The 112,313-nt window shown below is 60.1% G+C and carries 105 protein-coding genes, 6 tRNA genes, 1 other RNA gene and 2 riboswitches; of the genes, 83 read left to right on the top strand and 29 right to left on the bottom strand.

Translation table 11 applies throughout. The features are described 5' to 3' along the window. The first annotated feature begins 152 nt into the window (after window positions 1-152). The 3 genes from C4N22_RS03515 to C4N22_RS03525 are packed head-to-tail and all read left to right on the top strand — an operon-like array spanning window position 153 to window position 1,491. Complete coding sequence (locus C4N22_RS03515) at window positions 153-470, top strand: zinc-ribbon domain-containing protein (RefSeq protein WP_112148022.1); 318 nt, start codon at window positions 153-155, stop codon at window positions 468-470. Between the two features lie 32 nt (window positions 471-502). Beyond that, entirely contained in the window at window positions 503-1,012 is a 510-nt protein-coding gene (locus tag C4N22_RS03520; RefSeq protein WP_112148023.1) for a hypothetical protein, read from the top strand. A gap of 32 nt (window positions 1,013-1,044) precedes the next feature. Continuing rightward, window positions 1,045-1,491, top strand: a complete 447-nt coding sequence (locus C4N22_RS03525) for a hypothetical protein (RefSeq protein ID WP_112148024.1) — start codon at window positions 1,045-1,047, stop codon at window positions 1,489-1,491. On the opposite strand, the gene C4N22_RS13215 is transcribed toward C4N22_RS03525, so the two are convergent. Further along, window positions 1,454-1,663, bottom strand: a complete 210-nt coding sequence (locus tag C4N22_RS13215) for a hypothetical protein (RefSeq protein ID WP_082210850.1) — start codon at window positions 1,661-1,663, stop codon at window positions 1,454-1,456. The genes C4N22_RS03525 and C4N22_RS13215 overlap by 38 nt on opposite strands. A gap of 156 nt (window positions 1,664-1,819) precedes the next feature. Between C4N22_RS13215 and C4N22_RS03535 the strand changes: the two genes are divergently transcribed. Genes C4N22_RS03535 through C4N22_RS03545 form a run of 3 tightly spaced genes read left to right on the top strand, consistent with a single transcriptional unit; the run spans window position 1,820 to window position 4,138 of the window. Continuing rightward, entirely contained in the window at window positions 1,820-2,113 is a 294-nt protein-coding gene (locus C4N22_RS03535; protein ID WP_431602974.1) for a type II toxin-antitoxin system RelB/DinJ family antitoxin, read from the top strand. Next, window positions 2,110-2,430 carry a type II toxin-antitoxin system RelE/ParE family toxin gene (locus tag C4N22_RS03540; RefSeq protein WP_112148026.1) on the top strand — a complete coding sequence of 107 codons (321 nt, stop codon included), beginning with the start codon at window positions 2,110-2,112 and terminating at the stop codon, window positions 2,428-2,430. Before C4N22_RS03535 ends, C4N22_RS03540 begins: the two co-directional genes overlap by 4 nt. A 13-nt stretch (window positions 2,431-2,443) precedes the next feature. Further along, the gene (locus tag C4N22_RS03545) at window positions 2,444-4,138 is read left to right on the top strand and encodes a recombinase family protein (RefSeq protein WP_112148027.1); all 1,695 of its coding nucleotides are present in this window, start codon (window positions 2,444-2,446) and stop codon (window positions 4,136-4,138) included. 494 nt (window positions 4,139-4,632) lie between these two features. On the opposite strand, the gene C4N22_RS03550 is transcribed toward C4N22_RS03545, so the two are convergent. Genes C4N22_RS03550 through C4N22_RS03560 form a run of 3 tightly spaced genes read right to left on the bottom strand, consistent with a single transcriptional unit; the run spans window position 4,633 to window position 6,871 of the window. Continuing rightward, window positions 4,633-5,211, bottom strand: a complete 579-nt coding sequence (locus C4N22_RS03550) for a flavin reductase family protein (protein WP_112148028.1) — start codon at window positions 5,209-5,211, stop codon at window positions 4,633-4,635. Then, on the bottom strand, window positions 5,208-6,188 hold the full coding sequence (locus tag C4N22_RS03555; protein ID WP_112148029.1) for a glycosyltransferase family 2 protein: 981 nt from the start codon (window positions 6,186-6,188) through the stop codon (window positions 5,208-5,210). The genes C4N22_RS03550 and C4N22_RS03555 overlap by 4 nt, the downstream gene beginning before the upstream one ends. A gap of 2 nt (window positions 6,189-6,190) precedes the next feature. Next, window positions 6,191-6,871 carry a Crp/Fnr family transcriptional regulator gene (locus C4N22_RS03560; protein ID WP_112148314.1) on the bottom strand — a complete coding sequence of 227 codons (681 nt, stop codon included), beginning with the start codon at window positions 6,869-6,871 and terminating at the stop codon, window positions 6,191-6,193. 170 nt (window positions 6,872-7,041) lie between these two features. Between C4N22_RS03560 and C4N22_RS03565 the strand changes: the two genes are divergently transcribed. Further along, window positions 7,042-8,067, top strand: coding sequence for an ABC transporter substrate-binding protein (locus C4N22_RS03565; protein WP_112148315.1), 1,026 nt, complete (start codon window positions 7,042-7,044; stop codon window positions 8,065-8,067). Between the two features lie 55 nt (window positions 8,068-8,122). Here C4N22_RS03565 and brnQ read toward each other — a convergent pair whose 3' ends face one another. Then, on the bottom strand, window positions 8,123-9,397 hold the full coding sequence (gene brnQ / locus C4N22_RS03570) for a branched-chain amino acid transport system II carrier protein (RefSeq protein ID WP_112148030.1): 1,275 nt from the start codon (window positions 9,395-9,397) through the stop codon (window positions 8,123-8,125). A 189-nt stretch (window positions 9,398-9,586) separates the two neighbouring features. On the opposite strand from brnQ, the gene C4N22_RS03575 reads away from it, so the two are divergent. After that, window positions 9,587-10,351, top strand: a complete 765-nt coding sequence (locus C4N22_RS03575) for an ABC transporter permease (RefSeq protein ID WP_112115054.1) — start codon at window positions 9,587-9,589, stop codon at window positions 10,349-10,351. Next, the gene (locus tag C4N22_RS03580) at window positions 10,348-10,935 is read left to right on the top strand and encodes an ABC transporter ATP-binding protein (protein ID WP_112148031.1); all 588 of its coding nucleotides are present in this window, start codon (window positions 10,348-10,350) and stop codon (window positions 10,933-10,935) included. The genes C4N22_RS03575 and C4N22_RS03580 overlap by 4 nt, the downstream gene beginning before the upstream one ends. A 50-nt stretch (window positions 10,936-10,985) precedes the next feature. On the opposite strand, the gene hemW is transcribed toward C4N22_RS03580, so the two are convergent. Further along, window positions 10,986-12,068 carry a radical SAM family heme chaperone HemW gene (hemW, locus tag C4N22_RS03585; RefSeq protein WP_112148032.1) on the bottom strand — a complete coding sequence of 361 codons (1,083 nt, stop codon included), beginning with the start codon at window positions 12,066-12,068 and terminating at the stop codon, window positions 10,986-10,988. A gap of 112 nt (window positions 12,069-12,180) precedes the next feature. Here hemW and C4N22_RS03590 point away from each other — a divergent pair, with 112 nt between their 5' ends. The 12 genes from C4N22_RS03590 (at window position 12,181) to C4N22_RS03640 (ending at window position 24,512) form a co-directional block, all read left to right on the top strand. After that, window positions 12,181-12,882, top strand: a complete 702-nt coding sequence (locus C4N22_RS03590) for a Bax inhibitor-1/YccA family protein (RefSeq protein WP_112148033.1) — start codon at window positions 12,181-12,183, stop codon at window positions 12,880-12,882. 129 nt (window positions 12,883-13,011) lie between these two features. Further along, window positions 13,012-13,812 (top strand): M23 family metallopeptidase, encoded by an 801-nt coding sequence (locus tag C4N22_RS03595; RefSeq protein ID WP_112148034.1) that lies wholly within the window; start codon window positions 13,012-13,014, stop codon window positions 13,810-13,812. Between the two features lie 172 nt (window positions 13,813-13,984). Continuing rightward, window positions 13,985-15,277 carry an NAD(P)/FAD-dependent oxidoreductase gene (locus tag C4N22_RS03600; RefSeq protein WP_112148035.1) on the top strand — a complete coding sequence of 431 codons (1,293 nt, stop codon included), beginning with the start codon at window positions 13,985-13,987 and terminating at the stop codon, window positions 15,275-15,277. 71 nt (window positions 15,278-15,348) lie between these two features. Then, window positions 15,349-16,014 (top strand): (d)CMP kinase, encoded by a 666-nt coding sequence (gene cmk, locus C4N22_RS03605; RefSeq protein WP_112148036.1) that lies wholly within the window; start codon window positions 15,349-15,351, stop codon window positions 16,012-16,014. 9 nt (window positions 16,015-16,023) lie between these two features. Then, complete coding sequence (locus C4N22_RS03610; RefSeq protein WP_112148037.1) at window positions 16,024-16,632, top strand: lysophospholipid acyltransferase family protein; 609 nt, start codon at window positions 16,024-16,026, stop codon at window positions 16,630-16,632. Between the two features lie 10 nt (window positions 16,633-16,642). Beyond that, window positions 16,643-18,553: a bifunctional 4-hydroxy-3-methylbut-2-enyl diphosphate reductase/30S ribosomal protein S1 gene (locus tag C4N22_RS03615; RefSeq protein ID WP_112148038.1), complete on the top strand. Its 1,911-nt coding sequence runs from the start codon at window positions 16,643-16,645 to the stop codon at window positions 18,551-18,553. A gap of 333 nt (window positions 18,554-18,886) precedes the next feature. Further along, window positions 18,887-19,504, top strand: coding sequence for a GtrA family protein (locus C4N22_RS03620; protein ID WP_112148039.1), 618 nt, complete (start codon window positions 18,887-18,889; stop codon window positions 19,502-19,504). Window positions 19,505-19,545: 41 nt separating this feature from the next. Next, a complete protein-coding gene (locus C4N22_RS12835) occupies window positions 19,546-19,683 on the top strand; it encodes a hypothetical protein (RefSeq protein ID WP_022257488.1) in 138 nt (45 codons plus the stop codon). Between the two features lie 17 nt (window positions 19,684-19,700). After that, window positions 19,701-20,366: a deoxyribose-phosphate aldolase gene (deoC, locus tag C4N22_RS03625; protein ID WP_112148040.1), complete on the top strand. Its 666-nt coding sequence runs from the start codon at window positions 19,701-19,703 to the stop codon at window positions 20,364-20,366. 178 nt (window positions 20,367-20,544) lie between these two features. After that, window positions 20,545-20,646, top strand: a riboswitch (SAM riboswitch). Between the two features lie 111 nt (window positions 20,647-20,757). Beyond that, entirely contained in the window at window positions 20,758-21,912 is a 1,155-nt protein-coding gene (metK, locus tag C4N22_RS03630) for a methionine adenosyltransferase (RefSeq protein WP_112148316.1), read from the top strand. A gap of 329 nt (window positions 21,913-22,241) precedes the next feature. Then, window positions 22,242-23,381, top strand: a complete 1,140-nt coding sequence (locus tag C4N22_RS03635) for a ribose-phosphate pyrophosphokinase (protein ID WP_022256037.1) — start codon at window positions 22,242-22,244, stop codon at window positions 23,379-23,381. Window positions 23,382-23,513: 132 nt separating this feature from the next. Continuing rightward, window positions 23,514-24,512, top strand: a complete 999-nt coding sequence (locus C4N22_RS03640; protein WP_112148041.1) for a glycosyltransferase family 2 protein — start codon at window positions 23,514-23,516, stop codon at window positions 24,510-24,512. A gap of 169 nt (window positions 24,513-24,681) precedes the next feature. Here C4N22_RS03640 and C4N22_RS03645 read toward each other — a convergent pair whose 3' ends face one another. Both C4N22_RS03645 and C4N22_RS03650 read right to left on the bottom strand, forming a co-directional pair. Continuing rightward, window positions 24,682-24,855: a hypothetical protein gene (locus C4N22_RS03645; RefSeq protein WP_022256039.1), complete on the bottom strand. Its 174-nt coding sequence runs from the start codon at window positions 24,853-24,855 to the stop codon at window positions 24,682-24,684. 93 nt (window positions 24,856-24,948) lie between these two features. Further along, the gene (locus tag C4N22_RS03650; RefSeq protein WP_112148042.1) at window positions 24,949-25,260 is read right to left on the bottom strand and encodes a hypothetical protein; all 312 of its coding nucleotides are present in this window, start codon (window positions 25,258-25,260) and stop codon (window positions 24,949-24,951) included. Window positions 25,261-25,436: 176 nt separating this feature from the next. On the opposite strand from C4N22_RS03650, the gene C4N22_RS03655 reads away from it, so the two are divergent. Continuing rightward, window positions 25,437-25,507, top strand: a tRNA-Gln gene (locus C4N22_RS03655). Window positions 25,508-25,568: 61 nt separating this feature from the next. Here C4N22_RS03655 and C4N22_RS03660 read toward each other — a convergent pair. Beyond that, complete coding sequence (locus C4N22_RS03660; protein ID WP_112148043.1) at window positions 25,569-26,909, bottom strand: D-alanyl-D-alanine carboxypeptidase family protein; 1,341 nt, start codon at window positions 26,907-26,909, stop codon at window positions 25,569-25,571. A 172-nt stretch (window positions 26,910-27,081) separates the two neighbouring features. On the opposite strand from C4N22_RS03660, the gene C4N22_RS03665 reads away from it, so the two are divergent. Continuing rightward, window positions 27,082-27,777 (top strand): metallophosphoesterase, encoded by a 696-nt coding sequence (locus tag C4N22_RS03665; protein ID WP_112115067.1) that lies wholly within the window; start codon window positions 27,082-27,084, stop codon window positions 27,775-27,777. Window positions 27,778-27,825: 48 nt separating this feature from the next. On the opposite strand, the gene recG is transcribed toward C4N22_RS03665, so the two are convergent. The 6 genes from recG to C4N22_RS03695 all read right to left on the bottom strand — a co-directional run bounded on the left by recG (window position 27,826) and on the right by C4N22_RS03695 (window position 30,538). After that, window positions 27,826-29,910, bottom strand: a complete 2,085-nt coding sequence (gene recG / locus C4N22_RS03670; protein ID WP_181567160.1) for an ATP-dependent DNA helicase RecG — start codon at window positions 29,908-29,910, stop codon at window positions 27,826-27,828. A gap of 65 nt (window positions 29,911-29,975) precedes the next feature. Continuing rightward, window positions 29,976-30,050 (bottom strand) — tRNA-Cys (locus C4N22_RS03675). 29 nt (window positions 30,051-30,079) lie between these two features. After that, window positions 30,080-30,155: transfer RNA gene (locus C4N22_RS03680), tRNA-Gly, on the bottom strand. Window positions 30,156-30,239: 84 nt separating this feature from the next. Continuing rightward, a tRNA-Asp gene (locus C4N22_RS03685) sits at window positions 30,240-30,316 on the bottom strand. A 29-nt stretch (window positions 30,317-30,345) separates the two neighbouring features. Next, window positions 30,346-30,421: transfer RNA gene (locus C4N22_RS03690), tRNA-Gly, on the bottom strand. A gap of 41 nt (window positions 30,422-30,462) precedes the next feature. Beyond that, window positions 30,463-30,538: transfer RNA gene (locus tag C4N22_RS03695), tRNA-Phe, on the bottom strand. A gap of 260 nt (window positions 30,539-30,798) precedes the next feature. Here C4N22_RS03695 and C4N22_RS03700 point away from each other — a divergent pair. The 14 genes from C4N22_RS03700 (at window position 30,799) to ribF (ending at window position 47,728) form a co-directional block, all read left to right on the top strand. Next, on the top strand, window positions 30,799-32,790 hold the full coding sequence (locus tag C4N22_RS03700; RefSeq protein WP_112148045.1) for a DNA gyrase/topoisomerase IV subunit B: 1,992 nt from the start codon (window positions 30,799-30,801) through the stop codon (window positions 32,788-32,790). 48 nt (window positions 32,791-32,838) lie between these two features. Then, entirely contained in the window at window positions 32,839-35,088 is a 2,250-nt protein-coding gene (locus C4N22_RS03705; protein ID WP_112148046.1) for a DNA gyrase subunit A, read from the top strand. A 259-nt stretch (window positions 35,089-35,347) separates the two neighbouring features. Beyond that, window positions 35,348-35,833: a 23S rRNA (pseudouridine(1915)-N(3))-methyltransferase RlmH gene (gene rlmH, locus C4N22_RS03710; RefSeq protein WP_022256443.1), complete on the top strand. Its 486-nt coding sequence runs from the start codon at window positions 35,348-35,350 to the stop codon at window positions 35,831-35,833. Between the two features lie 149 nt (window positions 35,834-35,982). Continuing rightward, complete coding sequence (locus C4N22_RS03715) at window positions 35,983-37,404, top strand: glycine--tRNA ligase (protein ID WP_022256444.1); 1,422 nt, start codon at window positions 35,983-35,985, stop codon at window positions 37,402-37,404. Between the two features lie 508 nt (window positions 37,405-37,912). Next, entirely contained in the window at window positions 37,913-39,154 is a 1,242-nt protein-coding gene (locus C4N22_RS03720; RefSeq protein WP_112148047.1) for an aminopeptidase, read from the top strand. Between the two features lie 259 nt (window positions 39,155-39,413). Next, window positions 39,414-39,905: a ribosome maturation factor RimP gene (rimP, locus tag C4N22_RS03725; protein ID WP_022256447.1), complete on the top strand. Its 492-nt coding sequence runs from the start codon at window positions 39,414-39,416 to the stop codon at window positions 39,903-39,905. 52 nt (window positions 39,906-39,957) lie between these two features. Next, window positions 39,958-41,076 (top strand): transcription termination factor NusA, encoded by a 1,119-nt coding sequence (gene nusA / locus C4N22_RS03730; protein WP_112115075.1) that lies wholly within the window; start codon window positions 39,958-39,960, stop codon window positions 41,074-41,076. Window positions 41,077-41,111: 35 nt separating this feature from the next. Further along, window positions 41,112-41,408, top strand: a complete 297-nt coding sequence (gene rnpM / locus C4N22_RS03735) for an RNase P modulator RnpM (protein WP_112115076.1) — start codon at window positions 41,112-41,114, stop codon at window positions 41,406-41,408. Next, window positions 41,395-41,775, top strand: a complete 381-nt coding sequence (locus C4N22_RS03740) for a L7Ae/L30e/S12e/Gadd45 family ribosomal protein (protein ID WP_022256450.1) — start codon at window positions 41,395-41,397, stop codon at window positions 41,773-41,775. Before rnpM ends, C4N22_RS03740 begins: the two co-directional genes overlap by 14 nt. Beyond that, window positions 41,772-44,258 carry a translation initiation factor IF-2 gene (infB, locus tag C4N22_RS03745; RefSeq protein WP_112148048.1) on the top strand — a complete coding sequence of 829 codons (2,487 nt, stop codon included), beginning with the start codon at window positions 41,772-41,774 and terminating at the stop codon, window positions 44,256-44,258. The genes C4N22_RS03740 and infB overlap by 4 nt, the downstream gene beginning before the upstream one ends. Before the next feature lie 245 nt (window positions 44,259-44,503). Beyond that, window positions 44,504-44,887, top strand: a complete 384-nt coding sequence (gene rbfA, locus C4N22_RS03750) for a 30S ribosome-binding factor RbfA (protein ID WP_112148049.1) — start codon at window positions 44,504-44,506, stop codon at window positions 44,885-44,887. 18 nt (window positions 44,888-44,905) lie between these two features. Next, window positions 44,906-45,910 carry a DHH family phosphoesterase gene (locus tag C4N22_RS03755; protein WP_112148050.1) on the top strand — a complete coding sequence of 335 codons (1,005 nt, stop codon included), beginning with the start codon at window positions 44,906-44,908 and terminating at the stop codon, window positions 45,908-45,910. Then, window positions 45,910-46,794: a tRNA pseudouridine(55) synthase TruB gene (truB, locus tag C4N22_RS03760; protein ID WP_112115079.1), complete on the top strand. Its 885-nt coding sequence runs from the start codon at window positions 45,910-45,912 to the stop codon at window positions 46,792-46,794. Before C4N22_RS03755 ends, truB begins: the two co-directional genes overlap by 1 nt. 19 nt (window positions 46,795-46,813) lie before the next feature. Next, window positions 46,814-47,728 carry a riboflavin biosynthesis protein RibF gene (ribF, locus tag C4N22_RS03765; protein ID WP_112148051.1) on the top strand — a complete coding sequence of 305 codons (915 nt, stop codon included), beginning with the start codon at window positions 46,814-46,816 and terminating at the stop codon, window positions 47,726-47,728. Between the two features lie 64 nt (window positions 47,729-47,792). Here the strand turns inward: ribF and C4N22_RS03770 are convergent, their stop codons facing one another. Next, window positions 47,793-49,439 (bottom strand): carboxylesterase family protein, encoded by a 1,647-nt coding sequence (locus tag C4N22_RS03770; protein WP_112148052.1) that lies wholly within the window; start codon window positions 49,437-49,439, stop codon window positions 47,793-47,795. A gap of 229 nt (window positions 49,440-49,668) precedes the next feature. Between C4N22_RS03770 and rpsO the strand changes: the two genes are divergently transcribed. Both rpsO and C4N22_RS03780 read left to right on the top strand, forming a co-directional pair. Next, complete coding sequence (gene rpsO / locus C4N22_RS03775) at window positions 49,669-49,923, top strand: 30S ribosomal protein S15 (RefSeq protein ID WP_005933138.1); 255 nt, start codon at window positions 49,669-49,671, stop codon at window positions 49,921-49,923. A 231-nt stretch (window positions 49,924-50,154) separates the two neighbouring features. Continuing rightward, the gene (locus tag C4N22_RS03780) at window positions 50,155-52,293 is read left to right on the top strand and encodes a polyribonucleotide nucleotidyltransferase (protein WP_112148053.1); all 2,139 of its coding nucleotides are present in this window, start codon (window positions 50,155-50,157) and stop codon (window positions 52,291-52,293) included. Between the two features lie 78 nt (window positions 52,294-52,371). Here C4N22_RS03780 and C4N22_RS03785 read toward each other — a convergent pair whose 3' ends face one another. Further along, complete coding sequence (locus C4N22_RS03785; protein WP_112148054.1) at window positions 52,372-53,004, bottom strand: GyrI-like domain-containing protein; 633 nt, start codon at window positions 53,002-53,004, stop codon at window positions 52,372-52,374. A gap of 393 nt (window positions 53,005-53,397) precedes the next feature. Here C4N22_RS03785 and C4N22_RS03790 point away from each other — a divergent pair, with 393 nt between their 5' ends. The 6 genes from C4N22_RS03790 (at window position 53,398) to rfbB (ending at window position 61,375) form a co-directional block, all read left to right on the top strand. Beyond that, window positions 53,398-54,501, top strand: a complete 1,104-nt coding sequence (locus C4N22_RS03790; RefSeq protein ID WP_242980937.1) for a SpoIID/LytB domain-containing protein — start codon at window positions 53,398-53,400, stop codon at window positions 54,499-54,501. A gap of 114 nt (window positions 54,502-54,615) precedes the next feature. Beyond that, on the top strand, window positions 54,616-57,063 hold the full coding sequence (locus C4N22_RS03795) for a glycosyltransferase family 2 protein (RefSeq protein WP_112148056.1): 2,448 nt from the start codon (window positions 54,616-54,618) through the stop codon (window positions 57,061-57,063). Between the two features lie 5 nt (window positions 57,064-57,068). Further along, a complete protein-coding gene (locus C4N22_RS03800; RefSeq protein WP_112148057.1) occupies window positions 57,069-57,860 on the top strand; it encodes a glycosyltransferase in 792 nt (263 codons plus the stop codon). Window positions 57,861-58,248: 388 nt separating this feature from the next. Continuing rightward, window positions 58,249-59,136 carry a glucose-1-phosphate thymidylyltransferase RfbA gene (gene rfbA, locus C4N22_RS03805; RefSeq protein WP_022256838.1) on the top strand — a complete coding sequence of 296 codons (888 nt, stop codon included), beginning with the start codon at window positions 58,249-58,251 and terminating at the stop codon, window positions 59,134-59,136. Window positions 59,137-59,159: 23 nt separating this feature from the next. Next, window positions 59,160-60,074 (top strand): dTDP-4-dehydrorhamnose reductase, encoded by a 915-nt coding sequence (gene rfbD, locus C4N22_RS03810; RefSeq protein ID WP_112115089.1) that lies wholly within the window; start codon window positions 59,160-59,162, stop codon window positions 60,072-60,074. Between the two features lie 236 nt (window positions 60,075-60,310). After that, entirely contained in the window at window positions 60,311-61,375 is a 1,065-nt protein-coding gene (gene rfbB, locus C4N22_RS03815) for a dTDP-glucose 4,6-dehydratase (protein ID WP_022256836.1), read from the top strand. A 94-nt stretch (window positions 61,376-61,469) separates the two neighbouring features. Here rfbB and C4N22_RS03820 read toward each other — a convergent pair whose 3' ends face one another. The 4 genes from C4N22_RS03820 to C4N22_RS03835 all read right to left on the bottom strand — a co-directional run bounded on the left by C4N22_RS03820 (window position 61,470) and on the right by C4N22_RS03835 (window position 64,551). Next, window positions 61,470-61,940, bottom strand: a complete 471-nt coding sequence (locus C4N22_RS03820) for a peptidoglycan-binding domain-containing protein (protein WP_112148058.1) — start codon at window positions 61,938-61,940, stop codon at window positions 61,470-61,472. A 30-nt stretch (window positions 61,941-61,970) separates the two neighbouring features. Then, window positions 61,971-62,618 carry a stage II sporulation protein R gene (locus tag C4N22_RS03825; RefSeq protein WP_242980938.1) on the bottom strand — a complete coding sequence of 216 codons (648 nt, stop codon included), beginning with the start codon at window positions 62,616-62,618 and terminating at the stop codon, window positions 61,971-61,973. Between the two features lie 70 nt (window positions 62,619-62,688). Next, window positions 62,689-64,056, bottom strand: coding sequence for a PFL family protein (locus C4N22_RS03830; RefSeq protein WP_112148059.1), 1,368 nt, complete (start codon window positions 64,054-64,056; stop codon window positions 62,689-62,691). A 225-nt stretch (window positions 64,057-64,281) separates the two neighbouring features. Next, window positions 64,282-64,551, bottom strand: a complete 270-nt coding sequence (locus C4N22_RS03835; protein WP_112115092.1) for an ACT domain-containing protein — start codon at window positions 64,549-64,551, stop codon at window positions 64,282-64,284. Between the two features lie 360 nt (window positions 64,552-64,911). Here C4N22_RS03835 and C4N22_RS03840 point away from each other — a divergent pair, with 360 nt between their 5' ends. The 4 genes from C4N22_RS03840 (at window position 64,912) to C4N22_RS03855 (ending at window position 67,749) form a co-directional block, all read left to right on the top strand. Further along, window positions 64,912-65,391: an Lrp/AsnC family transcriptional regulator gene (locus C4N22_RS03840; protein ID WP_022256831.1), complete on the top strand. Its 480-nt coding sequence runs from the start codon at window positions 64,912-64,914 to the stop codon at window positions 65,389-65,391. Then, window positions 65,391-66,575, top strand: a complete 1,185-nt coding sequence (locus C4N22_RS03845; protein ID WP_022256830.1) for a pyridoxal phosphate-dependent aminotransferase — start codon at window positions 65,391-65,393, stop codon at window positions 66,573-66,575. The genes C4N22_RS03840 and C4N22_RS03845 overlap by 1 nt, the downstream gene beginning before the upstream one ends. 15 nt (window positions 66,576-66,590) lie before the next feature. Continuing rightward, window positions 66,591-67,481 carry a 4-(cytidine 5'-diphospho)-2-C-methyl-D-erythritol kinase gene (gene ispE, locus C4N22_RS03850; RefSeq protein ID WP_112148060.1) on the top strand — a complete coding sequence of 297 codons (891 nt, stop codon included), beginning with the start codon at window positions 66,591-66,593 and terminating at the stop codon, window positions 67,479-67,481. A 67-nt stretch (window positions 67,482-67,548) separates the two neighbouring features. Further along, window positions 67,549-67,749: a DUF378 domain-containing protein gene (locus C4N22_RS03855; RefSeq protein ID WP_022256828.1), complete on the top strand. Its 201-nt coding sequence runs from the start codon at window positions 67,549-67,551 to the stop codon at window positions 67,747-67,749. A 62-nt stretch (window positions 67,750-67,811) separates the two neighbouring features. On the opposite strand, the gene C4N22_RS03860 is transcribed toward C4N22_RS03855, so the two are convergent. From C4N22_RS03860 to C4N22_RS03870, 3 genes are all read right to left on the bottom strand, one after another. After that, a complete protein-coding gene (locus tag C4N22_RS03860; RefSeq protein WP_112115095.1) occupies window positions 67,812-68,444 on the bottom strand; it encodes an AhpC/TSA family protein in 633 nt (210 codons plus the stop codon). Between the two features lie 158 nt (window positions 68,445-68,602). Continuing rightward, window positions 68,603-68,807: non-coding RNA, 6S RNA (gene ssrS, locus C4N22_RS03865), on the bottom strand. 32 nt (window positions 68,808-68,839) lie between these two features. Next, on the bottom strand, window positions 68,840-69,154 hold the full coding sequence (locus C4N22_RS03870; RefSeq protein WP_022256826.1) for a DUF1292 domain-containing protein: 315 nt from the start codon (window positions 69,152-69,154) through the stop codon (window positions 68,840-68,842). A 269-nt stretch (window positions 69,155-69,423) separates the two neighbouring features. Between C4N22_RS03870 and C4N22_RS03875 the strand changes: the two genes are divergently transcribed. After that, window positions 69,424-70,173, top strand: a complete 750-nt coding sequence (locus C4N22_RS03875; RefSeq protein ID WP_112148061.1) for a peptidylprolyl isomerase — start codon at window positions 69,424-69,426, stop codon at window positions 70,171-70,173. A gap of 42 nt (window positions 70,174-70,215) precedes the next feature. Here C4N22_RS03875 and ruvX read toward each other — a convergent pair whose 3' ends face one another. After that, a complete protein-coding gene (ruvX, locus tag C4N22_RS03880) occupies window positions 70,216-70,647 on the bottom strand; it encodes a Holliday junction resolvase RuvX (protein ID WP_022256824.1) in 432 nt (143 codons plus the stop codon). Window positions 70,648-70,752: 105 nt separating this feature from the next. On the opposite strand from ruvX, the gene C4N22_RS03885 reads away from it, so the two are divergent. The 25 genes from C4N22_RS03885 to C4N22_RS04010 all read left to right on the top strand — a co-directional run bounded on the left by C4N22_RS03885 (window position 70,753) and on the right by C4N22_RS04010 (window position 101,918). Next, a complete protein-coding gene (locus C4N22_RS03885; protein ID WP_112148062.1) occupies window positions 70,753-74,124 on the top strand; it encodes a PD-(D/E)XK nuclease family protein in 3,372 nt (1,123 codons plus the stop codon). Then, the gene (locus tag C4N22_RS03890) at window positions 74,121-77,795 is read left to right on the top strand and encodes a UvrD-helicase domain-containing protein (protein WP_112148063.1); all 3,675 of its coding nucleotides are present in this window, start codon (window positions 74,121-74,123) and stop codon (window positions 77,793-77,795) included. Before C4N22_RS03885 ends, C4N22_RS03890 begins: the two co-directional genes overlap by 4 nt. A 236-nt stretch (window positions 77,796-78,031) precedes the next feature. Further along, complete coding sequence (infC, locus tag C4N22_RS03895) at window positions 78,032-78,583, top strand: translation initiation factor IF-3 (protein ID WP_022256821.1); 552 nt, start codon at window positions 78,032-78,034, stop codon at window positions 78,581-78,583. A gap of 18 nt (window positions 78,584-78,601) precedes the next feature. After that, a complete protein-coding gene (gene rpmI, locus C4N22_RS03900; RefSeq protein WP_005928215.1) occupies window positions 78,602-78,805 on the top strand; it encodes a 50S ribosomal protein L35 in 204 nt (67 codons plus the stop codon). Window positions 78,806-78,857: 52 nt separating this feature from the next. Continuing rightward, complete coding sequence (gene rplT / locus C4N22_RS03905) at window positions 78,858-79,208, top strand: 50S ribosomal protein L20 (protein ID WP_005928218.1); 351 nt, start codon at window positions 78,858-78,860, stop codon at window positions 79,206-79,208. Window positions 79,209-79,277: 69 nt separating this feature from the next. Continuing rightward, window positions 79,278-80,060: a TrmH family RNA methyltransferase gene (locus tag C4N22_RS03910; RefSeq protein ID WP_022257721.1), complete on the top strand. Its 783-nt coding sequence runs from the start codon at window positions 79,278-79,280 to the stop codon at window positions 80,058-80,060. After that, on the top strand, window positions 80,057-81,202 hold the full coding sequence (dprA, locus tag C4N22_RS03915) for a DNA-processing protein DprA (RefSeq protein ID WP_112148064.1): 1,146 nt from the start codon (window positions 80,057-80,059) through the stop codon (window positions 81,200-81,202). The genes C4N22_RS03910 and dprA overlap by 4 nt, the downstream gene beginning before the upstream one ends. Window positions 81,203-81,235: 33 nt before the next feature. Beyond that, entirely contained in the window at window positions 81,236-83,320 is a 2,085-nt protein-coding gene (gene topA, locus C4N22_RS03920; RefSeq protein WP_112115102.1) for a type I DNA topoisomerase, read from the top strand. A 158-nt stretch (window positions 83,321-83,478) separates the two neighbouring features. After that, entirely contained in the window at window positions 83,479-84,855 is a 1,377-nt protein-coding gene (trmFO, locus tag C4N22_RS03925) for a methylenetetrahydrofolate--tRNA-(uracil(54)-C(5))-methyltransferase (FADH(2)-oxidizing) TrmFO (protein ID WP_112148065.1), read from the top strand. A gap of 270 nt (window positions 84,856-85,125) precedes the next feature. Then, complete coding sequence (gene plsX, locus C4N22_RS03930; protein WP_022257717.1) at window positions 85,126-86,136, top strand: phosphate acyltransferase PlsX; 1,011 nt, start codon at window positions 85,126-85,128, stop codon at window positions 86,134-86,136. Between the two features lie 108 nt (window positions 86,137-86,244). Beyond that, a complete protein-coding gene (gene rnc, locus C4N22_RS03935) occupies window positions 86,245-86,919 on the top strand; it encodes a ribonuclease III (protein WP_112148066.1) in 675 nt (224 codons plus the stop codon). Further along, window positions 86,920-90,477: a chromosome segregation protein SMC gene (smc, locus tag C4N22_RS03940; RefSeq protein ID WP_112148067.1), complete on the top strand. Its 3,558-nt coding sequence runs from the start codon at window positions 86,920-86,922 to the stop codon at window positions 90,475-90,477. It abuts the gene before it with no gap. A gap of 264 nt (window positions 90,478-90,741) precedes the next feature. Continuing rightward, window positions 90,742-91,683: a signal recognition particle-docking protein FtsY gene (ftsY, locus tag C4N22_RS03950; RefSeq protein WP_112115108.1), complete on the top strand. Its 942-nt coding sequence runs from the start codon at window positions 90,742-90,744 to the stop codon at window positions 91,681-91,683. Between the two features lie 165 nt (window positions 91,684-91,848). After that, window positions 91,849-92,484 carry an RdgB/HAM1 family non-canonical purine NTP pyrophosphatase gene (gene rdgB / locus C4N22_RS03955; RefSeq protein ID WP_112148069.1) on the top strand — a complete coding sequence of 212 codons (636 nt, stop codon included), beginning with the start codon at window positions 91,849-91,851 and terminating at the stop codon, window positions 92,482-92,484. Between the two features lie 77 nt (window positions 92,485-92,561). Then, window positions 92,562-92,858, top strand: a complete 297-nt coding sequence (locus tag C4N22_RS03960) for a YhbY family RNA-binding protein (RefSeq protein ID WP_022257712.1) — start codon at window positions 92,562-92,564, stop codon at window positions 92,856-92,858. After that, window positions 92,858-93,493: a nicotinate (nicotinamide) nucleotide adenylyltransferase gene (nadD, locus tag C4N22_RS03965; protein WP_112148070.1), complete on the top strand. Its 636-nt coding sequence runs from the start codon at window positions 92,858-92,860 to the stop codon at window positions 93,491-93,493. Before C4N22_RS03960 ends, nadD begins: the two co-directional genes overlap by 1 nt. 9 nt (window positions 93,494-93,502) lie before the next feature. After that, window positions 93,503-94,078: a bis(5'-nucleosyl)-tetraphosphatase (symmetrical) YqeK gene (gene yqeK / locus C4N22_RS03970; RefSeq protein ID WP_112148071.1), complete on the top strand. Its 576-nt coding sequence runs from the start codon at window positions 93,503-93,505 to the stop codon at window positions 94,076-94,078. 129 nt (window positions 94,079-94,207) lie between these two features. Then, complete coding sequence (locus tag C4N22_RS03975; RefSeq protein ID WP_242980939.1) at window positions 94,208-95,692, top strand: LCP family protein; 1,485 nt, start codon at window positions 94,208-94,210, stop codon at window positions 95,690-95,692. A 21-nt stretch (window positions 95,693-95,713) separates the two neighbouring features. Continuing rightward, entirely contained in the window at window positions 95,714-96,094 is a 381-nt protein-coding gene (gene rsfS, locus C4N22_RS03980; protein ID WP_022257708.1) for a ribosome silencing factor, read from the top strand. A gap of 132 nt (window positions 96,095-96,226) precedes the next feature. Beyond that, window positions 96,227-98,776: a leucine--tRNA ligase gene (gene leuS / locus C4N22_RS03985; protein WP_112115112.1), complete on the top strand. Its 2,550-nt coding sequence runs from the start codon at window positions 96,227-96,229 to the stop codon at window positions 98,774-98,776. A gap of 120 nt (window positions 98,777-98,896) precedes the next feature. Continuing rightward, window positions 98,897-99,073 (top strand): 30S ribosomal protein S21, encoded by a 177-nt coding sequence (gene rpsU, locus C4N22_RS03990; RefSeq protein WP_005928271.1) that lies wholly within the window; start codon window positions 98,897-98,899, stop codon window positions 99,071-99,073. Between the two features lie 106 nt (window positions 99,074-99,179). Beyond that, window positions 99,180-99,683: a YqeG family HAD IIIA-type phosphatase gene (locus tag C4N22_RS03995; RefSeq protein ID WP_112148072.1), complete on the top strand. Its 504-nt coding sequence runs from the start codon at window positions 99,180-99,182 to the stop codon at window positions 99,681-99,683. Continuing rightward, entirely contained in the window at window positions 99,680-100,546 is an 867-nt protein-coding gene (locus C4N22_RS04000; protein ID WP_112148073.1) for a TIM barrel protein, read from the top strand. The genes C4N22_RS03995 and C4N22_RS04000 overlap by 4 nt, the downstream gene beginning before the upstream one ends. A gap of 121 nt (window positions 100,547-100,667) precedes the next feature. Then, a complete protein-coding gene (gene efp / locus C4N22_RS04005) occupies window positions 100,668-101,225 on the top strand; it encodes an elongation factor P (RefSeq protein WP_022257704.1) in 558 nt (185 codons plus the stop codon). 87 nt (window positions 101,226-101,312) lie between these two features. Then, window positions 101,313-101,918 carry a CD1247 N-terminal domain-containing protein gene (locus tag C4N22_RS04010; protein WP_181567161.1) on the top strand — a complete coding sequence of 202 codons (606 nt, stop codon included), beginning with the start codon at window positions 101,313-101,315 and terminating at the stop codon, window positions 101,916-101,918. A gap of 106 nt (window positions 101,919-102,024) precedes the next feature. On the opposite strand, the gene argS is transcribed toward C4N22_RS04010, so the two are convergent. The 4 genes from argS to C4N22_RS04030 form a co-directional block, all read right to left on the bottom strand. Further along, window positions 102,025-103,839, bottom strand: coding sequence for an arginine--tRNA ligase (gene argS, locus C4N22_RS04015; RefSeq protein WP_112148075.1), 1,815 nt, complete (start codon window positions 103,837-103,839; stop codon window positions 102,025-102,027). Between the two features lie 129 nt (window positions 103,840-103,968). Then, on the bottom strand, window positions 103,969-104,436 hold the full coding sequence (locus tag C4N22_RS04020; protein WP_112148076.1) for a DUF1934 domain-containing protein: 468 nt from the start codon (window positions 104,434-104,436) through the stop codon (window positions 103,969-103,971). Between the two features lie 18 nt (window positions 104,437-104,454). Continuing rightward, window positions 104,455-105,279: a glutamate racemase gene (gene murI / locus C4N22_RS04025; RefSeq protein ID WP_022257700.1), complete on the bottom strand. Its 825-nt coding sequence runs from the start codon at window positions 105,277-105,279 to the stop codon at window positions 104,455-104,457. Further along, window positions 105,272-106,366, bottom strand: a complete 1,095-nt coding sequence (locus C4N22_RS04030; protein WP_112148077.1) for a D-alanine--D-alanine ligase family protein — start codon at window positions 106,364-106,366, stop codon at window positions 105,272-105,274. Before C4N22_RS04030 ends, murI begins: the two co-directional genes overlap by 8 nt. Before the next feature lie 318 nt (window positions 106,367-106,684). Between C4N22_RS04030 and rpmG the strand changes: the two genes are divergently transcribed. The 8 genes from rpmG to C4N22_RS04070 all read left to right on the top strand — a co-directional run bounded on the left by rpmG (window position 106,685) and on the right by C4N22_RS04070 (window position 112,134). Next, entirely contained in the window at window positions 106,685-106,834 is a 150-nt protein-coding gene (gene rpmG / locus C4N22_RS04035) for a 50S ribosomal protein L33 (protein WP_005920501.1), read from the top strand. A gap of 17 nt (window positions 106,835-106,851) precedes the next feature. Then, window positions 106,852-107,103, top strand: coding sequence for a preprotein translocase subunit SecE (gene secE / locus C4N22_RS04040; RefSeq protein ID WP_022257698.1), 252 nt, complete (start codon window positions 106,852-106,854; stop codon window positions 107,101-107,103). A 28-nt stretch (window positions 107,104-107,131) separates the two neighbouring features. Next, the gene (nusG, locus tag C4N22_RS04045; RefSeq protein WP_022257697.1) at window positions 107,132-107,662 is read left to right on the top strand and encodes a transcription termination/antitermination protein NusG; all 531 of its coding nucleotides are present in this window, start codon (window positions 107,132-107,134) and stop codon (window positions 107,660-107,662) included. A gap of 134 nt (window positions 107,663-107,796) precedes the next feature. Beyond that, window positions 107,797-108,222 carry a 50S ribosomal protein L11 gene (gene rplK / locus C4N22_RS04050; RefSeq protein ID WP_015563688.1) on the top strand — a complete coding sequence of 142 codons (426 nt, stop codon included), beginning with the start codon at window positions 107,797-107,799 and terminating at the stop codon, window positions 108,220-108,222. 67 nt (window positions 108,223-108,289) lie between these two features. Continuing rightward, window positions 108,290-108,982, top strand: a complete 693-nt coding sequence (gene rplA, locus C4N22_RS04055) for a 50S ribosomal protein L1 (protein WP_112115119.1) — start codon at window positions 108,290-108,292, stop codon at window positions 108,980-108,982. Between the two features lie 253 nt (window positions 108,983-109,235). Further along, window positions 109,236-109,751: a 50S ribosomal protein L10 gene (rplJ, locus tag C4N22_RS04060; RefSeq protein ID WP_112148078.1), complete on the top strand. Its 516-nt coding sequence runs from the start codon at window positions 109,236-109,238 to the stop codon at window positions 109,749-109,751. Window positions 109,752-109,824: 73 nt separating this feature from the next. Beyond that, a complete protein-coding gene (gene rplL / locus C4N22_RS04065) occupies window positions 109,825-110,199 on the top strand; it encodes a 50S ribosomal protein L7/L12 (RefSeq protein ID WP_112115120.1) in 375 nt (124 codons plus the stop codon). Window positions 110,200-110,337: 138 nt separating this feature from the next. Continuing rightward, a riboswitch (ZMP/ZTP riboswitch) is annotated at window positions 110,338-110,424 on the top strand. 48 nt (window positions 110,425-110,472) lie between these two features. Further along, the gene (locus C4N22_RS04070; RefSeq protein WP_181566969.1) at window positions 110,473-112,134 is read left to right on the top strand and encodes a formate--tetrahydrofolate ligase; all 1,662 of its coding nucleotides are present in this window, start codon (window positions 110,473-110,475) and stop codon (window positions 112,132-112,134) included. The last annotated feature ends 179 nt before the right edge of the window (window positions 112,135-112,313 follow it).

Consider the following 112,313-nt stretch of genomic DNA (forward strand, 5'->3'; position numbering starts at 1 on the left):
ATAGCGTGTTTATTTAAAAGAAGATTGCGATTGTGCTACAAATTTTCAGGAAGTTTATGTGCATCTATACGATTTTGGAAAATTTTGTAAACAAACGAAATAAATCAGGCTTAAATTTCGTTATATAAACAAAAAGCAAGGAGGGAGTTTTGATGACTTGTAAAAATTGCGGCTATGAAAACAGGCTGGGTGTTCGATATTGCCAGCGGTGTGGTCAGTATATTGAACCAAAACGGACGCTGGCACAAGAAGTTAAGTCGTGGGATTTTAGAAGCCTTGCTGGCGTTGGACGCAGAGATGTGAATATTGCGCCGTTGTTTACTGCACCATCCAATCAAACTCCGGCAAAGGCGCACCAAACGCCTTCGCCTGTTGAACCGATGCCAGATGGTAGGTGGTACTGCCCGGACTGTGGAACATTAAATGATTCTTCCGAACGATTTTGCAAAAACTGTGGAAAAGTCCGATAAAGGCGAAGAAAAACATGGAAGGAGGAAACAGTATGAAAAAGATGGCTACAATAGTTCTTGGCCTTATGCTAGTACTTACATTGGTTGGCTGTGGAAATAATGCTCAAAGTTCAGATGCGCACAATGCGGAATACGAAGAAGGCTATGCCGCTGGCTACGAGGCAGGGTATAATGACGGGAAACAGCAAATGACCGAAAGCCAAAAGCATTTTGCACAGTTTTCGGGTTCTTTTACGGCTACTGTTGAGCAACTCCTGCCCGATTACTATGCGCTGCCGGGAAAAACGGTTGCAGTTGTTCACTTCTTTCAGGACAGACCATTTTTGCTTCATTTCCAGAAAGACTTAACTGGTGAACTTATTGAAGGAACAGCTTATGTGTTTGAGTTTGAGACTTTTGAAGTTGAACTTCCAGACGATGAAGAAAATCCAAATATTTCAGATTATATGTATTCAATAAATGTTACCAATTATAGAGTTGCAGAAGATGACGAACTCGGATTGGAAGGCAAAATGCCAACTGTCGAAATAGTATCGAAGTAAGCAACCAAGCTGTTTTATAATGAAACGCAAAGATGGCAGTACACATTGGAATAGGATTCAAAAGCCGTATGAAGAACACAGCATCAAAAAAGAAAACTTGTCTCGGATTTTTGCTGATCGTATTTTTAGCATATGTGGTGTGCTATCTTCTTTCTCAAACAGTGTTTCATGAAGTCTACTTGTTTGAATGGACAGCAGCCCATTATTATTTGTGTTTATGGGTTGCATCTGTTACTTTCTGTTTTCTGGAAATGTATAGAGCAGCTCTTATCACAACAGCTGGAAACTGGACAGGAATTTTGATCGGACAAGTGTTGGGCGATTTTATTATCAAAATAAACGCCACAAAAATCACGCCGGATATGTATATAGGAAAAGTATGGCAGCTCAAGGCACACTACGGAGTTTTGATTTGGCTGCTCGTTTTCCTACTTTCGTTTATTATCGGAATGCTTGTTGAAAAGAAAAATCATTGTTAAAATGCGTAGTTAATAATAGACAGCCCTCTATTTGCAACGACTGCAAGTAGAGGGCTGTCGGTTTTATCTGTATATTCCAATTAAAGGTCAATCCTCTAAATCTGCCATGGTCACAGCTGAGTGAGAGATAATGCTCAATCTCACCACCCAGCACAAACTGGGCGTACTCCAAAGATTTATTCTAACGAATGAATATTCTGCGTTTTAAACAATTTAACGACGAATATATTGTGCAATACAGAGAATTTCAATAGCGGCTTCGCGCTTGATTGACTTGCAACGCAAAATGCGTTACAATAAAATTGAGGTGATAACCATGGAAAAAACGATGACACTCAATCTTCGTGTCAACCCCACCGTTAAGCAGCAGGCCGAAGACGTGCTGAAGCAGCTCGGTATCCCAATGGCAACGGCCATTGATATGTACCTGCGCCAGATCACCCTGACTGGCGGCATTCCCTTCTCTCTGTCCTTGCCGAAGGCTCCTGCGGCTCTGAACGCTGACACCATGACCGATGGCCAGCTTCATGCAGCCTTGCAGGTGGGCATCAAAGAGATTCAAAACGGTGATACCGTGGATGCCGCAAGCGCATTCACACAGTTCAGGGAACAGCACAGATGAAGCAGTATGACGTAAAAATTTCCCATGCAGCCCTCAGTGATATGGAGCAGATTTACAGCTACATTGCTGACCGTCTGCTGGAGACTGACACGGCCATGGGGCAGTATAACCGCATTGCAGAAGCCATTCAGTCGCTGAACATTCTGCCGGAACGCTGTGCGCTGGTGGAAAGCGAGCCGGAGCGCACCCAAGGGCTGCGGCAGATGCTGGTGGATAACTACTCGGTGTTCTACATCGTGGGCGAGGATGCCGTGTCGGTGGCGCGTGTGCTGTACAGTGCATCCGACCTTGTGCGCCGTCTGCGGAGAATGAAGTGAAAGGGGTGTTTGCATGACCGCCGTGATTTACGCTCGCTATTCCAGCGACAACCAGCGCGAAGAATCCATCGAAGGTCAGATTCGTGAATGTACGGCTTATGCCGAAAAGAACGGCATTACCGTGGTCAAGCACTACATTGACCGTGCCCTTTCCGCCAAAACCGATAACCGTCCGGACTTCCAGCAGATGATCAAGGACAGCGAGAAACGGTTGTTTGACATTGTGCTGGTCTGGAAGCTTGACCGTTTTGCCCGAAACCGCTATGATTCGGCCCACTATGAGTACCAGTTGGAACGAAATCATGTCAAGCTGGTATCTGCCACGGAGCCTATCTCTGACAGCCCTGCGGGTATCATGGTCAAGAGTATGCTCACCGGCATGGCCGAATACTACTCGGCAGAGCTTTCTGAAAAGGTCGTGCGCGGCATGACCGAGAATGTTCTGAAGGGGAAGTACAACGGCGGCACGATTCCCATTGGCTTCAAGGTGGACGAAGAGAAGTTCTTTCAAATCGACCCGCTGAAAGCTCCCTTTGTGGTAGAAGCCTTTCAGCGGTACAACGATGGTGCGACCATGAAGGAACTGATGAACTGGCTGAACGACAGTGGCGTGACCACCAACCGCAATCAGAAGTTTACCTACAACAGTGTTCAGAAGCTGTTGACGAACAAACGGTACATCGGAGAAAACCACTTCAAGGACATTGTGATGCCCGACAGCATCCCGGCCATCGTGGACAAGGACTTGTTTGAAGAAGTGCAGCAAAAAATCAAGAAGAACAGCCGCGCTCCTGCCCGCCACAAGGCCGAGGACGATTACTTGCTCACCACCAAGCTGTTCTGCGGAATGTGCGGCGCGATGATGTTCGGCGAGTGCGGTACGGGTAGAAACAAGGTCGTTCATCATTATTACAAGTGCGCCACCGCGAAGCGTTTCAAGACCTGCAAGAAAAAGACCGTCCGTAAAGAGTGGCTGGAAGATCTGGTAGTCTGCGAAACCATGAAGCTGATTCGTGACGATGACAGTATCCAGTCCATCGTGGATGCGGTGATGATTCTTCAGGAACAGGAGAACACGGTGCTGCCCCTGCTGGAAAAGCAGATGAAGGATATAGAGAACGGCATCGAGAATCTGTTAAATGCGATTCAGGCAGGTGTACTGACCAGCTCGACCAAAGGACGCTTGGAAAAGTTGGAGGCTCAGCAGAAAGAGTTGGAAATCCGCATCGCGGAAGAAAAGCTGGCGAAACCGAAAGTCAGCGCAGATTTTGTGAAATTTTGGCTCACCAACTTCCGCAAACTCGACCCGAACGTGAAAAGCCACCGGGAAACGCTTATCAATACGTTCGTGAATGCTGTTTATCTCTATGATGAAAAAGTTTTGATTGCATTCAACTACAAAGACGGCACAAAAACCATCACGTTCGATGAGATTGCTGCCAAAGATGCCCCAGAGGGCAATGGTTCGGATTTAGGTTGCTTCGCTCCACCAAGAGAACGCTTGTGTAGAAATACACGAGCGTTTTTCTTTTGCACAAACAGCAAACTCACGCAGGCGGGTGGATTCGAACAGCATCGGCCGCCGCTATCCGTCCCGGCGGCAAAAAAGCCCCTGCGGGACTTTTTTAGATGCGCGGCTCGCGCAATCCACCCGCGCCCACCAAGAACTCCAGTATCCGAACCGGGTGCTGGAGTTTCTGTTTTGTAGAAACATATCAAGGGGATCGTAGCGGGTGGATTCGAACAGCATCGGCCGCCGTCATACGTCCCGGCGGCAAAAAAGCCCCTGCGGGGCTTTTTTAGATGCGCGGCTTGCGCAATCCACCCGCGCCCACCAAGAACTCCAGTATCCGAACCGGATGCTGGAGTTTCTGTTTTGTAGAAACAGATCAAGGGGATCGTAGCGGGTGGATTCGAACAGCATCGGCCGCCGCCATCCGTCCCGGCGGCAAAAAAGCCCCTGCGGGGCTTTTTTAGATGCGCGGCTCGCGCAATCCACCCGCGCCCACCAAGAACTCCAGCATCCGAACCGGGTGCTGGAGTTTAGGAACGTCTACCGTGACAGCTGTACCTGCCGGAACAAAGTCAGCAGAGCGTGGTGCAGCTGGATGAGTAAAAAGCTCTTTGTATCAGAAAACAAATCAGCCCCCGGATGCTCCTCTTTGGAAGAGGAACTGTCCGGGGGCTGTGATTGGATGCACTTTATTTTCGCCGGGGCTTTTTCTTCCGGACACTGTAGCCGAATGTTCCCAGCTTTTTGCCCAGGGCCAGATACTCGCCGTGGCTGTAGACGATCAGTTTGGCTTTGTCGAGGCAGAGCTTTCCGCTCTCGTCCAGCAGGCTCTCGTCCACATCACAGGCGACGACCTGCGCCAAAAACAGATCATGGCTGCCCAGCGGGATGACCTGCGTCACCTTGCACTCAAGATTCAGCGGGCTTTCCTCTAAAATGGGGCAGTCCGTCAGCACAGAGCCCGGCGCGGCGTGGAGGCCGCAGGCAGCAAACTTGTCGATCTCCCGGCCGCTCTTGACGCCGCACCAGTCCACGGCGCGGACAAGGCTCTCGGTGGGCAGGTTGATGGCAAACTGCCCGCTCTCTTTGATCAGATGGTGGCTGAACCGCTCGGGGCGGACGCTGATGGACACCATGCTGGGCTGGGTGCAGATGGTGCCTGTCCAGCCGATGGTGATGAGGTTGGGTTTTTCCAGCCCGCCGCAGGATACCAGAACGGGCGGTTCCGGGTTCAAAAGGGTGCTGCCTTTCCAGCTCTGTTTGCTCATCCGTGGTACTTCCTTTCGTAGGGGGCCCAGGTGCGCTCGCTGATGATATAGCGGGGCCGGGCCTTGGTTTCCATATAAATTTTGCCGATATATTCGCCGATGACGCCCAGGCAGATGAGCTGGACACCGCCCATGAAGCAGACGATGCAAACGGTGGAGGCCCAGCCGGCCACCACGCTGCCCCGGACGGCCTGCACGATGGCCCAGATCACCCCGATAAAGCTGATCAGGCTGACCACGATACCGGCTCCGGTAATGAGCCGGATGGGTTTGTTGCTCAGGCTGGTGATGCCGTCGAACGCAAGGGCCAGCATCTTGCTCAGGGGATAGTGGCTGTCACCGGCCAGCCGCTCATGCCGCTCGTAGGTGACTACCTCGCTGGGAAAACCCACCAGCGGCACCATGCCCCGCAGGAAGATGTTGACTTCCCGGTAGTCGGCAAAGCTTTCCAGAACCCGGGTGCTGATGAGCCGGTAGTCGGCGTGGTTGAAGACGATGTCGGCCCCCAGGGCGTTCATCAGGTGATAGAATCCCTCGGCAGTAAAGCGCTTGAAAAATGTGTCTGTGTCCCGGCGGCTCCGCACGCCGTATACCACCTCGGCACCCTCCAGATACTTGTGCACCATTTCATCCATGGCGTTGATGTCGTCCTGGCCGTCGCAGTCGATGGAGATGGTGATATCGCAGCTGCCGCTGTGCAGGGCTTCCATCAAACCGGCCAGCACGGCGTTCTGGTGGCCGCGGTTCCGGCTCTGAGAGATCCCGATGAAATGCTCATCCTCTTTTGCAAACCCGGTGATGAGCTCCCATGTCTTATCCCGGGAGCCGTCGTTGACAAACAGCACCCGGCTTTGGTCGCTGACCAGCCCTGCGGCGGTCAGGTCGTGAATCTTCTGTAAAAACATCGGGGCCGTGATGGGCAGCACCTGCTCCTCGTTGTAGCAGGGGATCACGATCCAGAGTATCGGCTTGGACATTGTTACAACACCATCCCTCTCAATGCTTCCGCATCCATAATTTTAAAGCTGCTGCGGTAGGTCTCCAACAAGCCGTCCCGCTGCATGAGGCTCAGCTCCCGGGAGAGGGCGCTGCGGTCACAGTTGAGGTAATCCGCCAGCTGGATGCGGGAGTAGGGGATGGTAAAGGTCATGCTGTGGTGATACTCGGCCTCACTGAGGAGGTAGGCGCACACCTTGGCCCGCAGGCTCTTTAAAATGAGCAGGTCCACCCGGCGGGAGAGCAGGAAATATTTATCGCTGATGGTCCGTACCAGATTTTGCAGCACCTGCTGGCGGGCGGGGTCGCTGCCGGGCTGGAGCAGCCGGTCATAGGGGAGCAGCAGTACCTCGCAGGGGCACTCGGCCACCACCGTTATCGGGCTGGCCAGGCTGGAGCCGCCCAGCACATCGCCAAAGACGCCCCCTGCCTCCATGTGGGTGATGGGCAGGTGGGAGCCTCCCGGCGCGGGACGGTAGGCCTGAATGGTGCCCGAGAGCACCACCCCCACCCGGCGGTTGGAGTGCCCGGCCTGCACCAGCGTTTCGCCCCGGCCATAACTGCGCACCACGGCGCACAGATCCCGCAGGAGCATCCGCAGGGCAGGCTGTTCCAGCCCGGCGAAGAGTGAAGTGGTTTGTAACAGCGGCAGGTAGTTTTCCATATCCATTCCGTGAGGTTTGACCCGGGCCCTCACCGCCCATCTGCAATTCCGTTGCGTGCGCAACGGTATTTTTTCTTTCATTATAGTAAACTTGAGCCCGTAAAGCAAATGTTTTTTGCAAATTTTATTTCTCGCAAGGGCAAAAATAGAAAGTGAGGAAGTTTCTGATGATGAAAAAACTGACATCTCTGCTGCTGTCGGTGGTCATGCTGGTCAGCCTGCTGGCCTGCGGGGCCTCGGCAAAAACGCTGTCGGCCAAGACCCTCCGCATCGCGGGCCTGAAAGGCCCCACCACCATGGGTCTGGTCAATCTGCTCTCCATGGAGAAGAACGGCACCGCCGCCATGGATTACGACCTGCAGCTCTATGGCGCGGCCGATGAGATCGTGCCAAAGCTCATCAAGGGGAATCTGGACATGGCGGCCATCCCGGCCAACCTGGCGGCAACCCTCTACCAGAAGACCAACGGCGGCATCCAGGTGCTGGCCGTCAACACGCTGGGCGTGCTGTATGTGGTGGAAAAGGGGGACACCGTCCACAGCTTTGCAGACCTGAAAGGCCGCACCATCCTCTCCACGGGCAAGGGCACCACGCCGGAGTACGTCCTGCGTTACCTGCTCACCAAGAACGGCCTGAACCCCGATAAGGACGTGAAGATCGAATACTACAGCGAGGCCTCTGAGGTCACCGCTCAGATGGCCGCCACCAAGAAAGACGCCATCGCCGTGTTGCCCCAGCCCTATGTCACCGCTGCCCAGATGAAAGACAGCGAGCTCCGTGTGGTCCTCGACCTGACCAAGGAGTGGAACAAGGTCTGTGATACCCAGCTCATCACCGGCGTCACGGTGGTCCGCACCGCTTACGCCGAGGATCACCCCGACGTGGTGCAGGCGTTCCTGAATGACTATGAGAAGAGCGTCAACGCCGCCAACACCGACATCGACGGCACCGCCACCCTCTGTGAAGAGATCGGTGTGGTGGCCAAGGCTGCCATCGCCAAAAAGGCTCTGCCCAAGTGCAACATTGTCTACCGCCGCGGCGAGGAGATGAAGAAAGACATTTCCGCTTACCTGCAGGTGCTCTACGATGCCTCCCCCGCAGCCGTGGGCGGCAAGCTGCCGGACGACAACTTCTACTGGGTCAAGCCCACCACCTCGCAGCAGGTGCAGCATCGGGTCAAGAAGCTGTTCCAGTAAGCAGCTCATTTGAGTAAGAAAAAAGCTGCCGCACAGTGCCGTGCGGCAGCTTTTTTCAGGACTTTTTCAGGAAGCCGATTCCCATACCAACCGCAGCCGGAAGCAGCCAGCCGAAACCGAGGGCACCCAGCGGCAGGTTGTTGGCCAGTGCAGCTACCGGGCCCAGCGGCAGGGCGGCGGGGATACTCTGCAAGGCCGCCAGCCCAATGGCCCAGCTGTAAACACTGCAGCGCTGGAACCGCCCGGGCAGGAACGACAGAAAGATGAGGACGATGGCAGCCGGGTAGATGGCGTTGAGGATGGGGACCGAGAGCTCGAGGATGCTTGCCAGCCCGATGTTGGACAGCAGCATACTGGTCAGGGCAAAGAAAGCGGCCCACCCGGTGTAGGGAACTTTCGGCCAGAGCTGGTGGAAATACTCGCTCACACCCGAGATGAGGCCCACGCAGGTGTTGAAGCAGGCGATGATAAAGATGGCCGCCAGCAGCACCTGGCCCACCCGGCCAAACAGGGCGTTGGCCAGCAGGGTGAGGGTCTCGGCACCCGTCTCACAGCCGGGGAACGCGGCCCCCGCAATGCCGCCGATGTGGGTGAGCATGGCGTAGACCACCGCAAACAGCCCGGCGGCGAGGAACCCGGCCCGGATGGTGCCCCGCTCCACCTCCCGGGGTTCGGTCACACCGAGGGCCTGGATGTTCAGCGCAATGACCGCCCCGAAATTCAGCCCGGCCAGAGTGTCCATGGTCTGGTAGCCGTCCAGGATGCCCTGCACGGCGGGCAGGGCGGTGTAGGCGGCGGTCGGGGTGCCGTAGCCTGCTGCTGCCGGGTGGAGCAGACAGCCTGCAAACAGCAGCAGGATCAGGGCCAGCAAGGCGGGGCAGAGGATCTTGCCCAGCCGCTGGGTCAGCTTCTCCGGGTGCTGGGCCACCAGAAAGGCCACTGCAAAAAACAGGAGGGAGTAGCCCCACTGCAGCGCGGTGCTTTCCCCTGCCAGCGGTTCCAGCATCGCAAACGAGGTGCTGGCCGTGCGGGGGATGGCGAGGCATGGCCCAATGGAGAGATATACCAGAATGGAGAAGACCTGCGCAAACCGGGGGTGCACCCGCTCGGCCAGCTGGGGCAGCCCCCCGGCCCGGGCTACGGCCACCACGCCTGCAATGGGCAGGCCGATGGCGCTGACGGCAAACCCGGCAAAGGCCAGCCAGAGGCGGGTGCCTGCCTGTGCCCCCAGATAGGGCGGAAAGATCAGGTTGCCTGCTCCGAAAAACATGGAAAAGAGGGTGAACCCGATCAGTAGCTGTTTTTTGCCGCGGAGGGTGTTGGTTTGCATGAAGCATCGTCCTTTCTATCGGGGAAAAGTGCCCTGGTGTGGGTTTCTGGTTTCCAGTTTAGTGTATAACAGCACTCATGTCAAGAAAAGAAAAAGTGAAACATTGTATTTTATTGCGTGATGGAATCTCTTGAAAAAGAGGACACAAAGCCTGTAAAATATGGGAAAAGAACAAGGAAAGGAAACGATATGAAGCAGACAAAAAAAAGCCGCCTCTGGCTGGCGGCGGTGGTGTTCTGGCTGGTGGTGTGGCAGGGGGCTGCCATGGCCATCGGGCAGGAGGTGTTTCTGGTGTCGCCGCTGCAGGCCTTTGGCACGCTGGTGCAGTTGCTGCCCCAGGCAGAGTTCTGGCAGCGGGTAGCGTTCAGCGCCGGGCACATTCTGCTGGGCTTTGTGCTGGGCGGGGTGTGCAGTGTGCTGTTGGCTGTGGCGGCGGAGCGCTGGCTCTGGGTGGACGCCATGCTGGCCCCGGTGATGCAACTGGTCAAGGCCACGCCGGTGGCAAGCTTTATCATTCTGGCGCTGGTGTGGGTCAGCGGCAAAAGCCTCTCCATCCTCATCAGCTTTTTAATGGTGCTGCCCGTGCTGTACGGCGCGGTGCGCACCGGGCTGGAAAGTGCCGACCCGCAGCTGCTGGAAATGGCCCGGGTGTTCCGCCTGCCGCTGGGGCGGCGGGTGAAAGCCATCTGGCTCCCGGCGGTGCTGCCCGCGTTCCGGCAGGGGTGCAGCGTGGCGCTGGGCATCTGCTGGAAGAGCGGCGTGGCGGCGGAAGTCATCGGCCTGCCGGACGGTAGCATCGGTGACGCCCTCTACCGGGCCAAAATCACCCTTTCCACCGGGGAGCTGTTTGCCTGGACATTCGTCATCATCGTCCTGAGCGCGGCCTTTGAAAAACTGTTTCTGGCCCTGCTGGACAAGGCGGTGGCCCGGGTACTGGGCGAGGAGGCGGTATGATGCAGCATAACAAACTGGAAATTTTGCACCTGACAAAACGCTTTGGAGAGAAAACGCTCTTTGAAGACCTGAATCTTACAGTGGAGGAGCCTGCCGTCCTCTGGGCCCCCAGCGGCTGGGGCAAGACCACCCTCCTGCGCGTCCTCATGGGGCTGGAAACGCCTACCTCCGGCAGTGTGCAGGGGGTGGGGCGGGTGAGCGCCGTCTTTCAGGAAGACCGCCTCTGCCCTCAGCTGAATGCCGTCCAGAACGTGGCACTGGTGCTTCCGGGGCTGGAAACACAATACAAAGAGCAAATTGAAACTTGTTTTCAACAACTTGGATTGGACTTGACGGCCCTTGTCCTGCCTGCCCGAAAGCTCTCGGGCGGCCAGAAGCGCCGGGTGGCTCTCCTGCGGGCGCTGCTGGCCCCCAGCGACACCCTGCTGCTGGACGAGCCGTTCACAGGGATGGATCCGGAGACCCTGCAAAAAGCCGCCGCGCTCATCCGGGAGCGAGGCGGCGGCAAAAATGTCCTCCTCGCCACCCATGACCGGGACGCCATCGCGGCGTTGGGCTGGCCGGTGATCCAATTGGCGGAATGAAAGACCCCCGCGGACCTGCGGCAAGCCTGCGGGGGCTGTTCTTGATAAGATTATAAGAGCTCCGCTAAAATGGTGTTCTGCACGATGAGCCCGGCGGGGGTCAGGGCCAGGGTTTTGCCATCAAAATTGGCGTACCCGGCTTTGACGCAGTTTTGCACAAAGGCAAGTTGTGCTGTGGAGAACTCCTTGCCGTAGAGGTTTTTGTAAGCCTCCAGATTCAACCCCTTGCGGAGGCGGAGCTGCAAAATGAGATAATCCTCCGCGCCGCAGCTGCCGTCCAGCACCGGGACAGCGGTATCGTGTAAAAAGGCATCCGTATCAGGCGGGTAGTAGAAACGCTTGCCGCCCATGCAGGAGTGGGCCGCTGGGCCGAGGCCAAGGTAATCCCCGCAGTCCCAGTAGATGAGGTTGTGCTTCCCCTCATAGCCCGGGCGGGCAAAGTTGGAAATTTCGTATTGCTGGTAGCCGTGGTGTTCCAGCTGCTCCACGGCGTAGAGGTAAAAATCAGCGGCCTCGTCGGAAGTGGGCAGGCCCTCCGGCGGCTTGCGGCCAAAGGCGGAGTCCGGCTCGATCTTTAACAGGTAAGCGGAGACGTGGGTGGCCCCGCCGTTCTCGATCAGTTCCAGTGTCTCATCAAACTCGGCCTGCGTATAGTGGGGCAGTGCCAGCATGATGTCCCCGCTGATGTTGGTAAAGCCTGCCCGCTGGGCCGCCGCGAACGCCGCCCGGGCCTGTTTGGCAGTGTGGGGGCGGCCCAGCGTTTTGAGCTGGCTGTCCCGGGCCGACTGCACCCCGAACGAGACGCGGTTGACGCCCGCGGCCCGGAAGCCGCGCAGTGTTTCTTCGGTGACCGTCTCCGGGTTGGCTTCCAGTGTGATCTCCGCCCCGGGCCGGGGCTGGGCCGCTTCCACAAGGCGGGCAACATCGTCCGGTGTGAGTAAACTGGGGGTTCCACCGCCAAAATAAATGGTATCGGGCCGGAGGGGAGCATCCGGCGCAAACCGGTGCAGCTCCCGCAGCAGCGCGTCGGGATACTCCGGCGGTACACCCCGCTGGCCGGGGGCGGAATAGAAATCACAGTAGCGGCATTTGGAAAAACAGTAGGGGATATGCAGGTAAAGCCCAAGAGACATCAAATATCACAGCCTTTTTCATGAAACGTTCATTTCTATGCAGTATACTATAAAACAGAAACCGGAGCAAGGCGGCAGTGCCCGCCCCGGCAAAAGACTGGAGGATTCCACAATGGATTATAACAACTATGACCGCGGCTATGCGGAGCCCTCGATGAATGCATCGGACTATATGACCCGCACCTACCGCTGGATGGCCAGCGGACTGCTCATCACGTTCGCCATGGCGTATATCACGGCCACCACCTCGCTGATCTATCTGGTGGATTCGCTGTATCTTGTCCTCACCATTGCGGAGCTGGCATTGGTATTTGTGCTGAGCTCCCGGGTACAGAACATGTCAGTGGACGCGGCCCGGGCCACGTTCTTCGGGTATGCACTGCTCAACGGCATGGTGCTGAGCTATTATTTTATCGCTTTCTCGGTGGGCACGCTGGTCATGGCGTTCCTGGCTACCGCCGTTTACTTTGGTCTGATGGCCGTCTACGGTACCACCACCCATAAAGACCTCACCGGCTGGGGCCCCCGCCTGATGATGGGTCTGGTAGCCCTGATCGTTACCAGCCTGATCGGGATGCTGTTCGGCTTCGGCTTTGGCAGCTCGGTGCTCTACTGCGGCATTGGTCTGGTGCTGTTCATGCTCCTGACCGCCTATGACACCCAGAAGCTCCAGCAGATGTATGCCTACTATGCAGGCGACCCGGAGCTGGCGGAGAAAGCTTCCATCTACGGTGCTCTGACTCTGTACCTGGACTTCATCAACATCTTCCTGTATGTCGTCCGCCTGCTGGGCAACAACCGCCGCCGCAACTGATTCAAACGCAAACAAAAATATCCGTCATCGCGCCGCGATGGCGGATATTTTTATGTATAAACGTCCGCCAACCATCGCACACTACCACCAGAACAAACCGTACACAAACATGGATGGGAGTAACAAACGATGGAACAGATCCGAAAATTCTTGCAGGGCAAGGGCTTTGCGCTGGTGCTGGCCGCCTGCCTGCTGGCGGCAGCGGCCGCCGGCGTCTGGGCCGTGCAGACCGTCCGCGGGGAGCTGCAGAAAAATCTGGACGGCCTGCGTGATCCGGCCAGCAGTGCCCGCACTGCCCCCGGCATCGACGAGGGGCTTGACCTGACAACACCGGATGAGGAGGATTCGACCGAATGGCAGCAACCCACCGCCCCCGCCGCAAACTCTGTGGCCAATGTGCCCAAAGCTTCTTCCAGCACCGCGCCCTCCGGTGGGGCTGGTGGCTCTTCTGGGGCGTCATCTGGTTCTGCTGGGGTGCGCGAGCCCTCCGCGCTGCAAACCGAATCCGCACCTGCCAGCAGCTCAGCGGCACCTGCCTCCACGCGGCCAGTCTCGGGGCGTATCTTAAACGCGTACAGCGGGGATGAGCTGGTCTACAACAAGACGCTGGGCGACTGGCGCACCCACAACGGCATTGACTATGCCGCCGCCAAGGGCGAAAAAGTTTTGGCCCCGGCGGCAGGCAAGGTGACACTGGCGGGCGCGGACGGCAGCTGGGGCCCTACCGTGGCCATTGAGGACGCTTCCGGGCGGCTCTGGCGGATCAGCGGTGTGGCCGACCTGAAAGTGAAAGCCGGGGATACCGTGACGGCCGGACAGGCCCTTGGCACCGTGGGCAGTGTGAGCTGCGAGTGCGCCGAGGACAGCCACATCCACCTGGAAGTGAAACAGGGCGAAAAATACCTCGACCCGGCCAAGGTGATGCAGTAAAACAGAACACGGCACTCCGGCGGGAAAACGCCCGCCGGGGTGATTTTTTGCGTGGAGCAGAGGAAATGCCGCCCGCTTTTCCTGCAATTTCAGCCGCCGGGCACATTGCTTTTAGAGGACGATTCTGGTATGATACAATAGAAATATCAGGTTTTGTGGGAGGAATTGCTGGATGGCAAATGTGTTGGTGATCGGAGCAGGCGCGGCGGGCCTGATGGCGGCCGGTGCGGCCGTGCGGCAGGGCCACACCGTTACGGTGCTGGAACATAAGGAGAAGCCCGCTCAGAAGATCCTGGTCACGGGAAAGGGTCGCTGCAACGTGACCAACGACTGCACCGCTGAGGAGTTCCTGCACCATGTGCGCACCAACCCCCGTTTTCTGTACTCGTCTTTAGGGGCGTTCCCGCCGGCAAAGACGATGGAGCTGTTTGAGGAGCTGGGTGTGGAGCTGAAAGTGGAGCGCGGCCGCCGGGTGTTCCCGGTATCCGACAAGGCGGAAGAGATCCGGCAGGCATTGCTCCGGTACGCGGAGGGAGCCGTTCTCATCGAGGACGGGGCCCAAAAGCTGCTGCTGGAGCCGCTGGCCCCGGCGGAGGAGGCTGCCCCGGCTGCCCCGGAGAACCCGCGCCACCCCAAAAAGAAAAAGCCCGGCCCGGCGTACCGCTGTGTAGGCGTGCGGGGCACCTCGGGCAGGGAGTACAAGGCAGATGCCGTGCTGGTGGCCACCGGCGGCCTGAGCTACCCCACCACGGGCTCCACGGGCGACGGCTACAAACTGGCCCGGCAGGCGGGCCACACCATCGTGGACCCGGTGCCCAGTCTGGTGAGCCTGGTCAGCCACGACCCGGACTGCAAAAAGATGATGGGCCTGGCCCTGAAAAACGTCAACCTGACCCTGCTCGAAGACAACAAGGCCATTTTTACCGAGCAGGGCGAGATGCTGTTCACCCACTTTGGCATCAGCGGGCCGCTGACCCTCAGTGCTTCCAGCCATCTGGGGGACATGAAAAAGCATACTTACAAGGCGGAGATCGACCTGAAACCTGCCCTGAGCGAGGAGCAGCTCTATGACCGCATCACCCGGGATTTTGCACTGCTGGCAAACCATGCGGCGCAGGGGGCGCTGGTCAAGCTGCTGCCGTCCAGTATGCAGCCGGTCATGGTGGCCCGCTGGGGCATCGACCCGGCTACCAAGGCAAACCAGATCACCCGGGAGCAGAAGCGGGAGCTGGTGCAGTTGTGCAAGCACTGGGGAGTGCCCATCGACGCCCGGGGCGATTTAGCCCATGCCGTCATCACGGCGGGCGGAGTTTCGGTACGGGAGGTAGACCCCAGGACCATGCAGAGCAAAAAGGCGCAGGGCCTTTACTTTGCAGGCGAGGTGCTGGATGTGGACGCCTACACGGGCGGCTACAACCTGCAGATCGCGTTCTGCACGGCACAGAGTTTTGCGAATAACCTGTAACAACATCGGCTTGGGGCGCTTTGCCACGCAGGTAGGATAAAATCGTATTTTATAATAAGGAGACTTATACAATGGTATCTGTTGCAATCGACGGGCCTGCGGGGGCAGGCAAATCCACGCTGGCACGCCGCCTGGCGGCCGAGCTGGGCTATATTTATGTGGACACCGGTGCCATGTTCCGCACCATCGGCCTGTACGCCCTGCGGGCAGGCAAGGACCCCAAGGACAACGAGGCGGTCAATACTCTGCTGCCGGAGATCGAGCTGCACTTCGCGTTCATTGACGGCGAGCAGCACATCTATCTGGGCGGCGAGGACGTGAGCTCGCTCATCCGCACCGAGGAGGTGGGCATGGCGGCTTCTGCGGTGGGTGCCAACCCGGCGGTGCGCGCGTTCCTGCTGGATATGCAGCGGGATATGGCCCGGAAGCAGGATGTCCTGATGGACGGCCGTGACATCGGCACCGTGGTGCTGCCGGACGCGACCGTGAAAATCTTCCTCACCGCCAGCCCGGAGGCCCGTGCCACCCGCCGCTGGAAAGAGTATCAGGCCAAGGGAATGCCCAACACCTACGAAGAAGTGCTGGCCGACGTGAAGCAGCGGGATTATCAGGATACCCACCGCGCGGCGGCTCCCCTCAAGCAGGCGGAAGACGCTGTGCTGTTGGATACCTCCGAGCTCAACTTTGAGCAGAGCCTGGACGCTATGAAGCAGATCATTGCGCAGAAAGTCGGTTAAGGAGACAGGATGGTACTATATTATATCTTGCTCCCGCTGGCATGGATCGTGTTCCACATCGGGTTCCGTGTCCGCGCAGAGGGCCGGGACAACCTGAAAAAAATTCGGACCAGGGGGTACATTCTGGCCCCCAACCACATCTCCGCCATTGACCCGGTCTTTGTCATCATCACCCGGTTCTGGGGCAGGCGGATGATCGTTTTTGCCAAAAAAGAGCTGTTTGAGATCAACGCGTTCCTGAGCTGGTTCTTCCGCTGTGCCGGTGCCATGTGTGTGCGCGGCACCAAGGAAGAGGCGGCCGTCATTGACGAGACGGTGGCCCGTTGCCAGAACGGTGAGAGCCTGCTCATCTTCCCGGAGGGCACCCGTGAGAAAGACGGAACGTTCCTGCAGCCAAAGAGCGGCCTGTTCGTCATTGCGGCAGCGGCTGCTGTGGACGTGGTGCCGGTGCGCATCCACTACGAGACGCCGGACGGAAAAATGAAGCTGTTCTGCAAGGTGCGGGTGGTGTACGGCGAGCCGATGCCCGCCGCCCGGTTTGCCATGGAGAGCCGCCGCGATATGAAGAAGCTCCGCGCCAACAAGCAGGCGCTTCTGGACGCATGGGAGAAACTGTAAAGGAGAGAACATGGAGATTCGTTTAGCCAAAACAGCGGGCTTCTGCTTCGGCGTCAACCGCGCCGTGGAGCTGACCTACGGCCTGCTGAACGAGGGCCACAAGGTGGCCACCCTGGGCCCGCTCATCCACAACCCCCAGGCGGTGGACGACATGAAGCGCCGGGGCGCGCTGGTGGCCGACACCGTGGAGGACATCCCCACCGGGTACGAGGTCATCATCCGGAGCCACGGTGTGCCCCGCACCATTTACGATACGCTGGAGCAGCGCGGTATCGTGTACCACGACGCCACCTGCCCCTTTGTGAAGAAGATCCAGAACATTGCCGCCAGGGCTGAAGCCGAGGGCGCGGTGCTCCTGGTGGCCGGCGATGCCGCCCACCCGGAGGTGCAGGGCATTGTGGGACATACCCGGGGGGAGGTATTCGTCTTCAGCGATCTGGAGGAATTAAAGGCCTGGAAAGGCCCCTCGGACCCCCAAAAGCCCATTTTTGCGGTTGCACAGACCACATTTCAGGTAACAAAATGGCAAGAAAGTTCGGAGTTTCTCAAAAAAGCCTATACAAACGCCCGAATTTTTGATACAATATGTAATGCGACGTGGGCGAGGCAACAGGAAGCGGAAGACCTCAGCCAGCAATGCGACATCATTGTTGTCATTGGCGGTCATCATTCTTCCAATACCCAAAAGCTGGTACAGGTCGCCGCAAAACACACGCGAGCCGTAACGGTCGAGACAGCGAGCGAACTTCAGCCTGAATGGTTTGTGGATGTAAAAACGGCGGGCGTCACAGCCGGGGCTTCAACGCCATCGTCTATTATTGAGGAGGTACTTAACAGTATGAGCGCAGAAATCAATGACAGCATGAGCTTCGAGGAGATGCTGAACGCATCCGAGGAAAAGCGGGTTCATGCAGGCAGTATTGTGAAAGGAATCGTGACCAGCATCTCTGCCAACGAGATCCAGGTGGATATCGGAGCGAAGCAGACCGGCTTTGTCAAGCTGAGCGAGCTGACCGATGATTCCTCCGCCAAGGTCGAAGACCTGGTGAAGGTTGGCGATGAGCTGGACCTCATCGTCGAGAAGGTTATGGATCAGGACGGCGTCATCCAGCTCTCCCGCAAGAAGCTCGCATCTCGCAAGGGCATGGAAGAGATCGCTAAGGCAGCTGAGTCCGGTGAGGTCGTCGAGGGCGACGTTACCGAGTTCAACAAGGGCGGCGTTGTCGTCAACGTCAAGGGCGTCAAGGTGTTCGTCCCCCGTTCTCAGGCCACTATGCGCCGCGACGAGGACTACACTGCTCTGGTCGGCCAGCATGTCCAGCTGGTCGTCACCGAGTGCTCCGGCCGTAAGATCGTCGGCAGCATCAACAAGGTCACCGCTGAGCAGAACAAGGCCAAGCGTGAAGAGTTCTGGGCAAACGTCGAGGTCGGCAAGACCTACACTGGCGTTGTCAAGAGCCTGACCTCTTACGGTGCATTCGTCGATATCGGCGGTGTGGACGGCCTGTGCCACATCAGCGAGCTGAGCTGGAACCGCATCAAGCATCCCTCTGAGGTCGTCTCCGTTGGCGACACCATCGAGGTGTATGTGAAAGATATCGACACCGAGAACCACAAGGTCTCTCTGGGCTACAAGAAGGCTGAGGACAACCCCTGGGAGCAGCTGAAGAACAACTATCCCATCGGCAGCACTTTCCACGCTCCGGTCGTTTCTCTGACCAAGTTTGGTGCTTTCGTCCGCATCCTGCCGGGTGTTGACGGTCTGGTCCACATCAGCGAGATCAGCAATGATCGCGTTGAGAAGGTCTCTGACGCACTGAAAGTCGGCGATATGGTCGATGTGAAGCTGCTGGATGTTGACTTCGATAAGAAGCGCATCAGCCTGTCCATGAAGGCTCTGCTGAACAACGACGCTGAGTAATCAGCTCTTTGGAATGCGCGGTCTCTGACACAATGCGACTGACAGCCCCGTTGCCGGGTAACGGCGGCGGGGCTGTTTTTTATTGGTATGCCCTCTCAGTCTCGCATTCGCTCGACAGGCATCCTCCTTTTGTCGCTTACGCGACATCTCCCTCCGGCCGGAGGGAGTCTTTCCCAAAGGGGCGAGCCCTTGGCAAAGAGGTTTTGTTTCTCATAGACGCATGGCGTTTTCGATAGACTTTACGGACTGCCAAAGCCTCTCACTTTGGGAGAGGTGGCATCGCGTTAGCGATGACGGAGAGGGCAAGCCAGTTGACAAGAAAGGGAAAACCTTATGATACAATGGCTCAAGAAACATTGGGAAGTGCTCAGCTACCTGATCTTTGGGGTGCTGACCACCCTGCTCAATATCCTGCTGTACGCGCTGTTCAACCGGCTGTTCGGCTATACCGCCGCCAACAGCTGGGGCAATGTGCTGGATAACATCCTCTGCATCCTGTTTGCCTACGCCACCAACCGGGCGTTCGTGTTCCGCAGCAAAACGCGGGGCAGGGAGCAGGCAAAAGAGTTTACAGCCTTTGTCTCCTGCCGTCTGGGCACGCTGCTGCTGGACGCCGCCATCATGCTGGTTTTGGGCAACCTGCTGGCGGCCCAGGGCGCGGCGCTGATGGACCGCCTCATGAGCGGCCTGCTGACCCATGCGTTCCACTGGTTTGGCCCGGACACGACGGTGCAGATGGCTTCGAGCTATCTGGGCACGCCTCCGGGCATCTCGGATGGTTCCGCGGCCATTGCCGTCATCGGCGGGGCCGATGGGCCCACGGCCATTTTTGTCACCAGCCGCATCGAGGCGCAGGAGCTGTGGGGGCTGTGCGTCAAGGTATTTTCCAATGTCATTGTGGTGATACTGAACTATGTGTTCAGTAAGCGGATCGTTTTCAAAAAGAAATAAGGGGTACGCCCCTTGATAAAACTATGGGAGGTACGGTAATTATGAAACGTGGTTTGAAAGGCTTTGCATTCCTGGTTTCCGGCCTGGTGCTGGGCATCATTGGTGCTACGGCGTCGGTAACGGCCATTGCACTCAGCGCGGTGGGCATGGCAAAAGTACGCCGTGCCAACAAAAATTGAGTTTAGGAGGAAAGAGCATGACCCGTGAAGAGATTTTGTCCCATGTGGACCATACCCTGCTGAAACCCGAGGCTACCTGGCCCCAGATTCAGACCCTCTGTGATGAGGCCATTGCCAACCACACTGCTTCTGTCTGCATCAACACCTGCTACGTCAAGCAGGCGGTGGAGTACATGGCAGGCCGCATCCCCGTGTGCTGCGTCGTCGGCTTCCCTCTGGGCGCCATGGATCCCAAGTCCAAGGCATTTGAGGCGAAGACCGCCATTGAGAACGGTGCCGCCGAGGTGGACATGGTCATCAACATCGGCCGCCTGAAGAACAAAGAATACGATGCTGTCCGCGAAGATATCCGCGCGGTGAAAGAGGCTGTGGGCGATAAGATCCTCAAGGTCATCATTGAGACCTGCCTGCTGACCGACGAAGAGAAAGAAAAGATGTGCGACATCGTCTGCGAGGCCGGTGCGGACTACATCAAGACCAGCACCGGTTTCTCCACCGCGGGTGCCAACTTCCATGATGTGGAGCTGATGGTCAAGGGCGTGCGTGGCCGCTGCAAGGTCAAGGCTGCCGGCGGCATCTCCACCGTGGACGACATGGAGAAATTCCTGGCTCTGGGCGCGGACCGTCTGGGCACTTCCCGCGCCGTGAAGATCCTGAACGGCGAGCAGGCCAAGGGCTACTAAGGATCTATTTGCAATGGAACCGGCAAAGGGCACAGCTTCGGCTGTGCCCTTTTCTGCGTTTTTCCCTGTACGGCAGGGGATTTTGCATCAATTCCAGAAAAATGCTGAAATAAGTGCGACTTTCTCTTGACAATCTGACGCAGGGATGATAGAATACCACACGAAACAACTGAATACCGACTTATCAAGAGCGGCTGAGGGGACAGGCCCTGTGAAGCCCGACAACCTGTGTGTATCACACATAAGGTGCCAAATCCTGCGGGAAACCGAAAGATAAGAGTGCAAACGCTCAGAACTTCGGTTCTGAGCGTTTTTATTTGCGCAAACCTTGAAGTCTGTGTAGGAAGCTGTAGAAGAATATCCACAACGCTACGCTATGGAGGAAAATTTTATGGCAAAGCATCGTCTGTTTACTTCCGAGTCCGTTACCGAGGGACATCCCGACAAGATCTGCGATCAGATCTCCGATGCCATCCTCGACGAGATCCTGACCCACGACCCCGAGGCCCGCGTGGCCTGCGAGACCTGCGCCTCTACCGGCATGGTTCACATCATGGGCGAGATCACCACCAACTGCTATGTCGATTTCCAGAAGATCGTCCGCGAGGTCGTGGCCGATATCGGCTACACCCGCGCCAAGTTCGGCTTTGACGCCGACACCTGCGCCGTCATCTCCAATGTGGACGGCCAGAGCCCCGATATCGCCCTCGGCACCAACGACCAGGTCGGTGGTGCAGGCGACCAGGGCATGATGTTTGGTTATGCCTGCGATGAGACCCCGGAGCTGATGCCCATGCCCATCAGCCTGGCCCACAAGCTGGCCAAGAAGCTGACCGAGGTGCGCAAGAGCGGCGAGCTGGATTACCTCCGCCCGGACGGCAAGAGCCAGGTCACCGTGGAGTATATCGACGGCAAGCCCGCCCGTGTGGACGCCGTGGTCATCTCCAGTCAGCACAGCGAGGCCGTGCCCATGGAGCAGCTGCGCGCAGATATCATGGAAAAGGTCATCAAGGCTACCATCCCGGCCGAGCTGCTGGATGAGAACACCAAGTATTATATCAACCCCACCGGCCGCTTTGTTGTGGGCGGTCCCCAGGGCGATACCGGTCTGACCGGCCGTAAGATCATCGTGGATACCTACGGCGGCTATGCACGCCACGGCGGCGGCGCGTTCTCCGGCAAGGACCCCAGCAAGGTGGACCGAAGCGCCGCTTATGCGACCCGCTGGGTGGCCAAGAACATCGTGGCTGCCGGCCTGGCCAAGCAGTGCGAGGTGCAGGTGGCTTACGCCATCGGCGTGGCAAAGCCCGTCTCCATCATGGTGGATACCTTTGGCACCGGCGCTGTGGAGGACGAGAAGATCGAGCAGGCGGTGGAAAAGGTGTTTGACCTGACCCCCGCCGCCATCATCCGGGATCTCGACCTGCGCAAGCCCATCTACCGCAAGCTGGCCGCCTACGGCCACATGGGCCGCGAGGACCTGGGCGTGAAGTGGGAGAACACCGACCGCGTGGAAGAACTCAAGGCTGCCGTGGCTGCCCTGTAAGTTCCGCTGAAAAGCTCGCCCTTTGGGAGAGCTGGCGCGTCAGCGCCTGAGAGGGCGAGCCCGTTTTCAAAAAAGCACAAACACAGCGATGCAATGCCTCTGCAAAACAGGGGTTGCGTCGCTGTGTTTTTTGCATAAAAGTATGCTTTTTGTAAAAAACTCACAGAGTACGTCGCAAAAAGGAAAAACAGCTGTGCAAGGCGCAGAAAATTCAGGTTGGATGCAAGTTTCTGGTGTCGAAAGAGGGAATTTGTGATAAAATAAAACTGGATGTGCACTTTAACACCTGAACACTGATTTTTGACAAAGGAATATTAAGGAGTGTAACTATGTCTGCCATCAACCCTAAGGACTGTTTTCTGCAGACGAAGGTCGCTGACCTGCGCCTGATCTGCTGCCCCGGTGCCGAGGAACTCACCAACCTCATCGACAACCATCTGGTGCGCTGGGCCAACGAAGCTGGCATTGATAAGGAGACGTTCATCATCCCCGCCGAGTGCCCCCGTTTCCAGAGCGGCGACGCAAAGGGCCTCGTCAAGGAGTCTGTGCGCGGCGATGATATCTACATTGTCGTGGACCCGGGCAACTACAGCGTCACCTATAATCTGTTCGGCTATGAGAACCATCTCTCCCCGGATGACCATTTTGCAAACCTCAAGCGTCTCATCCAGGCTGTGGCAGGCAAGGCACACCGCGTGTCCGTCATCATGCCCAGCCTGTACGGCGGCCGTCAGCACCGCCGTGTGGTCCGCGAGAGCCTGGACTGCGCCGTGGCCCTGCAGGAGCTGCAGGCCATGGGCGTGAAGAACATCATCACCTTTGATGCACACGACCCCCGCCTGATGAACGCCGTGCCTCTGATGAGCTTCGACAACGCCATGCCCACCTATCAGGTACTGAAGAACCTGCTCAAGAAGAACCCCGATATCTCCTTTGATAAGGAAAAGTTCATCGTGGTCAGCCCGGACGAGGGCGCTATGAACCGCAATATGTACTTCTCCAGCGTGCTGGGCTGCAACCTGGGCATGTTCTATAAGCGCCGCGATTATACCCGCGTCGTCAACGGCCGCAACCCCATCGTGGCCCATGAGTATCTGGGCGATTCCGTGGAGGGCAAGACCGTCTTCATCGCCGATGATATCATTGCTTCCGGCGAGAGCATGCTGGAGGTTGCCAGCAACCTGAAGGCCCGCGGCGCAAAGCGGATCATCGCGGATGCAACGTTCCCGCTCTTCACCAGCGGCCTGGATAAGTTCGACAAGGCTGTGGAAGAGGGCACCCTGGACTATGTCGTCGGTACCAACCTGACCTACCGCAAGCCGGAGCTGCTGAACCGTGACTGGTACGTCGATGTCGATGTTTCCAAGTACGCGGCATACTTCATTGTGGCTCTGAACCACGATATGTCCGTTTCCAGCATCATCGACCCCATCAAGAAGATCGAGGCCCTGCTGGCAAGCCGCAAGTAAGCGTTTTTCCCAAAAGCATTTCCTGCCGTACAGCCCTGTGCTGTGCGGCAGTTTTTGCGTGGGCCGGTTTTCTTTTGGCTGGGAGTATGGTATACTGTCAGGGTAATCGAGCAAGGTAGGAGCAGCAAACGTATGAAAGCAACCATCGTCATCCCCAACATCAACGGCAAAGGCTGGCTGAAAGATTCCATTGAGTCGGTCTACGCCCAGACCGAGCAGGATTTTGAGCTCATCGTGGTGGACAACGGCTCCACGGACGAAAGCCTGGAGCAGGCCCGCGGCTACTGTACCCGGCCCAACTTCACCCTGATTGAAAACGGGTACAACACGGGCTTTTCCCATGCCGTCAATCAGGGCATTGCCCGGGCCCGGAGCGAGTTTGTGGTGCTCTTCAACAATGATGCCTTTGCCGAGCCCCGGTGGCTGGCAGAACTGATCCGCACGGCGGAGCAGGACCCGAAGATCTTCGCGGTGCAGAGCCTGATGATCCGCCACTTTGACCGGGAACTGGCCGACGACGCAGGCGATTACGTCACCTGGATGGGTTTTGCCTGCAAGACGGGCGATGGCCGCAGAGCCAGCCGCTACACCAGACAGAAGCGCATCTTTTCGGCCTGCGGCGGCGCGGCGCTCTACCGCAAGCGCATTCTGGACGAGATCGGCGGCTTTGACGAGAACTTCTTTGCCTACTTTGAGGATGTGGACCTGAGCTGGCGGGCCAACAATGCAGGCTACAAAAACGTGCTCTGCCCCACGGCCAGGTGCTACCACATCTGCGGCGCCAGCACCGGCGCGGTGAAGTACAACGCGTTCAAGAGCCAGCAGAGCGGCCGGAACAGCATCCTGCTCCCGCTCAAGAACGAGCCGCTCCTTATGCTGATTTTAAACTTCCTGCCGCTGGCACTGGGCTACCTGCTCAAGTGCTACAAGTTCCACAAGCAGGGTTTTGGCGAGGCCTGGGACAAGGGGATGCAGGAGGCATTTGACCTGCTCAAGACCGGGAAGCTGGGCAAGCGCCCGTTCCGTTGGCGCGACCTGCCCCATTATATCCTGATGGAGCTCTGGATGATCTGGAACATGGTGCCCTACCTGTGGTACCGGCTGGTCATCGTCCGGTTTGACCTGAAATAACAGAGCAAATGCAAAATCTCCCCCGGCGATGAAACGTCGGGGGAGATTTTTTGTGGAGGATCTTAAAATTGAAAGGCGGATGCTGTCAATGGCGGCCAGCTCTTCGGCAGTAGGGGATGGTTCGATCGCGTTCCGGAGATGCCTGATACAAGGAAAATTGCCTCCTTGATCAGCCTATGATCTCGTACTGGAAGTATTCGCATTTGATCTTGCTGCCTACCTCGATTTCCGGCGGCAGCAAGGCCAGCGCCACGGGGTTCAGTTCGTCGCTTTCAATGTCGGTGCGGCGGAGGTTGACGTAATCGCCGTCAAAGCTGACGACTTCATAATACCAGGGACCCATCGTAAAAACTCCTTTCTGATCCTGCAATTCAGCTCCCCTGGCAGGGGAACTCCGCGACACGCCCGCATCTGCGGGATGGAGCGGTGAGAGGTTTCATTGATTATCCGGGTCATCCTTGTGCTCATGCTTCCAGTGGTAGTAAGGCCCAAGGATACAGACCGCAGAAAGCACCAGAACGGCGAAGAGGAACGAAGTGGCGCGCTGCATCTTTGTTAAAAAGACGTAAGAAAACTCACACACCGCGAGGATGAGCTCCAGCACGCCGACCCAGCGCTGCCAGATCTCCCGCTCTTTGGGCTTCATGCGAGACGAGTATCCCCAGGTGATTTTGCGTTTGCAGACATCACAGACGCCCAGGACAAGCAGCAGGGCTCCCAGTGCAATGCTGAAGAGAGGGTAATACATACACAGCGCTCCTTTCCGTCTTGAAAAATCCGGGATTTTACAGCTCCATCATACCATAGCCGCCGCGCGCACACAAGAACGAAATTTCATCCGAAAGAGGAAAGCAAAAAATACACGCAATGCGTGTAACGGCTCTTGTGGATTTTGAAAAAATATGATATACTACTTTCTACTGATGCGCCATCGCCAAGCGGTAAGGCAGGGGACTTTGACTCCCCCATCGTAGGTTCGACTCCTGCTGGCGCAACTGAAAAGCCGCCCGTGTGCTGTTACGCACCGGGCGGCTTTTTGCTGTCTTTTTTCGATTTTCAGTGCCGCCGGATCTTCTTCGGCGCATTTCTCCCATGCCACGCGTTGAGCAGCAGCCAGAGGCCGTAAATGGCGGCGGAAAGGATGCTGAGGGCGATGACCACTTTCAGGTAGAGGCTGTGCAGGAACTCCTGGAATTTGTCCACGGTGAAGAGGACGGCGTTCCGGTTCACATCCTGCCCGGCCACAAGATTGACCACGCCGATGGTCTCACCGGCCAGCTTGAGCTCCACGGTGCCTACTACGTCGCCCTGCTGGATGGGAGCACAGACGTAGTCCGGCAGGTGGAAATATTTCTGGGTGACGGAGCCGTCGCCGGAGGAGGGCAGCAGGGTCATCATGTTGTCATCGGGGTAAAGCTGCAGGGTGTCGGTGTCCGAGGAATACTTGACCGGAATTTCGGCCAAGGCTAAATCGGTGTCCAGCGCGGCCTGGATGGAAAAGCTGTCGAACACCCAGTCGATGAGGTGGACGGTCTCATACAGGGCCGGGCGGCGGTTGGCATAGCCGTAATCGTCGCAGGTGTCCGGGCTCTGCATGATGCAGAAAAGATAGGTGGAGCCATTTTTGTTGGCCCAGGAGACGTAGCTCTGGTTGCCGTTGTCGTTCTTGTAGGCCATCACATCGCACATGCCGCCCTGCATGGCGCTGCGGTAGAATTTGCCGCCGCTGGTCTTGTTCAGGGCCACGTTCTGGCTCAGCAGAACAAAGGATTTGGCGTGTTTTTCCTTGGCGGGCATCGTGAAGGTGGGAGCCGAGGAAATTTCCACAAAGGCATCAAAGCTCATGAGATACCGCAGGATGAGGTACATATCCACGGCGGTGGTCACGTTGCCGCTGTCCAGGCCGCAGGCGTCCGTCCAGGTGCTGTTGGTGGTGCCAATGCGCTGGGAGAGGGTATTCATCTGGCTCACCCAGCCGGCTAAATCGCCGCCGGAGAGGGAATAGGCCAGGCCCATGGCGGCCTCGTTGGCGTTGCGGGTGACCATGGCATAGATGGCCTCCCGGTAGGTGAACGTCTCGTTGGAGCGCATGTCGGCGTTGTCCGTGCCGTGGACGTAGTCCGAGATGGCAAACGGCATCTGGAACGTGTTGTCCAGCTGGTCGGCGTAGTTGGTCAGCAGCAGGGCAATGGTCATATATTTGGTCAGGCCCCCGGCGGACACCTGTTTCTGGCTGTCTTTTTCGTAGACGATGATGTTGGTGTCAGTGTTGACGACATAGGCGCTCTGGGCCTTGACGTCATAGACAGGGCTGGGGTCGAACATGGCGCTGGCTGTCACGCTCAGGCAGCTGAACAGGACGGCAAACGACAGAAAGAGTGCAAAAATACGTTTCATGTGGACAATTCCTTTAAAAAGCGATATGATATAAAAAGCTGGGGCGGCGGTGCTGCGCCCGGAGAAATGAGCAAAAAACAAAGCCGAACGGCTTCATACTTTATAATAACAGGTTTGCCGGGGTGTGACAAGGCTTTTGCAGTTGTTTCACAAAACGGCAGGGAGGAAATGGATGGTATATCTCACAGGTGATACGCATGGCGAGCTGGACCGCTTCAAGCACGGCAAGCTCCGCTGGCTGGGCAAGCGGGACGTGGTGCTGGTGCTGGGCGATTTCGGGTTTGTGTGGGACGGCAGCAAGGCGGAACAGAAAAAGCTGGACTGGCTGCGCAAGCGCCCCTACACCCTGCTGTTTCTGGACGGCTCCCACGAAAACTATGACCTGCTGGCCCAGTACCCCACGGTGGAACTGTTTGGCGGCAAAGTGCAGGCACTGGGCGGCAATGTGTATCATGTCTGCCGGGGCAGCGTGCTGGAGCTGGAGGGTAAAAAATACCTCTGCTTTGGCGGGGCGGAAAGTCCGGACAAAGATGACCGGGAGGCCGGTGTGAACTGGTGGCCTCAGGAGATGCCCTCCGACGAAGAATATGCCGCCTGCGAGGCGAACCTGGAAGCAAACAGCTGGCAGGTAGATTATGTGCTGACCCACGACGCCCCAAGCAGGTTCCTGGATTTTTCCGCTCTGGCCTCCGGCGAGAGCAACCGCCTGCATCTCTTCCTTGATAAAATTCTCCTCAAGCTGACCTATACCAAGTGGTTCTTCGGCTGCTACCACAAGGACGTGCAGCTCTCCACCAAAAGCCGCTGCGTCTTCTGCGACGTGGTCTGCATGGGGGAGCGGCACGCGAAATTTTCAAGGCATCCATAAAGCAAAACGGACGGGCCCGGCGGCTCGTCCGTTGCTTTTTATACCGGTTCAATTCATTGCCCCGGCTTTCTCAAACATCTGCTGTACCTGAGCGGCCAGCAGGGCGTGGTCCGGGTGTTCCAGCAGCGGGTCTTCGGCCAGCAGGGCCACCGCTTCGCTCTGGGCGGCGTGGAGGGTGCGGGTGTCGTTCATCAGGTCGGCGATCTGCAGGGTGGGCAGGCCGTGCTGGCGGCTGCCGAAGAAATCGCCGGGGCCGCGGGTCTCCAGATCGTACTGGGCCACCGCGAAACCATCGGCTGTGGAGCAGAGGAACTTGAGCCGCTTCTGGACATTCTCGCTGGTGTTGTCGCTGACAAGGAAGCACCAGCTCTCTGCGGCACCGCGGCCCACCCGGCCCCGCAGCTGGTGCAGGGCGCTCAGGCCATACCGCTCGGCGTTTTCAATGACCATGACCGTGGCGTTGGGCACATCCACGCCCACCTCGATGACCGTGGTGGAGACGAGGGCGTCCAGCCGCCCGGCCTTGAAATCCTCCATGACGGCGGCTTTCTCCTTGGGCTTGAGCTTGCCGTGCATCAGGCCCACCCGCCGCTCGGGCAGCAGGGCCTTGGCAATGTCCTCATAATAGCTTTTGACGGCATTCAACCCGCCGTCCGGCGTTTCCTCGATGGCGGGGCAGACGAGATACACCTGCCGCCCGGCGTCGATCTCCCGGTCCAAAAAGCCGTACAGCGCTCCCCGCTTTTTGCCGGTGATGCACCGGGTCTTGACCGGCTTGCGGCCCGGCGGAAGCTCATCCAGAATGGAGATGTCCAGGTCGCCGTAGATCAGCAGGCCCAGCGTGCGGGGGATGGGGGTAGCGCTCATGACCAGCAGGTGGGGGTTCTCGGCCTTTTCGGCCAGCATCCCGCGCTGGCGGACGCCAAAGCGGTGCTGCTCGTCCACCACGGCCAGGCCCAGCCGGGCAAATTCCACGCCCTCGCTGAGGATGGCGTGGGTGCCGACGATTAAATCGGCCTCGTCGTCCCGGATGGCGGCCAGCGTGGCGCGGCGGGCGGCGGCTTTCATCCCGCCGGTCAGCAGGGCCACCCGCATCCCAAAGGGGGAGAGCAGGCGGTTGAGGTTCTCCGCGTGCTGGGAGGCCAGAATTTCCGTCGGAGCCAGCAGAGCGGCTTGATACCCGCTGCGGATACAGGCCCAGATGGCGGCGGCGGCCACCAGTGTTTTACCGCTGCCCACGTCTCCCTGCAGCAGGCGGTTCATGGAAGTCTCGCCCGCCATGTCGGTTAAAATTTCCTCTACGGCCCGGCGCTGGGCACCGGTGGGGGAGAATGGCAGCAAGGCCCAGAACGGTTCCGGGTCCATCTTTTGCATGGGGGCACCGGTGCGGGCGGCACCCCGGTTCTTCATCCGGCCAATGCCAAGCTGCAAAATCAACAGCTCTTCGTAAATGAGCCGCCGCCGGGCTGCAAAGGCCTCTTCCTCGCTGGCGGGGCAGTGGATGGCCCGGACGGCCTCCGCCTTGGAGAGCAGGCGGTACTTTTGCAGCATTTCCGGCGGGAGAGGGTCGGGCAGGAGCTCCGCGTGGGGGAGGAGCTGGCGGACGCATTTGGCAATGACCCCGCTGGAAAGCCCCTCCGTCTGGGGGTAAACGGCCTCAAAGGGGATGCTCTCCACCTGTGCATCGGTGCGCACCTGCGGGTTGACCATCTGGCGGCGGAGCATCCCGCCCGTGACGATGCCCTGAAAATAATACTCCCGCCCGAGTTCCAGCTTCTGGGCGGCGTAGGGGTTGTTGAACCAGGTGATCTCCAGACTGGAAACATCGTCCCCGGCGGTGATCCGCTCCATCCGCCGCCCACCTGGCAGGACGCGCCCGCCGGGCTTGGCGAATACCTCCGCCTTGACGACACACTCGGTGTCCAGCGGGGCGGTGGCAATGGTGTAAGGCTTGGAAAAATCCAAATACCGGCGCGGGTAGTGGCAGAGCAGATCGGCCAGGGTCACGATGCCCAGTTTTTCAAACCGCTCGGCCGTTTTGGGCCCGACGCCCTTGAGGTAGCGCACCGGGGTATCCGGGGTAAGGGTGGTGTGAGTCTCGGCAGCCACGGGGCCACCTCCTTTCGTTTGCATTTATTATAGCACAAAGAATGCCGCAAAACAAAAAATCCCGGAAGCCGCGGCTTCCGGGAATCTTTTGGAGGTGACGACCAGATTTGAACTGGTGGATGAGGGTTTTGCAGACCCTTGCCTTACCACTTGGCCACGTCACCATATTTGGAGTGATGATTACCACTCCATTTGGAGCGGCCGACGAGGCTCGAACTCGCTACCTCCACCTTGGCAAGGTGGCGCTCTACCAGATGAGCTACGGCCGCATATTCGGTGCATTTACCCTTGCACCCGTCATTTCTGACGCCCTGAAACAAGTTCAAAGTAGGTAGAAGCTTTCGCCTCAAATGTGGCGACCCGGATCGGGCTCGAACCGACGACCCCCAGCGTGACAGGCTGGTGCTCTAACCAACTGAGCTACCGGGCCATATTGGAGCAACTGTTGCTGCTCCGTTATGGAGCGGCCGACGAGGCTCGAACTCGCTACCTCCACCTTGGCAAGGTGGCGCTCTACCAGATGAGCTACGGCCGCATATATAAGATGAAAGGAAATAATTCATTTCATCTTAAATGTGGTGCCTCCGATCGGAATCGAACCAATGACACGGGGATTTTCAGTCCCCTGCTCTACCGACTGAGCTACAGAGGCGCACCGGACGATGATTATTATACCCGAAATTCCGGATTTGTAAAGAGGAAATTCCAAATTTTTTTGAAAAAAATCAGACTTTTCTTGAAAAATGCGTGAAGACGATGAATAATAAGAGAGGAAATTTGCGCTTTGGGCCGCCGGTGCGGGGAGCAAAATGCGACAAAAGCCAAAATTGACTTTCTTTACAACCTATGGTTTAATAAGAATCGAAAGACAATTCGGCCCCGGCAGGCTTTGCCGCGGGCCGGGAGGGTAATATGGCGAAAAAACAAGAATACGGCAATGAAAGCATTACTTCCTTAAAAGGCGCCGACCGTGTCCGCAAGCGGCCGGCTGTTATTTTTGGCTCGGACGGCGTGGAGGGCTGCGCCCACTCCATTTTTGAGATCGTCTCCAACTCCATCGACGAAGCCCGCGACGGCCACGGCGATACCATCAATGTCACCCGCTGCAAGGATGGCAGTGTCATAGTGGAGGATTTTGGCCGCGGTATGCCCGTGGACTGGAACAACGGCGAGGGCCGCTACAACTGGGAGCTGCTGTTCTGCGAGATGTACGCGGGCGGCAAGTACGGCGAGGGCGAGGACAACTACGAGTTCAGCCTGGGCCTGAATGGTCTGGGCCTGTGTGCCACCCAGTATGCTTCCGCCTGGATGACGGCGGACATCTACCGCGACGGCTGTCACTATCACCTTGATTTTAAAAAGGGCGAGAATGTGGGCGGCCTGCAGAAAGAACCCTACAAGGGCCGCCGCACCGGCAGCATCATCCACTGGAAGCCGGACGACGAGGTCTTTACCGACATCGACGTGCCTGGCAGCTACTATAAGGATGTGCTGCGGCGGCAGGCGGTGGTCAACGCGGGGCTTACCCTCAACTTTACCGATGAAAAAGAGAAAGACCCCGCCACGGGCAAGGCCTGGAAAGAGAGCTGGTGCTACGCCCACGGCATCGCGGATTATGTGGCCGAGGTGGCCGGGGAGGACAGCCTGACCCCCGTGTACAGCTGCGAGAGCGAGGCCTCCGGCCGGGATCGTGAGGACCAGCCGGATTACAAAGTCAAGATGAGCGCGGCATTCTGCTTCTCTAATAAGGTGCAGATGCTGGAGTACTACCACAACTCCTCCTGGCTGGAGCACGGCGGAAGCCCGGAACACGCGGTCCGCACCGCGTTCGTCTACCAGATCAACAAGTATCTGAAAGAGAAGAACCTCTACAAAAAAGGCGAGAGCGCCATCAGCTTTCAGGACGTGCAGGACTGCCTGGTCTACGTCTCGTCCAGCTTCTCCACCCGCACCAGCTACGAGAACCAGACCAAAAAGGCCATCACCAACAAATTCGTCTCTCAGGCCATGACGGACTTTCTCAAGCACTATCTGGAAGTCTACTTCCTCGAAAAACCGGAGGAAGCTCAGAAGATCTGCCAGCAGGTGCTGGTGAACAAGCAGAGCCGCGAGCACGCCGAGAAGACCCGCCAGAGCATCAAAAAGACGCTGACCACCCAGATCGACCTGGCCAACCGGGTGCAGAAATTTGTGGACTGCCGCACCAAGGACGCCTCCCGCCGGGAGCTCTACATCGTCGAGGGCGATTCCGCTATGGGCGCTGTCAAGCAGAGCCGCGACAGTGAGTATCAGGCCATCATGCCCATCCGCGGTAAAATTCTGAACTGCCTCAAGGCTGATTATGCCCGCATCTTCAAATCGGACGTCATTGTGGACCTCATCAAGGTCATGGGCTGCGGCGTGGAGCTGGGCGGCAAGCACAACAAGGAGCTGGCGACATTCAATCTGGACAACCTCCGCTTCAACAAAATCGTCATCTGTACCGATGCCGATGTGGACGGCTACCAGATCCGCACGCTGGTGCTCACCATGCTCTACCGGCTGACGCCTACCCTCATCAACGAGGGATACGTCTATATCGCGGAGTCGCCGCTGTATGAGATCAACACCAAGGATCACACCTACTTTGCCTACACCGAGCCGGAAAAGGCGACATTCCTGGAGGAGATCGGCGACAAAAAGTACACCATCCAGCGCTCCAAAGGTCTGGGCGAAAACGACCCCGAGATGATGTGGCTGACCACCATGAATCCGGAGAGCCGCCGCCTCATCAAGGTGCTGCCCACCGATGTGGAGGAGACCTCCCGGGTGTTTGACCTGCTGCTGGGCGACAATCTGGCCGGCCGCAAGGAGCATATCGCGGCCCACGGCGCGGAGTATCTGGACGATCTGGATGTATCCTGATGTCCGTCTGCCCGGAATGCCCAGCGAATCGGATAAAGAGGATTTACAATGCCAAGAAAATCAACCAAGAAAACAGTAAAGCCCGTCCGCCCGCAGCTGGGCGAGGGCGTTGAAATTTTAAACGCGGGCAGCGTGCTGGAAGACCCCATCACCCGCACGCTGGAGACCAACTACATGCCCTACGCCATGAGCGTCATCGTCTCCCGCGCCCTGCCGGAGATCGACGGCTTCAAGCCGGCGCACCGCAAGCTGCTCTATACGATGTACGGGATGGGCCTGCTCAAGGGGGCCCGCACCAAGTCCGCCAACATCGTGGGCAGCACCATGCACCTGAACCCCCACGGCGACGCCGCCATCTATGACACGATGGTCCGCATGGGCCGGGGCAACGAGAGCCTGTTGGTGCCCTTTGTGGACAGCAAGGGCAACTTCGGCAAGGCCTACAGCCGGGATATGTCCTGCGCGGCGGCCCGTTACACCGAGGCCAAGCTGGAAAATGTCTGTGAAGAGCTGTTCCGGGACATCGACAAAGAAACCGTTGATTTCGTTCCCAACTACGATGGCTCCACCACGGAGCCTACGCTGCTGCCGGTCACCTTCCCGACCATTCTGGCCAACAACACGCTGGGCATCGCCGTCGGCATGGCCTGCAACATCTGCTCGTTCAATCTGGCGGAGTTGTGTGCCACTACCATCGCCCTGATGAAAGACGCCAAGCATGACATCGCCACCACGATGCCCGCCCCGGATTTTGTAGGCGGCGGCCAGATCATCTATGATGAAGCCCAGATGCGGGAAATTTACGAGAAAGGCCGCGGCAGTGTCCGGGTCCGGGCCAAGTACAACGCAGTGCCCGGCGAGAACATGCTGGAGATCACCCAGATCCCGCCCACCACCACGGTGGAAGCCATCATGGATAAAATCTCGGAGCTGGTCAAGGCGGGCAAGCTGAAAGAGATCAGCGACATGCGCGACGAGACCGACCTGAACGGCCTGAAGCTGACGCTGGACCTCAAGCGGGGCGTGGACGCGGACAAGCTGATGGCAAAGCTGTTCAAGGCCACCCCGCTGGAAGACAGCTTCAGCGCCAACTTCAACATTCTGGTCTCTGGCCAGCCCAGAGTCATGGGCGTGCGGGAAATTTTGCAGGAGTGGACGGCGTTCCGGATGGAGTGCGTCCGCCGCCGCACCTACTACGACCTCCACGGCAAGGAAAAGCGGCTCCACCTGCTGCAGGGCCTTGCCGCCATCCTGCTGGACATCGACAAGGCCATCCACATCATCCGCACCACGGAAGAAGAGACTGAAGTGGTCCCCAACCTGATGATCGGCTTTGGCATCGACGAGGTGCAGGCGGACTATGTGGCCGAGATCAAGCTCCGCCACCTGAACCGTGAGTATATCCTCAAGCGGACCAGCGAGATCGAGCAGCTGGAAAAGGACATCGCGGACCTGAACGACGTGCTGGCAAAGCCTGCCCGCATCCGCCGCATCATCATCAACGAGCTGAACGAGGTGGCCAAGAAGTACGGCCAGCCCCGCCGCAGCGAAATTCTCTACGACCTGCCCGAGGAGGAGAACGGTGCCGAGGAAGAGACCGTGCCGGATTACCCCGTTACCGTCTTCTTCACCCGCGAGGGCTATCTCAAGAAGATTCCGCCCCAGAGCCTGCGCACCGCCGGTGCCCACAAGCTGAAAGAGGGCGATGAGATCATCCAGCAGGTGGAGACCCGCAACAACATGGAATCGCTCTTCTTCACGGACAAGCAGCAGGTGTACAAAGTGCGTCTGGCCGAGCTGGAGGATGGCAAGGTGGCCCAGATGGGCATTTACCTGCCCGGGCGTCTGGGCATGGACGAGGGGGAAAACATCCTCGCCATGGTCATTACCGGCGATTACGCGGGCTATCTGTACTTCTTCTTTGCCAACGGCAAGTGCGCGAAAATTCCCCTCAGCTCTTACGCCACCAAGCAGAACCGCCGCAAGCTGCTCAAGGCATACAGCGATAAGGAAGAGCTCTCGCTGATGCTCTACCTGCCCGAGGAGACGGAGCTGGCCATCCGCACCAGCGCCAGCCGGATGCTGCTGGTGGGCACGGCGCAGATCCCGGCCAAGACCACCCGCGACAGCCAGGGCGTGGCCGTCGTCACGCTGAAAAAGAACCAGCGCGTTGTCTCCGTCGTCCCGGCGGACACGCTGGAGCTGGCCAACCCTCACCGCTACCGCGTCCGCAGCCTGCCCGCCACGGGTGCTCTGATCCGCGCCGAAGACGAGGGAGAGCAGATGAGCCTGCTGTAAAGAACTCCCCCAGTCGCCTGTGGTGCCAGATTCCCCCTTTTGTCACCTGCGGTGACATCTTCCCCCGGCGCGGGGGAAGTCGGCCTCTGGGATGGGGCCTTTGGCATGGTGGCAAAGCTTCTGGTTGAATTGCAAAGTGTCCGGTTTCGCCAGAGGCTCCCTCTCCGAGGGAGCTGGCACGGCGTAAGCCGTGACTGAGGGAGTTCAAGCAGTAGCGGAGACAAGTTTAAATCGTTTATCCTGAAAAGAGGAAGCTATCATGCAAAATATCGACCTGATTTGTGTCGGCAAGCTGAACGCGAAATATTTTGCGGAGGGTGTGGCCGAGTATCAGAAGCGGCTGGCGGCCTTTGCGAATTTCCGGATCATTGAGCTGCCGGAAGAGAAGATCGAGGAGAAAAACGCCTCCGATGCCGTCGTGAAAAAGGCGCTGGAAAAAGAGGGCAAAGCCATCCTCGGCAATGTCCGCAAGGGTGCCGCCATCGTGGCTATGTGCATTGAGGGAAAACAGATCTCCTCCGAGGAACTGGCACAGTTCCTGGCGGACCGCGCGGGCAGCGGGGCGGGGGACGTGGCGTTCGTGATCGGCTCCTCCCACGGCCTGGCGGACGAGGTCAAGCGGGCGGCCGCTCTCAAGTTCAGCATGGGGCGGATCACCATGCCCCACCAGCTGGCCCGCCTGGTGCTGACGGAACAGATCTACCGTGCCTGCACCATCAATGCCGGCATGAAATATCATAAGTAAAGTGGAAGAGGGCCGCGTCCGCGGTCCTCTTCCACTTTACAAGAAGGAAAAAACATGGTACAGTAAGAATACGCGGCAGTGGGGAAAGCTGCCCGAAACAACACACACGACACGGCAAGCCAGCCGCGGACGGAAAGGATGTTATTACAATGGAACAGAGCGAAAAGACCCTTGATATGATCGTCAATCTCTGCAAGAACCGTGGTTATGTTTTCCCCGGTTCTGAGATCTACGGCGGTCTGGCCAACAGCTGGGATTACGGCCCCCTGGGCGTTGAGTTCAAGAACAACGTCAAGAAAGCATGGCTGAAGAAGTTTGTGCAGGAGAGTCCCTACAATGTCGGCCTGGACGCTGCCATTATCATGAACCCCCAGACCTGGGTGACCACCGGCCACGTTTCCAGCTTCTCGGACCCCCTGCTGGACTGCCGCGCCTGCAAGGCACGCCACCGCGCCGATAAGCTCATTGGCGAGGAGCACCCGGAGGTCAATGTCGATGCCATGAGCTTCGATGAGATGGACCAGTTCATCGCCGAGCACGAGGACATCGTCTGCCCCGTCTGCGGCAAGCACGATTTTACCCCCATCCGCAAGTTCAACCTGATGTTCAAGACGGCCATCGGCGTCACCGAGGACAGCTCTTCCACCTGCTACCTCCGCCCCGAGACCGCACAGGGCATCTTTGTCAACTTTGCCAACATCCAGCGCACCACCCGCCGCAAGCTGCCGTTTGGTGTCTGCCAGGTGGGCAAGGCATTCCGCAACGAGATCACCCCGGGCAACTTTACGTTCCGCACCCGCGAGTTTGAGCAGATGGAGTGCGAGTTCTTCTGCAAGCCCGGCACCGATCTGGACTGGTTTGCTTACTGGAAAGACTACTGCGAGAACTGGCTGCTGAGCCTGGGCATCAAGAAAGAGCACCTGCGCCTGCGTGACCACGAGCCTGCGGAGCTGGCATTCTACAGCCGCGCTACCACCGATATCGAGTATGCGTTCCCGTTCACCGACTGGGGCGAGCTGTGGGGCATTGCAGACCGTACCAACTACGACCTGACCCGCCATCAGGAAGCTTCCGGCAAGAGCCTGGAGTACTTCGACACCGAGACCAACGAGCACTATATCCCCTACGTCATCGAGCCTTCTCTGGGCTGTGACCGTGTGGCGCTGGCATTCCTGTGCGAGGCCTACGATGAGGAGCACCTGACCGACAGCAAGGGCAAGGAGGATATCCGCACCGTGCTGCATCTGCATCCGGCTCTGGCTCCCTACAAGTGTGCTGTGCTGCCTCTGAGCAAGAAGCTGGGCGACAAGGCCATGGAGATCCGCAACGAGCTGAGCAAGTACTTCATGGTGGACTACGACGATACCGGTTCCATCGGCAAGCGTTACCGCCGTGAGGATGAGATCGGCACCCCGTACTGCATCACCGTGGACTTTGACACCGTGGGCGACGAGGCCAAGGGCATCACTGCGGACAACTGCGTCACCGTCCGTGACCGTGATACCATGGAGCAGGTGCGTATGCCTATCTCCGAGCTGAAGAGCTACATCGAGAGCAAGATCGAGTTCTAATCGTTTTAGATTTTAGAATGATAAAAAACACAGCCCTGCCGTTGAAATTTCGGCGGGGCTGTGTTATAATACAAACAGAAGAGAATGCTGCCAAGCAAACGGTCAGCACCTCTCCAGCATGTCATTCAATAAAAAATGACCGCAGGTTTCGGACGCTGGCGGTCATTTTTTGTTGTTGAAGATCTTCCATGCGATGTCGAACATGCCAAAACCCACAGTTGCAAGCAGTGTGAGCAGAGCCAAAGTTTCTAAAAGCGTCATGGAGCATCCCCCCTTTCGCATTTGCGTCAGGGGTGAGCAACAAAAATGCGTCAATCCCCGACGCGAAGCCGGAGAGGCGCGACCGCATGCCGTATGTAGACAGCATTCTCGAGATCAGTATAACAGACGCTTCGCCCTTTTTCAACCGGGCGGGGCGCCTTTTTGTTTCTGGATGGTGGACATTTCCGCCCCAAACGGGTATACTGAAACAAAATAAACACGGTTTACACCGCAGGAGGAACCTTTCGTGGAAAACTTTAACGAACTTCTGAAAAAATATGCCGATTTTATCGTCCGGGTGGGTGTGAATCCCCAGCCGGGCCAGACCCTCATCATCCGCTGCCCGCTGGAGGCCGCCCCGCTGGCCCGCCTGTGCGTGCGCAGTGCCTATGAGGCCGGTGCCCGGGACGTGCAGGTGGATTGGAGCGACAACGCTGTTTCCCGCACCCGGATGGAGCTGGGCAGCGAGGAAGCCCTGAGTGACTTCAAACCTTACCAGCTGCGCCGCTATCTCGACTACGCCGAGAGCGAGGGCGGCGTCTGCATCCTGCATCTCCTCGCGGATGATCCGGAGGTCTATGCCGGGTTGGACGGGGCCAAGATCAGCCGGGTGAATGCGGCCAACCGCAAATATATGGCTCCGTGGCGTGAGTACACCATGAACGACCGGGTGCAGTGGTCCATTGCCGCCATGCCCAGTGCTCCCTGGGCCAAAAAGATGTTCCCGGAGCTGGACGAGGCAGCCGCCATCGAGAAGCTGTGGCAGCTCATCTTTGACGTCTGCCGCGTGACGAACGGCGACCCCGTCAACGAGTGGAAAGCACATCTGGACCGCCTGACCACTCTGGGCGAGAAAATGAACGCGTTCGACCTCGAAAGCGTCCACTTCCAGAGCAGCAACGGCACGGACCTGACCGTGGGCATTGCCGACAAGGCCCTCTGGGAGAGTGCCGGCAGCAAGAACGAAAAAGGCGTGTTCTTCCTGCCCAACATCCCCACCGAAGAGGTCTTCACGGCACCCCACAAGGAGAAGGTCAACGGCATCGTCTACGGCACCAAGCCCTACGTCTTTAACGGCCAGCTCATCAAGGGCTTCCATGTGACGTTCAAAGACGGCAAGGTGGTGGAGCACGGGGCCGAGGAGGGCGCGGAGCTGCTGGGCCAGCTCCTGAGCACCGATGAGGGAGCCTGCCACATTGGCGAGGTGGCGCTGGTGCCTGCTTCCAGCCCCATCAACCGGAGCGGCGCGCTCTTTTACAATACTCTGTTCGATGAGAACGCCGCCTGCCACATTGCATTCGGCGCCAGCTATCCCGGCACCACCCGGAACGGCACGACTCTTTCCAAGGAAGAGCTGCTGGCCCGCGGCATGAACCAGTCTTCCATCCACGAGGACGTCATGATCGGTGCGGAGGACAGCAAGATCACCGGTAAGTGCCGCGATGGCCGCACCGTGACCCTGTTTGAGAACGGTGTCTGGGTCTTGTAAGGCCTGCCCTTGGCCGCAGGGCCCGGCTGCTTTCGATAAAACATAAAACCTGCCCGGGCTGCCAAGGGCTCCCCTGATCGGAAAGACTTCCCCGGCCGGGAGAGGTGGCACACAAGTGTCGAAAGGGGAGCGCCTGAGAGGTTTTTCACGAAAAAGCTTGCATATTTCGCAAATGTATGCTATATTCTAGTAGTACGATATAGTTTTTATGGAACGTGGGCCGCAAGGTCCGCGTTTCTTGTTTGTTTGGAGGTTTTTTATGGCGAAACAGTCTGGCGGCAATACCGCCCAGAGAGTCGAAGCGCTTGTCCGCCCCACCGTGGAGGGCATGGGCCTGCGCCTGTGGGATGTTGTCTTTGAAAAAGAGGGGCCGGACTGGTATCTCCGTGTGCTGATCGACAAGGCGGACGGCTCCACCATGGACACCGACACCTGCGCCGATGTGTCCCATGCGCTGGACCCCATCCTGGACGAGGCAGACCCCATTGAGCAGAGCTATTATCTGGAGGTGGGCAGCCCCGGCCTTGGCCGCAAGCTGACCCGCCCGGAGCACTACACCGCTGTACAGGGCCAGAAGATCAGCGTCAAACTGTACAAGGCCAACGAGAACGGTGCCAAGGAGTTTTCCGGCATCCTGACCTCCCGCGAGGGGAATACCATCACGGTGGAGACCCCGGCGGGCCCCGTCCGCTTTGAAGCCTCCGCCGCCAGCACGGTGCGCCTGTGCGACGACGAAGACCTGTTTCATTGAAAAGTAAAACCCTTTATCACGTAGAGAGTAAATCATAGGAGGAACCCGAAAAATGGCAGCAGCTAACAATGAATTTTTTGAAGCTCTCTCCATGCTGGAGCACGAGCGCGGCATCACCGCTGAGTATCTGATCGATAAGATCAAGGCAGCGATCGTGATCGCTGTCAAGAAGAACTACGAAGTGGAAGACAACAACGTCATGGTGGAGATCGACCCCGCCAACGGCAAATTCAATGTTGCTCTCATTCAGGATGTTGTGGCCGATGAGGACTGGTACGACGAGCACAGCGAGATCGGCATTACCGAGGCCCAGAACATCCGCAAGGATTACAAGGTGGGCGACCGCGTGGTCACTCCCCTCAAGACCAAGGACTTTGGCCGCATCGCCGCACAGACCGCAAAGCACGTCATCCGTCAGGGCATCCGCGAGGCCGAGCGCAGCCAGCAGCTGAGCGAGATCCAGTCCCGCGCCCATGACATCGTGCAGGCCACCGTCACCCGCGTGGACCCCGAAAAGGGCATCGTGGCCGTGGATCTGGGCAAGGGCGGCGAGGCCATCCTGCCCCGCAACGAGCAGGTGCCCGGTGAGACTTACACCGAGGGCCAGGTGCTGCAGGTCTACGTTGTGGACGTCGTCAGCGGCGACCGCGGCGCGCGCGTTATGATCAGCCGTACCCACCCGGGCCTGGTCAAGCGCCTGTTTGAGCTGGAAGTGCCTGAAATTTACGACGGCACTGTGGAAGTCAAGGCCATCAGCCGTGAGGCCGGTGCCCGCACCAAGATGGCAGTCTGGTCCAAGGACGCCAACGTCAACCCCGTTTCCGCCTGCATCGGTCCCCACGGTGACCGTGTGGCTGCTGTGGTCGAGAAGCTGGGCGGTGAGAAGATCGACATCGTTAAGTGGAGCGAGGATGTCTCCGAGTTCATCTCCGCGGCCCTCAGCCCGGCCAAGGTGCTCAAGGTGGAGCTGCTGCCCGGCGAGACCCGCTCCTGCCGTGTGACCGTGCCTGACCAGCAGCTGAGCCTGGCCATTGGCAACAAGGGCCAGAATGCCCGTCTCTGCGCGCGCCTGACCGGCTACAACATCGACATCCGTCCCGAGAGCGGCTACTATGGCGAGGACGAGGAGCCCAAAGCCGAGCAGCCCAAGACCGAAGAAACCGCTGAGTGATTCCAGCGCACCCACTGCCAAAGGAGGGAAATCGGATGGCACAAAAAAAGATCCCTGCCCGCCAGTGCATTGGCTGCATGACCAGCCGCCCCAAAAAGGAGCTGGTGCGGGTGGTGCGCGCCCCGAGCGGAGAGATCAGCATTGACCCGGTGGGCAAAAAGCCCGGCCGCGGCGCGTACCTCTGCCCGGACGCCGCCTGCCTTGCAAAGGCAAAAAAGAAAAAGGCGCTGGAGCGCTGCTTTGAGCAGCCGGTTCCCGCCGAAGTTTACGACGCGCTGGCCCGGCAGCTGGCCGCGGTAGAACAGGAGGCCGCACAGGATGGCAAAGAATAAGAACAACGCTCCCGCAAAGCCTGCGCTGGCCCCGGCAGATGCCCTGTACCAGGCCGTGAGCCTCTGCCGCAAGGCAGGCGCCCTGACCATGGGCTTTGACGCCGTGGAAGATGCCTGCGTCAAGGGCAAGGCGTGGCTGGTCATGGTGGCCAGCGACGCCAGCGCCAAGACCGTGCAGCGTTTGAACTATGCCGTAGGCGACCTGGTGGATGTGATCCCCATGCCGCTGACACAGGATAGACTGGCTGATATCAGCCATAAACCGGTGGCGGTGTATGCCGTGACCGACCGCAACCTCGCAAAGCTCTGCTTTGACCGCCTGACGGACTGTGGAGCAATCAAAAATGAGGAGGATATGAGCGAATGACCGTAAAATATAAAGTAAGCGATTTTGCAAAAGACCTGAATATTTCCGCCAAGAAAGTGCTGGATGAGCTGAACGCCATGGGCAGCACCGGCAAGAAGAACAGCTCCACTCTGGAGGAGAACGAGCTGAACTACCTGCTGGAGAAATTCAGCAAGGATCATAGCGAGACGGACCTGAGCGCTTATCTGAACAGCGCCAAGCAGCCCGCTGCCCCCAAGAACACGGAGAAGAAGCCCGAGCAGAAGAAAGCCGAGAAGCCCGCTGAGAAAAAGGCAGAGCCCAAGGCCGCCCAGAAGCCGGCTGAGAAGAAGTCGGAGCCTGCAAAAGCTGCCCAGCAGCCCCAGCAGAAAAACAATAACAGCAAGCATAACGAGAAGAAGAACGAGCAGCATAAGAAGCGTGAGGAGAAGACCGTCTCCCTGAGCGAGCTGGCCCGTGAGACCGGTGCCAAGACAAGCACTGCCCCGGCCCAGTCCGTCTCCGTCCGCCGCGAGGACAATCAGGTCACCGTGGATACCCGTACCGTGGATATGAACGTGGACCGCTTTGATGCCCGTTACGACGATCTGGCTTCCACCAAGAACACGGAGAACCGCCGCAAGCCTACCCCGCAGGGCAACAAGCAGAAGTTTACCCAGCGCGGCCAGCGTCAGCGCCAGCAGTTCCAGAAAGGCAAGCGCGAGACCGAGTTCGAGCGCCTGCAGCGCATCCAGCTGGAAAAGGCCCGCAACGCACAGCTGAAAGTCTCCATCCCGGATGAGATCACCGTCGGTGAGCTGGCTGCCCGCCTGAAGCAGCAGGCTGGTAAGGTCATTGCCAAGTTCATGCAGATGGGTGAGATGCACGCCATCAACGACATCATCGATTTTGATACCGCTTCCCTGCTGGCCGAGGAGTTCCACGCAAAGGTCGAGCACGAGGTGCATGTGACCATCGAGGAGCGCCTGTTCACCCAGGAAGAGGATGCACAGGAAGACCTCGTCGAGCGTCCCCCGGTCGTCTGCGTCATGGGCCACGTGGACCACGGCAAGACCAGTATCCTGGATGCCATCCGCAAGACCAACGTCACCGCGGGCGAGGCCGGCGGCATCACCCAGGCCATCGGTGCTTATCAGGTCAAGATCAACGACAGCCTGATCACGTTCCTGGATACCCCGGGCCATGAGGCATTTACCTCCATGCGTGCCCGTGGTGCCAACATGACCGATATCGCGGTTCTGGTCGTGGCTGCTGACGACGGCATCATGCCCCAGACCATTGAGTCCATCAACCACGCCAAGGCTGCCAACGTCAAGGTCATCGTGGCCATCAACAAGATGGATAAGCCCACGGCCAACCCCGAGCGCGTCAAGGAGGGCCTGACCAAGTACGGCCTCATCCCCGAGGACTGGGGCGGCGACGTGGCCTGCATCCCTGTTTCTGCCATGACCGGCATGGGCATCAACGACCTGCTGGAGCGCATTGCGCTGGAAGCTGAGGTCATGGAGCTCAAGGCCAACCCCAACCGCCGCGCCAAGGGTGCTGTGGTCGAGGCTCGTCTGGACAAGGGCCAGGGCCCCATTGCCACCATCCTGGTGCAGAACGGCACCCTGCACTCCGGCGATGTCATCATTGCCGGTACCGCTGTGGGCCGTGTGCGTACCATGCGCAGCGATAAGGGCAAGCTGCTGAGCGATGCCGGCCCCTCCACCCCTGTGGAGATCACCGGCCTGACTGCTGTGCCCGAGGCAGGCGACCTGTTTGAGGCCGTTGAGGACGAGCGCCTGGCCCGTGAGCTGGCCGAGCAGCGCATTGCTGACGCCAAGGAGAAGCAGTTCTCCTCGTTCCAGAAAGTCACCCTGGATAACCTGTTCAGCCAGATGGCTCAGAACGATATGAAAGAGCTGGCCATCGTCGTCAAGGCCGACGTGCAGGGCTCTGCCGAGGCTGTCAAGCAGAGCCTCGAAAAGATCTCCAACGATGAGGTCCGCGTCCGCGTCATCCACGCCGGTGTCGGTGCCATCAGCAAGTCCGATGTGGATCTGGCCGATGCCTCCAACGCCATCATCATTGGCTTCAATGTCCGCCCGGACAACGTGGCCAAGGAAGAGGCCGCCGCTACCAAGGTCGAGATGCGGATGTACCGTGTCATTTACGATGCCATCAACGATGTCACCGACGCTATGAAGGGTATGCTGGCTCCCAAGTTCCGCGAGGTCTCTCTGGGCGAGCTGCAGGTCCGTCAGGTGTACAAGATCTCCAACGTCGGCACCGTTGCCGGCTGCCGCGTGACCAACGGCAAGATCACCCGCGACAGCAAGGTGCGCGTGGTCCGTGACGGCATCGTCATCACCGAGGACGAGATCGCGTCCCTGAAGCGCTTCAAGGACGACGCCAAGGAAGTGGCCGAGGGCTACGAGTGCGGCGTGACGCTGGCAAAGTTTGCGGACGTCAAAGAGGGCGATGTGTACGAAGCTTTCAAGATGGAAGAGTACCGCGACTAAGATTTGCAAAACCTCTCAGTCTCGCATTCGCTCGACAGCCGCTCCCCTTTCGGCACTTGCGTGCCGCCTCCCCCGGCCGGGGGAGGCTTTCCTAGCAGGGGAGCCCTTGGCAAAGAGGTTTCGTTTTCGATGAAACTGCTTTGTGTTTGCTGGAAAACTGTACGAACTGCCAAAGCCTCCCCTGACAGGGGAGGTGGCATCGCGCAGCGATGACGGAGAGGTTATTTTGTGATAGGAGAAACCAAATGTCTCAAAAAAATATGGGCCGTCTTGCGCAGGATATGAAGCGTGAGGTCATCGCCATCATTGGCCGCCTGAAAGACCCCCGCCTGGAGGGTGGTCTGCTGACCGTGACCCGCCTGGACGTGACGCCCGACCTGGATGTTGCCAAGGTTTATGTGAGCGTGATGGGCCGCACCGACGGCCCCAAGCCTGCCATTGAGGCGCTGAACCGCGCGGCCGGCCATGTGCGCACCGAAGTCAGCAAGAAAATGCACATCCGCAAAGCCCCCCGCTTCATCTTTGTGGAAGACGACGGTGCAGCCTATGCGGCCCACATCAACGAACTGCTCCGCGAGCTGAATGTCAGCGGCTCCGACGACACGCGGGAGCCGGAAACCGAGGACTAACTCAGCCTTGCGGAAAGGATGGATCATGGGATGACAGAACAACTGAACGTGCAGCAGATGGCCGAGCGCCTCCGTGCTGCGGACAATGTTTTGATTCTGTGCCACAAAAACCCGGATGGTGATACCGTTGGCTGCGGCAGCGCGCTGTACTACGCCCTTAAGGCGCTGGACAAAAACGCGGCTGTCCTCTGCTCCGACGTCATCCCCTCCCGGTATGCGTTTACCAACCCACGCCTGTTCAAGGGCGAGTTTGAGCCCCAGACCGTGGTGGCCGTGGATGTGGCCAGCATCCAGCTCTTTGGTGAGAACAACGGGGTGCCCCAGTATACCCGCCACATTGATTTTTGCATCGACCACCACGCGGGCAACGGCGGCTACGCTGATTTTACCCTGCTGGACGGCCAGGCCGCGGCGGCAGCGGAGCTGTTGTATGAGGTCATCATGGCCATGAAAGTGCCCATGACGGCCCACATTGCCAACTGCCTGTACACCGGTCTCTCCACCGATACCGGCTGCTTCCGCTTTTCCTCCACCACGGCAAAGACCCATCTGGTGGCGGCAAAGCTCATCGAGGCAGGGGCCCAGGTGGAAGAGCTGAACACCCTGCTGTTTGATACCAAGCCCCGCGCCCGGATGGAGGCCGAGCGGATCGCGCGGAACCATCTGGAGTATCATCTGGATGGCCGCTGCGCCCTCATCTACCTCACCCGGGACGAGATCGAGCAGAGCCAGGTGGACCCCGCCGATCTGGAGGAGCTCACCAGCCTGCCCATCAGCATTGAGGGGGTCAAGGTCGGCCTGACCCTCCGCCAGCAGCCCGGCGGCAGCTACCGCATCAGCGTCCGCACCGCCAAGGGTGTGGACGCCTGCGCCATCGCCCGGCGTCTGGGCGGCGGCGGCCACACCCGCGCGGCGGGCTGTGAGCTGCTGGGCAACCTGGACAACACCAAGAGCGCCATTCTGGCCGAGGTGGAGGCGGAGCTGGATGCTCCCCAGACGCCCGACGGACAGGAGGAAGCCTGATGCAGGGAATCCTCATTGTGGATAAGCCCACGGACTGGACCAGTTTTGATGTGATTGCAAAGCTGCGGGGCATTCTGGGCACCCGGAAGCTGGGCCACAGCGGCACGCTGGACCCCATGGCTACCGGCGTGCTGCCGGTCTTCTGCGGCGGGGCCAGCAAGGCGGTGGACTTACAGCTGGACCACACCAAGGCCTACCGCGCCACCCTCAAACTGGGTGCGCGCACCGATACCGGCGATGTGACCGGTACCGTGCTGGAAACAGCCCCGGTGACTGCCGGGGAAAAAGAGCTGCTGGAGGTGCTGCCCCGCTTTGTGGGGCCCCGGATGCAGACGCCGCCCATGTACTCGGCGGTCAAGATCAACGGTCAGCCGCTCTACAAACTGGCGCGGCAGGGCATGGAGGTGGAGCGGAAAGCCCGCCCCATTGAGATCCTGTCCATCCAGTACGAGGGCAGCCCGGCAGAGAATGAGTACACCCTGACGGTCAAATGTTCCAAGGGCACCTATATCCGGGTGCTGCTGGAGGAGATCGCGGAGGCCATGGGCCAGAAAGGCACCATGAGCGCCCTGCGCCGCGTTGCGGCCGGGGTCTACACCGAGGCCGACGCCCACAGCCTGGAAGAGATCCAGGCCGCCAAAAACGCGGGCCCCGAGGCCTTGCAGGCCCTGATGCTGCCGGTGGAGAGCGTGTTCACCTCTCTGCCGCTGCTGGTGGCGGACGAGCGGGTGGAGCAGCACCTGTACAATGGCTGCCCTACCAGCCGCTACCCCGCTGCGGATGGCCGCTACCGGGTGCGGAACGCGCAGGGCCAGTTCCTCGGCCTTGCCAACATCACCGGGGGCGTGCTCCGGGTGGAAAAGCTCTTTGTGGAGCGAAACTGAAGGGAAAGGAATGATGCCAATGCAGATCTATTCACAGCTTGTGCCGCTTGCGCTGGGCAATGCAAACGGCAGTGCCGTGGCCATGGGCTTTTTTGACGGCATCCACATTGGCCACCGCGCCGTCATCGAGGGGGCGGTCCAGTGGGCAAGAGCCCACGGGGCATCCCCGGCGGTATTCACGTTCAAATTGCCCACCGAAAACAAGATGAAAGGCAAGCGCCTCCTCTCCACCGAGGATAAACATGCCCTCATCGAACGTCTGGGCGTGGAGCATTATCTCTGCCCGGATTTTGAGGAGATCAAGGCCATGACGCCCGAGCAGTTTGTGCTGGGCATCGTGCGGGACTGCAACGCCAAAGCGCTTTTCTGCGGCGAAAACTTTACCTTTGGGGCCAAAGCCGCCGGAAACCCGGAACTGCTGCGCAAGCTCTGCGCCCCGCTGGGGGTGGAAGTGGTGGTGCTGCCCATGGCCCGGTTTGAGGAAAAACCGGTCTCTTCCACCCGCATCCGCACGGCGCTGGAGGGCGGCGACATCCCGGCGGCAAACGCCATGCTGGGGATGCCCTACGCGATCCGCTTTGCGGTGCACCACGGGGCTGGTCTGGGCCGGACGCTGGGGGTGCCCACCATCAACCAGCTCTACCCGCAGGGGTTCCAGCTGCCGCGTTTCGGCATCTATATCACCCGGACCAAGATCGGGGATACCTGGTACCCCTCGGCCACCGGCCTGGGCACCCGGCCCACCGTCAACGACGATCTTTCCAAGGTGACCTGCGAGACGTTCATCCCGGGCTTCTCGGGCGACCTGTATGGCACCGACCCGGTGGTGGAGTTTTACGCCTACCTCAGCCCCAGCAAAAAGTTTGATACACTGGACGAGCTGCGGGACTGCATCAACCATGCAGCCCGGCGGGCCCAGGAGTATTTCCAGTAAACGAAAAAACACCGTTCGGCTGAACGGTGTTTTTTGTTTGCAGAAAAGGGAAATACCGCAATCCTCAATCGAAGAATCTGCCCTTGAGCACGTTTTGGATCACGGCCTGTTTCAGGGCGGGAGAGAGGGTGCTGTCCGCCTCCATGGCGGCAAGCAGCGATTCTTTCGTTTCCGTCTGGGCGGCGCACCGGGTGATGGCGTGGTCCGCATCGGCATCCAGCACCAGCAGGGCGGGGGAGTCGGGCGTCCAGCGCTGCCATCTGGTGGAGCCGGAAAGCAGCTTTTTGCCGTTGGGATCGCCGCTGGTGATGAAGTTTTTCAGATAGGCGCGCAGCTGTTCCGCCATGGCCTGATAGCCTGCGCCGGAGAGGTCGGCCCAGCCGAAGTAGGGGTTGCTGCCAGACAGCATCGGGAGGGCGATGCCCTGGAACGAGCCCAGCAGCGGGATCTGTGTTTTGCTGGCGGAAGAGCCGTACTCGATCTGCCCCAGGTAGAGCGGCGCGTCGCTCCGGGCCGCGATCACCTCCGCACTGCCACGGGTGCTGAAGACCCGGCAGAGGGCTGAACCATAGGTGGCGGCAAACTGCTTGGCTGCTTCCAGCTCGTCGGCGGAAAAGCGTTTGGCCTCCTCGCTGGAAAACCAGCTGTCCCACCGGGCGGCGGCGTTGAATTCATCGGCTCCGGTCAGCAGCAGGGTAGGAATTTCGCTGTACTGAGCCGCTGGATATCCGCCCTCGGGCAGGGTAATGCCGTCCGCATAGAGATGGGGGAAGACGCTCATCCGTAAACCGGCATTTGCCATCAGCGGAGCCAGACGGGCGGCATCCACGCCACAGAGCCAGCTGCGGACCGCAGGGTCTTCCGTCAGCAGCCAGCGCCGCGCGGTTGCTTCGGTCAGAGCCTTGCCGTCCTGCACGGCCAGCGGTGCCAGAGCAGCGGCAAGCGTTTCAGCACTCGTGTTCTCATCCGCGCAGGTCATGCCGCCGGAAATAGAGATGGCTTTCTGGAACCGGCCCACAAACAGGGGACTGGCCAGCAGGGCCATTCCGTCCCGCCCGCCGGCTGCAAAGCCCAGGACCGTGATGTTCTGCGGGTCGCCGCCGAACGATGCGATATTGTCCCGCACCCAGTCCAGCGCCTTGGCCATGTCCAGCAGGGCAAAATTGCCTGTTTCCTCCGGGCCGGAGCAGAACGCGGGCAGGCAGTTGAAGCCGAACAGCCCCAGCCGGTATTCCAGCCCCACGAAGACACAGCCCAGCTGCTCGGCCAGAAATCCGCCCGGAAGCTCCCGCGCGGAGCCGATCTGATTGCCGCCGCTGTGCAGGTAGACGATGACGGGCCGTTTGCTGGCCTTTTCCGTGGTGTAAACGTCTAAGTTGAGGCAGTCTTCGGTGCCCAGGGCGCAGGTGCTGTACTGGTACGCCGCCGCGCCGGGGACGGTGCAGTCTTTGGCGTCGGCCCAGGGGGCGGGGTCCTGCGGGGCTGTCCAGCGGGCGTCCCCGGCGGTGGAAGCGCCGTAAGGGATGCCATACCAGACGAGATGCCCCTCCTGCCGGATGCCCTGCACCGGGCCGTGCTGAGTTTGGCATACCGTGCCGATGGGGGCTGCAGCGGCGGCTGCGGGCAGCGAAAAGCCCGGCAGGCTGGCGGCTGCGGCGGCCACGGCTCCGGATTTGAGAAAACTGCGGCGGGAAAACTTGGGTGCTTGCATCGTAAAATCCCTCTCTTGTAAAATACACCTAAATTATAACAGCCCGGGTTTGAAATGCAATGACCGGGCAGCGACAAAATTGTAAAAAATTTTCTTGCTTTTTGCACGGCTTTCTGTTATACTAGCACTGTTACCGCGGCACGGGGCTGGGAGTATGCCCGTTTGGGAGTACCGTTTCCCGCATTCTGTGCTGACGGCAAATAAAATTTTAATAAAGAGGTACTGTACTATGAACAAGCAGGAAGTTATGGCCAAAGTCGCTCTGACCGAGAAGGACACTGGCTCCCCCGAGGTTCAGGTCGCTCTGCTGACCGCTCACATCAACGAGCTGAACGAGCACCTGAAGAAGAACCCGAACGATCACCACAGCCGCCGTGGTCTGATGAAGATGGTTGGCCGCCGCCGCAATCTGCTGGCCTACCTCCAGAAGAAGGACATCGAGCGTTACCGTGCTCTGATCGCAACCCTGGGTCTGCGTAAGTAATAGAAAACAGAGGGCAGGTACCGTACAATGGTGCCTGCCCTTTGCTGTTTTTTTGTGGCTTCCCGTTGTTTGCCGCTCCATGGAACAACAGGCTGCTGCTGCGTGTTGCAGCAGTAAATCGAGCGTCCGTGCGTACAAAAATGCACAGACGCTGGATTTATTGCTATGATGCGCGGCGGGCAGCCTTTTGGATAAAACTGATCCTGAAAAGGACAAAGGAGGCAAAACCAAATGGCAATTGAATTTGGTTCCCGCAAAGAGACCTTTGAGAACTACAAGGTCTACGAGACCATGCTGGCGGGCCGTCCGTTCAAGGCGGAAATGGGCAAGATGTGCGGTCTGTCCAACGCAAGCGCCCTGATCCGTTACGGCGAGACCTGCGTGATGTGCAATGTGGTCATGAGCCCCAAACCCCGCGAGGGCGTGGATTTCTTCCCCCTGAACGTGGAGTATGAGGAAAAGCTCTACGCCGCAGGCCGCATCCCCGGCAGCTTTATGCGCCGTGAGGGCCGCCCCGGTGAGCGTGCCATCCTCACCAGCCGCGTGGTGGACCGCCCCATGCGCCCGCTGTTCCCCAAGGAGATGCGGAACGATGTCTGCATCACCATGACCGTCATGAGCCTGGACCCCGATTGCAGCCCTGAGATCGCCGGTATGATCGGTGCCTCTCTGGTCACCGCAGTGTCCGAGATCCCCTGGAACGGCCCCATCGGCGGCGTGCAGGTGGGCCTGGTGGATGGCGAGATCGTCCTCAACCCCACCCAGGAGCAGCGCCGTCACAGCGACCTGGCCCTGACCGTGGCCGCTACCATGGACAAGATCGTCATGATCGAGGCCGGCGCCAACGAGGTGGATGAGGATACCATGCTCAACGCCATCAAGGCGGCTCATGTCGAGATCAAGAAGATCATCGAGTTCATCAACAAGATCGTGGCCGAGCGTGGCAAGCCGAAGATCGATTTCCAGGTCGTGGGCCTGGATATGGATGTCTTCCACGCCATCCAGAACAAGTATCTGGACGACTTCAAGGCTGCCATGGATACCGACGACAAGAACGTCCGCGATGCCGCTCTGCTGCCCATCATGGACAAGATCGCCGAGGAGTATCCGGACCTGTCCGAGGCAGACCTCGACCTCGTCAGCTACAAGATGCAGAAGTACGTCGTCCGCCGCTGGCTGCTCGACGAGGGCAAGCGCGTGGATGGCCGCGGCATCAACGAGATCCGCCCGCTGGCTGCCGAAGTTGGCATCCTGCCCCGTGTCCATGGCTCTGGTATGTTCACCCGCGGCCAGACCCAGGTGCTGACCACCTGCACCCTGGGCGGCACCAAGGACAACCAGCTGATGGATGACCTGACCGATGAGCAGACCAAGCGCTACATCCACCACTACAACTTCCCGCCGTACTCCGTCGGTGAGGCCCGCGCGCCCCGCAGCCCCGGCCGCCGCGAGATCGGCCACGGCGCACTGGCCGAGCGCGCCCTCGTGCCCGTGCTGCCCTCTCTGGAGGAGTTCCCCTACACCATCCGCTGCGTGTCTGAGGTCCTGAGCTCCAACGGCTCCACCTCTCAGGCTTCCATCTGCGGCTCCACGCTGGCCCTGATGGATGCAGGCGTGCCCATCAAGGCCCCCGTGGCCGGCATCTCCTGCGGCCTGATCACCGAGGGCGACCGCTGGATGACCATGCTGGACATCCAGGGCGTCGAGGACTTCCACGGCGATATGGACTTCAAGGTGGGCGGTACCCGCAAGGGCATCACGGCCATTCAGATGGACATTAAGATCGACGGCCTGACCTATGACATCATTGCCGAGGCATTCGAGAAGTGCCGCAAGGGCCGCCTCTACATCCTGGACGAGATCATCAAGCCCGTCATCGCGCAGCCCCGTGCGGAGCTGAGCCGCTGGGCCCCCAAGATGTTCAGCATGATGATCCCCACCGATAAGATCAAGGACGTCATCGGCAAGGGCGGCAAGGTCATCCAGGACATCTGCGCGACCTGCAACTGCAAGATCGACGTGCAGGAGGACGGCCACGTCTTCGTCTCCGCCGTCGATCAGGAGGACGCAAAGCGCGCCATCTTCACCATCAAGACCATTGTGGAAGACCCCGAGATCGGTGCCATCTACAAGGGCAAAGTCACCCGCCTGATGAACTTCGGCGCGTTCGTTGAGATCGCCCCGGGCAAAGAGGGCCTGGTGCACATCTCCAAGCTGGACACCAAGCGTGTCGAGCGCGTGGAGGATGTGGTCGCTGTGGGCGACGCCATCGTCGTCAAGGTCACCGATATCGACCAGCAGGGCCGCATCAACCTCAGCCGCCGCGACGCCATCCTGGCTCTGGAAGCCAAGAAGAACGCTCAGCAGTAAGGCTGTAACCTGAAATAAAAGCAGAAACCTCCCGTTCAGCAGGAATTGTTGAACGGGAGGTTTTTCATAATTTCGGCTTCAGACCACCTTGATGGGATGACGGATGACCGTCTTCTGCTTTTCGGGAGCGGTTTTTCTGGGGTCGGACAAATAAATCTCGTGATGCAGACGGCTGGCGGTCAGGTCGTTTTCATAGCCGTTCTGTGCCAGGTAGGCGTCCATCTGCGCAACGCTTGCGGGTTCGGCGTCATACGAGCCGATATGCATGATCTGCACACACAATCCCTCATCGATCGTCCGGAACTCTGCCGGGGAACAGTCCAGCTTCTTCTTTTTGGAAGCGGTCTCCACGGCCCAGTCAAAGTCTGCTTTTGTCACAAAATCCGGCAGGCGGATCACGGAGATCCAGTGGAAAGCGGATTTATCTGTATAATCCACACCGGTCACGCCATTCTGCCACCAGAAGCCCTCCAGCGGCGGGACGACGTATTCAAAAAATCCATCGATCTTGCGGCCGGTCTTGTAGCTCATTTTCAGGGTGTAGGCAACTGCATACAGAATGCGGATGGCGCTTTGATAAGCGCCGCCCTCCTCGTTGGGGTCGCCGCTGCCCTGCACCGCGATGTAGTTTGCCGCCGGAACGGTTACGATCTCCGGCTTGTTCTTGGGTAGATAAAATTCTTTGTACTCTTTTTTGAAATCAAATGGCATGGGGTTCCTCCATTATTTCAGAAAGAAATTTCGGGCTTCTTCCAGATCGTTTACATAAAGGGCGATGTGTTCGATTTTCATGGGAAACCACCTTTCCGGAGAGAAGTGTCAGTGCTTCAAATTGACAACTATAATTTGTTGATTCGATTATAACATACTACTTTGCGGAACGCAACACTGAAATACAATATCAAAAGCCAGAGCACCACGGTAACGGGTGCTCTGGCTTTTGATATATGATTTGTTATAAGCAAGCGGGAGTATTATACCGCCCGATGAAGTGCTACTGTACTCTGTGAAAAAACGTCCGGACTAAACTTCCGTCCTTGCTGTTCGTTTCGCAGTGTGTTAAACTAAACTGAAAGAAATTGTTGAAAACAGGAGGAAACCATCTTGAAACACATTTCGATGTTCGCGCGCCGGGCGGCGGCGCTTTTGCTGGCGGCGGTGCTGCTGGTCGGGGCCATCCCCGCGGCGTTTGCAGAGGAAGAGGGCACCCCGGAGGGCGAGGCCGTGACGGAAACCGTCTACACGGTGCCCACCACCATCGGCGGGGCGGATACCACCCTGCTCCCGGCGGAGGAGGAAAACTGCCTGAGCTGGCTGTTCGGCTCGAAAGATACCATCACCATGCCTTACCTGAATATCAAGGGCAAGGGCCTGCGCCGGAATGTGAAACTCAACCTGGTGGACTGCCTGGTGGGCATTACTTACACCGAGCTGGGTTCCATCGGCAGCTTTGTGAGCGCCTCGGCGGCACAGGAAGCCTGGAAAGCCCAGGCTGTGGCCATTCACTCCTACCTGGAATACCACAAAAAGTACGGCTCTTCGGCCAATGCGCTGATCTACACCCCGGTGGACCAGATCCCGGCCTCGGCCCGGTCCGCCATTGAGAAAGCCGTCCGCGCCGTCAAGGACGAGGTGCTGACCTACAACGGCAGCGTCATTGACGCGGTGTGGTCGGCCAGCGCGGGCTACAACACTCAGACGGGCGTCTACGGCACCTGCTCCGGTCTGGACGCCTGGGGGACGGATGTGCCCTACCTCCAGAGCGTGGAGAGCCCCTATGAGCGCCAGTACCATGAGAAAATGCGCCGCATCATCGGCAAGGACTACACCTATCAGGAGTACAACGACAGCAAGACCGGCGAGCCCTACGTCAGCGCCGACACCACCCACAAGGATCTGGGCGGTTTTGTGCAGTACAACACGTTCGTCTCCAATGGCCGCAGCTACCGCAACATCAGCCAGTTTGTGAGCTCCCGTTACTGCTTTGATTTTGGCACCGACGCCAATGGCACCCCCGTGATGACCTACTACGGCTATGGTCACGGCGTGGGCATGAGCCAGTGCGGCGCGGTGGGCTTTGCCGCCGAGCAGGGGATGGGCTACCGTGAGATCCTCCAGCATTACTACACCGGCGTCTCCATGAAGAGCGTGGGCAGTGGTTCCAGCAGCGGCGGCTTCTTTGGCTGGCTGCGGAAGCTGTTCGGCTGACCAAAAGGCGCTGCACTGGAAACCAAAAGGAATTGCGGAAAATCGCTTCTCAAATGCGGCGGAATTTGGTATACTATACAATTGTAACATCAAATGGGAGTTGGAGAAATCGGAATGCAGTTGGACAAGGAAACGAAATTGAAGCAGGAGAAAGAGCGCTGCCGTCAGCTGGCGCAGCGGGTCGCGGAAGAAGCGCGCCCCGCCTCGGCCCAGGTGCTGAACAGCGAGTCTGACCTGCTGGAAAAGGCCCTGCGCCGGGCAGGCATCCGGGCGGAAGAGTGGTCTGCACAGGCTGCAGAGCCTGTGGACCTGCTGGTGGTGGAAGACCCCGTGTGGAGCCATCTGCCCCAGCAGCTGCCCGAGAAAGTGCTGCTGGCCAGTGTGGACAGCACCATGATGGCGGCCTGGGCCGAGCAGCTGGCCCGGCGGGGCTATTACCGTGATTTCCGCTGGCGCAGCAGGGGCCGGGCCCAGCAGTCCGCTCTGTTCTGCACCGGCAGCGCCGTGCCCGCCCCGCTGATGATGGTACAGGGCTACGAGCAGGAGATGGACACCCTGCGGGACCGGATGGTCCGGGCCGAGCGCACCTGCAGCGAGGAAGCCGCCCTGATCGAGCGGCTCCGCAGTGACCTTGTCCTCAGCCGCAGCCACGAGCAGCAGCTGGAAAAGACCCTGAGCGACGTTACCAATTCCACGTTCTGGAAGCTGACCTGGCCCATGCGGTATGCCGTCAGCAAGAGCCGCCAGATCTGGCACACGTTCCCGCTGTTCGTCTTCCTGCATGACCTGCGCGCCATGGGCGTGGAGGGCGTGCGGGAGCAGGCCCGTGCCCGCCGTGAGTATGCAGTCCTCTTCCCCAGCAAGACCCTGCGGGCAGACCGCTTTGCCCCGGTGGAGCTGCTGGTAAAGCAGGCCAGCCACCAGCCCGGCGGCGAGGCAGGCCCCAAGATCAGCATTGTGGTGCCCCTGTACAACACCCCGCTGAATTTCCTCGAGGAGCTGCTGGATTCCGTCGTCAACCAGACCTACCGCAACTGGGAGCTCTGCTGTGTGGACGCCGGGCAGGACACCGCCGTGGGCCAGCATGTGCAGGCCCGCGCCAAGGCAGACCCCCGCATCCGCTACCAGAAACTGACCGAGAATGAGGGCATTGCCGGGAACACCAACCACGGTTTTGAGCTGGCCACAGGCGATTACATCGCCCTGCTGGATCATGACGATATCCTCCACCCCTGTGCCCTGTGGTACACGGCGCAGGCGATCGTGGAGCAGGGAGCCGATTTCGTCTATACCGACGAGGCGACCTTTGAGGGCAAGGTGGAGAACGTGGTGCTCTACCACTTCAAGCCGGACTTCATGCTGGACAACCTCCGCTCCAACAACTATATCTGCCACCTGACCACGTTCAGCAAGGTGCTGATGGAACAGGCTGGCGGCGGGGAGCGGGCCGAGTACAACGGCAGCCAGGATTACGACCTCTTCCTCCGCCTGACCGAGAAAGCCCGGAAGATCGCCCACATCCCCCATGCGCTCTATTACTGGCGTTCCAGCCCCAACAGCACCGCCAGCGATATCTCCGCCAAGACCTACTGCATCGACGCGGGCATTGCGGCCCTCAAGGCCCACTATGCCCGCTGCGGCGTGGCGGTGGATGACGTCACCCTCATCCCCGGCACCCCGGGCTATTACAAGACGGATTACACCATGGCCCACCCGGGCCGGGTGAGCATCCTCATCCCTACCTGCGACCACATCCGGGATCTGGAGACCTGTGTGGAGTCCATCTACGCCCGCACCACCTACCCGGATTTTGAGATCCTCCTCATTGAGAACAACTCCAAGGAGGAGCAGACGTTCCGCAGCTATGAGCGGATGCAGAAAGAGCACCCCGATACCCTCAAGGTCCTTACCTGGCAGGGCAAGGGATTCAACTACAGCGCCCTGAACAACTTTGGGGCCCAGTACGCCACGGGCGAGTATTTGCTGCTGCTCAACAACGACACCGAGGTCATCACCCCAGGCTGGCTGGAAGAGATGGTCATGTACGCCCAGCAGAAGCGTGTGGGCTGCGTGGGTGCCAAGCTGCTCTACCCCGATGACACCATCCAGCACGCTGGCGTGGGCTTTGGCATCGGCGGCGTGGCGGGCCACCTGCACAAATATTTTCCGGCCACTTCCGACGGCTACATGGGCCGCCTGAACTATGTGCAGGACGTCTACGGGGATACCGCCGCCTGCCTGCTCATCCGGAAAGAAATTTACGACGAGGTCCACGGCCTGGACGAGAGCTACGCCGTGGCGTTCAACGATGTGGATTTCTGTGTCCGCGTCCGGGAGGCCGGTTACACCAACGTTTTCACCCCGTTTGCCCAGCTCTACCACTACGAGAGCAAGAGCCGCGGCATGGAGGACAACCCCGAAAAGCAGAAGCGCTTCCAGGGCGAAGTGCTCCGCTTCCAGGCTCGCTGGGGCGACCTGCTGGCCAAGGGCGACCCCTGCACCAACCCCAACTTTGACATCCAGCGTGAGGACTTCAGCCTCAAAATTCTGCCTTTGGAGTAAAGCCGATGAATCTTTCCGCATGTATTGTTGTCTATAACGGCTATGACGAGGTGCTCAAGGCGGCCCAGACCGTGCTGCAGTTCACCCGCCGCTACCCGCTGACCCTCTATCTGGTGGACAACGCCAGCCCGGACGGCAGCGGCCCCCGGCTGGAACAGGCCGTGCGGGAGGGTCTGCTGGCCCCCGGGCCCGGGCAGCGCGTTGAGGTGCGCTGCCGCAAAGAGAACGGCGGCTTTGGCACCGGCCACAACACCGTGCTGCCGGAGCTTGCCAGCACCTACCACTTCATCCTCAACCCGGATATCCAGCTCATGGCCGATACCCTCAGTGACCTGGCCGACTGGATGGCCCGGCACCCGGATGCCGTGATGGCCCGGCCCGGCCTCGTCTTCCCGGACGGGCGGCCCCAGCGCCTGCCCCTGCAGCGGTGCGCGCTGCGGCCCATGGTCTACCGCCAGCTGTCATTTCTCAAGTTCTGGGAGAAATACAACGAGCAGTACCTCATGGCGGACAAAGACCTGACAAAACCCACCGAGATCGAGTTCTGCACCGGCAGCTTCTCCGCGGTGCGGACGGCGGAGTTCAAGGCCGTGGGCGGCTTTGACGAGCACTACTTCATGTATGTGGAGGACGCCGACCTCACCCAGAAGATGCGCACCACCGGCAAGGCGTATCTGGTGCCCCAGTACACGGCCATCCATGCCTGGCACCGGGCGGCCCACCGCAGCCTGAAACCGTTCCTCTGGCAGGCCGGCAGCCTGCTGCGGTATTTTAGCAAGTGGGGCTTCAAATTTTAATTTTTCAAAAGAAGAACGGCATGAGCCAGAAATTTTCTGATTCATGCCGTTTTTTTCTTGCTTTTTTGCTGATTTGATAGTAGAATAAGGTGTAATACTATCGCCCCTGGAAAGAAAAGACCGGAGTTTTGCACGGTATTACCCAACCTTGTTGACAGCGGACGCAGCTCCGCTTTGAATCCATACGAATCTCAAACGCCAATCCAACACGCTGCCACGGCTCTTTTGCCGCCGGACTGCTTTAGCCTCGCTTGAATTCCACCAAGGAGTTCGGCGCTCGGCTGCATTGTCTGGTGTCAAAATAGCCTGTGTCATCGCGTCGCCTTTGGCGTTCGAGCTTCGTAAAGCTGCACAACTTTTTTCATTTTTATTAAAGGAGTGCACAAATATGAAAGGCATTATTCTGGCCGGCGGTGCCGGCACCCGGCTTTATCCGTTGACGATGGTCACCAGCAAGCAGCTGCTGCCCGTCTACGATAAGCCCATGATCTATTATCCTCTGTCCACCCTCATGCTGGCGGGCATCCAGGATATCCTCATCATTTCAACCCCTACCGACACGCCCCGCTTTGAGGCGCTGCTGGGCGATGGCAGCCAGTACGGCATCCATCTGCAATATAAAGTTCAGCCCTCCCCGGACGGCCTGGCACAGGCATTCATCCTGGGCGAGGAGTTCATTGGCGACGACTGCTGCGCCATGATCCTGGGCGATAACATCTTCTACGGCAACGGCTTCTCCAAGATCTTGAAGACTGCCGCCGCCAACGCCGAGAACAAGGGCCGCTGCACCGTCTTTGGCTATTATGTGCAGGATCCCGAGCGCTTTGGCATCGTCGAGTTCGACCAGAACGGCAAGGTGCTGAGCGTGGAAGAGAAGCCCGAGCACCCCAAGAGCAACTACGCCATCACCGGCCTGTACTTCTACAACAAGGAAGTCGTCAAGATGGCAAAGCAGGTCAAGCCCTCCGCCCGCGGCGAGCTGGAGATCACCACTCTGAACGACATGTACCTCAAGAAAGACGAGCTGGATGTCCAGCTGCTGGGCCGCGGCTTTGCCTGGCTGGATACTGGCACGATGGACAGCCTGGTGGATGCCGCTGACTTTGTGCGGATGATCGAGAAGCGCCAGGGCATCAAGATCAGCGCTCCGGAGGAGATCGCTTACAAGTATGGCTGGATCGACCGCGACACCCTGCTGGAGAGCGCTGCCCGCTACGGCAAGAGCCCCTACGGCCAGCACCTGAAGAATGTCGCCGACGGCAAACTGAGATACTAAGAGTTTAAGGGGAGGATTATCCCATGAAAATCATCGTCACTGGCTGCAAGGGCCAGCTGGGCACCGAGATCATCAAGCAGCTCCGCGAGGGCCGCAGCGAGATCGGCCCCATCCCGGAAAAGCTGCTCAATGCAACGGTCATTCCGGTGGACCTGCCCGAGCTGGACATTGCCAACTACAAGATGGTGGATGATTTCATCCGCCGCCAGCGCCCGGACGTCATCATCAACTGCGCCGCCTACACCAACGTGGACGGCTGCGAGGTGAACCACGACGCCGCCTACAAGGCAAACGCCATCGGCCCCCGCAACCTGGCACAGGCTGCCACCAAGACGGGTGCCCGCCTGGTGCATGTCTCCACCGACTACGTTTTTTCTGGCCGGGAGAACGGCGGCATCGCGCAGGATGAGGCCACCCTGCCCGGCCCCATCAGCGCCTACGGCTCCACCAAGCTCATGGGCGAGAAGTATGTGGAGCAGTTCTGCCACCGCCACTTCATCGTCCGCACGGCCTGGCTGTACAGCTACTACGGCAAAAACTTTGTCAAGACCATCGTCAACGCGGGCAAGAAGTTTGGCAAGCTGGAAGTGGTCAACGACCAGTGCGGCAACCCGACCAACGCGGTGGATCTGGCCCACGAGATTTTACAGCTCTGCGTCACCCACGAGTACGGCCTGTACCACTGCACCGGCGAGGGCATCTGCTCCTGGTATGATTTCGCCTCCGAGATCATCCGCCTGTCCGGTGTGGACGCCACCGTGGCTCCCTGCACCAGCGCCGAGTACAAGGAAAAGCACCCGGAAAGCGCCGACCGCCCCAAGTGGAGCGCCCTGGACAACCGGATGCTCCGCTGCACCGTCGGCAACGAGGTGCGCGATTGGAAAGCTGCCCTGGCCTGCTTCTTTGAGCACTGGGATGGCGAGAATGGCATGAAGTAAGATGAACGTCCTAGCCCTCTCAGGCCGCCTATCGGCGTCCAGCTGTTCCCCTTTTTGGCTTTGCCATTTTCCCCCGACCGGGGGAAATCTTTCCCAAAGGGGGGAGCCTTTGGCAAAGAGATAAACTTTGCGTGGACTGCCAAGGCCTCTCACTTTGGGAGAGGTGGCATTGCGAAGCAATGACGGAGAGGGCAAGCCCGCTGACAAGAGAGAATAAACATCGAGGATATATCAATATGAAAACCTATCTGATCACCGGCTGCGCCGGTTTTATCGGCTCCAACTTTGTCCACTATATGCTCAAAAAATACCCCGAGATCCTGCTGGTCAACCTGGATAAGCTGACCTATGCCGGCAATCTCGAAAACCTGAAAGACGTGGAGGGCGACCCCCGCCATGTTTTTGTGCAGGGCGATATCTGCGATAAGGAGCTGGTGGAGAGCCTGTTCGCAAAGTATGATTTCGATTACGTCATCAACTTTGCGGCCGAGAGCCATGTGGACCGTTCCATCAAGAACCCCGAGATCTTTGTCCAGAGCAATGTCATGGGCACCGTGAACCTGCTGCAGCGTGCAAAAGAGGCATGGTACGATGCTGACGCCAAGACCTGGAAAGAGGGCAAGAAGTACGTTCAGGTCTCTACCGATGAGGTCTACGGCGCTCTGGGTGCCGAGGGCTTCTTCATGGAGACCACCCCGCTGTGCCCCCACAGCCCCTACTCCGCTTCCAAGGCCAGCGCGGATATGTTCGTCAAGGCATTCCACGATACCTACGGTATGCCCATCAACATCACCCGCTGCTCCAACAACTACGGCCCCTACCAGTTCCCCGAGAAGCTGATCCCCCTGATGATCAACAACGTCAAGCACCACAAGCAGCTGCCCGTCTACGGCGACGGAATGCAGATCCGCGACTGGCTGTATGTGGAGGACCACTGCAAGGCCATTGATATGGTGGCCAACGGCGGCAAGATCGGCGAGGTGTACAACGTGGGCGGCCACAACGAGCGCCCCAACATCTTCATCGTCAAGACCATCATCAGCCAGCTGCATGACCGCCTGAAAGACGACGGCATCAGCGAGGACCTCATCAAGCATGTGGCCGACCGTCTGGGCCACGACCGCCGCTACGGCATCGACCCCACCAAGATCAAGAACGATCTGGGCTGGTATCCCGAGACCCCGTTTGAGAAAGGCATCGTCCTGACCATTGACTGGTACCTCAACCACGAGGAGTGGATGGAGCACATCACCAGCGGCAACTACCAGAAGTACTACGAGGAAATGTACAAGAATAAGTAAGCGGAATTTCCGCGTTGCAATGAGAATGGCCCCCGCCGGAAGCAAGATCCCGGCGGGGGCCATTTTTGCTGCCCGTTACGAGTGGGCAGGGCGTTTAGAACATCTTTTCCCAGGTGGCGCTGCCCACTGAGCCATCGGCGGTCAGGCTGTTCCGCTTCTGGTAGCGGCGGACGGCTTCCGTGGTCTTGGCACCATATTTGCCATCAGCGGTCAGGGTCTCGCCCTCGCCGCGCAGCTTCTGCTGCACCAGCCGGACGGTTCCGCCCTCAGAGCCCTGCCGCAGCACGATGCCGGGGTAGGGCACATGCAGGCCGTGGGCAGCGGTGTATTTGGCGTAGATGGCATTCCAGGTGTTGGCACCCACTTTGCCGTCCACAGTCAGCTTGTTCCGCAGCTGGAACTCGGTCACGGCTTTCTCGCAGGCGGTGCCAAAATGGCCATCCACCTTGAGGATGTCGTGCCAGGTGCAGGCGTCGCGCAGGCCGTTGAGCCAGGTCTGCACCAGTGCCACGTCGGGGCCTGAAGAGCCACGCTGGATGAGGGAATAATAAGCGGGAATTGCCATGTGTGTGGTCACACTCCTTTCCGCCACAGGTTATGCGGCAGGGGAGAGGAGTGTGCGGTCGGCGCGGTCGGAGCAAACGCTCTGCACCCAGTCCACCAGCCGGAACCGGACGATGTACTCCCCGCAGATAAGGTCATTCTCCTGCGGGAGGGCATAGCTGCCGCAGGCCGCGCGGCAGAGGCCCGGGTAGAGCACGCACCACCAGTTTTTTCCGCTGCGGTCATTCTCCCCCAGCGTGAGGCGCAGGGCGTCGTACCGCCCGGCGGGAAGGGCGGCGTTTTGATACCGGGTGGCGGCAAAGTACATGTTCACCAGTTCCACCCGGGCCGCCGGGGCAAGGCCAAGCCGGGCCAGCGTCTGGCGGGCGGTCAGCTCCAGCGCGGGCAGGTTCTGTGCCGCCCAGTGCAGGGCTTCCGGCTGGGTGGACGCCCTGCACTGGGCATCCGTATAGGCCAGCAGGGCGTCCCGCACGGCCAGCTTGGCGGTCTGGTCCTGCAGGCTGTCACTGTCGGCTTTGATGTGGAGCCGCAGGGTGTCGGCACAGAGGGCGGCCCCGGTGTCCAGCTGGGCCCGGCCCCAGTCCAGCGCAAACCCGCTCAAACCGGCCAGCACGCACCCCAGCGCCAGCGCGGCACACCATACCGCCATTTCCCGGCGGGATAATTTTTTAGCAAACATAAAAACAGGCCCCTCTCTGGAAAAGTTATCCAGAGTATGGGCCTGTTTCTCAACGTTGATACAAAAACGATCAGTTCTTCAGCGACTGCATGGGAGCCGGCAGACGGCCGCCGCGGTTGATGAAGACCGAGGGGTCGTGCTGGTTGACGGGCATGATGGGGCCGTAACCCAGCAGGCCGCCGAAGTCCAGGATCTCGCCCGCCTTGCGGCCAATGGCCGGGATGACGCGGACGGCGGTGGTCTTGCTGTTCACCATGCCGATGGCGGCTTCGTCCGCAATGAGGGCGCTGATGACGGCCGGGGTGGTATCGCCCGGGATGATGACCATGTCGATGCCCACCGAGCAGACCGCCGTCATGGCTTCCAGCTTCTCAATGGTCAGGCAGCCGGTCTCCGCCGCGTGGATCATGCCGTCGTCCTCACTGACCGGAATGAAAGCACCGGACAGGCCGCCGACATGGTTGGAGGCCATGACGCCGCCCTTTTTCACGGCGTCGTTCAGCAGGGCCAGGCAGGCCGTGGTGCCACAGCAGCCGCAGGTCTCCAGACCCATCTCTTCGAGAATGTTGGCCACGCTGTCGCCCACCGCCGGGGTAGGAGCCAGCGAGAGATCAATGATGCCTGCGGGCACGCCCAGTGCCTGGGAGGCAAGGTTTGCCACCAGCTGGCCCACGCGGGTGATCTTGAACGCGGTCCGTTTGACCAGCTCTGCCACCTGGTCGATGGGCGCGTCCTTGGGCAGGCGGGCCAGTGCGGCGCGGACGGCACCGGGGCCGGAAACGCCAACGTGGATCTCACAGTCGGGTTCGCCGGGGCCGTGGAACGCGCCGGCCATAAAGGGGTTGTCCTCCGGTGCGTTGCAGAAGACGACCAGCTTTGCCGCGCCGATGCACTGACGGTCTGCCGTCAGCTCGGAGGCTTTCTTGACGGCCTCGCCCATCAGCTTAATGGCGTCCATGTTCAGGCCTGCCTTGGTGGCACCGATGTTGACCGAGCTGCAGACGATGTCCGTCTCGGCCAAAGCGCGGGGGATGGACTCGATGAGGCGTTTGTCGCCCGCCGAAAAGCCTTTGTGCACCAGGGCCGTGTAGCCGCCCACAAAGTTGACGCCCACCTTTTTGCCGGCAGCATCCAGTGCCCTGGCAAAATCCACGGGGTCCGCGTCCGGGCAGGCACCCAGCAGCATGGCAATGGGGGTCACGCTGATCCGCTTGTTGATGATGGGGATGCCATACTCGGCGCTGATGTGCTCCACCGCAGGCACCAGATTGGCCGCCTTGGTGGTGATCTTATTGTAAACTTTCTCGCAGGCCTTTTTGGAATCCGGGTCGATGCAGTCCAGCAGGCTGATGCCCATGGTAACGGTGCGCACGTCCAGATTATCCTGCGTAAACATCTCGATGGTTTCGAGGATGTCGCCGGTGTTGATCATACTCATTGATATGGAACCTCGCAATTCTATACTCGATGTATCTCTTCGTACAACCTCTCAGTCGAGCTTCGCTCGCCAGCCGCTCCCCTTTCGGCACTTTCGTGCCACCTCCCCCGGCCGGGGGAGTCTTTCCTAGCAGGGGAGCCTTTGGCAAATAGGAAAAGCTTCCATCGACTGCCAAGGCCTCCCCTGTTAGGGGAGGTGGCACGCCGTCAGGCGTGACGGAGAGGTTTAAATCGTGTGCATGGCGTCGAAGACTTCCTGGCGGGTGAGGTTGATCTGCATCCCCATCTCTTTGGCCAGGGCGTCCATGCGCTGGTGCAGCTCCTCATGGCTGACACTGCACTTGGAGATATCCACCAGCATGATCATGGCGAACATGCCATGCAGAATGCTCTGGGTCACGTCCTCAATGTTGATATTCAGTTCGCTGCAAAGGGTCGAGACTTTGGCGACCACGCCAACGGTATCATGACCCATGACCGTGATAAATGCTTTCATAATTTCTACCCCATAATTTAAGTTTGACCTCTCAGTCGAGCTTCGCTCGCCAGCCACTCCTCTTTCGGCACTTTCGTGCCACCTCCCCCAGCCGGGGGAGTCTTTGGCAAATAGAGAAAGCTTCCATCGACTGCCAAGGCCTCCCCTATTAGGGAAGGTGGCATCGCGCTAGCGAGGACGGAGAGGTTTCGTTCCCCTCAAGTATAGCAGATTTGCTGAAATTTGAACACTGTTTTTAGAAAAAAGAACCGAGAACACTCCCAAAAGACATTCTATGCAAAAAACCAGATGAAAACAGCCGCCGCTTGTGTTATACTTATTTACAAATCTCGCACAACAAGCTGAAAAGGAGAACGCACCATGGAACAGCTTTTGAAAATTCTGGAAGATAACGCGCGGCTTTCCGTTGAGGACATTGCCACGATGCTGAATAAATCCCCCGCCGAGGTGGCGGCCATGATCGACCTGGCCCGGGCGCAGGGCATCATCAAGGGCTACAAGACCCTTGTGGACTGGGAAAAGGCCGGGGTGAACCGGGTGGAGGCGGTCATTGAGCTGAACGTCAGCCCCAAGAAGAGCCGCGGCTTTGATGAGATCGCGGCCACCATTGCCGCTTTTGACGAGGTGGAGAGCGTGCTGCTGATGAGCGGCGGTTACGACCTGCAGCTGGTCATCAAGGGCCAGACGTTCCAGGAGATCGCCCTGTTTGTGGCAAAGCGGCTGAGCCCGCTGGACGATGTGCTGTCCACGGCCACTCACTTTGTCCTCCGCACCTACAAAAAAGAGGGCCGCCTGTACCAGGACGACGAGATCGATGAAAGAGAGTGCACGGTGCTGTGATGGATTACGAACGACTGATCGCGCCTGCCGCCAAGGCCATGCGGCCCTCCGGCATCCGCAAATTCTTTGATCTGGCCGCTGAGATGCCCGAGTGCATCAGCCTGGGCGTGGGCGAGCCGGATTTCAAAACGCCCTGGGCCGTGCGGGAAGCCGGCATCGAGAGCCTGGAACACGGCCGCACCCGCTACACCTCCAACGCGGGCCTCAAGGAGCTGCGGGCGGAGATCACCCGCTATCTCGCCCGCCGGATGAATCTCCACTATGAGCCCAGCCAGGTGCTGGTGACGGTAGGCGGCAGCGAGGCCATTGACATGTGCATCCGCACGCTGGTCCAGCCCGGGGATGAGGTCGTCATCCCGGAGCCCTGCTTTGTCTGCTACGAGCCCATCACCACCCTTTCCGGCGGTGTGCCGGTCCATGTGGCCTGTCGACAGGAGGATGAGTTCCGCCTCAAAGCAGACGCTCTCAAAGCGGCCATTACCCCCAAGACCAAGCTGGTCATCATGCCGTTCCCCAACAACCCCACGGGTGCCGTGATGGAGCGGGAAGACCTGGAGGCCGTTGCGGAGGTGCTGCGGGGCACCAACATCATGGTGCTTTCCGATGAAATTTACGCGGAGCTCAACTATGGCCTGCGGCCCCACGTCTCCATTGCGTCCCTGCCGGATATGGCGGAGCGGACCATCGTGGTCAATGGCTTCTCCAAGAGTTATGCCATGACGGGCTGGCGGCTGGGCTATGCCTGCGGCCCGGAGCCCATCATCAAAATCATGACCAAGATCCACCAGAGCGCCATCATGAGCGCCCCCACCACCAGCCAGTACGCGGCCATCACCGCCCTGAAAGAGTGCGATGGCGAGATCGACCGGATGCGGGACGAGTACAACATGCGCCGCCGCCTGGTGGTGAAGAGCTTCAACCAGATGGGGCTGACCTGCTTTGAGCCCCGGGGCGCGTTCTATGCGTTCCCCTGCATCAAGTCCACCGGGATGAGCAGCCAGGAATTCTGCACAAAGCTGCTGGAACAGAAGCATGTGGCCATCATCCCCGGCGACGCCTTTGGTGCCTCCGGCGAGGGATATGCCCGGGTGTCCTACGCGTATTCCGTAGAGCACCTGAAAGAGGCCCTGAAGCGGATCAAGGAGTTCCTGCAGGAAAACGGCATTTATCACGGGGAAGCATAACGGGAGGAAACAACCATGGCAACTTTGAAAAGCGTGACCGTTCTGGCCCCTGCCAAGCTCAACCTGGCACTGGATGTGGTGGGTCTGCTGCCCAACGGCTATCATAATCTGGATATGACCATGCAGGCCATCACCCTGTACGAGCGGGTGGTGCTCCGCCGGAGCAATACCCTGAGCCTGAGCCTGCCCGGCAGTCCGGTGGCCGCCAACGACAGCAATACCGCCATCAAGGCGGCCATTGCCTTTTTCCAGTACACGGGCCTTTTGGCGGGTGTGGACATCACCATTTATAAAAACGTGCCCGTCCGGGCCGGTATGGCGGGCGGCAGTGCCGACGCCGCCGGTGTGCTGGTGGGCCTGAACGCCCTGTACGGGGCCAAACTCTCCATGAGTGAGCTCTGCGCTCTGGGTGCCAAAATTGGTGCCGACGTGCCTTTTGCTCTCATGGGCGGCACCTGCCGGGTGCAGGGTGTGGGCGATATCCTAAAAGCCCTGCCGCCCTGCCCGGACTGCTGGTTCACCGTGGTGATGCCGGATTACGGCGTCTCTACCCCGGAGGCCTTTGCGGCTTATGACAAAGTGGGCAGCAGCACCCACCCGGACTGTGAGGCCCAGGAAAAGGCCGTCCGGGCCGAAGATCTGGCCGGGGTCTGCGCGGCGGCCGGCAACGCGCTGGAAGAGTGCAGCGGTGCCAGGGACAACGAGGCCATCAAAGCGGCTCTCCGCCAGCACGGTGCCGTCACGGCCCTGATGACGGGCAGCGGCGCGGCGGTGTTCGGCGTGTTTCCCACCGAAGAGGCCGCCCGTGGAGCTGCCGAGGCCCTCAAGGCCCAGTGGCCGCAGGTGTATGTGGCCCAGCCCGATAAAGGCGGTGCCCGGGTCGTCAGCCCCAAATGGCTGCTGTAAGCGTTTCAGAATGCATAAACCCTCCTTTCTCCGGAAATGCTATTCCAAGAGAAGGGAGGGTCTTTTTGTGCAGACCTTTTATAAAATCTGTCTGATTCTCATGATCATCGGCGGCATCAACTGGGGGCTGGTGGGCCTGTTCCAATTCGATTTTGTGGGCTGGCTGCTGGGCGGCAGCAGCTCCATCTGGTCCCGGATCGTGTTCACTGTGGTGGGCGCGGCCGCGCTCTGCGGCATCCCGGGTCTGTTTTCCGACGAAGCAGAGTAACGCAAAAACGGCTCCTTGCAAAAAACGGCCCCCTGCAAGGGAGCCGTTTTTCTTGTGCCGTTTTATTCTTCTTCCCAGCCGACAAGATCGGGCAGGGTAAGGGTCTCATCAGAGCAGTGGGGATTGGTGGTACCATGGGCCGCCATAGACGCCCGCTCGATCTCCCGCACGATGTCGTTGATGGCCCGGCAGTCTTCGGGCAGGTCGGTCTGGTTGCGGCCGGAGTGGGTGAACAGAATCTTGCCCAGGTGGCCCACCACCAGTGTCAGGGGTAAAATCTGGGGGGCGGATTTATCGTAGTGGTAGCCCGCGTCTTTGGCGGCCTTGAAAATTTTCTGGGCCGCAAAGCTCCAGCTCAAAAGGCCGCGGGTCTGCTCCACACCCAGATACCCGTACAAAACGCCCGGTGCGTCGCAGATGACGGGGAACGGGAAATCAGAGCCCCGGGTGGCCGCCGCCACGCTCTGGGCCGAGGAGCGCACCACGCAGGCCAGCCGCACCCCTTTCAGGGCGGGCAGGGTCTTGAGATAGCGGGTGACATACTCCCGGGTGACCGGGTGGTCGAACCCGGGCAGAAAGATCATGCACAGCGGCCGGGTGCCCTCACACAGGGCGTAAAAATCGTTGCCCGGCACCGTGGGGGTGTCGTAGGTAAACCGGGGGATGCTGGTCCCCACCAGATGCTCACTTTTCATGCCGCAATGCACATCCTTTCCATCTTCACCAACAAAGCAAGAGTTGTAGGGTATTTCCCGCCTGCGGCGGGAAATACCCCTGCTGCACCCCAGATGCCTATAAAAAAATCCACACACTGGCTTTTCGCAAAAGGCCAGCGGTGGATGCATTTCGATAAAAAGATCCCGCCCGGTCGTCTGCGGTCAATCAAACCTACCCTTACGGACAGGTGGGTGCCCTGTCGCCGGATTCACGCTTCCTCATCGAGCCTCCATGGTCGACCCATGGCGGGGAGGTCTGCAATCCACCGGAGAACTCCAAGCTCCCGTTGAATGATTAGTAGGATCATATAAACCGCAACAAATCGCGCCGGGCAGGAAGTCTTGCCTGGTAATTTGTCTGGAAAATAAGGGACTTACTCGATCTCGAACTGGTCGGACAGCCGCTTCTCAAACAGCTTGCTCACTTCCAGCAGAGTCTCGTCATCTTCCACAACGTCCAGATACTCGCCCTCGTCGTCTTCGCCCACGCTCAGGATGACCAGCTGTGCATCATCATTCACATCATCCTCGTTCTCGGCGTATTCCACAACGGCCAGGTAATGCACGCCCTTATGGTCCAGCGCGTCGATCACTTCAAACGTGACTTCGTTGCCGTCCTCGTCCTCAAGGGTCATCAGGTCGGGCTGATATTCCTCTTCGGCACCCGGGGTCTTGATTTCATCTGCCATAAGTTCGTTCTCCTGTAATATCGTAAATTTTGCATAAAATCGTCATAGCTCTGCCCTTTGCGGGGAGTGCCCGCTGCTGGGTACGCCTATAGTGTAGCGTTTTTTTGCCCGCTCGTCAAGATGTTTTTCGCACAGAAAACGCGCCGCAAATTTTCACGCATTTTCCTCTCGCCTATCGGGCAGGAATATGCTATACTAAACGTTGTGTATCAACGCAGAGAATTTTGGGAAGAAACCATAATACAGGATATGCAAAAGGGGTGTGGAGTATGAATCTCAGGCCAAAAAAATATTGCGCGGCACTGGCGCTGGGTCTGGCACTGGTACTGGTACTGGCGGGGTGCAGCGGGCTGCCCACCCTGCCGGGTCTTGGCGGCGACAGCAAGCCCCAGAGCATCAGCCGCCCGGCGGTAGAGTCCGGGGAGCTGCAGTTCACCCACCCGGCGGCAGGGGACACCATTGCCGTGTTCGATACTTCAGCGGGCGTGTTCAAGGCCGTGCTGTTCCCCAGCGAAGCCCCGCAGGCCTATGATAATTTTGCAGGCCTGGTGCAGAGCGGTTATTACAACGGCCTGACCGTTTCCCGGGTGGAAAAAAATTTCCTTGTGGAGGCCGGGCAGGGGGCCGACGGCAAAGGCACCACCATCTGGAACGGCAGCCGCTGCCCCGTTGAGGTGAGCGACAAGCTCCACCATTACTCCGGGGCCCTCTGCATGGCCACGGACACCTCCGGCCAGTGCGCCAGCGTCTTCTATGTCATGGACACCCTGCCGGGCAGCGATTCCGTCACGCAGGAGCTGGTGGACCAGATGAACGCGGCCAGCTACCGCGCCGAGGTCGTTTCCGCTTACCAGACCGCCGGCGGGGCACCCTACCTCGATTATACCGATACCGTCCTCGGGCAGGTGTACGAGGGAATGGATGTGGTGGATGCCATCGGGCAGGCGGCGGTGGATGAGAACCAGAAGCCGACGGAGGCCATCACCATCAACCGTGTGAGCATTGAGACGTATCAATAACGCAAAAACACAAAAGGGACGCTTTGCGGCGTCCCTTTTTGCTTAAATTTCCCCGGGGTGATCTTTCCGCCAGGCCAGGTAGTCGTCCAGGATGACGGTGGCGCTGACGGAGTCCAGAATTTCTTTCCGTTTGCTGCCGTAGGTGCCGCTCTCGTCCAGCAGGTCGGCGGCGGCGCAGGTGGTCTGCCGCTCGTCCCACATCCGCACGGGCAGGCCGCTCCACAGCTTGACGGTGGTAGCCAGCTTCCGGCTCTTGGCGGCGCGCTCGCCCTCGGTGCCGTCCATGTTCAGCGGCAGGCCGATGACGATGAGCTCGGCCCCGATCTCTTTGGCCACCTCACACACCCGGGCGGCCACCTTGTTGCGGGCCTTGAGGGTGATCTGCGGCGTGATGGGGCTGGTAAGAAACTCGGTGCGGTCGCAGGTGGCAAGGCCGGTGCGGCTGTCCCCGTAATCCACGGCTAAAATTTTCATAGGATGTCCTTTCTGCTTGCTGGTTTTCTCCAGTGTATCACAGAATAGATGTTCTTGCAATTTTGTGGTAAAATAAAAATATTACATGGCGAGCAAGGAGAAACTATGCTGAAATTCGTGTTAGGCGGCTCCGGCAGCGGCAAGACAACCCTGCTGTACCAGCGCGTCAAGGCTCGGGCCGAGGCAGGGCAGCGCAGCATCCTGCTGGTGCCGGAACAGTTTACTTCCTCTACAGAGGGCCGCATTTACCGGGAACTGGGGGACAGCCTCTCCGGGCTGGTGGAGAGCTTTTCGTTCACCAGCCTGGCCGAGAAGATCCTCTCCACCGAGGGCGGCGCGGCGGTGCAGACCCTCTCGGATGCCGGGCGGACAGTGCTGGTCCGCCGCGCGCTGGAAGAGCTGCAGGACAATGTGCACTATTACTACCGCCACCGCCGCTCGGCGGCGTTCTGCCAGATGGCGGCGGAGACCATTGACGAACTCAAGAGCGCGGGCCTTTCCGGACAGCAGCTCTATGCGCTGGCCCGGAACTGCGGCACAGAGAGCGGCAAACTCAGCGAGCTGGCCCTCATCTTCCAGGGGTATGAAACGCTGCTGGCCCACACCGGCATGGACCCGGCGGACCGGCTGGAGCTGGCTGCGGACCGGCTGGAAGCGGCACTGGCGGCGGGAAAGCTGCCGGAGTTTTTGCGGGACCGGGCGGTCTTTGTAGATGAATTTGATACGTTCAACGCCCCCAAAAAGAGGCTGATGGGGGCCATGCTGGCGGCATTGCCCATGGTAACGGTGGCCTTGTGCGATGACGGGACCCCGTTGCAGCCGGAAGATCTGAGTTTGTTCTCCGGGGCCAAGCAGGTGGCGGCACAGCTGCGCCAGCTGGCCCGGAAAAACGGGGCGGAAGTAGCCGTGCCGGAGCTGCTGCGGAAAGATCTCCGCCATCAGGATGCCCCGGCGCTGGCGGCTGTGACCCGCCTGCTGGAAACAGGCCGCTGTGAACCTCTGCCCCCGGAAACGGCCGACGGGTTGTACCTGTTTGCCGCCCCCAGCCGGGAGGAAGAAGCCAGGGCAGCGGCGGGAGCCATCCGCCGCCTGATGCGGCAGGGGGTCCGTTGCGGGAAGATCGCCGTGGTCTGCCGCGACATTGCAAAGTACAGGGCCGCCGTGCGGTATGAGTTCCGGATGGCGGACATTCCCCTCTACTGCGATGAGCCTACCACGCCGGAGTTCAGCGCCCCGGCCACCGCCGTGCGAGCCCTGCTGGCTCTGACCCGGGGCGCGGAGCTCACCGAGCAGCTGACCACCCTGGCCAAGACCGGCCTGTGCAGCCTGACCGAGGAAGAGGTCTGCGCGTTGGAAAACTACGCCTATACCTGGGCCCCCAATGCGGCGGCCTGGCGGGAGGAGTTTACCAAAAATCCCAGGGGCTTTGGCGATATGGAACCCACCGAGGAGGATACTGCCAACCTGGCCCGGGCCGAGAAAGCCCGTGCCCTGCTGGTGGGGGCCGTGGACACCCTGCGGGGCAAGCTGCGCTCCGCCAATGCCGAGCAGATGAGCCGGGCCCTCTATTTCTGCCTCAAAGAATTGGGGGCCGAAGATCAGCAAACCAGCCTCATCGAGGCCATCCGGGCCGAGCGGGGCATCCCGGCAGCGGAGGAAGCTGCCCGGGAGTGGAACGTCGTCATGGGCCTGCTCAACGAGATGGCCCGCCTGCTGGGGGAACAGACCGTCACGGTGGCGGAGTACGAGGACCTGTTCGGCCTGCTGCTCCGCGCCTCGGATCTGGGACACATCCCCCAGACGCTGGACGCCGTGGTGCTGGCTGGTGCTGGCAAAATGCGGCTGGACGACCCGGACTATGTGTTTGTTCTGGGGCTGGCGGAGGGCGAGTTCCCCACGGCTCCCGGCGAAAGCGGTCTGCTGACCCATGCGGACCGCGATGCCCTGATGGCGAATGAGATCGACCTGCCCGACTGCTTTGAGAACCGGGTGGTGCGCGAGCAGGTCTGTTTTTATAAGGCACTGACCGCCCCGGCCAAGGGGCTCTGGATGAGCTGGCCCAAGGGGCAGGGCCTGACCCTGTGCGCGGCCTTGGAGCCGATTGTGGACGCGCTGGACCCTGCCCCGCCGGAGCTGGAATTGGCTGACCTGGCCGCCACCCCGGCGGACGGGCTGGACTGCCTGGGCGGAGGCTGGCCCCTCACGGAGGTGGAGCGTGCCAGCCTGACCGAGGCCCTGAAAACACCGGGCACGGGACCGGAAGAAACCGAAGAACCGCAAGGCCTCGCCCTGCTCCGCCGGATGGCGGAAAGTGCCCCCCGGCAGGTGCACGACCTCACGGCTCTGGAAGCGCTGCTGGGGCGGCGGCTCCGCATCTCCCCCAGCCAGCTGGAAAAATATTATACCTGCCGTTACGGCTATTTCCTGCAATACGTTTTAGGCCTGCGCCCCCGCAAGCGGGCAGAGCTTTCCGCCGACCAGAGCGGCACCCTGATGCACTGGGTGCTGCAGATGGCGCTGGACCCGAACCCCGGCCCGGACAACCCCTGCGCCAACGCCATGACGCCTTTTTTGGAGCTGGACGACGAGGCCATGGCGGCGCTGGCCTCCCTGCTGGTGGACGAGTACGCCAAGCGCTATCTGCCGGAGGACACCGCCCGCTTTGCCTACCTGCTCTCCCGCCTGAAAAAGAGCATGACAAGCCTTTTGTGCTACCTGCGGGATGAACAGCGGCAGTCCAGTTTCCGCCCGGTGGCCTGTGAATTGAAGATCGGCCGGGGGGAGGATTCTGTCCCCGGGCAGACCTATCATCTCTCGGACGGGCGGACGGTGCAGCTCATCGGTACGGTGGATCGGGCGGACGAATGGGTGGAAGAAGACGGTACCCGCTGGGTGCGGGTGGTGGACTACAAGACCGGCAGCAAAAAGCTGGACCTGAAAGAGGTCTACTGCGGCCTGGACTGTCAGATGCTGCTCTACCTGTTCAGCCTGACGCGGGACAAAAGCGGCCGTTTTACCGGGGCAGAGCCTGCGGGCGTGCTGTACCTGCTGGCCGACCCGGCCCCCGAGACGACCACCCGCCAGAACGCCGCCAAGAGCGTGGAGTACAAGCTGGATGGCCTGGTGCGGGACGAGCAGAAAGTGTTCGACGCCATGGATGCCGACGAGACGGGGCGGTATCTGCCGTTCTCGTTCCGCAACGGTGCCCCCAGCCCCTACCAGAAAGACAAGCGGGCGGACATCGCCAAGCTGAACCGCATCGAGCTGCATCTGGACGACCTGGTCACCCGGATGGGCGAGCAGCTCTACGGCGGGCAGATCGCCGCCGAGCCGCTGGTGACGGGCCGCAGCCCCTGCCAGTGGTGTGATTACGGCTTTATCTGCTGCCATGAGACGGGCATCGGGGAGCGGGCCCTGAACGCCCCGGAAAAGCCTTTTGAACCCGAAGAAAAAACCGAGGAGGAGGAAAAAGCATGAGCGAACCCAAATGGACGCCTGCCCAGTGCGCCGCCATTGCAGACCGGGGCGGTGCGCTGCTGGTGAGCGCGGCGGCGGGCAGCGGCAAGACCGCTGTCCTGACCGAGCGCGCCGTCCGGCTCATCACGGACCCGGACCACCCCGTGGACGCCGACCGCCTCCTCATCGTTACCTTTACCAACGCGGCTGCCGCCGAGCTGCGGGCCCGCATCGGGCAGGCATTGCTCCGGCGCAGCCAGGCAGAGCCGGGCAACAGCGCCCTCCGCCGCCAGCGGATGCTGCTGCAGCGGGCCCCCATCTGCACCATTGATGCGTTCTGCCTCGATTTGCTCCACAAGCATTTCCAGGCGCTGGACATCCCGCCGGACTTTTCCCCCGCCGACCCCGGCAGTGTGGAAACCTTGCGGGCAGCGGCCCTCTCGGAGACGCTGGAGCACGCCTACGCCGACCCGGATTTCTGCGCCTTTGCCGACCTGTACGGCAAGGGCCGCACGGACCGGGCGGCGGGGGAGACGATCCTACACGTCTATGATTTCCTCCGTGCCCTGCCGGACTATGACAAAAAGCTGGACGAATTTTTAGCCCCGTGGGAAGCGGAGAACGGGTTTGCTTCCACCTGCTGGCACGACATCCTGCTGCGGGAGGCTGCCCGTGATGCGCAGTCGGCCCGGGAGCTGTTCGAGGCGGCGCTGGCGGATGCAAACACGGACTCTGTGCAGGAGCTGGGGGAAGCACAGCTGAAAAAAACGCCTGCAGCCATCCGGAAAGCCGAAGAGGCGGTGCAGGAAAAATACGAGGAAGTCTGCGGCCGGCTGGAAGAAGCTGCCGCCCGGCTGGGCGAGGTGGAGCGGCTGGCCCGGGCCGGGGAGTGGACGTCCCTTTACGACAGGCTCACCCCTTATGTTCTGGGCATGGAGGAGACGCCGGGCCTGAAAGGCTCCCGCAGGCGGCTGAAAGGCGACCACAAGACCGCCATCAAGACCCGCGCCAGTGAGGCGGCGGACCTGTTTGAGACCATCTGCGGCCTTGTCTCCTGCAGCATGGAAGAGGCCGAGGCGGACCGGAAAGAGGCCCTGCCTCGGCTCCGGGCCCTGTTTGCGGCGGTGCGGGATTTTGATGCCCGCTTCTCCGCCAAAAAGCAGGAGCGGAAGCTGCTGGAATTCAGTGATTTTGAGCATCAGGCTCTCCGCCTGCTGCGGGACGCGGACGGCAAGCCCACCCCGCTGTGCGAGAGCATCCGGCAGAATTACGCCGCCGTGATGGTGGACGAGTATCAGGACACGAACGCCTTGCAGGACGCCCTTTACACCTGCCTTGCCACCCCCAGCGGGGATGATTTGTTCCTCGTGGGCGATTTGAAGCAGAGCATCTACCGCTTCCGTCAGGCCGACCCCAGCATCTTCCGGCAAAAGCTGGATCGCTGGCCCCTGCTGCCGGGCGGAGTTGCCCGCCCCCGCCCGGAGGAGGGCACCCCGGGCCGGAACGCTCTATTGGCGCTGGATGCCAACTTCCGGAGCGCGCCGCAGGTGGTAGCGGGCATCAACTTTTTGTTTGAGCAGCTCATGACTCCCTCGCTGGGCGATACCGCTTACGGCGACGGCCAGCGGCTGGTCTGCGGGGCACCGGGAACGTACGCGGGCCGTGTGGAAGCGCACTTCCTGCCCGACGACACGGCGGAGACAGACGCGAATTTCATCGCGGAAAAAATCGAGCAGCTGGTGGCGGCCGGGGAGCCGGTGCGGGAGGGGAGCGCGACCCGCCCGGTCCGGTATGAGGACTGCTGCATCCTGCTGGCGGCCCGCGGCGATTTCCCGGCCTATGCCGAGGCGTTGACGGCCCGGGGCATCCCGGTTTATGCCGACGCCCGGGAAAATCTGCTGGATGCCCCCCACATCCGGCCTCTCATCGCCCTGCTGCGGGTCATCGACAACCCCGCGCAGGACATCTATCTGGCAGCTGCCATGCTGGGGCCGCTGTTCGGCTTCACGGACGATGATCTTGTCCGTCTCCGGGCCCTGCAGCGCAAGACCAGCCTCTATGGCGCGGTGCTGGCGGCAGTGCAGAGCGAGGAAGACAACGAGTTCACCCGGAAAGCGCGGGCTTTTTATGCCCGCCTGACGGAGCTGCGCCGGATGGCCCGGAGCGTGCCGGTGGAGCAGCTGCTGGAGGAGATCTTTGCCTCCACCGGCTATCTGGCGGCGCTGGGCGTCATGGAAAACGGCACCCGCCGCCGGGAGGACGCCCGGCGGTTTGCGGCGTTCTGCGCCAGCGTGGGCGGCAGCGGCATCTCGGCGCTGGTGCGCGCCATTGACGCGGCGGCCCTGGCGGGCTCCACCGGGCAGGATACCGTTCCCGGCGGTTCCCGCCCTGGCTGCGTGACCATTATGACCATCCACCGCTCCAAGGGATTGCAGTTCCCGGTGGTGTTTTTGGCGGACACGGCCCGGCGGTTCAATGCCGCCGACACCCGCCAGCCGGTGCTGCTCCACCGGGAGGTCGGCGCGGGGCTCCGCCTCCGGCCCGAGGCGGGGGAGGGCGCCTACAAGACCGCCGCCTATGCCGCCCTGGCCAATGTCCACGAGCAGGAAATGCGCAGTGAGCAGATGCGGCTGCTCTATGTGGCCCTGACCCGGGCGCAGGACGAGCTGATTTTGACCATCCCATTGGGGATGACCAAGACCACCAACCCCTTTGCCAAAGCGGCGGCGTTTTTGACGGCCGGGGCAGGGGAGACGCTGCACCAACAGGCGGCCTGCTTTGCGGACTGGCTGCGGGCGGCGCTGCTGGTCCACCCGGGCGGCGGGCCGCTCCGCCGCCTGGCGGAGAATCTGGAGCTGCCGTTTGTGGACACCCGGAGCACCATTGCGGTGACGGTTCATGACGCCCCGGCGGAGGCGGCGGAGCCGGAAACGGCGGAAGAAATTCTCGAAACGGCCTCCGCCGACCCGGCCCTTGTAGAGACACTGCGGGCGGGCTTTGGCTGGCAGTACCCTGCAGCGGACCTGGCCGCGGTGCCTGCCAAGGTCAGCGTGACCAGCATCGTCCACAAGCAGGAGCAGACGACATTGGAGCGGCCCGCGTTCCTTTCCAAAGACGGCCTCACCGCCGCCGAGATGGGAACGGCCCTCCACGCCTTTCTGGAGCACGCCGATTTCGCAGCCCTTGCCGCCGGGCTTGCCGGGGGCGGGGATACACTGGCCGAGGCCATCCGCACCGAGCGCCAGCGGCAGGTGGAGGCAAAGCTTACCCCGCCGGAAATTGCCGGGAAGCTGGATGTGAGCAAGATCCGCCGCTTTGTGGAAAGCGAGGCTTTTGCCCGCATCCGGGCGGCAAAGCAGGTGCTGCGGGAGCTGGACTTCATCACGGCCCTGCCTGCCAGCGCGGTGCTGGCGGCGCAGGGGAGTGCCCGGCTGCAGGCAGACTCCGCGGCCGCCCAGGCGCGGGTGTTGGTGCAGGGCATTGCGGACATCGTGCTGGTGTTTGACGACCACATCGAGCTGCTGGACTATAAGACCGACCGCAAAAAGACGGAACAGGAGTTTCTGGACGCCTACCGTGCCCAGCTCAATCTGTACGCCCTGGCCATTGAAAAGCGCTTCGCGCCAAAGCCCGTGACGTATAAAGGGATCTACTCGTTCAGCCTGAACCGGCTGCTCGAAGTGGAAACATAATTTTTCAAAAATCCGCATAAAAATGCTTGACAGGGGATACGGGCTGTGGTAAACTACTCGGGTAAAGAAAGCAGCTACGGCCTGTGCCGCGCTCGCCTTGTGGGGTTCAAATCCCCGGGCTATACCCTGAAACGTATCTCCTGAGAGCAGGAGTGCGGCTTTGAGTGAATTGTGCGCGGCTGTCCGGAAACGGGCGGCCGCGTTTTCTACGCTAAATTTTGCAACACTATGGATTATTGTTTGGAGGTGCATTCATCATCGCTACCGCTGGAAAGTCGAAGGAACTGGAGATCAACGGTCAGATCCGTGACCGTGAGGTTCGCCTGATCGGAGCAGACGGCGAGCAGAAAGGTGTGGTCAGCATTCAGGTGGCCATGCGTGCTGCTGAGGACGCAGGGCTCGATCTGGTAAAGATCGCACCGCAGGCTGTCCCGCCTGTGTGCAAGGTGCTGGATTACGGCAAGTACCGTTTTGAACAGCAGAAGAAGGAGAAGGAAGCCAAGAAGAACCAGAAGGTGGTCGAAGTCAAAGAGACCCGCCTCTCGCTCAACATTGACACCAACGACTTCAACACCAAGCTGAACCAGACCGCCAAGTTTTTGGCAGCTGGCCACAAGGTGAAAGTTTCGATCCGCTTCCGTGGCCGCGAGATGGCGCACAGCGCACTGGGTGCCGACGTGCTGAAACGCTTTGCCGAGGGCCTGCCCCAGGCAAGCATGGACAAAGCACCGGTGCTTGAGGGCCGCACGATGTCCATTCTGCTGATCCCGAAACCCAATAAGGACTAATTTTAGGAGGATACTAAAATGGCTAAGATGAAACTGAAGACGCACTCCGGCGCTAAGAAGCGCTTTAAGCTGACCAAGAACGGCAAGATCAAGCGCGGCCATGCATTCCGCAGCCACATCCTGACCAAGAAGACCACCAAGCTGACCCGTGGTTACCGTCAGCCCAGCTACGTTGATAAGACCAACGCTGCTACCATCAAGAGCATGCTGCCCTACGCCTAAGAAGCGAGCCGCAAGCACACAGACATTTACGAGACTAAAGGAGATATAAAAAATGGCACGTATCAAAGGCGCAACCATGACCCACAAACGTCGCAAGAAGATGCTGAAGCTGGCTAAGGGCTTCTACGGCTGCAAGAGCAAGCACTTTAAGATGGCCAAGCAGCAGGTCATGAAGAGCGGCAACTACGCTCTGGCTGGCCGCCGCATGAAGAAGCGTCAGTTCCGCAACCTGTGGATCTGCCGCATCAACAATGCTGTCCGTCCTCTGGGCATGAACTACTCCACCTTTATGGCTGGCCTGAAGAAGGCAGGCATCGAGCTGAACCGCAAGATGCTGAGCGAAATGGCCATCAACGATCCCAAGAGCTTTGCAGCTCTGGTCGAGACCGTGAAGAACGCCTAATCAAGACCTTTTGTGACGCCCGCGCGTATTATTACGCGGGCGTCCTTTTTGTATGTTCTGGAGGGCAGCATGACTGAAAAAATCACCAGCCGGGAAAACGCAAAGATCAAATACGCCTGCCGCCTTGCGCAGAGTGCGGCGTTCCGCCGCGGCGAGGGCCGCTTTCTGGCCGAGGGCCGCAAGCTCTGCCCGGAGCTGGCCCGTGGCGCGGAGCTGGAAACCCTGTTTTACACCGAAACGGCGGCTGAAAAATGCCCCGAGCTGGAAACTCTGCCTGGGGAGCACTATCTGGTGGAGGACCATGTGGCCGATAAACTGGCCGACGTGGGCACCCATCAGGGCGTGTTCGGCGTGTTCCGCACGCCGGAGCATACGCTGGAAGAAGCCAGAACGGGCGGGCGGTATCTGGCGCTGGAGCGGGTGCAGGACCCCGGCAATGTGGGCACCCTGCTGCGCTCGGCGGCGGCGTTTGGCTTTGACGGCGTGCTGCTGAGTGACGGCTGCGCCAGCGTCTGGGCCCCCAAGACCCTCCGGGCCTCCATGGGCGCGGCTGTCCGCATCCCGGTCATCGAGGCTGGGAAGATGCCGGAGGCCATTGCCGCCCTGCGGGCAAAGGGGATCACCTGCCTGGCGGCGGCACTTTATAAGTCGCAGCCCCTGAGCGCGGCCGAGCCCCGCTACCCGGGCGGCGTCTGCGTCGTCATCGGCAGCGAGGGCCAGGGCTTGACGGAGGAGACCATCCGCGCCTGCAATGGCACGGTGCGCATCCCCATGACCGACCGGGTGGAGAGCCTGAACGCGGGCATTGCGGGCAGCATTCTGCTGTGGCATTTCCGGGAGGAAAGCCTGTGAACGGCCCGGGCCTCGGGCAGATGAGTCTCTTCCCGCCCGAGCCCGCGCCGGAGCCGCTGCTCTGCTGGCTCTGGCTGGCCCACACCCTGGGTGCGGGCAGCGGCCACGCGGGGCAGGTGCTGGACGCTTTTGGCGGGGCCCAGGAAGCCTGGGAAGCCCGGGAAAGTGACGCGTTCCGGGCAGCGGCGGGCATCCCCGCCGCCCAGCGGGCCAGCCTGCCCGGGAACACCCCGGAGCACTACCGTGCCTTTGCGCGGCGGTGCGCGGCCCGGGGCATCCGCATCCTACCCTATGATGACCCGGACTATCCACTGGCGTTTTCCCGTATCCCGGACATGCCGCTGGTTCTCTACTGTACTGGCGACCCGCGCTGGCTCAACGAGCCTGCCACCATCGGGATGGTGGGAAGCCGCAAGCCCACCGAGTACGGCCAGCAGGCGGCAGCGGACCTGGGCGGAGCCCTGGCAAAAGCCGGGGCCGTCATCGTCAGCGGGCTGGCGGACGGGCTGGACAGCGCGGGCCACCGCGCCGCTGTCCGGGAGCACTGCCCCACCATCGGGGTGCTGGGCGTCCCCATCGACCGCACCTACCCGGCCTCCAACCGGGAACTGCGGCGGCAGATCGAGCGGAAAGGCTGTGTCATCAGTGAGTACCCGCCCGAGAGCGAGCCCGTGGGGCGGAACGGCTTTTTGCAGCGCAACCGCCTCATCGCGGCGCTGTCCTCCGCGCTGGTGGTGGTGGAGGCGCAGGAAAAAAGCGGCACCATGTCCACGGTGAACCATGCCGAGCGGTATGGAAAACCGGTGTATGCGGTGCCGGGCAGCATCTTCTCGCCCAACTCGCAGGGGACAAATGCCCTGCTGCGGGAGGGCCGCGCCAAGGCGGTCTGCAAGGCGGAAGACTTATTTGACGTGCTGGGCCTCCGCCCGGCCGCGGCGCGGGCAGAGGAGCGCACTGCAGCCGCCCCGCTGAGTGAAAATGAGCGCCGGGTGCTGGCCTGCATCGGCCCGCAGGCCCGGGGCGTGGAGGAACTGGGGAGCCAGAGCGGCCTGCCCACGGCTCTGCTGCTGGGCACCCTGATGAAGCTGGAACTCTCCGGCCGGGTGCTCTGCCTGCCGGGAAAACGGTATATTCTGCGCTGAAAAGCGCATTTCTATATAAAAGGGAGAAAACGTATGTCGAAACTGGTGATCGTGGAGTCGCCCGCAAAGGCGAAGACCATTGGCAAATATCTGGGCAAGGATTACGAAGTAACGGCCAGCATGGGCCATATCCGGGATCTGCCCGCCTCGCAGCTTGGCATTGATGTGGAGCACGATTACGCGCCCCAGTACATCAGCATCAAGGGCAAGGAAAAGCTCATCAAGGAGCTCAAGAGCAAGGCCAAGCACTCGGACGGCGTCATCCTTGCGACCGACCCGGACCGTGAGGGCGAAGCCATCAGCTGGCACCTGGCCAATATCCTGGGCCTGGACCCCCACGGCAACAACCGCGTGACCTTTGACGAGATCACGAAGAAAGGCGTGCAGGAGGGCATGGCCCACCCCCGCGCCATTGACGAAGACCTCTTCAACGCCCAGCAGGCCCGCCGCGTGCTGGACCGTCTGGTGGGCTATAAGCTCAGCCCGTTCCTCTGGCGGAAAGTCCGCCGGGGCCTGTCGGCAGGCCGTGTGCAGAGCGTGGCCGTCCGGATCATCGACGACCGGGAAAAAGAGATCGAGAATTTCAAGCCGGAGGAGTACTGGAACATTGACGCCAGCTTCGGCGTGGGCCGCAAGACCTTTACGGCCCGCCTCTCCTCGGACGCCAAGGGCAAAAAGCTCCTGCCCCACAATGAGGAAGAGGCCCGCGCCATTGAGCAGGGCCTGCAGGGGGCCGAGTACACCGTGGGCGAACTGAAAAAGGGTAAGCGCTCCAAGCAGCCCACCCCGGCGTTCATCACCAGTACCCTGCAGCAGGAGGCTTCCCGCCGCCTGGGCTTTACGGCCACCCGCACCATGCGGGCCGCCCAGACCCTGTACGAGGGCGTGGACATTGCCGGGCATGGCACCATGGGTCTGATCACCTATATGCGTACCGACAGCCTCCGCATCTCCGATGAAGCCGTTGCCGCCGCAAAGGAGTATATCGCAGGGGCCTACGGCGAAAATTATATCTGTCCCTACAAGCGCGCCTGGAAGACCAAGAGCGCGACCGCGGCGCAGGACGCCCATGAGGCCATCCGTCCCTCGGTGCCGTCCCTGACGCCGGACGAGGTGGATCAGAGCATCAGCGGCGATACCGCCAAGCTCTACCGGATGATCTGGAGCCGCTTTATGGCCAGCCAGATGGCCGACTGCCAGCAGGATACCGTGTCCGTGACCGTCTATGCGGGGGACTACCGCTTCAAGGCCAGCGGCTACACGGTCACGTTTGATGGCTTTACCGCCCTGTACGAGGAAGCCACCGACGAGAAAGAAAAGAAAGAGACCAGCCTGCCCCCGCTGGAGCAGGGCCAGGTGCTCAAGCTCAAGGAGCTGAAGAGCGAACAGAAGTTCACCCAGCCCCCTGCCCGTTACACCGAGGCCACCCTCATTAAGGCGCTGGAAGAGAACGGCATCGGCCGCCCCTCCACCTACGCGCCCATCATCACCACCATCATTGACCGCGGCTATGTGGAGCGGGACCAGAAAAAGCTCAAGCCCACCCTGCTGGGCCGGGCCGTGGACGGCCTGATGCTGGAGCAGTTCCCTCACATCGTGGATGTGGACTTCTCGGCTGAGATGGAGAAGAACCTGGATAAGGTGGAAAGCGGCAAGGCCGACTGGCACAAGACCGTGGACGACTTCTATCAGGGGTTTGCAGCCAGCCTGGAGCAGGCGGAGAAGAACATGGAGGGCAAAAAGGTCAAGGTGCCGGACGAGCCCTCCAGCGAGGTGTGCGACCTGTGCGGCCGCCCCATGGTCATCAAGGTGGGCAAGTATGGCAAGTTCCTGGCCTGCTCGGGCTTCCCGGAGTGCCGGGGCACCAAGCGGCTGGTCAAGGATACCGGCGGCATCTGCCCCAAGTGCGGCAAGGGCCGTATGCTGGAGCGTAAGAGCGCCAAGGGCCGCATTTACTACGGCTGTGAGCGCTACCCCGACTGCGATTTTATGACCTGGGACATGCCCGTGGCCACCAAGTGCGAGAAATGCGGCTCCACCCTCTTCCGCAAGGGCTCCAAGCTCTACTGTGCAAAAGAGGGCTGTGGCTTTGAGATGCCGGTGCCGAAGAAAGATTAAACCTCTCAGTCTGCTTCGCAGACAGCCGCTCCCCTTTCGGCACTTTCGCGCCACCTCCCCCGGCCGGGGGAGTCTTTCCTGGCAGGGGAGCCCTTGGCAGTGCGGGAATGTTTCTACTGACTGCCTGGGGTTTTGAAGTAAGATGAAAGGGATATGAAATGCAAAATTACAAAGTTACTGTATTGGGTGCCGGCCTTGCGGGCTGCGAGGCGGCGCTCTGGCTGGCGGGCAAGGGCGTGCAGGTGGAGCTCTATGAGCAGAAACCCACCCATTTTTCCCCGGCCCACAAGAGCGAGGGATTTGCCGAGCTCATCTGCTCCAACAGCCTCAAGGCCGAGCGGCTGGATTCCGCTTCCGGCCTGCTCAAGGAGGAGATGCGCCGGATGGGCAGCCAGCTCCTCAATGCCGCCGAGACGGCCCGTGTGGCCGCCGGCGGCGCGCTGGCTGTGGACCGTGACGCGTTCAGCGCCGAGGTGACGAGGCTGGTGGAAGCCTGCCCCAACATCAACGTCCACCGGGAGCGGGTGGAGCGGATCGACGAGAGTGCGCCCATCCTGGTGGCTACCGGCCCCCTGACGGACGGTGCCCTGGCTGACGAGATCGGCAAGCTGACGGGCGACGAGCGGCTGCATTTTTACGACGCCGTGGCTCCCATCGTGACGGCGGAAAGTCTCGATCACGAAAAAGTGTTTGCCGCTTCCCGCTATGACCGGGGCGAGGCCGATTACCTCAACTGCCCGTTCAACAAGGCGGAGTATGAGGCGTTCCATGCAGCCCTTGCCTCGGCCGAGAGGGCACCGCTCCACGATTTTGATACCGGGGCGGAGCAGTCCGCCCAGCCGGACCCGGATGCCCACGGCAAAAAGGCCGATGCGGTCACGGTCTACGAGGGCTGTATGCCCATTGAGATCATGGCCGCCCGGGGAGCCGATACCATGCGGTTCGGCCCCCTGCGCCCGGTGGGCCTCGTTGACCCGCGCACCGGCCACCGCCCCTGGGCCAATGTCCAGCTCCGGGCCGAGAACAAGGATCGGACGCTCTACAATATCGTGGGCTTCCAGACCAACCTCAAGTGGGGCGAGCAGAAGCGGGTGTTCCGCATGATCCCGGGCCTGGAACACGCGGAATTCGTGCGGTACGGTGTCATGCACCGCAACACGTTCCTGGACGCGCCCCGGGTGCTGGAAGGGAGTCTCTGCCTGAAAGAGCACCCCAACGTCTTCTTTGCCGGGCAGATCACCGGCTTTGAGGGCTATATGGAGAGCGCGGCCAGCGGCCTGCTGGCGGCCCGCAATCTCTACGCCCGGCTGGAGGGCAAAGTGCTGCCCCCGCCCCCGGTGGATACCATGTGCGGGGCGCTGATCCAGTACCTGACCACCGAGAACAAGCACTTCCAGCCTATGGGAGCCAATATGGGCATCCTGCCCCCGCTGCCGGAGGAGAGCCGCCCGCGGGACAAGCGCCTGCGGTACATGGCCGCCGCCCAGCGGGCTGTGGCCAGCTTCCAGCAGTGGCTGGACGAGAATGCATTGTAAAAGGGAAACAAGCTAGCCCTCTCAGGCCGCCTATTGGCGTCCAGCTGTTCCCCTTTTTGGCTTTGCCATTTTCCCCCGACCGGGGGAAATCTTTCCCAAAGGGGGAGCCCTTGGCAAAACCGGAAACATTGCGGGGACTGCCAAGGCCTCTCACTTTGAAAGACTCCCCCGGCCGGGGGAGGTGGCACGAAAGTGCCAGAAGGGGGCAAGGTGGCATTGCGAAGCAATGACGGAGAGGGCAAGGATACGAACAATCAGAAAGGAGTACCTATGAAGATCATTGTGGATATGATGGGCGGCGACAACGCCCCGCTGGCGGTGCTGGAGGGCACGGCCGCCGCGGTCAAGGAGTACGGCGTGGAGGTCATCGGCGTGGGCGATGAGGCACTGGTCCGCAAGACCGCTGCCGAGCACAACATTCCGCTGGACGGCATCACCCTGCACAACTGCACCGAGACCATTGAGATGTGTGATGAACCTGCCAGGGCCATCCGCTCCAAGAAAGATTCCTCCATTGTGGTGGGTCTCAACATGCTGAAAAACGGCGAGGGCGACGCGTTCGTCTCCGCCGGCAGCACGGGTGCCCTGCATGTGGGCGCCAGCCTCATCGTGCGCACCCTGCGGGGCGTCAAGCGCCCGGCACTGGCTACCATGGTGCCCGCCAAAAAGCAGGCCTATCTGCTGCTGGACTGCGGTGCCAATGTGGAGTGCCGCCCCGAGATGCTGGCCGCCTTTGCCGTGATGGGCAGCTGCTATGTCAACAAGGTGGAGGGCCGCCAGAACCCCACGGTGGCGCTGGCCAACAACGGTGCCGAGGAGAGCAAGGGAACCCCGATGCTGAGAGAAGCACATCAGCTGCTGAAAGTGACCCCGGGCGTGAATTTTGTGGGCAATATCGAGCCCCGGGACGTGCCCAACGGGGAAGTGGACGTGGTGGTCTGTGATGGCTTTACGGGCAATGTCATCCTCAAGCTGACCGAGGGCGTGGCCAAGATGCTGCTGGGAATGCTCAAGCAGATGTTCCTGGCAAACCTGGGCGGCAAGCTGGCTTACCTGCTGCTCAAGGGCGGCGTGAGCGACCTCAAGCACCAGATGGACAGCGAGGAGTACGGCGGTGCCCCGTTCCTGGGGGCCAAGCAGCCCGTCATCAAGGCCCACGGTTCCTCCAAGGCCAAGGGCATCAAGAACGCCATCCGTCAGGCAAAGATCTGTGTGGAGAACGACCTGTGCGGCACCATGCAGGCAGCACTCGATGAGTTGAAACCCTCTCAGTCTGCCTGACGGCGGCCAGCTCCCCGGATCGGGGAGCCCTTGGCAAAGAGATTTTGTTTTATGTGATCGCCATGTGTTTGCCGAAAAACGGAACGACATAAGGGAGTAATAAAATCTATGAGTCATCAATTGGAAACCATCATCGGCTATCAATTCAAGAATCCGGAGCTGCTGGAAACAGCCCTTACCCACACCAGCTATGCCAACGAGAGCCGGGTGCCTGTCAAGCACAACGAGCGGCTGGAGTTTCTGGGCGACAGCGTGCTGCAGATCGTCTCGGCGGATTATCTGTTCCATGCCTACGCCGACCGCCCCGAGGGCGATCTGACCCGCATCCGGTCCAGCCTCGTCAGCGAGGGGGCGCTGTTCCAGTTCGCGCAGGAGATCAACCTGGGCGAGTACCTGCGCCTGGGCCGCGGCGAGGAGCGCTGCGGCGGCCGCACCCGCCCCAGCGTGGTGTCCGATGCCTTTGAGGCCGTCATTGCCGCTTTGTATCTGGATGGCGGCATGGAGGTAGCCCGCAATTTCATCCTGCCCTTTATCACCGAGGGCAAGCACGCCGAGGCGGATTACAAGACCCGCCTGCAGGAGATCGTGCAGCAGAACCCCGAGGAACGGTTGAGCTATGTGGTGGAGCAGGAATCCGGCCCCGACCACGACAAGCACTTTGTGGTGGCCGTCCGCTTCAACTCGGACAAAGTCGCCCGCGGCGAGGGACGCAGCAAGAAAGTCGCGGAGCAGCACGCCGCCCGCGAGGCGCTCAAGCTGCTGGGTGTGATAAAGGAAAAGTAAATGGTATTCAAAGAGCTGGAGATCCAGGGCTTTAAAAGCTTCCCCGATAAGGTCAAGATCCGGTTTGACGAGGGCGTTACCGGCGTGGTAGGCCCCAATGGCTCGGGCAAATCCAACCTTTCGGACGCGGTGCGCTGGGTGCTGGGCGAGACCAGCACCCGCCAGCTGCGGGCGGCAGGCAAGATGGAGGATGTCATCTTCGGCGGCACCCGCCGCCGGGGGGCCATGGGGTTTGCTCAGGTGCGCCTGACGCTGGACAACAGCGCCCACACATTGGATCTGGATGCGGACGAAGTGACCATCGGCCGCAAGTATTATCGCTCTGGCGAAAGTGAATACAGCATCAACGGGCAGGTCTGCCGCCTGCGGGATGTCTACGAGCTGCTGCTGGACACCGGCATCGGCCGGGACGGCTATTCTGTCATCGGGCAGGGCCGCGTTGCAGAGATCGTGGCCGCGAAGAGCGGTGAGCGCCGGGAAATTTTTGAGGAAGCCTGCGGCATTGCCAAATACCGCTACCGCAAAAATGAGGCGGAGCGGCGGCTGGCGGCGGCAGCGGACAATCTGGAACGCCTGCGGGACATCCTGGGCGAGCTGGAAAGCCGAGTGGGCCCGCTGGAAAAAGAAAGCGAGAAAGCCCGGAAATTTCTGGAACTGAGTGCCCGGCGCAAGACGCTGGAAGTCACCCTCTGGACGGACGGCGTCCACCGGGCCCGGGAAGCTGTGCGCCAGCAGGTGCGGGACTATGAGACTGCACAGGCGGATTACGAGCGGTTTGACCGGGAGACCAAGGCTGCGGAAGCCGAGGCTGAGGAGATCCGGATGCAGGCACAGCAACTGACCATCACGGTCGAGCGCCTGAATGGGGATATCCGCAGCATCACGGAGCAGATCAGCGGCAGCGAGAGCCGGATCGCCGTGCTGGAAAACGACATTGCCCGCAACGAGGAGAGCGCCGCCGACCTGCAGCGGGAGATCGCGGCAGGGGAGCAGGACCGCTCCGAAGCCGCCGCGGCGCTGGAACGACACCGCGCCGTGGCAAAATCCATGGAGGCAGCCGGGCAGAAGCTGGCCGCGGAGCTGGCCGCCCTGAACGAGGAGCTGGCCAGCCTGACCAGCGAAAACAACGCCAGCGGGGCCCGGCGGGACACGCTGCGCGCCGAGGTGGCGGAGCTGACCGCCAAGCGCACCGAGGCGCAGGTGGCAAAGGCCGCCGCTGAAGCCGCCTCCGAGACGGCCCGGCAGCGCCTGCCCGACCTGGAACAGGCGGCGGAGACGCTGGCGGTCCAGCGGGACGACGCAAAGCAGGATCTGGCCGATACCATCCAGTACCAGACCGTGCTGGAACAGAACGAAAAGCAGCTGGCAAACATCCGGGCGGGGCTGGAGCTCAAGCTCAAGAACCGCCGGGCCGCTCTGGACGAGGCTGACACCGCCGAACAGCGGCTGGGCCGGGAGCTGGACGCGGCCCGCCAGCGGCTCTCCGTGCTGCGGGAGCTGGAAAAGAACATGGACGGCTACCAGAACTCCGTCAAGACTGTGATGCGGGCGGCCTCTGCCCGCCGGCTGCGGGGCGTCATCGGGCCGGTGTCCGCCATTCTGGAAGTGGAGCCCGGGCGGGAGGTGGCCATTGAGACGGCCCTCGGCGGGGCGCTGCAGAACATCGTGGTGGAGAACGAAGCCGCCGCCAAGGCGGGCATTGCTCTGCTGCGGAGCGAGAACGCGGGCCGCGCCACGTTCCTGCCGCTGGATACCGTCCAGCCCGGCGTGTTCCGGGGGCGGCTGTCCGGCTCGGCAAAGCTGGCGTCGGCTCTTGTCAAAGCAGAGAAACGATACGCCAATATCGTCTCCAACCTGCTGGGCCGCATCATCGTGGTGGACGACATCCATGAGGCCTCCCGGGTGGCCCGGGACAACGGCTACCACAACAAAGTGGTCACGCTGGACGGGCAGGTCATCAACGCGGGCGGCAGTTTTACAGGCGGCAGCGTCCAGCGGTCAGCGGGGCTGTTCACCCGCAAGCAGGAGATGGAGGAGCTGCGGCTCAAGGCTGCAAAGCTCCAGAAAGACTGTCTGGCCGCGCAGGAGAAGACGGACCAGCTCAAAAGCCAGACGGACGCGATTTCCGCAGAGCTGACCGCTACGGCCAGTGAGCAGATCACCGCCGCCAACGACCGCGTCCGGGCCGAAGCGGAACGCAAACGGCTGGAAGCAGCCGTGGAGCAGGCCGAAACGGCCCGGACGGCCCGACAGGCAGAGATCGACCAACTGAATGCCCAGCTGGATGCCAGCGGGGAAAAAGCCGCTCAGGCCCAGGCGGACGAGGAAGCGCTGACGGAAAGAATCGAAGCACGTTCCGAGGAGCTGAACCGGCTGGCCGAGGGGGACGACGCCTTCCTGACCCGGCAGCGGGTGCTGGCCGAGCAGCGGAGTGCCAAGCGGCTGGAACAGGTCAGCCGCCAGAAAGATGCCGAGCTGGCGCAGGCGCAGATCGCCGCGCTGGAACAGCGGGCGGCGGATACCGCCAGCCGCCGTGCCCTGCTGGAAGAAAACAGAAACGCGCTGGCCCGGCGCAGCGATGCCTGCCGGGCCGAGATCGAGGCCATCCGCAAAGCCAAGACCGACAGCACGGGAAAGATCGCGGAGAAAGAGGCGGCCATCCGCCAGGCGACCGAGCAGCGGCTGGGCCGCCAGCAGGCCGAGACCGAGGCACTGGCAAGGGGCCGCGCTGCGGCCGACAGCCGCGAAGAGATGAGCCGGGAGATGGCCCGCCTGGCCGAGCGGAAAGCTGCCGCTGAGGCAGAATACGACCAGACCGCCGCCAAGCTCTGGGATGAATACCAGCTGACCGTGAGCCAGGCCGAAGAGCTCTGTGTGGAGTTTGAAAGCGTCACGGCGCTGCGGGCCCAGGTATCCGACCTGCGCGGCAAAATACGCGCGCTGGGCAATGTCAACGTCAGCGCCATTGAAGAGTATCAGGAAGTGAAGACCCGGTACGACGCCCTGAGCGCCCAGGTGGCCGATGTGGAGGACAGCAAAAACGAGCTGACCCGGATGATATCGAACCTCTGCGGGCAGATGCGGGAAATCTTCTCGGACAGCTTCCGTGCCATCAACGAAAACTTTGGCCGTGTCTTTACCGAGCTGTTCGGCGGCGGTGAGGCCAGCCTGATCCTGGAAGACGAGAGCGATGTCCTCTCCAGCGGCATTGGCATCCGGGTGGCACCGCCGGGCAAGGTCATCAAGAACCTGGAAGCTCTCTCAGGCGGCGAGCAGGCGCTGGTGGCCATCAGCATCTACTTTGCGATTCTGGCCGTCAACCCGGCTCCGTTCTGCATTCTGGACGAGATCGAGGCCGCGCTGGATGACGCCAACGTGGGCCGGTTTGCCCAGTACCTGCGCCGGGTGAGCGATAAGACGCAGTTCATCGTCATCACGCACCGCCGGGGCACCATGGAGGCCGCCAACGTGCTGTATGGTGTCACCATGCAGGAGGACGGTGTCTCCAAACTGCTCAAACTGGACCTGGAGCATGTTGACGCGACACTCGTTTCTTAGTTATAATAGGAGAAACCTCTTCTGCAACGGGCTAGCCCTCTCAGGCCGCCTATCGGCGTCCAGCTCTCCCAAAGGGAGAGCCCTTGGCAAAGAAATACACTTTGCGTGGACTGCCAAGGCCTCCCACTTTGGGAAAGATTCTCCCCGGTGCGGGGAGAAATGTCACCGTAGGTGACAAAGTGGGGAACCGGTGGCATCGCGTGAGCGATGACGGAGAGGGCAAGGACGCTAAAAATAAAACGCATACGATAAGGGAGGCCGACCATGGGACTCTTTGGATTTGGCAAAAAAGAAAAAGATAAAATGAAAGATGGCCTGGAGAAGACCCGCACGGGCTTCTGGGGCAACATCCTCAATACACTGACCGGCAGCAAGATCGACGATGACCTCTACGACAGCCTGGAAGAACAGCTCATCCTGGCCGACGTGGGCGGCGAAGTGGCCATCAAACTGGTGGACAAGCTGCGCGACCGGGTGAACGAGAAAGGCCTGAAGACCGGTGAGCAGGCCGCCGACGAGCTGCGGGACCTCATTGCCGAGGAGATGCAGCCGGAGGCCGAGATGGCGCTGGACGGGCACCCGGCGGTGATCCTGGTCATCGGCGTCAATGGCGTGGGCAAGACCACCAGCATTGCCAAGCTGGCCGATTACTACACCCGTCAGGGCCGCAAGGTGATGCTGGCGGCCGGTGATACATTCCGTGCCGCCGCCAGCGAGCAGCTGGAGATCTGGGCGGACCGGGCCGGCGTGCCCCTCGTCAAGGCAGGCGAGGGCGCGGACCCGGCGGCAGTCATCTTTGACACCGTTAAATCGGCCACGGCCAAGGGCTATGACATGGTCATTGCCGACACGGCCGGACGCCTGCACAACAAGGCAAACCTGATGGCAGAACTGTCCAAGATCAGCCGCAGTGTCAAAAAGGCTTCTCCGGAGTCCAGCCTGGAAACGCTGCTGGTGCTGGACGCCATCACGGGCCAGAACGCCATCAGCCAGGCCAAGGAATTCTGCAAGGCGGCCAGCGCCACCGGCATTATCCTGACCAAGCTGGACGGCACCGCTAAGGGCGGCTGCGTGGTGGCGGTCAAGCAGCGGCTGGGCCTGCCCGTCCGGTTCATCGGCGTGGGCGAGGGCATCGACGACTTGCTCCCGTTCACCCCGGAGGGCTTTGTGGAAGAGCTGATCCCCCGCACGGGATGGAAGCACTAAAAAAACCTCTCAGTCATCGCTTGCGCGATGCCAGCCGCTCCCCTTTCGGCACTTTCGTGCCACCTCCCCCGGCCGGGGGAGTCTTTCCCAGCAGGGGAGCCCTTGGCAACGAGGGCGAGTTTTGAGAAGACGCGAACGTTGGAACAAACGGGAGGAAGAAGCAATATGAAAATTTGTGCAGCAACAGGCAATGCGGGCAAGCTCCGGGAGCTGCGCCGCATTCTGGAAGCGCAGGGCCACGAGGTGGTGAGCCAGAAAGAGCTGGGCATCACCCTTGAGCCCGAGGAAACGGGCACCACCTTTGCGGCCAATGCCCTCATCAAGGCCGAGACCATCTGCAAAGCCAGCGGCATGGCCACCATCGCCGATGACTCCGGCCTCTGCGTGGATGCTCTGGATGGGGCCCCGGGTGTTTACAGCGCCCGCTACTGCGGCCGCCACGGCGACGATGAAGCCAACAACGATCAACTGCTGGAAAACATGAAAGATGTCCCGGCGGGCAAGCGGGGCGCGAAGTTCGTCTCGGCGGTCTGCTTCATCCTGCCGGACGGAAAGCACCTCACCTGCATGGGCGAGTGCCCGGGAAAAGTGGCTTTTGAGCGGCTGGCCGGGGATTACGGTTTTGGCTACGACCCGCTGTTCATCCCGGACGAGTGCGGCGTGGGCAAAACAGGCAAGCGCCCCAACACAGAGGGCCGCAGCTACGCCCAGCTGACCCCGGATGAAAAAGACGCCATCAGCCACCGCGGCAACGCGCTGGCAAAACTCGAAGAAGAATTACCGAAGTTTTTAGCAAAATGAGCTGGACAGCGGGGAGCTTCCTCGGAGAAACTTCCCGCTGTCCAATGAAAACATACGCATACAAAGGAGAAACAATTATGTTGACGAGCAAACAGCGCGCCATCCTGCGCGGCAAAGCAAACACCATGGACCCCGTTTTCATCGTGGGAAAGGGCGAGATCGACGAGACCATGATCCAGGGCGTCAAGGACTGCCTGGAAGCCCGGGAGCTCATCAAGCTCAAGGTGCTGGAGAACAGCATGTACAATGCCCGCGAGGCTTCCATCAAGCTGGCAGAGGCCACCGGCGCCGACTGCGTGCAGGTCATCGGCTCCAAATTCGTGCTCTACCTGCAGAAGAAAAAGGACAGCGCTTACGCGGACCTGCTGAAATAATGAAAATTCTGCTTTACGGCGGCACGTTCGACCCGCCCCACTACGGCCACCTGAACAACCTCCGGGCGGCGGCGTCCCGCGTGCAGCCGGATGAGATCGTGGTCATGCCGGCGGGGGTCTCGCCGTTCAAACAGATGTCGGCGACACCCGGCGCTCTGCGGGCCGAGATGTGCGGCTGCTTTGCGGAAGCCGTGCAGGGGCCGCGGGCGGCAGCCCGGGCACTGCATGTCAGCACCTGGGAAATTGAGCAGGCTGCGGCAGGCCGCCGGAATTACACGGTGCTCACGCTGGAAATGCTGGCGCGGCAGTACCCGGGGGCAGAGCTGTATCTTGCCATTGGCAGTGATATGCTCCTCTCGTTTGACGGGTGGCACCGCTGGCAGGAGATCCTGCGGCTGGCCCATCTGGTGGTCACGAGCCGGAACACCGGGGACATCCCCGCGCTTCAGGCCAAGGCGGATCAGCTGGACCCCGGCGGGAGCCGGGTGCTGTTTGCGCCGGTCACGGCGCTGCCCATGGCCAGCAGTGACATCCGTGCCCGCCTTGCAGGGGGCGAAAGCTGTGAAAACGAACTCCCGGCTCTGGTCCAGCGCGTCATCGCGCGGGAGGGCCTCTACCGGGCAAAGGGAGATTGAACCAATACCATGAACTTGAAACAGGCAAAGGAGCTTGTGCGCGGCCGCCTGAGCGATAAGCGGTATGAGCACACCATCAACGTGAAAAAAATGGCGGTCAAGCTGGCAAAGCGGTATGGGGCGGACAAGGAAAAAGCGGCGCTGGCCGCCATCCTGCACGACTCCGCCAAGGAGATCAGCAAGGACGAGATGCGCGAGATCATGCGCCAGTACCCCCAGTACGCCGAGGGCGGCGAGAGCCGCCCCACCCCGGTGTGGCACGGCATCTGTGCTTCCATCCTGGCCCGCACCCAGTGGGGCGTGGAGGACGAGGCCATCCTCTCGGCCATCGCCTGCCACACGGCAGGCAAGCCGGGCATGAGCAAGCTGGACAAGATCGTTTACCTGGCCGATATGACCAGTGCCGAGCGGGACTGGCCGGGCGTGAACAAGCTGCGGAAGCTGGAACTGAAAGATCTGGACGCCGCCATGCTGGCTGCCCTCAAGCAGACGAATGATTTTGTTCTCTCCCAGGGCAAGCCGCTGGATCCCGTGTCCAAGGCCGCTTACGATGACATCAAGGCCCGGGTGGACGCCCGCGGCTGAGCAAACGCGCCCCTCTGCACAGAAAACGGATTGCAGATTACGGGGAACGATGTTATACTAAAAGATATGGCGAGCTTTTTGAGGGAAGTGTCCCACGGGCCCGCACAACAACCGGAAGGAATAAAACGAATGAGTGAAGCTCCGCGTCGTATCAATACAGAACGCTCGCTGAACCGCCCGACGGAGAAGCGCCCCGCGGAGGCTCCGGCCTCCAAGACATCCCTGAACGGCCAGCCGGATTTCTTCCAGCCGGAAGAACCGGCCGCCCCGCAGGAGCTGCCCAAAGCCAAGGCCCGCCCGGAGCCGGATACCCGGCAGGAGCTGGGCCTGAAGATGCCTGCTGCCAGCAGCGGTGGCACGGGCGGAAACGGCGGCGGGAATCTGCCGCCCAAACACGCTGCCCCGCAGGGCAGCGGCGGACGCCGCCGCAAAAAGAAAAAGAAGACGCCGCTCTGGCTGCCGCTGGCGGTCACGCTGGCGGTGGTGGCACTGCTGTCCGGCGTGGTGGTCTACGCGGCCAGCATGGTGACCAAGGTGGAAGATAACCTGAAGCCGGAAGAGGATGCCCCCTCCATCACCCAGGAGATCCAGACGCTGGAAGAGTACAAGGGCGATGTGGTCAACATCCTGGTCTGCGGCATCGACTACGAAGAGGGCCGCAACTACAGCGATTCGTCTTCCAATGACGGTATGACGGACATGATCCTCTACTGCCAGTTTGATATCAAGGGCGGTGCCCTGCGGATGCTGCAGATCCCCCGCAACAGTCTGGTGGCCACCAAGAGCCGGAAAGTGACCCTTTCCAACGGCAAGACCTACGCCGCCTCCAACTACCAGATCAACTCGGTGGCTCTGTCCAACAACGGCAGCATCGCGGCGCTGGCAGAGGTCATCTATGACCAGTACAAGCTCCCCATCGACTACTATGTCACCATTGACATGCAGGCGCTGGTGGAAATGGTGGATAACTTTGGCGGCATCGAGGTGTATATCCCCCACGATATGTCCTTTGCGGGCAGCGCCCTCAAGCAGGGCTACCGCAACCTGGACGGCGCTTCGGCGGAGTTCTTTGTCCGCTGCCGCCACGGCGAGGGTTACTCCAACTCCGACATCGACCGCCTGAACATGCAGCGCTATTTCTATGCCGGCCTGTTCAAGCGGGTGCGAAACATGGGCATCACCGATGTGCTCAACCAGCTGCCGCTGGTGTTCAACAACTATATCCACACCGATATGGACCTGACCACCATTGCCAAGATGCTGGTGTCCTTTACCCGCATTGACAGCGGCAATATCATGCTGGCCCAGACGCCCGTGTTTATGGGCGTGCCCAACGTGGGCAAGACCGACAGCTTTGACGGCTACTCCTGCGTGGCGCCGGACAAGGGATCCATTGCAGAGCTGCTCAACACCTATTTCCGCAACTACACCGGCCCGGTGGACGCCAGCGAGCTGAACCTCGTCACCGACAGCTGGCCCCACGGCACGGCTTCCACCAGCGCCAACGTACAGTTCGTCGGCCAGCTGGATAAGGAGTCCGACGACGCCATCCTCAGCGGCGACACCGATGTGGCGGGCGCTACCACCACCGACGGTCAGCCTGCAAACAGCTGATCTTACAGATAGGAGAAAACTATGGATAACAAGATGGACAGCAAGACCCTCGCCATTGAAATTGCGAAGATCCTGGATAAGAAAAAGGCCCAGGACGTGCGGGTGCTCAAGGTGGAGAGCCTGACCGTGCTGACCGATTACTTTGTCATTGCGTCCGGCACCTCCACCACCCAGGTGGCGGCACTGGCCGACGAAGTGGATTTTGAGCTCTCCCAGAAAGGCATCAAGCCCTACAACACCGAGGGCTTTGACTCCAAGAACTGGGTGCTGCTGGATTACTCCAACGTCATCGTGCACGTCTTTGTGCCCAACACCCGCACCTACTATGACCTGGAGCACCTGTGGGCCGACGGCGAGCCCATTGATATCTCGGAGTACCTGACCCCGGATCACTCTCTGTAAAGGCAAACGGGCTTGCCCTCTCCGCCTGCTGCACGATGCCACCTTGTCCCTTTTTGGCACAAAGCGCCTGAGAGGGTGGGGCCGCCTGAAATAAATTGCTATTTTGGATAAAGTCTGGAGCTGATTACAAACATGAAGTATGATTACAAGGCCGTTGAGGCCAAGTGGCAGAAGACATGGGAAGACGAGAAGACGTTCCATGTTGAGATCGACCACTCTAAGCCCAAGTTCTATGCCCTGGTAGAGTTCCCGTACCCGTCGGGTGCCGGTCTGCACGTCGGCCACCCGCGCAGCTACACCGCGCTGGATGTCGTCAGCCGCAAGCGCCGCAAGAACGGCTATAACGTGCTGTACCCCATGGGCTGGGATGCTTTCGGCCTGCCGACCGAAAACTTCGCCATGAAGAACCACATCCATCCGGCCATCGTGACCAAGAAGAATGTGGACCGCTTCCGCCAGCAGCTCAAGAGCCTGGGCTTCTCCTTTGACTGGGACCGTGAGATCAACACCACCGACCCTGAATATTACAAGTGGACCCAGTGGATCTTCCTGCAGCTGTACAAGCACGGTCTGGCTTACAAGAAAGAGATGAGCGTCAACTGGTGCACCGGCTGCAAGTGCGTGCTGGCCAACGAGGAAGTGGTCAACGGTGTGTGCGAGCGCTGCGGCAGCGAGGTCGTCCACAAGGTCAAGAGCCAGTGGATGCTGAAGATCACTGCCTACGCCGACAAGCTGATCGACGGTCTGGACGGCCTGGATTACATCGAGCGCGTCTCCACCCAGCAGAAGAACTGGATCGGCCGCAGCCACGGCGCGGAAGTCAATTTCGGCACCACCGCGGGTGATACCCTGACCGTTTACACCACCCGCTGCGATACCCTGTTCGGCGCTACTTACATGGTCGTCTCCCCGGAGCACGCCATCGTCAAGGAGTGGCTGGAGAAAGGCCTCATCAAGAATGCCGACGCCGTCAAGGCTTATCAGGCAGAGGCTGCCCGCAAGAGCGACTTTGAGCGCAGCGAGCTGAACAAGGAGAAGACCGGCGTCCAGCTCGAGGGTGTCATGGGTATCAACCCGGTCAACGACAAGGAGATCCCCATCTTCATCTCTGATTACGTTCTGGCCACCTACGGCACCGGTGCCATCATGGCCGTGCCTGCCCACGATACCCGTGACTGGGAGTTCGCCAAGAAATTCGGCCTGCCCATCATCGAGGTGGTCAAGGGCAACACCCCGTCCAACCTGGACGAGGCCGCCTTTACCGATGTGGCCACCGGCACGCTGGTCAACTCCGGCTTCCTGGATGGTCTGTCTGTCACCGACGCCAAGAAAAAGATGATCGAGTGGCTGGAAGCCAACGGCAAGGGCCAGGATAAGGTCAACTACAAGCTGCGCGACTGGGTGTTCAGCCGTCAGCGCTACTGGGGCGAGCCCATCCCCATGGTCAAGTGCGAGAAGTGCGGCTGGCAGCCCCTGCCCGAGAGCAGCCTGCCTCTGACTCTGCCGGACATCACCGACTTTGAGCCGGGCCCGGATGGCGAGTCCCCGCTGGCCCGCCACACCGACTGGGTCAAGACCACCTGCCCCTGCTGCGGCGGCCCCGCGACCCGTGAGACCGATACCATGCCCCAGTGGGCCGGTTCTTCCTGGTACTTCCTGCGCTACATGGATCCTCACTGCAAGGATGCCATTGCCTCCAAGGAGGCGCTGGAGTACTGGTCTCCGGTGGACTGGTACAACGGCGGCATGGAGCACACCACCCTGCACCTGCTGTACAGCCGTTTCTGGCATAAGTTCCTGTACGACATCGGTGTGGTGCCCAGTCCGGAACCCTACCAGAAGCGTACCGCCCACGGCATGATCCTGGGCCTGAACCCCCACAGCTTTGTCAACCTGCCCGCGGACGAGCAGAAGAAGCTGCTGGAGGAGTATGGCAGCCAGAAAGCCGCAGAGAAAGCTCTGGAAGAGAAGTACGGTGAGATGTCCCGCCACCCCATCGTCAAGATGTCCAAGAGCCTGGGCAACGTCATCAACCCGGACGAGGTGGTGGACCAGTACGGTGCCGACACCATGCGTCTGTATGAGATGTTCATGGGCGACTTTGAGCAGGCTGCTCCCTGGCAGACCTCTGCCATCGCCGGCTGCAACCGCTTCCTGGACCGTGTCTGGGGCCTGAGCGACAAGCTGGTGGAGGGCGAGGGCTACCGCCCTGCCATCGAGACCCTGATGCACCAGACCATCAAAAAGGTCGGCGCTGACATCGAGGGCCTGAAGATGAACACGGCCATTGCCCAGCTCATGACCCTGGTCAACGCCCTGTATGAGAACGGCGGCGCCACCAAGGCCGAGTTTGAGACGGTGCTCCAGCTGCTGAACCCGTTTGCTCCCCACATGACCGAGGAGCTGTGGGAGAAGCTGGGCCACAGCCACGACGAGCAGCTGGCCTATTACCCCTGGCCCGAGTACGAAGAGGCCAAGTGCGTGGAAGCCACGGTGGAGATCGCCGTGCAGGTGAACGGCAAGGTGAAAGCCCGCCTGAAAGTGGCCGCGGACATCACCGCTGAGGATGCCATTGCCACCGCCAAGGCAGACCCCGCCGTGGCCGATGCACTGGCCGGCAAGACGGTGGTCAAGGAGATCTACGTCAAGGGCCGCCTGGTCAACCTGGCTGTGAAAGGCTAATTTTTGCAAAAAAACTTTTCAAAAAAGGTTGACGAACAAGAGAAAATGCGCTATACTGTCTACTGTTAGTTACCATGTAACAACGAAATTCCTGCCTCACGGTCCAAGGGAGGGAATAAGATGTCGGAAATTCGTGTTAAAGAGGGCGAGTCGCTGGAAAGCGCACTGCGTCGCTTCAAGCGGAGCACTGCTCGCAGCGGTGTGCTCGCAGAGGTCCGTAAGCGCGAGGCTTACGAGAAGCCGTCTGTCAAGCGCAAGAAGAAGTCCGAAGCAGCCCGCAAGCGTAAGTTCAAGTAATTATTCTTGAGCCGCTAGTTGCTTTAGATTCATTTGCGTTGCTAACGCCGATGTAGGAGAGCCTGAGTTTTCAGGCTCTCCTATTTTCATTTCAGGAGGTTTACGGATGTTTGTTACCCCCGAATATGTCTTCAAGGATGTCACCCACATCACCCCGGAATGGCTGGCCGCCAAGGGCATCCGGGCGCTGGTGCTGGATATTGATAACACGCTCACGGCCGACCGCAGCCAGGATCTGCCCGACGAAGTGGCCGGGTGGCTGGCCCGGATGAAAACAGCCGGTGTGGGGCTTACCATCGTCTCCAACGGCGCGGAAAAGCGGGTGCGCCCCTTTGCCCGGAAGCTGGGGCTGGCCTACCTCTACCGCTCGGCCAAGCCCCTGCCTTTTGCCCTGATGGTGGCCCGCCGCCGGATGGGCGTCAAGCGCCGGGAGATGGCCATGGTGGGCGACCAGCTCTATGCGGACCGGATGGCGGCGGCCCTCTACGGCATCCCCGGCCTGATGGTCATTCCCCGGGGGCCGGACCTGGGCGCGCAGGTCGTCCTCAAGCGCAAGTGGGAGAAAAAGCACTGGCAGGCCTACTATGACCGGGGAGGGAAGACCCTGTGAGCGATTGGAAGATCCGGTTTGGCACGGCAGGCACTAGCGACAGCTTTGCCGCAAAGGGCTATAAAAACAGCCTGGACATCCCGGCTTACACGGCGGAGATGGGGCTGGACGCCTTTGAGTATCAGTGCGGGCACGGTGTCCGTCTGGGGCTGGAAAAGGCGGCCAGGATGGCCGCGGATGCCGCAGAGCGGGGCATCCTGTTCAGTGTCCACGCGCCCTATTATATCAGCATGTCCAGCCTGGAAGAGGACAAGCGGCTCAACAGTGTCAACTACCTGCTGCAAAGCGCGGCGGTCTGCAAGGCATTGGGCGGCAGGCGCGTCATCTTCCACCCGGGCAGCTGCGGCAGGCAGAGCCGGGAGGCGGCCCTGGAAAAGGCGCTGGATACCATGCGCCGGGCCCAGGCGGCACTGGATGAGGCGGGTTATGCGGAGATGACCCTCTGCCCGGAAACCATGGGGAAGATCGGCCAGCTGGGCACGCTGGAAGAGGTGCTGGCCCTGTGCAGCGTGGACAAGCGCGTTACCCCCTGCATTGATTTTGGCCACCTGAACGCCCGGACGCTGGGCGGCATCCAGTCCAAAGCCGATTATGCCGCCATCCTCGACCGGCTGGAAACTGCGCTGGGGGATGAGCGGGCACGGCGGTTCCATGTCCACTTCTCCCGCATTGAGTTCTCCAAGGGCGGGGAAAAGCGGCACTGGACCTTTGCCGAGACCCAGTTCGGCCCCGAGCCGCAGCCGCTGATGGAGCTGCTGGCGGAGCGCGGCCTTGCACCGGTTCTCATCTGCGAGAGCGCGGGCACCCAGGCAGAGGACGCGCGGGCGATGCAGGCAATGTACCGCACAGCGTGCAAAACTTAAACTTTTTTGTGTTTTTATCGTCTTTTTTGCTCAAACCCCTTGCCAAACAGCGTTGGATTGAGTAAAATAAATAAAGATATGCATTATGCATTTGAGACATTAAACTAATGGAGGAATTCCTATGATTTCTGCAGGCGAGTTTCGCAATGGCGTGACCTTTGAGCAGGACGGCCAGGTTCTTCAGGTCGTTGAGTTCCAGCACGTGAAACCCGGCAAGGGCGCAGCCTTTGTTCGCACCAAGACCAAAAACGTGATTACCGGTTCTGTGGTTGAGACCAGCTACAACCCGACCGCTAAGTTCCCTCAGGCGTTCATCGAGCGCAAGGACGTCACCTACAGCTATGAGGATGGCGATCTGTACCACTTCATGGACAACGAGACTTACGATGACATCCCCGTCAACGCAAGCGATGTGCCCGAGAACTTCAAGTTCTGCAAAGAGAACGAGCTGTGCAAGCTGCTGAGCTACAAGGGCAAGGTCTTCAGCGTTGAGATCCCCAACTTCATCGAGCTGGAAGTCACCCAGACCGAGCCGGGTGTCAAGGGCAACACTGCTACCAACACCCTGAAGCCCGCTACCGTCGAGACCGGTGCTGAGATCCGCGTCCCCCTGTTCATCAACGAGGGCGACCACATCCGCATCGATACCCGCACCGGCGAGTATATGGAGCGCGTCTGATTTTTTTGACCGATAAGACCGGGCAGCGGGCAACCGTGTGCCCGGTTTTTTGTTAGAGGTTTCTTTTACAATAGGGAGGGCATTCTGATGAAAGAAAAAGCTGCATACCTGAAAGGCCTGATCGACGGTCTTGGCATCGACGAGACCACCAAAGAGGGCAAGGTCATCAAGGCCATGAGCGAGCTGCTGGGCGAGCTGGCAGAGGCTGTGGATGCCATTGATGAGGATGTGACCCACGCCTACGATCAGATCAATGACCTGAGCGAGGAGCTGGAAGACCTGGAAGCAGACCTCTACGAGGACGATGACACCGACGACGATGACGAGGAGCCCGAAGAGGACGCCGAGGATGCTGAGGACAGCGGCGACGATGACGACAACGCCGATGTGGCAGGGGAGCCCTACTATGAGGTCGCCTGCCCGGCCTGCGGCAACACGGTTTATGTGAGCGAGGATGACCTCGACGCGGGCGAAGCCATCTGCCCCAGCTGCAACGTTGCCTTTGAGGTGGCGCTGGCCGATGAGGACGATGATGAAGCCCCCGAGGAGCCCGACGACGGCCCCGCGCGGTACGAAGTGACCTGCCCGGCCTGCGGTGCTACCTCCGTGGTGGACGAGGAAGCCCTGCTGGACGGCGAGCCTGTCTGCCCGGCCTGCGGCAAACCGCTGGACTTTGAGGTCACCGAGGAGTAAACGCCCCGCTGAAAAATCAAAAACACGGAAAGCCCCCGGCACTGCATCCCGTATTGGGAGAGTGCCGGGGGCTTTTCTGATTTATGGGAACGCGCGCGGAGCGGGCTTACATCTTCTCCGGGACGTTGATCTTGAACATGGTGAGCACGTTGAAGATGACGTTCTTGACACCGATGCAGAGGGCCAAGCGGGCCTGCTGGACAGCGGGGTCAGCGCCCTGAATGCGGCAGTTGCCGTAGAAGCGGTGGAACGCGCTGGCCAGGTCGATGACAAAGCGGTTGATGCGGCTGGGATCGTACTTCTCGGCAGCCATGACGATCTCTTGAGGGAACGCGGCCAGCATCCGGATCAGATCCATCTCGCTGGGTTCGGTCAGCAGGGTGGCGTCGATCTTGTCAGCACCGGCAAAGGCCACGCCCTCGCTCTCCATCTTCTTGAGGATGGAGCAGATGCGGGCGTGAGCGTACTGGACGTAGTAGACCGGGTTGTCGTTATCGGTCTTGACGGCCTGATCCAGGTCAAAGTCGATGCCGCTGCCGGCGTCATGCATATTGAACAGGAAGCGCGCGCTGTCGATGGGCACTTCCTCCAGCAGGTCGGTCAGGGTGATGGCATTGCCCGTGCGCTTGGACATACGAACCGGCTGACCGTCCCGCATCAGGTTGACCATCTGCATCAGGACCACGTCCAGATCATTGCCGTTCAGGCCGATGGCGTCCATAGCGCCTTTCATGCGGGCCACATGGCCGTGGTGGTCAGCGCCCCAGACGTCGATGGCCTTGGCAAAGCCGCGGGTGGCCAGCTTGTTGTAGTGGTAGGCGATATCGGCGGCAAAGTAGGTGGGGATGCCATTGGCGCGGACGAGGACCTCGTCCTTGGCCTCCTCTTCGGTGCCGTCGTCGGTCTTCTTCTTGTTGACGGTACCGTACTTGGCAGCGTACTGAGCGCTGCGGTACATGATGGCACCATCTTCCGCCTTGTAGCAGGCACCCAGCTCCAGCAGCTTGTCCACCACGGCCATGACCGCACCGGACTCGTGCAGGGTGCTCTCGTGGAACCAGACGTCGTAGTCAATGCGGTACTTGCCCAGGTCGCGTTTGAGGGCGGCAATGTTCTTGGGCAGGGCATAGGCCACCAGAGCGTCTTTCAGGGCTGCAAAGGCCTCACTCTCAAACAGAGCTTCCTCGTCCATGCCCTGGCAGGCGGCAACGTACTTGTCGCCGTTGATCTCAGCGAACTCACCGGCCAGCACCTTGATGTCGCCGCCCTGATAGCACTCAGCGGGCAGAGGATAAGCCTCCTCGCCGCAATACTTCTGCAGGTAGCGGACCGCCAGGCTCTTGCCGAACTTCTGGATCTGGTTGCCGGCGTCGTTGATGTAGAACTCACGGGTCACATCGTAGCCGGACCAGTCCAGCACGGCGGCCAGGCAGTCTCCCAGAGCGCCGCCGCGGGCGTTGCCCATGTGCATGGGGCCGGTGGGGTTGGCAGAGACGAACTCCACGTTGTACTTGGCACCCTTGCCGTGGTTGGTGCGGCCATACTCCTTGTTGGCGCAGGCACCCGTCACGACACCGGCCCAGAACGACGGAGCCAGGAACAGGTTGATGAAGCCGGGACCGGCCACTTCCACCTTAGCGAACACGCCGCCCTCCAGAGCAGGCAGGTGGGCCAGCAGGGCGTCCGCGATCATCTTGGGTGCCTTGCGCCAGGTGCGGGCACCGGCCATGGCCAGGTTGGAGGCGATATCGCCGTTCTTGACATCAGCGGGGATCTCCACGATGAATGCGGGCAGCTCTGCCTCGGGCAGGGTGCCATCGGCCATGGCGGCCTTGGCGGCAGCCGTCAGCAGGGCGCGGGCCTCGTCCAGCGCTGCCTGCCGGGGGTTGTAGTTCTGGTAGGTCTTTTCAAAATCAGTCATTTGTCAGATGTCCTTTCCGTTTGAACGCAGGGCCCACATGGTTTGGGAGCCGCAGGCGAAACAATAAAACTGGCCCGACATGCCAAGGGCTCTCCTGACAGGAGAGCTGGTGCGTCAGCGCCTGAGAGGTTAATTCACATGTTGTACGGTCATTTCCAGCGTGTTGCGGCTGACAAGGCGGGCGTCGTCGGCGTCCAGCAGGTAGCTGAACACGGCGCTGCCGCCTTTCTCGGTGAGATTGCAGTCGATGCCGTCCCCGGTGACGCCCAGCGTCAGGGAGCCGACCTCGGTCTCGTAGTGGCAGAGGTTGCGCCGCTCCCGCTCAATGAGCAGCTGGCTGTTGGTACGGCCAAACCGGAGCAGAGCCACCCGGCTGCCGTCCTCGGCGATCTTGATGGTGGTGGTGCAGCCCTCAAAGCCAATGGTCTGGGTCTCTTTGTAGGTGATATAAAAGCTCTCGCCCTTTTTGACCAGGCTGCCCCGGGTCATCAGCTCGATATGGTCCCGGTCTTCCTCTTTGGTGTTGCCCTCGCTGTCAAACTGGTCGATATAGCTTTTGATGCGGATGATATAGTTTTCGTTTGTCGCTTTGCTCACAGTTTTTGCTGTCCTTTATCAATACTTGTCAATGGCAATCTGGTCAATGGGGCCGCCTTTGTACTCGCCCAGGAAGAGGTCTGCCGTCTGGGCAAAGCTGTCCGGCACATCGCTGACGAAGAAATGCGCCTGCCCGGTGGGGTGGTCGCCCCGCAGGCCCCGCTCGGCCAGCATCTGCTCCAGACGGTGGGCAGCGGTCTTGGCCGGGTCGATCAGCACCACGTCCCTGCCCATGAACTCGCCGATCATGGTCTTGAGCAGGGGGTAGTGGGTGCAGCCCAGGATCAGGGTGTCCACGCCGGCATCCCGGATCTCGGTCAGGTACTGGGCAATGACCAGTTTGGTGATCTGCTGTTTGTCCGGGGCGCTGTGGTCCACATAACCGGCCTCCACCAGCGGCACGAACAGCGGGCAGGGCCGGGCTGTGATCTCGGCCCCGGGAACCAGCTGGCGCAGCAGCTTTTCATAGCTGCGGGAGCGGATGGTGGCGGCGGTGCCGATGATACCGATGCGGCGGTTGCGGGTGGCAAAGGCGGCCTCCCGGGCGGCGGCATCCACCACGCCCAGATAAGGCACGGGCAGCTGGGCGGCCTCGGCGGCGGGGTAAGTGCTGGACACCGTGCCGCAGGCCGCCATGATGCACTTGACATCTTTGGAGAGCAGGAACGCAATGTCCTGCCGGGTATACTGGAGGATGATCTCCGGGCTACGGCTGCCGTAGGGGACACGACCGGTATCACCAAAATAGATGATGTCCTCATGGGGGAGGTGCTTGCGCAGCTCCCGCACGCCGGTCAGGCCGCCCAGGCCGCTGTCGAACACGCCGATGGGGCGATTATCCATGCTGCTTTTCCGTCCTTTCCAGCGCCAGCGCGATGAGATGATCGATGAGGGCGGGGATGGGGGTGCCCTCGTGTTCCATCAGCTTGGGATACATGCTGATGGGGGTGAAGCCGGGCAGGGTGTTGATCTCGTTGATGAGGACGCGGCCCGTGCCGTGCTCCACAAAGAAATCGCAGCGGGCCAGGCCCTCGCAGCCCAGGGCCGTGTAGGCCATGGCGGCGTAGGTCTTTACCTCGTCCAGTTTCTCTTCGGGGAGGTTGGCCGGGATGACCACCTGACTGACGCCGTTCTTGTACTTGTCATCGTAGGTGTAGAACTCAGCACCGGCCAGGATCTCGCCCGGGCGGGTGGCCACGGCGGGGTCGGAGCCGATGACGGCACACTCCACCTCATGGCCGTCCACAAAGGCCTCGAACACGACCTTGCGGTCATTGGCGAGGGCCAGCTGGATGGCTTCTTTCAGCTGCTCGCGGTTGGTGGCTTTGGTAATGCCCACGCTGGAACCCGCGTTGGCGGGCTTGACGAAGACGGGCCAGCCCAGCTTTGCAATGACGCCGTCGCAGACGCCCTCGGGGTCAGACTCGATCTCCCAGCGGGTGGCGGAGAGCCACTTGGTGTGGGGGATGCTGTTGGCGTCGAACAGGGCGTTGGCCACTGCCTTATCCATGCAGACCGCACTGGCCAGCACGCCGCAGCCCACATAGGGGATGCCGGCCAGCTCCAGCAGGCCCTGCACGGTGCCGTCCTCGCCCCACAGGCCGTGGAGCACCGGGATGACGACATCGACGTGGATCTTTTCCACCTGGCCTGCCGGGGTGAACAGGATCATCCCGTGGTCGGCGCGGTCCGGGCTGAGCACACAGGGCATGTTGGAGCCAAGCTCCTCCCAGCTGCCGTCGGCCATCTGGGCCGAGCTGGCCTCGGTGTAGAGCCAGTGGCCCTCTTTGGTGATGCCGATGGTCATGAGCTCATAACGGGTGCGGTCGATGTGATCCACGAACGTACCGGCGGAGACGCGGCTGACCTCGTGCTCACTGGACATACCGCCAAACAGGACGACAACGCACAGTTTATCTTCAGATTGCATAATGAATCTCTCCTAAATCAGGCAGGCAGAAGCTGCACTGCCTCAGTTTCGTGCTATATTAGAGGTATAGACGTGTTTATTATACAATATATACGCGCGGGATGCAAGCGGAAGACCCGCGCCGGGCAGTGCGGAAAACAGCACGGAGCCAAAAACCAAAAAACTTGAAAAAACGCAAAAATTCTTCTTGACGAATGGAAAATTGCGTGATACAATGATATCACCTCTTTTGCGGGGTTATTAAGTGCGCCTGTTTTGCAGACGCTCCCGCAAGCCGAGGGAGGTTCAGAACAACCGTTATAATGGAGGTGTCAACAAATGACCGTTAAAATCACTCTGGCCTGCACCGAGTGCAAGCAGCGCAACTACAACACCACGAAGAACAAGAAGAACAACCCCGATCGTCTCGAGATGAAGAAGTACTGCCGCTTCTGCAAGAAGCACACCGTTCATCGCGAAACCAAGTAAGAAAGGCGGACAACATCATGGCAGACAAAACCGAGAAAAAGCCGGGCTTTGTGGCCAGAATGAAGGCCGCCGTGAAGAATTTCTGCAACGGTGTTGTGAAATTCTTCCGCGACACGAAGAGCGAGCTGAAAAAGGTCGTGTGGCCGTCTAAGGCGGACGTCAAGACCAACACCATTGTGGTGCTCGTGACTGTGGCGATCGCCGCCGTAGTGATGATCGCGCTGGATGCCATCTTTGGCGGCGTCCTGGGCCTGATCATCGGCGCCTGAATCATCTTGAAACGGAGGGTCAACCAAAATGGAAGAACAGTCCAATGAGGCTCTTTGGTATGTTGTGCATACCTATTCCGGCTATGAGAACAAGGTAGCCACGGACTTACAGACCATGGTGGAAAACCGCCGCCTGCAGGATCTGATCTGCGACATCAAGGTTCCGACCGAGATGGTCCCGGAGATCAAGGACGGCAAGGAGCGTATGGTGGAGCACAAGCTGTTCCCCGGCTACGTTCTGGTCAAGATGGTCATGAACGACGATACCTGGTATGTGGTGCGCAACACGCGCGGCTGCACCGGCTTCGTCGGCCCTGCATCCAAGCCTGTTCCCCTGACCGCTGAGGAAGTGGAGAAGATGGGCGTGGAGAAGGCAGCACCGCTCACCGTCGATTTCAAAGTTGGCGACACGGTGCAGATCACCGCTGGCCCCCTGGAAGGCTTTATGGGCCTTGTGGAGGGCATCGATACCGAGAGCTTCAAAGTCAAGCTCAAGGTCAACATGTTTGGCCGCGAGACGCCCGCGGAAGTGGACATCGCGCAGGTCGAGCTGCCGTAACCAACCGGCAGACCGTTTACCAAGGTAAGACCGCAGTGCGGTTCTTATAGAGCATACACATGGGGTGCGTGCTCGTGGGAGGCGCGGAAACACCGCGCCGCAACTCACCACAGATTTTTGGAGGTGCATTTATCATGGCACAGAAAGTTACTGGCTACATTAAGCTGCAGATCGAGGCCGGCAAGGCGACTCCGGCTCCCCCGGTTGGCCCTGCTCTGGGTCAGAAGGGCGTCAACATCATGGCGTTCACCAAGGAGTTCAACGAGCGTACCAAGAACCAGATGGGTTATGTGATCCCCGTCGTCATCACTGTCTACGCTGACCGCTCCTTCAGCTTCATCACCAAGACTCCTCCGGCAGCCGTTCTGATCAAGAAGGCCGCTGGCATCAACACCGCTTCCGGCAAGCCCAACAAGGAAAAGGTTGCTACTCTGACCGCCGCTCAGGTGGAAGAGATCGCAAAGACCAAGATGCCTGACCTGAATGCTGCTTCTCTGGAAGCTGCATGCAGCATGGTCCGTGGCACCTGCCGCAGCATGGGCGTCGTCGTCGAGGGCTGATTGACCTGAGACTCAAACAGTGGGAGGGCATAAAAACTGCCCGCATGACCACATAGGAGGATATACAATGAAACATGGCAAGCACTATGTCGATGCTGCTAAGCAGGTCGATTTTACCAAACTGTACGACATGAACGAGGCTCTGGAGCTGGCTTGCAAGACCGCTTCCGCCAAGTTCGACGAGACCGTTGAGCTGCACGTCCGCCTGGGCGTTGACGGCCGCCATGCTGACCAGCAGGTCCGTGGCGCTGTCGTTCTGCCCAACGGCACCGGCAAGACCGTCCGCGTCTGCGCCATTGCAAAGGGCGCTGCTGCCGCTGCTGCTGAGGCAGCCGGTGCTGATATCGTTGGTGATGACGAGCTGATCGCCCGCATCGCTGGCGGCTTCATGGATTTTGACGTCGTTGTCACCACCCCCGACATGATGGGCCGCGTTGGCCGTCTTGGTAAGGTCCTGGGCCCCCGCGGCCTGATGCCCAACCCCAAGGCAGGCACCGTTGCTCCTGACCTGGGCAAGGCTGTCAGCGAGGCTAAGGCTGGTAAGATCGAGTACCGCCTGGACAAGCAGAACATCATCCATGTCCCCGTGGGCAAGGCTTCTTTCGGTGCAGAGAAGCTGTACACCAACCTGGATACCGTTATGAGCGCGATTGCTAAGGCAAAGCCTGCCGCAGCAAAGGGCACTTATTTCAAGAGCGCTACCATCGCCACCACCATGGGCCCTGGCATCCGTCTCAACACCCTGAAGTACGGTGTCTAATTTGAAATCATTGCAGGTTTCTGCAAGAAATTTCAAAAAAGTACTTGACAACACCGCGCGTTTGCGGTAGAATAATCATGCTGTTTTTGAGACAGCAGGTGCTGGAGCGCCAGCGTAAGGCTATGCCGCCTGCCGAGAAACGCGCGTAACGTTGTTTTATGCCTCTTTCTCGGACCAGTGTGCGGGAAAGAGGCTTTTTTCGTTGCAAATGCTCCGGCTTTCGATACAAGTTTTTGAAACGAGGTGAAACCGAATGCCCAGTGCAAAGATTCTTTCTGAGAAGCAGGCTTATGTCGCTGATCTGAAGGCAAAGTTTGAGAGTGCGGTTTCCGGCTGCGTCGTCGCTTACGGCGGCATTAACGTCGAGAACGACACCAAGCTCCGTAAGGAGCTGCGTGAGGCAGGCGTCGATTACATGGTCGTGAAGAACACCATGCTGCGTCTGGCTGTCAAGGGTACCTCCCTGGAGGGCCTGGCTGAGCAGTTTAAGGGCGATACCGCTATCGCTTTTGCTCACGAGGAAGATCCCATGTCCGCTGCCCGCATCCTGTGCAAGTATCAGGATGGTGATAAGTCCAAGAAGTTCGTCGTTAAGGCAGGCTTCATGGATGGCAAGGTCATGGACGCTGCCGAGACCAACGCTATCGCAAAGCTGCCCAACCGCGAAGGCATGCTGTCCATGTTTGCAGGCGCCCTCACCAGCACTCTGTCTGGTCTGGCTGTTGCAATGCAGGCTTATGCCGACAAGCAGGAGGAGCCCGCTGCCTAATGTTGGCTGCGTGACCGCTGCTTAAAACAAAGAAATCAACAAACAAAACCATTTATATTGGAGGGTTATTACCATGGCTTCTGAGAAGATTACTGCCATCATCGACTCCGTCAAGGAGCTGTCCGTTCTGGAGCTGAAAGAGCTGATCGACACCTACTGCGAGGAGTTCGGTGTTTCTGCTGTTGCTGCTGCTGCTCCCGCTGCTGCTGGTGCTGCTGCTGCCGCTGAGGAAGAGAAGACCGAGTTCGACGTCATCCTGGCTGAGGCTGGCGCTACCAAGATGCAGGTCATCAAGCTGGTCAAGGAGATCACCGGCCTGGGCCTGAAGGAAGCTAAGGCTATCGTTGATGGCGCTCCCAAGGCTGTCAAGGAGAAGGCTTCCAAGGCTGAGGCTGAGGACATCAAGAAGAAGCTGGAAGAGGCTGGCGCTAAGGTTGAGATCAAGTAATTTGATCCCCCTGAACGTTTTTTCTTGAATCTCGATTCTTGAAACAAAAGGCACTCTCGCTGTAAGGCGGGGGTGCCTTTTTTGCTGCGGTTCAGGCTTGACAAACCGCACGCGGATGTGTTATCTTGAATACAGAAAAACGGTTTTTCCTGCTGACGGAACGTTGTGGAGCACCACAGTGCAGGAAATGCCGGGAACTTTATGCCGACCGTCTGGGCAGCCTTGCGCAATTGCTGCGCAAAGCTGCCCTTTTTGTTTAAGGAGGAAACGCTGATGAAGTCTGATATCGAGATCGCACAGGAAGCCAAAATGAAGCCCATTGCCGAAGTTGCCGCCTCGCTGGGGCTGGCGGACGAAGATGTCATCCCGTATGGCCGCTATAAGGCCAAGATCAACCACCGCCTCATCCATAAGGCCACCAAGCAGGGCAAGATGATCCTGGTGACGGCCATCAGCCCCACGCCGGCTGGTGAAGGCAAGACCACCACCAGCGTGGGCCTGGCCGACGCCATGAACGCCTTGGGTAAAAAGACCATGCTCTGCCTCCGTGAACCCTCGCTGGGGCCTGTGTTTGGCATCAAGGGCGGCGCGGCCGGCGGCGGTTATGCCCAGGTGGTGCCCATGGAGGACATCAACCTCCACTTTACTGGGGACCTGCACGCCATTGGGACCGCCAACAACCTGCTGGCAGCCATGATCGACAACAGCATCCAGCAGGGCAACCCCTTGAACATTGACCCCCGCCGCATCACCTGGAAGCGCTGCATGGACATGAACGACCGGCAGCTCCGCTTCATCGTGGACGGTCTGGGCGGCAAGGTCAATGGTACCCCCCGCGAGGACGGTTTTGACATCACGGTAGCCAGCGAGGTCATGGCGATCTTCTGCCTGGCTACCAGCATCACGGACCTGAAAGAGCGGCTCTCCAAGATCGTCTGCGCCTATACCTACGATGGCAAGCCTGTCACGGCCGGGGAGATCGGTGCGGCCGGTGCCATGACGGCGTTGCTGAAAGACGCGCTGGACCCGAACCTGGTCCAGACGCTGGAGAACAACCCGGCCATCATCCACGGCGGCCCCTTTGCCAATATCGCCCACGGCTGCAACAGCGTGATGGCCACCAAGCTGAGCCTCTCGCTGGCCGATTACGTCATCACCGAGGCGGGCTTCGGCGCCGATCTGGGCGCTGAGAAGTTCCTGGACATCAAGTGCCGCTATGCTGGTATCGCTCCCAGCGCCTGCGTGCTGGTGGCGACCGTCCGCGCCCTCAAGAGCCATGGCGGCGTGGCAAAGGCCGACCTCAACCAGCCTGACCTTGAAGCAGTCAAGGCCGGTGCCGCCAACCTGGTGCGCCACATTGACAACCTGAAAAACGGTTTTGGCCTGCCCGTGGTCGTTGCCATCAATGCATTCCCGACGGACACCCCGGAAGAGCAGGCCTATGTGGAACAGGTCTGTGCAGAGCAGGGCGTGCCCTGCGTCCTGAGCGAGGTCTTCGCCAAAGGCGGCGAGGGCGGCAAAGCGCTGGCAGAGGCGGTGCTGAACGTGATGGAGGACCGCCCCATCCAGTACACCTACCCGCTGGAGATGCCTCTGAAAGATAAGGTCAAGGCCATTGCCACCAAGATCTACCGGGCCGATGGGGTCAACTTCAGTGCGGCTGCCAGCAAGACGCTGGCCGAGCTGACCGAGATGGGCTACGGCAACCTGCCCGTCTGCATCGCCAAGACGCAGTACAGCTTCAGCGACAACGCCAAGCTGCTGGCGGCTCCTACGGGCTTTACCATGGAGGTGCGTGAGGTCCGCCTGGCTGCCGGCGCGGGCTTTGTGGTGGTCATCTGCGGCAATATCATGACCATGCCCGGCCTGCCCAAGAAGCCTGCTGCCGTCAACATTGATGTGGACGCGGACGGCAAGATCAGCGGCCTGTTCTAAGCGCAAAACGACAAAAACTGAAAAAACTTTTCAATCAACTCCGGCCTGTTTGCAAAAACCGACCGGAGTTGATTTTTGCTGTACAAAAATTTCGACTCGTTTTGTGCAACTTGCTCTTAAAATATGCATAAACCATGGAATAAATGAGAAAAATCCCTTGCAAGTGTTTACAAAAGCGT

Source organism: Faecalibacterium prausnitzii (assembly GCF_003287495.1).
Taxonomy (GTDB): Bacteria; Bacillota; Clostridia; order Oscillospirales; family Ruminococcaceae; genus Faecalibacterium; species Faecalibacterium prausnitzii_I.

What these genes read in the sequence shown, in the direction of transcription:
- C4N22_RS04070 (WP_181566969.1), top strand. Translation starts at nt 110,473, where the DNA reads ATGAAGTCTGATATCGAGATCGCACAGGAAGCCAAAATGAAGCCCATT.
- C4N22_RS03660 (WP_112148043.1), bottom strand. Translation starts at nt 26,909, where the DNA reads ATGAAACGTATTTTTGCACTCTTTCTGTCGTTTGCCGTCCTGTTCAGC.
- yqeK (WP_112148071.1), top strand. Translation starts at nt 93,503, where the DNA reads ATGAACTTGAAACAGGCAAAGGAGCTTGTGCGCGGCCGCCTGAGCGAT.
- hemW (WP_112148032.1), bottom strand. Translation starts at nt 12,068, where the DNA reads ATGTCTCTTGGGCTTTACCTGCATATCCCCTACTGTTTTTCCAAATGC.
- C4N22_RS03770 (WP_112148052.1), bottom strand. Translation starts at nt 49,439, where the DNA reads ATGCAAGCACCCAAGTTTTCCCGCCGCAGTTTTCTCAAATCCGGAGCC.
- C4N22_RS03580 (WP_112148031.1), top strand. Translation starts at nt 10,348, where the DNA reads ATGATGCAGCATAACAAACTGGAAATTTTGCACCTGACAAAACGCTTT.
- C4N22_RS03515 (WP_112148022.1), top strand. Translation starts at nt 153, where the DNA reads ATGACTTGTAAAAATTGCGGCTATGAAAACAGGCTGGGTGTTCGATAT.
- murI (WP_022257700.1), bottom strand. Translation starts at nt 105,279, where the DNA reads ATGGATAATCGCCCCATCGGCGTGTTCGACAGCGGCCTGGGCGGCCTG.
- C4N22_RS03820 (WP_112148058.1), bottom strand. Translation starts at nt 61,940, where the DNA reads ATGGCAATTCCCGCTTATTATTCCCTCATCCAGCGTGGCTCTTCAGGC.
- C4N22_RS03520 (WP_112148023.1), top strand. Translation starts at nt 503, where the DNA reads ATGAAAAAGATGGCTACAATAGTTCTTGGCCTTATGCTAGTACTTACA.
- C4N22_RS03525 (WP_112148024.1), top strand. Translation starts at nt 1,045, where the DNA reads ATGGCAGTACACATTGGAATAGGATTCAAAAGCCGTATGAAGAACACA.
- C4N22_RS03595 (WP_112148034.1), top strand. Translation starts at nt 13,012, where the DNA reads ATGGAACAGATCCGAAAATTCTTGCAGGGCAAGGGCTTTGCGCTGGTG.
- C4N22_RS03565 (WP_112148315.1), top strand. Translation starts at nt 7,042, where the DNA reads ATGAAAAAACTGACATCTCTGCTGCTGTCGGTGGTCATGCTGGTCAGC.
- C4N22_RS03645 (WP_022256039.1), bottom strand. Translation starts at nt 24,855, where the DNA reads ATGGGTCCCTGGTATTATGAAGTCGTCAGCTTTGACGGCGATTACGTC.
- efp (WP_022257704.1), top strand. Translation starts at nt 100,668, where the DNA reads ATGATTTCTGCAGGCGAGTTTCGCAATGGCGTGACCTTTGAGCAGGAC.
- C4N22_RS03635 (WP_022256037.1), top strand. Translation starts at nt 22,242, where the DNA reads ATGTCTGCCATCAACCCTAAGGACTGTTTTCTGCAGACGAAGGTCGCT.
- truB (WP_112115079.1), top strand. Translation starts at nt 45,910, where the DNA reads ATGCAGGGAATCCTCATTGTGGATAAGCCCACGGACTGGACCAGTTTT.
- ribF (WP_112148051.1), top strand. Translation starts at nt 46,814, where the DNA reads ATGCAGATCTATTCACAGCTTGTGCCGCTTGCGCTGGGCAATGCAAAC.
- rpmG (WP_005920501.1), top strand. Translation starts at nt 106,685, where the DNA reads ATGACCGTTAAAATCACTCTGGCCTGCACCGAGTGCAAGCAGCGCAAC.
- rimP (WP_022256447.1), top strand. Translation starts at nt 39,414, where the DNA reads ATGGCGAAACAGTCTGGCGGCAATACCGCCCAGAGAGTCGAAGCGCTT.
- rpmI (WP_005928215.1), top strand. Translation starts at nt 78,602, where the DNA reads ATGGCTAAGATGAAACTGAAGACGCACTCCGGCGCTAAGAAGCGCTTT.
- rdgB (WP_112148069.1), top strand. Translation starts at nt 91,849, where the DNA reads ATGAAAATTTGTGCAGCAACAGGCAATGCGGGCAAGCTCCGGGAGCTG.
- nadD (WP_112148070.1), top strand. Translation starts at nt 92,858, where the DNA reads ATGAAAATTCTGCTTTACGGCGGCACGTTCGACCCGCCCCACTACGGC.
- nusG (WP_022257697.1), top strand. Translation starts at nt 107,132, where the DNA reads ATGGAAGAACAGTCCAATGAGGCTCTTTGGTATGTTGTGCATACCTAT.
- leuS (WP_112115112.1), top strand. Translation starts at nt 96,227, where the DNA reads ATGAAGTATGATTACAAGGCCGTTGAGGCCAAGTGGCAGAAGACATGG.
- C4N22_RS03870 (WP_022256826.1), bottom strand. Translation starts at nt 69,154, where the DNA reads ATGGCAGATGAAATCAAGACCCCGGGTGCCGAAGAGGAATATCAGCCC.
- C4N22_RS03550 (WP_112148028.1), bottom strand. Translation starts at nt 5,211, where the DNA reads ATGAGCAAACAGAGCTGGAAAGGCAGCACCCTTTTGAACCCGGAACCG.
- rplA (WP_112115119.1), top strand. Translation starts at nt 108,290, where the DNA reads ATGAAACATGGCAAGCACTATGTCGATGCTGCTAAGCAGGTCGATTTT.
- ftsY (WP_112115108.1), top strand. Translation starts at nt 90,742, where the DNA reads ATGGGACTCTTTGGATTTGGCAAAAAAGAAAAAGATAAAATGAAAGAT.
- C4N22_RS03825 (WP_242980938.1), bottom strand. Translation starts at nt 62,618, where the DNA reads ATGTTTGCTAAAAAATTATCCCGCCGGGAAATGGCGGTATGGTGTGCC.
- C4N22_RS03785 (WP_112148054.1), bottom strand. Translation starts at nt 53,004, where the DNA reads ATGCCATTTGATTTCAAAAAAGAGTACAAAGAATTTTATCTACCCAAG.
- C4N22_RS03740 (WP_022256450.1), top strand. Translation starts at nt 41,395, where the DNA reads ATGGCAAAGAATAAGAACAACGCTCCCGCAAAGCCTGCGCTGGCCCCG.
- C4N22_RS03615 (WP_112148038.1), top strand. Translation starts at nt 16,643, where the DNA reads ATGGAGATTCGTTTAGCCAAAACAGCGGGCTTCTGCTTCGGCGTCAAC.
- C4N22_RS03640 (WP_112148041.1), top strand. Translation starts at nt 23,514, where the DNA reads ATGAAAGCAACCATCGTCATCCCCAACATCAACGGCAAAGGCTGGCTG.
- C4N22_RS03910 (WP_022257721.1), top strand. Translation starts at nt 79,278, where the DNA reads ATGACTGAAAAAATCACCAGCCGGGAAAACGCAAAGATCAAATACGCC.
- C4N22_RS03535 (WP_431602974.1), top strand. Translation starts at nt 1,820, where the DNA reads ATGACACTCAATCTTCGTGTCAACCCCACCGTTAAGCAGCAGGCCGAA.
- deoC (WP_112148040.1), top strand. Translation starts at nt 19,701, where the DNA reads ATGACCCGTGAAGAGATTTTGTCCCATGTGGACCATACCCTGCTGAAA.
- C4N22_RS03560 (WP_112148314.1), bottom strand. Translation starts at nt 6,871, where the DNA reads ATGGAAAACTACCTGCCGCTGTTACAAACCACTTCACTCTTCGCCGGG.
- C4N22_RS03875 (WP_112148061.1), top strand. Translation starts at nt 69,424, where the DNA reads ATGAATCTCAGGCCAAAAAAATATTGCGCGGCACTGGCGCTGGGTCTG.
- smc (WP_112148067.1), top strand. Translation starts at nt 86,920, where the DNA reads ATGGTATTCAAAGAGCTGGAGATCCAGGGCTTTAAAAGCTTCCCCGAT.
- C4N22_RS03610 (WP_112148037.1), top strand. Translation starts at nt 16,024, where the DNA reads ATGGTACTATATTATATCTTGCTCCCGCTGGCATGGATCGTGTTCCAC.
- C4N22_RS03575 (WP_112115054.1), top strand. Translation starts at nt 9,587, where the DNA reads ATGAAGCAGACAAAAAAAAGCCGCCTCTGGCTGGCGGCGGTGGTGTTC.
- C4N22_RS03830 (WP_112148059.1), bottom strand. Translation starts at nt 64,056, where the DNA reads ATGAGTATGATCAACACCGGCGACATCCTCGAAACCATCGAGATGTTT.
- secE (WP_022257698.1), top strand. Translation starts at nt 106,852, where the DNA reads ATGGCAGACAAAACCGAGAAAAAGCCGGGCTTTGTGGCCAGAATGAAG.
- rnc (WP_112148066.1), top strand. Translation starts at nt 86,245, where the DNA reads ATGAGTCATCAATTGGAAACCATCATCGGCTATCAATTCAAGAATCCG.
- C4N22_RS03840 (WP_022256831.1), top strand. Translation starts at nt 64,912, where the DNA reads ATGGAACAGCTTTTGAAAATTCTGGAAGATAACGCGCGGCTTTCCGTT.
- rplL (WP_112115120.1), top strand. Translation starts at nt 109,825, where the DNA reads ATGGCTTCTGAGAAGATTACTGCCATCATCGACTCCGTCAAGGAGCTG.
- C4N22_RS03890 (WP_112148063.1), top strand. Translation starts at nt 74,121, where the DNA reads ATGAGCGAACCCAAATGGACGCCTGCCCAGTGCGCCGCCATTGCAGAC.
- nusA (WP_112115075.1), top strand. Translation starts at nt 39,958, where the DNA reads ATGGCAGCAGCTAACAATGAATTTTTTGAAGCTCTCTCCATGCTGGAG.
- rplT (WP_005928218.1), top strand. Translation starts at nt 78,858, where the DNA reads ATGGCACGTATCAAAGGCGCAACCATGACCCACAAACGTCGCAAGAAG.
- C4N22_RS03705 (WP_112148046.1), top strand. Translation starts at nt 32,839, where the DNA reads ATGCCAAGAAAATCAACCAAGAAAACAGTAAAGCCCGTCCGCCCGCAG.
- recG (WP_181567160.1), bottom strand. Translation starts at nt 29,910, where the DNA reads ATGCAAACGAAAGGAGGTGGCCCCGTGGCTGCCGAGACTCACACCACC.
- C4N22_RS04030 (WP_112148077.1), bottom strand. Translation starts at nt 106,366, where the DNA reads ATGCAATCTGAAGATAAACTGTGCGTTGTCGTCCTGTTTGGCGGTATG.
- cmk (WP_112148036.1), top strand. Translation starts at nt 15,349, where the DNA reads ATGGTATCTGTTGCAATCGACGGGCCTGCGGGGGCAGGCAAATCCACG.
- C4N22_RS03960 (WP_022257712.1), top strand. Translation starts at nt 92,562, where the DNA reads ATGTTGACGAGCAAACAGCGCGCCATCCTGCGCGGCAAAGCAAACACC.
- C4N22_RS03845 (WP_022256830.1), top strand. Translation starts at nt 65,391, where the DNA reads ATGGATTACGAACGACTGATCGCGCCTGCCGCCAAGGCCATGCGGCCC.
- C4N22_RS03755 (WP_112148050.1), top strand. Translation starts at nt 44,906, where the DNA reads ATGGATCATGGGATGACAGAACAACTGAACGTGCAGCAGATGGCCGAG.
- C4N22_RS03545 (WP_112148027.1), top strand. Translation starts at nt 2,444, where the DNA reads ATGACCGCCGTGATTTACGCTCGCTATTCCAGCGACAACCAGCGCGAA.
- plsX (WP_022257717.1), top strand. Translation starts at nt 85,126, where the DNA reads ATGAAGATCATTGTGGATATGATGGGCGGCGACAACGCCCCGCTGGCG.
- C4N22_RS03795 (WP_112148056.1), top strand. Translation starts at nt 54,616, where the DNA reads ATGCAGTTGGACAAGGAAACGAAATTGAAGCAGGAGAAAGAGCGCTGC.
- C4N22_RS03650 (WP_112148042.1), bottom strand. Translation starts at nt 25,260, where the DNA reads ATGTATTACCCTCTCTTCAGCATTGCACTGGGAGCCCTGCTGCTTGTC.
- C4N22_RS03975 (WP_242980939.1), top strand. Translation starts at nt 94,208, where the DNA reads ATGAGTGAAGCTCCGCGTCGTATCAATACAGAACGCTCGCTGAACCGC.
- rfbD (WP_112115089.1), top strand. Translation starts at nt 59,160, where the DNA reads ATGAAAATCATCGTCACTGGCTGCAAGGGCCAGCTGGGCACCGAGATC.
- C4N22_RS03885 (WP_112148062.1), top strand. Translation starts at nt 70,753, where the DNA reads ATGCTGAAATTCGTGTTAGGCGGCTCCGGCAGCGGCAAGACAACCCTG.
- C4N22_RS04010 (WP_181567161.1), top strand. Translation starts at nt 101,313, where the DNA reads ATGAAAGAAAAAGCTGCATACCTGAAAGGCCTGATCGACGGTCTTGGC.
- rfbA (WP_022256838.1), top strand. Translation starts at nt 58,249, where the DNA reads ATGAAAGGCATTATTCTGGCCGGCGGTGCCGGCACCCGGCTTTATCCG.
- C4N22_RS12835 (WP_022257488.1), top strand. Translation starts at nt 19,546, where the DNA reads ATGAAACGTGGTTTGAAAGGCTTTGCATTCCTGGTTTCCGGCCTGGTG.
- rplK (WP_015563688.1), top strand. Translation starts at nt 107,797, where the DNA reads ATGGCACAGAAAGTTACTGGCTACATTAAGCTGCAGATCGAGGCCGGC.
- C4N22_RS03590 (WP_112148033.1), top strand. Translation starts at nt 12,181, where the DNA reads ATGGATTATAACAACTATGACCGCGGCTATGCGGAGCCCTCGATGAAT.
- brnQ (WP_112148030.1), bottom strand. Translation starts at nt 9,397, where the DNA reads ATGCAAACCAACACCCTCCGCGGCAAAAAACAGCTACTGATCGGGTTC.
- C4N22_RS03860 (WP_112115095.1), bottom strand. Translation starts at nt 68,444, where the DNA reads ATGAAAAGTGAGCATCTGGTGGGGACCAGCATCCCCCGGTTTACCTAC.
- rfbB (WP_022256836.1), top strand. Translation starts at nt 60,311, where the DNA reads ATGAAAACCTATCTGATCACCGGCTGCGCCGGTTTTATCGGCTCCAAC.
- rplJ (WP_112148078.1), top strand. Translation starts at nt 109,236, where the DNA reads ATGCCCAGTGCAAAGATTCTTTCTGAGAAGCAGGCTTATGTCGCTGAT.
- metK (WP_112148316.1), top strand. Translation starts at nt 20,758, where the DNA reads ATGGCAAAGCATCGTCTGTTTACTTCCGAGTCCGTTACCGAGGGACAT.
- rnpM (WP_112115076.1), top strand. Translation starts at nt 41,112, where the DNA reads ATGGCACAAAAAAAGATCCCTGCCCGCCAGTGCATTGGCTGCATGACC.
- argS (WP_112148075.1), bottom strand. Translation starts at nt 103,839, where the DNA reads ATGACTGATTTTGAAAAGACCTACCAGAACTACAACCCCCGGCAGGCA.
- C4N22_RS03715 (WP_022256444.1), top strand. Translation starts at nt 35,983, where the DNA reads ATGGAACAGAGCGAAAAGACCCTTGATATGATCGTCAATCTCTGCAAG.
- trmFO (WP_112148065.1), top strand. Translation starts at nt 83,479, where the DNA reads ATGCAAAATTACAAAGTTACTGTATTGGGTGCCGGCCTTGCGGGCTGC.
- C4N22_RS03540 (WP_112148026.1), top strand. Translation starts at nt 2,110, where the DNA reads ATGAAGCAGTATGACGTAAAAATTTCCCATGCAGCCCTCAGTGATATG.
- C4N22_RS03835 (WP_112115092.1), bottom strand. Translation starts at nt 64,551, where the DNA reads ATGAAAGCATTTATCACGGTCATGGGTCATGATACCGTTGGCGTGGTC.
- infB (WP_112148048.1), top strand. Translation starts at nt 41,772, where the DNA reads ATGACCGTAAAATATAAAGTAAGCGATTTTGCAAAAGACCTGAATATT.
- rbfA (WP_112148049.1), top strand. Translation starts at nt 44,504, where the DNA reads ATGTCTCAAAAAAATATGGGCCGTCTTGCGCAGGATATGAAGCGTGAG.
- rsfS (WP_022257708.1), top strand. Translation starts at nt 95,714, where the DNA reads ATGGATAACAAGATGGACAGCAAGACCCTCGCCATTGAAATTGCGAAG.
- C4N22_RS03700 (WP_112148045.1), top strand. Translation starts at nt 30,799, where the DNA reads ATGGCGAAAAAACAAGAATACGGCAATGAAAGCATTACTTCCTTAAAA.
- C4N22_RS03800 (WP_112148057.1), top strand. Translation starts at nt 57,069, where the DNA reads ATGAATCTTTCCGCATGTATTGTTGTCTATAACGGCTATGACGAGGTG.
- rlmH (WP_022256443.1), top strand. Translation starts at nt 35,348, where the DNA reads ATGCAAAATATCGACCTGATTTGTGTCGGCAAGCTGAACGCGAAATAT.
- ruvX (WP_022256824.1), bottom strand. Translation starts at nt 70,647, where the DNA reads ATGAAAATTTTAGCCGTGGATTACGGGGACAGCCGCACCGGCCTTGCC.
- topA (WP_112115102.1), top strand. Translation starts at nt 81,236, where the DNA reads ATGTCGAAACTGGTGATCGTGGAGTCGCCCGCAAAGGCGAAGACCATT.
- C4N22_RS03600 (WP_112148035.1), top strand. Translation starts at nt 13,985, where the DNA reads ATGGCAAATGTGTTGGTGATCGGAGCAGGCGCGGCGGGCCTGATGGCG.
- rpsU (WP_005928271.1), top strand. Translation starts at nt 98,897, where the DNA reads ATGTCGGAAATTCGTGTTAAAGAGGGCGAGTCGCTGGAAAGCGCACTG.
- C4N22_RS03780 (WP_112148053.1), top strand. Translation starts at nt 50,155, where the DNA reads ATGGCAATTGAATTTGGTTCCCGCAAAGAGACCTTTGAGAACTACAAG.
- C4N22_RS03620 (WP_112148039.1), top strand. Translation starts at nt 18,887, where the DNA reads ATGATACAATGGCTCAAGAAACATTGGGAAGTGCTCAGCTACCTGATC.
- C4N22_RS03665 (WP_112115067.1), top strand. Translation starts at nt 27,082, where the DNA reads ATGGTATATCTCACAGGTGATACGCATGGCGAGCTGGACCGCTTCAAG.
- ispE (WP_112148060.1), top strand. Translation starts at nt 66,591, where the DNA reads ATGGCAACTTTGAAAAGCGTGACCGTTCTGGCCCCTGCCAAGCTCAAC.
- rpsO (WP_005933138.1), top strand. Translation starts at nt 49,669, where the DNA reads ATGAACAAGCAGGAAGTTATGGCCAAAGTCGCTCTGACCGAGAAGGAC.
- C4N22_RS03995 (WP_112148072.1), top strand. Translation starts at nt 99,180, where the DNA reads ATGTTTGTTACCCCCGAATATGTCTTCAAGGATGTCACCCACATCACC.
- C4N22_RS03555 (WP_112148029.1), bottom strand. Translation starts at nt 6,188, where the DNA reads ATGTCCAAGCCGATACTCTGGATCGTGATCCCCTGCTACAACGAGGAG.